106 protein-coding genes and 1 pseudogene (1 of these 107 running past the window's edge) are annotated in these 113,347 nt (G+C 67.9%); 51 read left to right on the top strand and 56 right to left on the bottom strand.

What is annotated here, in order from left to right:
• Positions 1-26: 26 nt before the first annotated feature.
• Together NCO8_RS27070 and NCO8_RS27065 are read right to left on the bottom strand one after the other, a co-directional pair.
• Positions 27-572, bottom strand: a complete 546-nt coding sequence (locus NCO8_RS27070; RefSeq protein WP_157105130.1) for a hypothetical protein — start codon at positions 570-572, stop codon at positions 27-29.
• A 621-nt stretch (positions 573-1,193) separates the two neighbouring features.
• On the bottom strand, positions 1,194-1,946 hold the full coding sequence (locus tag NCO8_RS27065) for a hypothetical protein (protein WP_067643596.1): 753 nt from the start codon (positions 1,944-1,946) through the stop codon (positions 1,194-1,196).
• A gap of 256 nt (positions 1,947-2,202) precedes the next feature.
• Between NCO8_RS27065 and NCO8_RS27060 the strand changes: the two genes are divergently transcribed.
• Positions 2,203-2,616 carry a helix-turn-helix domain-containing protein gene (locus tag NCO8_RS27060; RefSeq protein WP_084457509.1) on the top strand — a complete coding sequence of 138 codons (414 nt, stop codon included), beginning with the start codon at positions 2,203-2,205 and terminating at the stop codon, positions 2,614-2,616.
• Positions 2,617-2,728: 112 nt separating this feature from the next.
• On the opposite strand, the gene NCO8_RS27055 is transcribed toward NCO8_RS27060, so the two are convergent.
• The 3 genes from NCO8_RS27055 to NCO8_RS27045 all read right to left on the bottom strand — a co-directional run bounded on the left by NCO8_RS27055 (position 2,729) and on the right by NCO8_RS27045 (position 5,943).
• Positions 2,729-3,202, bottom strand: a complete 474-nt coding sequence (locus tag NCO8_RS27055; RefSeq protein WP_067643590.1) for a hypothetical protein — start codon at positions 3,200-3,202, stop codon at positions 2,729-2,731.
• 516 nt (positions 3,203-3,718) lie between these two features.
• Positions 3,719-4,588 (bottom strand): MaoC/PaaZ C-terminal domain-containing protein, encoded by an 870-nt coding sequence (locus NCO8_RS27050; RefSeq protein WP_067497152.1) that lies wholly within the window; start codon positions 4,586-4,588, stop codon positions 3,719-3,721.
• Entirely contained in the window at positions 4,588-5,943 is a 1,356-nt protein-coding gene (locus tag NCO8_RS27045; protein WP_067643589.1) for a 3-oxoacyl-ACP reductase, read from the bottom strand. The genes NCO8_RS27050 and NCO8_RS27045 overlap by 1 nt, the downstream gene beginning before the upstream one ends.
• A gap of 101 nt (positions 5,944-6,044) precedes the next feature.
• Between NCO8_RS27045 and NCO8_RS27040 the strand changes: the two genes are divergently transcribed.
• Positions 6,045-7,376, top strand: a complete 1,332-nt coding sequence (locus NCO8_RS27040) for an acetyl-CoA C-acetyltransferase (RefSeq protein WP_067643586.1) — start codon at positions 6,045-6,047, stop codon at positions 7,374-7,376.
• Between the two features lie 58 nt (positions 7,377-7,434).
• Here the strand turns inward: NCO8_RS27040 and NCO8_RS27035 are convergent, their stop codons facing one another.
• The 4 genes from NCO8_RS27035 to gnd form a co-directional block, all read right to left on the bottom strand.
• Entirely contained in the window at positions 7,435-7,665 is a 231-nt protein-coding gene (locus tag NCO8_RS27035; RefSeq protein ID WP_133733877.1) for a hypothetical protein, read from the bottom strand.
• Positions 7,666-7,778: 113 nt separating this feature from the next.
• On the bottom strand, positions 7,779-8,762 hold the full coding sequence (locus NCO8_RS27030) for an alpha/beta hydrolase (protein ID WP_067643583.1): 984 nt from the start codon (positions 8,760-8,762) through the stop codon (positions 7,779-7,781).
• Positions 8,762-9,463 (bottom strand): hypothetical protein, encoded by a 702-nt coding sequence (locus NCO8_RS27025; protein ID WP_067497204.1) that lies wholly within the window; start codon positions 9,461-9,463, stop codon positions 8,762-8,764. The genes NCO8_RS27030 and NCO8_RS27025 overlap by 1 nt, the downstream gene beginning before the upstream one ends.
• Before the next feature lie 240 nt (positions 9,464-9,703).
• Complete coding sequence (gene gnd / locus NCO8_RS27020) at positions 9,704-10,729, bottom strand: phosphogluconate dehydrogenase (NAD(+)-dependent, decarboxylating) (RefSeq protein ID WP_067643580.1); 1,026 nt, start codon at positions 10,727-10,729, stop codon at positions 9,704-9,706.
• A gap of 306 nt (positions 10,730-11,035) precedes the next feature.
• On the opposite strand from gnd, the gene NCO8_RS27015 reads away from it, so the two are divergent.
• Positions 11,036-12,883, top strand: coding sequence for a VanW family protein (locus NCO8_RS27015; protein ID WP_067643577.1), 1,848 nt, complete (start codon positions 11,036-11,038; stop codon positions 12,881-12,883).
• A gap of 7 nt (positions 12,884-12,890) precedes the next feature.
• On the opposite strand, the gene NCO8_RS27010 is transcribed toward NCO8_RS27015, so the two are convergent.
• The 3 genes from NCO8_RS27010 to NCO8_RS27000 form a co-directional block, all read right to left on the bottom strand.
• Positions 12,891-14,039 carry a DUF5685 family protein gene (locus tag NCO8_RS27010; RefSeq protein ID WP_067643574.1) on the bottom strand — a complete coding sequence of 383 codons (1,149 nt, stop codon included), beginning with the start codon at positions 14,037-14,039 and terminating at the stop codon, positions 12,891-12,893.
• A 65-nt stretch (positions 14,040-14,104) separates the two neighbouring features.
• The gene (locus NCO8_RS27005) at positions 14,105-14,701 is read right to left on the bottom strand and encodes a TetR/AcrR family transcriptional regulator (protein ID WP_067497168.1); all 597 of its coding nucleotides are present in this window, start codon (positions 14,699-14,701) and stop codon (positions 14,105-14,107) included.
• A gap of 85 nt (positions 14,702-14,786) precedes the next feature.
• Positions 14,787-15,956 (bottom strand): glycoside hydrolase family 3 N-terminal domain-containing protein, encoded by a 1,170-nt coding sequence (locus tag NCO8_RS27000; protein ID WP_084457508.1) that lies wholly within the window; start codon positions 15,954-15,956, stop codon positions 14,787-14,789.
• Positions 15,957-16,061: 105 nt separating this feature from the next.
• Here NCO8_RS27000 and NCO8_RS26995 point away from each other — a divergent pair, with 105 nt between their 5' ends.
• The 4 genes from NCO8_RS26995 to NCO8_RS26985 all read left to right on the top strand — a co-directional run bounded on the left by NCO8_RS26995 (position 16,062) and on the right by NCO8_RS26985 (position 22,669).
• Entirely contained in the window at positions 16,062-16,529 is a 468-nt protein-coding gene (locus NCO8_RS26995) for a universal stress protein (RefSeq protein ID WP_067497170.1), read from the top strand.
• 57 nt (positions 16,530-16,586) lie between these two features.
• Entirely contained in the window at positions 16,587-17,798 is a 1,212-nt protein-coding gene (locus NCO8_RS26990) for an isochorismate synthase (RefSeq protein ID WP_067643569.1), read from the top strand.
• 67 nt (positions 17,799-17,865) lie between these two features.
• Positions 17,866-18,036 (top strand): DUF2613 domain-containing protein, encoded by a 171-nt coding sequence (locus tag NCO8_RS30910; protein WP_022566695.1) that lies wholly within the window; start codon positions 17,866-17,868, stop codon positions 18,034-18,036.
• A gap of 34 nt (positions 18,037-18,070) precedes the next feature.
• Positions 18,071-22,669: an alpha-(1->3)-arabinofuranosyltransferase gene (locus NCO8_RS26985; RefSeq protein ID WP_245655529.1), complete on the top strand. Its 4,599-nt coding sequence runs from the start codon at positions 18,071-18,073 to the stop codon at positions 22,667-22,669.
• A 67-nt stretch (positions 22,670-22,736) separates the two neighbouring features.
• On the opposite strand, the gene NCO8_RS26980 is transcribed toward NCO8_RS26985, so the two are convergent.
• Positions 22,737-23,900, bottom strand: coding sequence for an acyltransferase family protein (locus NCO8_RS26980; protein ID WP_067643567.1), 1,164 nt, complete (start codon positions 23,898-23,900; stop codon positions 22,737-22,739).
• Between the two features lie 109 nt (positions 23,901-24,009).
• On the opposite strand from NCO8_RS26980, the gene pgfA reads away from it, so the two are divergent.
• Entirely contained in the window at positions 24,010-25,200 is a 1,191-nt protein-coding gene (gene pgfA / locus NCO8_RS26975) for a cell envelope lipid trafficking protein PgfA (RefSeq protein WP_067497175.1), read from the top strand.
• A 25-nt stretch (positions 25,201-25,225) separates the two neighbouring features.
• On the opposite strand, the gene NCO8_RS26970 is transcribed toward pgfA, so the two are convergent.
• On the bottom strand, positions 25,226-26,407 hold the full coding sequence (locus NCO8_RS26970) for a polysaccharide biosynthesis protein (protein WP_245655518.1): 1,182 nt from the start codon (positions 26,405-26,407) through the stop codon (positions 25,226-25,228).
• 255 nt (positions 26,408-26,662) lie between these two features.
• On the opposite strand from NCO8_RS26970, the gene NCO8_RS26965 reads away from it, so the two are divergent.
• The 3 genes from NCO8_RS26965 (at position 26,663) to NCO8_RS32640 (ending at position 29,530) form a co-directional block, all read left to right on the top strand.
• Positions 26,663-28,573 carry an MmpA family trehalose lipid delivery protein gene (locus NCO8_RS26965; RefSeq protein ID WP_067643561.1) on the top strand — a complete coding sequence of 637 codons (1,911 nt, stop codon included), beginning with the start codon at positions 26,663-26,665 and terminating at the stop codon, positions 28,571-28,573.
• 88 nt (positions 28,574-28,661) lie between these two features.
• A complete protein-coding gene (locus NCO8_RS32645; protein WP_067643558.1) occupies positions 28,662-29,096 on the top strand; it encodes a hypothetical protein in 435 nt (144 codons plus the stop codon).
• Positions 29,093-29,530, top strand: coding sequence for a hypothetical protein (locus NCO8_RS32640; RefSeq protein WP_067643556.1), 438 nt, complete (start codon positions 29,093-29,095; stop codon positions 29,528-29,530). The genes NCO8_RS32645 and NCO8_RS32640 overlap by 4 nt, the downstream gene beginning before the upstream one ends.
• On the opposite strand, the gene NCO8_RS26950 is transcribed toward NCO8_RS32640, so the two are convergent.
• Positions 29,520-30,692 carry a glycosyltransferase family 4 protein gene (locus NCO8_RS26950; RefSeq protein WP_067643873.1) on the bottom strand — a complete coding sequence of 391 codons (1,173 nt, stop codon included), beginning with the start codon at positions 30,690-30,692 and terminating at the stop codon, positions 29,520-29,522. The genes NCO8_RS32640 and NCO8_RS26950 overlap by 11 nt on opposite strands.
• 139 nt (positions 30,693-30,831) lie before the next feature.
• Between NCO8_RS26950 and NCO8_RS26945 the strand changes: the two genes are divergently transcribed.
• Entirely contained in the window at positions 30,832-31,623 is a 792-nt protein-coding gene (locus tag NCO8_RS26945; RefSeq protein ID WP_067643553.1) for a class I SAM-dependent methyltransferase, read from the top strand.
• 1 nt (position 31,624) lies between these two features.
• On the opposite strand, the gene NCO8_RS26940 is transcribed toward NCO8_RS26945, so the two are convergent.
• Positions 31,625-31,834, bottom strand: coding sequence for a hypothetical protein (locus NCO8_RS26940; protein WP_243749784.1), 210 nt, complete (start codon positions 31,832-31,834; stop codon positions 31,625-31,627).
• A gap of 298 nt (positions 31,835-32,132) precedes the next feature.
• On the opposite strand from NCO8_RS26940, the gene NCO8_RS26935 reads away from it, so the two are divergent.
• Positions 32,133-33,578, top strand: a complete 1,446-nt coding sequence (locus tag NCO8_RS26935) for an aldehyde dehydrogenase (RefSeq protein WP_067643551.1) — start codon at positions 32,133-32,135, stop codon at positions 33,576-33,578.
• Here NCO8_RS26935 and NCO8_RS26930 read toward each other — a convergent pair.
• Together NCO8_RS26930 and NCO8_RS26925 are read right to left on the bottom strand one after the other, a co-directional pair.
• Complete coding sequence (locus NCO8_RS26930; RefSeq protein WP_067497189.1) at positions 33,575-33,754, bottom strand: hypothetical protein; 180 nt, start codon at positions 33,752-33,754, stop codon at positions 33,575-33,577. The two genes, NCO8_RS26935 and NCO8_RS26930, sit on opposite strands and share 4 nt — an antisense overlap.
• A gap of 201 nt (positions 33,755-33,955) precedes the next feature.
• The gene (locus tag NCO8_RS26925) at positions 33,956-34,906 is read right to left on the bottom strand and encodes a GlxA family transcriptional regulator (protein WP_084457507.1); all 951 of its coding nucleotides are present in this window, start codon (positions 34,904-34,906) and stop codon (positions 33,956-33,958) included.
• Positions 34,907-35,009: 103 nt separating this feature from the next.
• Here NCO8_RS26925 and NCO8_RS26920 point away from each other — a divergent pair, with 103 nt between their 5' ends.
• Entirely contained in the window at positions 35,010-35,756 is a 747-nt protein-coding gene (locus tag NCO8_RS26920; RefSeq protein ID WP_067643549.1) for an HD domain-containing protein, read from the top strand.
• 52 nt (positions 35,757-35,808) lie between these two features.
• On the opposite strand, the gene NCO8_RS26915 is transcribed toward NCO8_RS26920, so the two are convergent.
• From NCO8_RS26915 to NCO8_RS26905, 3 genes are all read right to left on the bottom strand, one after another.
• Positions 35,809-37,638 (bottom strand): phosphoenolpyruvate carboxykinase (GTP), encoded by a 1,830-nt coding sequence (locus NCO8_RS26915; RefSeq protein ID WP_067497193.1) that lies wholly within the window; start codon positions 37,636-37,638, stop codon positions 35,809-35,811.
• A 239-nt stretch (positions 37,639-37,877) separates the two neighbouring features.
• The gene (locus NCO8_RS26910) at positions 37,878-39,323 is read right to left on the bottom strand and encodes a hypothetical protein (protein ID WP_067643545.1); all 1,446 of its coding nucleotides are present in this window, start codon (positions 39,321-39,323) and stop codon (positions 37,878-37,880) included.
• Positions 39,310-40,404, bottom strand: a complete 1,095-nt coding sequence (locus tag NCO8_RS26905; RefSeq protein WP_245655517.1) for a hypothetical protein — start codon at positions 40,402-40,404, stop codon at positions 39,310-39,312. Before NCO8_RS26905 ends, NCO8_RS26910 begins: the two co-directional genes overlap by 14 nt.
• Positions 40,405-40,590: 186 nt before the next feature.
• Here NCO8_RS26905 and trmB point away from each other — a divergent pair, with 186 nt between their 5' ends.
• The 3 genes and pseudogenes from trmB to NCO8_RS30900 form a co-directional block, all read left to right on the top strand.
• Entirely contained in the window at positions 40,591-41,334 is a 744-nt protein-coding gene (gene trmB, locus NCO8_RS26900; protein WP_243749826.1) for a tRNA (guanosine(46)-N7)-methyltransferase TrmB, read from the top strand.
• Positions 41,331-42,053 carry an NYN domain-containing protein gene (locus NCO8_RS26895; protein WP_067497765.1) on the top strand — a complete coding sequence of 241 codons (723 nt, stop codon included), beginning with the start codon at positions 41,331-41,333 and terminating at the stop codon, positions 42,051-42,053. The genes trmB and NCO8_RS26895 overlap by 4 nt, the downstream gene beginning before the upstream one ends.
• Positions 42,054-44,600 (top strand): annotated as a pseudogene (locus NCO8_RS30900) (MMPL family transporter); the annotation flags it as partial.
• A 2,078-nt stretch (positions 44,601-46,678) separates the two neighbouring features.
• Here NCO8_RS30900 and NCO8_RS32800 read toward each other — a convergent pair.
• The 5 genes from NCO8_RS32800 to NCO8_RS26865 all read right to left on the bottom strand — a co-directional run bounded on the left by NCO8_RS32800 (position 46,679) and on the right by NCO8_RS26865 (position 52,935).
• Positions 46,679-48,421 carry a DUF2339 domain-containing protein gene (locus NCO8_RS32800; protein ID WP_439951700.1) on the bottom strand — a complete coding sequence of 581 codons (1,743 nt, stop codon included), beginning with the start codon at positions 48,419-48,421 and terminating at the stop codon, positions 46,679-46,681.
• Between the two features lie 710 nt (positions 48,422-49,131).
• Positions 49,132-49,815, bottom strand: coding sequence for a DUF1707 SHOCT-like domain-containing protein (locus tag NCO8_RS26880; RefSeq protein WP_084457505.1), 684 nt, complete (start codon positions 49,813-49,815; stop codon positions 49,132-49,134).
• Positions 49,816-49,875: 60 nt separating this feature from the next.
• A complete protein-coding gene (locus NCO8_RS26875) occupies positions 49,876-50,526 on the bottom strand; it encodes a response regulator (protein WP_067643539.1) in 651 nt (216 codons plus the stop codon).
• A gap of 8 nt (positions 50,527-50,534) precedes the next feature.
• Complete coding sequence (macS, locus tag NCO8_RS26870) at positions 50,535-51,716, bottom strand: MacS family sensor histidine kinase (protein WP_067643537.1); 1,182 nt, start codon at positions 51,714-51,716, stop codon at positions 50,535-50,537.
• On the bottom strand, positions 51,697-52,935 hold the full coding sequence (locus NCO8_RS26865) for an AI-2E family transporter (protein WP_067643536.1): 1,239 nt from the start codon (positions 52,933-52,935) through the stop codon (positions 51,697-51,699). Before NCO8_RS26865 ends, macS begins: the two co-directional genes overlap by 20 nt.
• A gap of 72 nt (positions 52,936-53,007) precedes the next feature.
• Between NCO8_RS26865 and NCO8_RS26860 the strand changes: the two genes are divergently transcribed.
• The gene (locus NCO8_RS26860; RefSeq protein WP_174550371.1) at positions 53,008-54,528 is read left to right on the top strand and encodes an adenylate/guanylate cyclase domain-containing protein; all 1,521 of its coding nucleotides are present in this window, start codon (positions 53,008-53,010) and stop codon (positions 54,526-54,528) included.
• A 4-nt stretch (positions 54,529-54,532) separates the two neighbouring features.
• Positions 54,533-55,615, top strand: a complete 1,083-nt coding sequence (locus tag NCO8_RS26855) for a lysylphosphatidylglycerol synthase transmembrane domain-containing protein (protein ID WP_067643864.1) — start codon at positions 54,533-54,535, stop codon at positions 55,613-55,615.
• Here the strand turns inward: NCO8_RS26855 and NCO8_RS26850 are convergent.
• A complete protein-coding gene (locus tag NCO8_RS26850; protein ID WP_067643534.1) occupies positions 55,612-55,968 on the bottom strand; it encodes a DUF3054 domain-containing protein in 357 nt (118 codons plus the stop codon). The genes NCO8_RS26855 and NCO8_RS26850 overlap by 4 nt on opposite strands.
• Before the next feature lie 25 nt (positions 55,969-55,993).
• A complete protein-coding gene (locus NCO8_RS26845) occupies positions 55,994-57,580 on the bottom strand; it encodes an NTF2-like N-terminal transpeptidase domain-containing protein (RefSeq protein ID WP_245655516.1) in 1,587 nt (528 codons plus the stop codon).
• Positions 57,581-58,059: 479 nt separating this feature from the next.
• Here NCO8_RS26845 and abmR point away from each other — a divergent pair, with 479 nt between their 5' ends.
• Both abmR and aroQ read left to right on the top strand, forming a co-directional pair.
• Positions 58,060-58,626, top strand: a complete 567-nt coding sequence (abmR, locus tag NCO8_RS26840; RefSeq protein WP_067497800.1) for an ATP-binding transcription factor AbmR — start codon at positions 58,060-58,062, stop codon at positions 58,624-58,626.
• Positions 58,627-58,709: 83 nt separating this feature from the next.
• On the top strand, positions 58,710-59,162 hold the full coding sequence (gene aroQ, locus NCO8_RS26835) for a type II 3-dehydroquinate dehydratase (protein ID WP_067497745.1): 453 nt from the start codon (positions 58,710-58,712) through the stop codon (positions 59,160-59,162).
• Here aroQ and NCO8_RS26830 read toward each other — a convergent pair.
• Positions 59,159-59,605, bottom strand: a complete 447-nt coding sequence (locus NCO8_RS26830; RefSeq protein WP_067643529.1) for a nitroreductase/quinone reductase family protein — start codon at positions 59,603-59,605, stop codon at positions 59,159-59,161. The two genes, aroQ and NCO8_RS26830, sit on opposite strands and share 4 nt — an antisense overlap.
• A gap of 132 nt (positions 59,606-59,737) precedes the next feature.
• On the opposite strand from NCO8_RS26830, the gene NCO8_RS26825 reads away from it, so the two are divergent.
• From NCO8_RS26825 to NCO8_RS26815, 3 genes are all read left to right on the top strand, one after another.
• Positions 59,738-60,658, top strand: a complete 921-nt coding sequence (locus tag NCO8_RS26825) for an ABC transporter ATP-binding protein (RefSeq protein WP_067643526.1) — start codon at positions 59,738-59,740, stop codon at positions 60,656-60,658.
• Between the two features lie 109 nt (positions 60,659-60,767).
• The gene (locus tag NCO8_RS26820; RefSeq protein WP_245655515.1) at positions 60,768-61,493 is read left to right on the top strand and encodes an ABC transporter permease; all 726 of its coding nucleotides are present in this window, start codon (positions 60,768-60,770) and stop codon (positions 61,491-61,493) included.
• Entirely contained in the window at positions 61,483-61,719 is a 237-nt protein-coding gene (locus tag NCO8_RS26815) for a helix-turn-helix transcriptional regulator (RefSeq protein ID WP_067643518.1), read from the top strand. The genes NCO8_RS26820 and NCO8_RS26815 overlap by 11 nt, the downstream gene beginning before the upstream one ends.
• Positions 61,720-61,765: 46 nt before the next feature.
• Here the strand turns inward: NCO8_RS26815 and NCO8_RS26810 are convergent, their stop codons facing one another.
• Entirely contained in the window at positions 61,766-62,635 is an 870-nt protein-coding gene (locus NCO8_RS26810; protein ID WP_067643861.1) for an NAD(P)-dependent oxidoreductase, read from the bottom strand.
• A gap of 144 nt (positions 62,636-62,779) precedes the next feature.
• On the opposite strand from NCO8_RS26810, the gene NCO8_RS26805 reads away from it, so the two are divergent.
• Entirely contained in the window at positions 62,780-63,106 is a 327-nt protein-coding gene (locus NCO8_RS26805; RefSeq protein ID WP_067497730.1) for a winged helix-turn-helix transcriptional regulator, read from the top strand.
• Positions 63,107-63,111: 5 nt separating this feature from the next.
• On the opposite strand, the gene NCO8_RS26800 is transcribed toward NCO8_RS26805, so the two are convergent.
• Positions 63,112-64,236, bottom strand: a complete 1,125-nt coding sequence (locus NCO8_RS26800) for a glycerate kinase (RefSeq protein WP_067643515.1) — start codon at positions 64,234-64,236, stop codon at positions 63,112-63,114.
• A gap of 187 nt (positions 64,237-64,423) precedes the next feature.
• Here NCO8_RS26800 and NCO8_RS26795 point away from each other — a divergent pair, with 187 nt between their 5' ends.
• On the top strand, positions 64,424-64,735 hold the full coding sequence (locus NCO8_RS26795) for a GNAT family N-acetyltransferase (protein ID WP_067643512.1): 312 nt from the start codon (positions 64,424-64,426) through the stop codon (positions 64,733-64,735).
• On the opposite strand, the gene NCO8_RS26790 is transcribed toward NCO8_RS26795, so the two are convergent.
• Positions 64,729-65,490: a lysophospholipid acyltransferase family protein gene (locus NCO8_RS26790; protein WP_067643509.1), complete on the bottom strand. Its 762-nt coding sequence runs from the start codon at positions 65,488-65,490 to the stop codon at positions 64,729-64,731. The two genes, NCO8_RS26795 and NCO8_RS26790, sit on opposite strands and share 7 nt — an antisense overlap.
• A gap of 105 nt (positions 65,491-65,595) precedes the next feature.
• On the opposite strand from NCO8_RS26790, the gene NCO8_RS26785 reads away from it, so the two are divergent.
• Entirely contained in the window at positions 65,596-66,234 is a 639-nt protein-coding gene (locus NCO8_RS26785; RefSeq protein WP_084457503.1) for a YqgE/AlgH family protein, read from the top strand.
• A 43-nt stretch (positions 66,235-66,277) separates the two neighbouring features.
• Here NCO8_RS26785 and NCO8_RS26780 read toward each other — a convergent pair whose 3' ends face one another.
• The 3 genes from NCO8_RS26780 to NCO8_RS26770 form a co-directional block, all read right to left on the bottom strand.
• Complete coding sequence (locus NCO8_RS26780; protein WP_067643506.1) at positions 66,278-67,060, bottom strand: ABC transporter permease; 783 nt, start codon at positions 67,058-67,060, stop codon at positions 66,278-66,280.
• Positions 67,057-68,013 (bottom strand): ATP-binding cassette domain-containing protein, encoded by a 957-nt coding sequence (locus NCO8_RS26775; RefSeq protein ID WP_067643504.1) that lies wholly within the window; start codon positions 68,011-68,013, stop codon positions 67,057-67,059. Before NCO8_RS26775 ends, NCO8_RS26780 begins: the two co-directional genes overlap by 4 nt.
• A 106-nt stretch (positions 68,014-68,119) precedes the next feature.
• Positions 68,120-68,644: an EXLDI protein gene (locus NCO8_RS26770; protein WP_067643858.1), complete on the bottom strand. Its 525-nt coding sequence runs from the start codon at positions 68,642-68,644 to the stop codon at positions 68,120-68,122.
• A gap of 140 nt (positions 68,645-68,784) precedes the next feature.
• Here NCO8_RS26770 and NCO8_RS26765 point away from each other — a divergent pair, with 140 nt between their 5' ends.
• From NCO8_RS26765 to NCO8_RS26745, 5 genes are read left to right on the top strand one after another with little or no spacing between them, the layout of a single operon-like run.
• Positions 68,785-70,608 (top strand): thiamine pyrophosphate-binding protein, encoded by a 1,824-nt coding sequence (locus NCO8_RS26765; RefSeq protein ID WP_067643502.1) that lies wholly within the window; start codon positions 68,785-68,787, stop codon positions 70,606-70,608.
• Between the two features lie 17 nt (positions 70,609-70,625).
• Positions 70,626-71,285, top strand: a complete 660-nt coding sequence (locus tag NCO8_RS26760; RefSeq protein ID WP_067643499.1) for a DUF8713 domain-containing protein — start codon at positions 70,626-70,628, stop codon at positions 71,283-71,285.
• A 2-nt stretch (positions 71,286-71,287) separates the two neighbouring features.
• Complete coding sequence (locus tag NCO8_RS26755) at positions 71,288-72,301, top strand: 3-oxoacyl-ACP synthase III family protein (RefSeq protein ID WP_067643496.1); 1,014 nt, start codon at positions 71,288-71,290, stop codon at positions 72,299-72,301.
• A complete protein-coding gene (locus NCO8_RS26750) occupies positions 72,298-73,347 on the top strand; it encodes an aminotransferase class I/II-fold pyridoxal phosphate-dependent enzyme (RefSeq protein WP_067643493.1) in 1,050 nt (349 codons plus the stop codon). The genes NCO8_RS26755 and NCO8_RS26750 overlap by 4 nt, the downstream gene beginning before the upstream one ends.
• On the top strand, positions 73,344-73,727 hold the full coding sequence (locus tag NCO8_RS26745) for a cupin domain-containing protein (RefSeq protein WP_067643490.1): 384 nt from the start codon (positions 73,344-73,346) through the stop codon (positions 73,725-73,727). The genes NCO8_RS26750 and NCO8_RS26745 overlap by 4 nt, the downstream gene beginning before the upstream one ends.
• Positions 73,728-73,729: 2 nt before the next feature.
• On the opposite strand, the gene NCO8_RS26740 is transcribed toward NCO8_RS26745, so the two are convergent.
• The 3 genes from NCO8_RS26740 to NCO8_RS26730 form a co-directional block, all read right to left on the bottom strand.
• Complete coding sequence (locus NCO8_RS26740) at positions 73,730-74,083, bottom strand: hypothetical protein (protein ID WP_176579734.1); 354 nt, start codon at positions 74,081-74,083, stop codon at positions 73,730-73,732.
• 91 nt (positions 74,084-74,174) lie between these two features.
• Positions 74,175-74,474 (bottom strand): hypothetical protein, encoded by a 300-nt coding sequence (locus NCO8_RS31645; protein WP_157105127.1) that lies wholly within the window; start codon positions 74,472-74,474, stop codon positions 74,175-74,177.
• A 74-nt stretch (positions 74,475-74,548) separates the two neighbouring features.
• Positions 74,549-74,956, bottom strand: a complete 408-nt coding sequence (locus NCO8_RS26730) for an SdpI family protein (protein WP_067643483.1) — start codon at positions 74,954-74,956, stop codon at positions 74,549-74,551.
• A 169-nt stretch (positions 74,957-75,125) separates the two neighbouring features.
• Between NCO8_RS26730 and leuS the strand changes: the two genes are divergently transcribed.
• Entirely contained in the window at positions 75,126-77,969 is a 2,844-nt protein-coding gene (leuS, locus tag NCO8_RS26725; protein WP_067643480.1) for a leucine--tRNA ligase, read from the top strand.
• A gap of 138 nt (positions 77,970-78,107) precedes the next feature.
• Here the strand turns inward: leuS and NCO8_RS26720 are convergent, their stop codons facing one another.
• A complete protein-coding gene (locus tag NCO8_RS26720; protein ID WP_067643477.1) occupies positions 78,108-78,896 on the bottom strand; it encodes a polysaccharide deacetylase family protein in 789 nt (262 codons plus the stop codon).
• 252 nt (positions 78,897-79,148) lie between these two features.
• Positions 79,149-79,838: an SDR family oxidoreductase gene (locus NCO8_RS26715; RefSeq protein WP_067643474.1), complete on the bottom strand. Its 690-nt coding sequence runs from the start codon at positions 79,836-79,838 to the stop codon at positions 79,149-79,151.
• Between the two features lie 85 nt (positions 79,839-79,923).
• Between NCO8_RS26715 and NCO8_RS26710 the strand changes: the two genes are divergently transcribed.
• From NCO8_RS26710 to NCO8_RS26700, 3 genes are read left to right on the top strand one after another with little or no spacing between them, the layout of a single operon-like run.
• Positions 79,924-80,469, top strand: a complete 546-nt coding sequence (locus NCO8_RS26710; protein WP_067497675.1) for a DUF6069 family protein — start codon at positions 79,924-79,926, stop codon at positions 80,467-80,469.
• A 54-nt stretch (positions 80,470-80,523) separates the two neighbouring features.
• The gene (gene ggh / locus NCO8_RS26705) at positions 80,524-81,864 is read left to right on the top strand and encodes a glucosylglycerate hydrolase (protein WP_067643470.1); all 1,341 of its coding nucleotides are present in this window, start codon (positions 80,524-80,526) and stop codon (positions 81,862-81,864) included.
• A 32-nt stretch (positions 81,865-81,896) separates the two neighbouring features.
• Positions 81,897-82,145: a type II toxin-antitoxin system Phd/YefM family antitoxin gene (locus NCO8_RS26700; protein ID WP_067643467.1), complete on the top strand. Its 249-nt coding sequence runs from the start codon at positions 81,897-81,899 to the stop codon at positions 82,143-82,145.
• Positions 82,146-82,152: 7 nt separating this feature from the next.
• Here the strand turns inward: NCO8_RS26700 and NCO8_RS26695 are convergent, their stop codons facing one another.
• From NCO8_RS26695 to NCO8_RS26675, 5 genes are all read right to left on the bottom strand, one after another.
• Entirely contained in the window at positions 82,153-82,356 is a 204-nt protein-coding gene (locus NCO8_RS26695) for a hypothetical protein (protein WP_067643464.1), read from the bottom strand.
• 80 nt (positions 82,357-82,436) lie between these two features.
• Complete coding sequence (locus NCO8_RS26690; protein ID WP_245655514.1) at positions 82,437-82,928, bottom strand: pentapeptide repeat-containing protein; 492 nt, start codon at positions 82,926-82,928, stop codon at positions 82,437-82,439.
• A 317-nt stretch (positions 82,929-83,245) separates the two neighbouring features.
• Complete coding sequence (locus NCO8_RS26685; RefSeq protein ID WP_067643460.1) at positions 83,246-85,294, bottom strand: PhoX family protein; 2,049 nt, start codon at positions 85,292-85,294, stop codon at positions 83,246-83,248.
• A gap of 123 nt (positions 85,295-85,417) precedes the next feature.
• Complete coding sequence (locus tag NCO8_RS26680; protein ID WP_067643457.1) at positions 85,418-86,218, bottom strand: hypothetical protein; 801 nt, start codon at positions 86,216-86,218, stop codon at positions 85,418-85,420.
• 47 nt (positions 86,219-86,265) lie between these two features.
• Positions 86,266-86,778 (bottom strand): lipoprotein LpqH, encoded by a 513-nt coding sequence (locus NCO8_RS26675; protein WP_067643454.1) that lies wholly within the window; start codon positions 86,776-86,778, stop codon positions 86,266-86,268.
• Positions 86,779-86,907: 129 nt separating this feature from the next.
• Here NCO8_RS26675 and NCO8_RS32630 point away from each other — a divergent pair, with 129 nt between their 5' ends.
• The 4 genes from NCO8_RS32630 to NCO8_RS26655 are packed head-to-tail and all read left to right on the top strand — an operon-like array spanning position 86,908 to position 92,296.
• Positions 86,908-88,425 carry a hypothetical protein gene (locus tag NCO8_RS32630; RefSeq protein ID WP_245655513.1) on the top strand — a complete coding sequence of 506 codons (1,518 nt, stop codon included), beginning with the start codon at positions 86,908-86,910 and terminating at the stop codon, positions 88,423-88,425.
• The gene (locus NCO8_RS26665) at positions 88,425-89,492 is read left to right on the top strand and encodes a hypothetical protein (protein ID WP_067643447.1); all 1,068 of its coding nucleotides are present in this window, start codon (positions 88,425-88,427) and stop codon (positions 89,490-89,492) included. The genes NCO8_RS32630 and NCO8_RS26665 overlap by 1 nt, the downstream gene beginning before the upstream one ends.
• Before the next feature lie 48 nt (positions 89,493-89,540).
• Positions 89,541-91,052: a tetratricopeptide repeat protein gene (locus tag NCO8_RS26660; RefSeq protein WP_067643444.1), complete on the top strand. Its 1,512-nt coding sequence runs from the start codon at positions 89,541-89,543 to the stop codon at positions 91,050-91,052.
• A gap of 26 nt (positions 91,053-91,078) precedes the next feature.
• Complete coding sequence (locus NCO8_RS26655; RefSeq protein ID WP_067643849.1) at positions 91,079-92,296, top strand: CHAT domain-containing protein; 1,218 nt, start codon at positions 91,079-91,081, stop codon at positions 92,294-92,296.
• A gap of 176 nt (positions 92,297-92,472) precedes the next feature.
• On the opposite strand, the gene NCO8_RS26650 is transcribed toward NCO8_RS26655, so the two are convergent.
• The 4 genes from NCO8_RS26650 to NCO8_RS26635 form a co-directional block, all read right to left on the bottom strand.
• Positions 92,473-92,769, bottom strand: a complete 297-nt coding sequence (locus NCO8_RS26650) for a hypothetical protein (RefSeq protein WP_067497651.1) — start codon at positions 92,767-92,769, stop codon at positions 92,473-92,475.
• Positions 92,770-92,854: 85 nt separating this feature from the next.
• The gene (locus tag NCO8_RS26645) at positions 92,855-93,580 is read right to left on the bottom strand and encodes an amino acid ABC transporter ATP-binding protein (RefSeq protein WP_067643441.1); all 726 of its coding nucleotides are present in this window, start codon (positions 93,578-93,580) and stop codon (positions 92,855-92,857) included.
• 31 nt (positions 93,581-93,611) lie between these two features.
• Complete coding sequence (locus tag NCO8_RS26640) at positions 93,612-95,408, bottom strand: ABC transporter substrate-binding protein/permease (RefSeq protein ID WP_067643438.1); 1,797 nt, start codon at positions 95,406-95,408, stop codon at positions 93,612-93,614.
• Between the two features lie 79 nt (positions 95,409-95,487).
• Positions 95,488-96,282, bottom strand: coding sequence for an LLM class F420-dependent oxidoreductase (locus NCO8_RS26635; RefSeq protein ID WP_067643435.1), 795 nt, complete (start codon positions 96,280-96,282; stop codon positions 95,488-95,490).
• A 141-nt stretch (positions 96,283-96,423) separates the two neighbouring features.
• Here NCO8_RS26635 and NCO8_RS26630 point away from each other — a divergent pair, with 141 nt between their 5' ends.
• Positions 96,424-97,506 (top strand): ABC transporter ATP-binding protein, encoded by a 1,083-nt coding sequence (locus NCO8_RS26630; RefSeq protein WP_067643432.1) that lies wholly within the window; start codon positions 96,424-96,426, stop codon positions 97,504-97,506.
• Positions 97,507-97,566: 60 nt separating this feature from the next.
• Here the strand turns inward: NCO8_RS26630 and NCO8_RS26625 are convergent, their stop codons facing one another.
• A complete protein-coding gene (locus NCO8_RS26625; protein ID WP_167353340.1) occupies positions 97,567-98,103 on the bottom strand; it encodes a winged helix-turn-helix transcriptional regulator in 537 nt (178 codons plus the stop codon).
• Between the two features lie 80 nt (positions 98,104-98,183).
• Between NCO8_RS26625 and NCO8_RS26620 the strand changes: the two genes are divergently transcribed.
• From NCO8_RS26620 to NCO8_RS26605, 4 genes are all read left to right on the top strand, one after another.
• On the top strand, positions 98,184-99,353 hold the full coding sequence (locus NCO8_RS26620; RefSeq protein WP_067643426.1) for a thiolase family protein: 1,170 nt from the start codon (positions 98,184-98,186) through the stop codon (positions 99,351-99,353).
• Positions 99,354-99,551: 198 nt separating this feature from the next.
• A complete protein-coding gene (locus NCO8_RS26615; RefSeq protein WP_067643423.1) occupies positions 99,552-100,538 on the top strand; it encodes an o-succinylbenzoate synthase in 987 nt (328 codons plus the stop codon).
• 87 nt (positions 100,539-100,625) lie between these two features.
• Entirely contained in the window at positions 100,626-101,057 is a 432-nt protein-coding gene (locus NCO8_RS26610) for a MarR family winged helix-turn-helix transcriptional regulator (protein ID WP_067497623.1), read from the top strand.
• An 8-nt stretch (positions 101,058-101,065) separates the two neighbouring features.
• On the top strand, positions 101,066-101,488 hold the full coding sequence (locus NCO8_RS26605) for an organic hydroperoxide resistance protein (protein WP_067643420.1): 423 nt from the start codon (positions 101,066-101,068) through the stop codon (positions 101,486-101,488).
• Between the two features lie 387 nt (positions 101,489-101,875).
• On the opposite strand, the gene NCO8_RS26600 is transcribed toward NCO8_RS26605, so the two are convergent.
• Both NCO8_RS26600 and NCO8_RS26595 read right to left on the bottom strand, forming a co-directional pair.
• On the bottom strand, positions 101,876-102,418 hold the full coding sequence (locus tag NCO8_RS26600) for a TIGR04338 family metallohydrolase (RefSeq protein WP_067643417.1): 543 nt from the start codon (positions 102,416-102,418) through the stop codon (positions 101,876-101,878).
• Positions 102,415-103,212, bottom strand: a complete 798-nt coding sequence (locus NCO8_RS26595) for a DUF2786 domain-containing protein (protein WP_067643414.1) — start codon at positions 103,210-103,212, stop codon at positions 102,415-102,417. Before NCO8_RS26595 ends, NCO8_RS26600 begins: the two co-directional genes overlap by 4 nt.
• Before the next feature lie 350 nt (positions 103,213-103,562).
• On the opposite strand from NCO8_RS26595, the gene NCO8_RS26590 reads away from it, so the two are divergent.
• The 6 genes from NCO8_RS26590 to NCO8_RS26565 all read left to right on the top strand — a co-directional run bounded on the left by NCO8_RS26590 (position 103,563) and on the right by NCO8_RS26565 (position 110,138).
• The gene (locus NCO8_RS26590; protein WP_174550368.1) at positions 103,563-104,810 is read left to right on the top strand and encodes an ABC transporter substrate-binding protein; all 1,248 of its coding nucleotides are present in this window, start codon (positions 103,563-103,565) and stop codon (positions 104,808-104,810) included.
• A gap of 45 nt (positions 104,811-104,855) precedes the next feature.
• Complete coding sequence (locus tag NCO8_RS26585) at positions 104,856-105,833, top strand: carbohydrate ABC transporter permease (RefSeq protein ID WP_067643411.1); 978 nt, start codon at positions 104,856-104,858, stop codon at positions 105,831-105,833.
• Positions 105,833-106,732 (top strand): carbohydrate ABC transporter permease, encoded by a 900-nt coding sequence (locus NCO8_RS26580; RefSeq protein ID WP_084457502.1) that lies wholly within the window; start codon positions 105,833-105,835, stop codon positions 106,730-106,732. The genes NCO8_RS26585 and NCO8_RS26580 overlap by 1 nt, the downstream gene beginning before the upstream one ends.
• Positions 106,733-106,797: 65 nt before the next feature.
• On the top strand, positions 106,798-109,068 hold the full coding sequence (locus NCO8_RS26575) for a transglycosylase domain-containing protein (protein WP_084457501.1): 2,271 nt from the start codon (positions 106,798-106,800) through the stop codon (positions 109,066-109,068).
• Between the two features lie 170 nt (positions 109,069-109,238).
• Positions 109,239-109,703 (top strand): GyrI-like domain-containing protein, encoded by a 465-nt coding sequence (locus tag NCO8_RS26570; protein WP_067497606.1) that lies wholly within the window; start codon positions 109,239-109,241, stop codon positions 109,701-109,703.
• A 3-nt stretch (positions 109,704-109,706) separates the two neighbouring features.
• Positions 109,707-110,138 carry a GyrI-like domain-containing protein gene (locus tag NCO8_RS26565; protein WP_067643408.1) on the top strand — a complete coding sequence of 144 codons (432 nt, stop codon included), beginning with the start codon at positions 109,707-109,709 and terminating at the stop codon, positions 110,136-110,138.
• A 55-nt stretch (positions 110,139-110,193) separates the two neighbouring features.
• On the opposite strand, the gene NCO8_RS26560 is transcribed toward NCO8_RS26565, so the two are convergent.
• From NCO8_RS26560 to NCO8_RS31930, 4 genes are all read right to left on the bottom strand, one after another.
• Positions 110,194-111,303: an inositol-3-phosphate synthase gene (locus NCO8_RS26560; RefSeq protein WP_067497599.1), complete on the bottom strand. Its 1,110-nt coding sequence runs from the start codon at positions 111,301-111,303 to the stop codon at positions 110,194-110,196.
• Positions 111,296-111,853, bottom strand: coding sequence for a PadR family transcriptional regulator (locus NCO8_RS26555; RefSeq protein ID WP_067497596.1), 558 nt, complete (start codon positions 111,851-111,853; stop codon positions 111,296-111,298). Before NCO8_RS26555 ends, NCO8_RS26560 begins: the two co-directional genes overlap by 8 nt.
• Before the next feature lie 154 nt (positions 111,854-112,007).
• On the bottom strand, positions 112,008-112,796 hold the full coding sequence (locus NCO8_RS26550) for a DUF1707 SHOCT-like domain-containing protein (RefSeq protein WP_067643405.1): 789 nt from the start codon (positions 112,794-112,796) through the stop codon (positions 112,008-112,010).
• A gap of 4 nt (positions 112,797-112,800) precedes the next feature.
• Positions 112,801-113,347: the 3' portion of a DUF1707 SHOCT-like domain-containing protein gene (locus tag NCO8_RS31930; RefSeq protein ID WP_084457500.1), read on the bottom strand. 518 nt of this gene lie beyond the right edge of the window; the window shows 547 of its 1,065 coding nt (coding positions 519-1,065); the start codon falls outside the window, past its right edge; it ends in the stop codon at positions 112,801-112,803.

Genomic DNA, 113,347 nt, shown 5'->3' with positions numbered 1-113,347 from the left:
GACCGAGGGTTCGACTGATCGTTGGCTTATCGCCGATGTCTTCCGATATTCGTTTCTCTGTACACCTCGCCGGTGCCAGGGACCGGCCACCCGCACCGCGCGGGTGCGTCCGGGTCGTGCCCGGGTCCCCAGCGCAGGCGGTTCAGCGCGAAAATGGGGAGTTCGTTGATCTGAGCGTCGGTCAGGTTCTGCAGACGCCAGCTCAGCATGAACTCAGTGGTCCCCAGGCAGGCGGCTACGTCGGCGATGTTGTCGGTGATGGAGATCGCGTCGGCGAGGGCCTCCACACTGATCAGGCGTTCCGCGACGATCGTGTGGATGTCCATTTCGAGCCGCGCGCGCCACCATTGACCGTTGAGCGCGGCAGTACCCTTCGCTGTCGATGCCAGTTCGACGTGGCAGATGCAATGGGCGATGGCCTCGTTGACAACATGTCTCGGCAGGTCGACCGAGATCATCATCGCCCGATCGAGTGGCGACCACTGCCAGGCCATTTCAACCGTTCGAACCAGATCGATCCTGATGCCGAGGTTGAACGCTGCCTCCTGCGCGTTGTAGGCGTTGCGTTGCATGGGGATGTCTTGCGAACCCACCCGTACTCCCTCAGCCGACCGGATCTCGTAACGATCGCCATCGGCTGATGACGTGAGCGACGGTCTGGAGGTCTTCCATACAGAGGTCTGCCGGGTCCAGGTAGGCGGGCGGTCGTTCATAGCCCGAGTTGGCGGTAGCCGACGTCCAGGCTTCCGGCAGCTCACTGTCGGTCCGGGCGTCGGGGTCGTCAGACGGAAAAGCATCGAACTCAGCGGACACCTGCACCCTAACCATGATCACGACAGTTCCCCCCCAAAGGTTGGGGCTCGCTTACCCATCCTAACGGGGAGTCAAACCTCCGAAACGGTTGACCAAGATCAACTGCCCACAGGAGAGGCGAGGAGAGGGGCGAGAAAGTGATTGTGTTATAACGCCTTTAGGGCATGCGTCCGCCCGCTGCAGTAATCATGACCGAGCGCGTGGATCGTGTCAACAGTTCGGGGCAACTTCGTCCGAAATCGCTGGTCAGAGAGCAGGTTTCGGCTCGGCAGCCGCTGACGCCGGGGTGAAATCAGCAGTGGCGTAAGCCGTTCCGCGCTCCGGAACGACGTCGGGGCGCCGACTGGTATCAGTCGGCGCCCCGTGCGAAGTCTCTCTACTCAGTTGTTGCGTTTGCGCTGCCGTGCGGGGAGCGCCAGATGTGCGTCCAGGACGGGGCCGACGAGAAAGAGCTCGGGCCAGTCGACGGACCATGGACCGGGGACCGGCTCGACCAGCCCGGCCTCACGCAAGGTACGGAGACGCCGCGCGGTCAAGTTCGCGAAGACACCGCCGAGTTGGGAGGCGAGCTTCTGGATGCCCGCCGCGTTGAGCCGAACCGCACGTGCCCGGGCGAGCAGTTCGGCGTCCACCACGCCGCCACCCTCCGCCGGCGGGCACACAACGACGACGGCCGCTTCGACAGCCGCGGAAATTTCCGGGAGCGCCTCTTCAACACCTTCAGTCATTGCAAGTGCAACGATATTTCGTTGCAACCACCGAGCCATACCCGCTGTACTTGCCGCACCGTCGTAATCCACGGCGCGCTGCTCACAGACCAACCGGACCCAGGAGACAAGAACGGCGCGAAGATGATCATCGGCACGCGCGGCCGCAGGGTTGAACGGCAGCTTCGGCACGGTCGATCCGCCGTGGACACGGATGTCGGGCTGCCCGAATCGGGTTTGTCTCGTCCTGCTGTCCGCGAGATCGTCGGCCAGCTCGGGAACCTCTCCCAACAGGCGAAACAGCGCCCTGGCGGTCTCCCGGTCCAGATACAGGTGGCCATCGTCGAACGCGAGATCGAGCTGCGTCACCCCGCAGGTGTCCTCCCGCACGCGCGACGAAACGGTCGCCCCATTCTCTGCACCCATCACTTACTCCTTCAGGCTCCGATACTGCCCCGGCTGGTCGCGGCCGAGTCGCGTGAACCTTGAAGGGCGCACAACTGCAACTCTGCACTTGTCGCATGCAACTACAACAAAGATTGCAAAGCAAGTCGAAGCATCGCACCTGGACCGCAGCACAGCAGGGGACCAGGCCGGTTCAGGCAGAGTTACAACGGTGTGGTGATTTCTTGGCAAACTCAGCCGTAACCACCAACAATCACAGACGTCGTTGTACGCAGTGATGCTTTCCGCCTGCTACATTGGATGCATGGTGAGGCATCGGAGTGCGGTGGTCCCCTCAGAGGTCAGTGCAACACTGCGGCAAGCTCGCAAGGCACGTGACATGACGATGGACCGCGCGGCAAAAGCAGCGCGTATCAGCGCGAGCCTGTGGACGCAGGTGGAAAGCGGCGTCCAGTACAAACGTGGTGCGAAGGTCCCAGCCAGCACCACAGCGGAGACCCTGCAAGCCATGGCCGAAGCAGTCGGCCTCGACCCGGCACCGCTCCTCGAGCAAGCCGGCCTCGAGCCGACCGAACCGGCCACCGGAGTCGGCGATGCCGAAGCGATCGTCAATCTTGCCGGCCTGTCCGAACAGGACCTCCGTCAGATCGCCGTGTACGTCAACGGTTTTCGGGCCGCTCGCAATCTGTGAGCGTCGCGACCTCGTGCCGCGTATACGACGAATGCCCCGCCGAGATCGGCGGGGCATTCGTTGTTCAACGACAGCCGTAGCGGTTTGTGAGAGTCCGGCAGCTGCGGAGCAATTACGGGGTCGGGGTGGTGCCGGTGCCCGGGTCGGTCGGGTCTTCGGCAGCAGCCGAACCGGAGGACAGGGCCTCGAGGATCGCGGCCAGGCTGTCGGACGAACCGGTCTCCGGCTCCTCCGCGATCTGCGCGGCATCAGGGGTGGTGCCACCACCGGTACCCGGATCGGTCGGGTCCTCCGCAGCAGCCGAACCGGACGACAGAGCCTCGAGGATCGCGGCCAGGCTGTCGGACGAACCGGTCTCCGGCTCCTCCGCGATCTGCGCGGCGTCAGGGGTGGTGCCACCACCGGTACCCGGATCGGCCGGGTCCTCCGCAGCAGCCGAACCGGACGACAGGGCCTCGACGATGGCGGCCAGGCTTTCGGAGGAGCCGGTTGCGGGCTCTTCGGCGGCGGAGGCCACGCCGGTGCCGAACATGGCGATACCGGCCGCGAGGGCGATGCCGAAACCGAGCGTGCGGATCTTCTTCATGAAGTGAAACCCCTTGGTATTAAGCATGATTGCCGACTGCGTTGCCGACTGGAAAGTTTCTAACACGGGGGGCGGACAGTTCCGCAGACACTTGTTTTCGGGGCACTTGCCAGGGCAATGCTGAACATTTGCCGTCAAGCGAGAGATAATCGGAGAGCGGTGCGAGGTTTTCAGAACGATCGTTCGGAATCCACAACTCGATGCCAGCTGGAAAAGTTGAACACTGCAGTACAAGCGGTCGGTTGCGGCTCCGAGGCGGATTCGAACCGAAGCCCGAGGTACTCGCGATCTTTCGGCACGGTGTCGAACTTATCTTGTTACCCAGCTAATACCTGGCGTACACCATGATTGATGTCACACGCAGGACCGGTAACGGAACGATCAGCCAGAACGATTGTCGCGCAACCGGTTTGATTGACACTGTATAGCTACTGGTTGCCCGTCATATAACCACGTGCGCAACGGAAAAGGCCGCATATCCCGAATGGGATACGCGGCCTTCCGGCAACGAAGAACTCAGCGCACGGTGGCGGTGAGGTGGGGGAAACCCTTCTTGGGGTGCAGCATCGACAGATCCCAGCCGGTGTCGGCCTTCTCGGCGTAGATGTTCACCGAGGCAGGCAGGAGGATCGGCTTACCGAATTTGACCGTATAGGTGGCCTTTTCGGGGACACGGCCCTCGATGGTGCCGAGGATTGTCGCCGCCGACCACATGCCGTGGGCGATGGTGGTGGGGAAACCCATTGCCTTGGCGCCGATTCCGGAGACGTGGATCGGGTTGCGGTCGCCCGAGGCGGCGGCGTAGCGGTTGATGATCTTCTGATCGACACGCTGCACGCGCAGCGGCGGCGGGGGGACCTCCTCCGGCGGGGGTGCGGACTTCGGACCGCCGGACAGCGAGGTGCGCTGCTGGTGCAGCATGGTCGCCACCTGACGCCACACCAGTTCCCGGCCGACGCGGATCTCTGTCACCGCGTCTACCAGCAGGCCTTTCGGGTGCTCGCGCAGGTTCTCGGTGTGCACGGTGAAGTCCAACGGCTCGGCCGCCGAGATCTCACGGGTGCGTTCGATGACGTTGGAGAAGTGCACCGAACCCACCGCGGTGAACGGGAAGTCCCGCGCCACGAGCAGTTCCATCATCAGCGGGAACGCCAGGACGAACGGATAGGTGAGCGGCAGGGTGTCGCCGAAGCGCAGGCCGGTGGCGTGGCAGTAGGCAGCGAGGTGGTCGGGGTCGACCCGCACACCCTCGATGGCGACCCGGCGGTCGGGCAGGACGGGCTTGCGGCCCGAGAGCGGCGCGGGCAGCGGGACGGCGCCGATGGCCGCCTTCGCGTACAGCGCGCCGTTGCCCGGGATCTCGGTGAGCGTGATGGTCTGGGTCATCAGGCGCCGATCAGGCTCTGCCCGCAGACGCGAACAACGTTGCCGCTCACCGCGTTCGACGCCGGGCTGGCGAAGTAGGCGATGGTCTCGGCGACGTCGACGGTCTGACCGCCCTGCAGCAGCGAGCTCATCAGGCGGCCCGCCTCGCGGGTGCCGACGGGGATGGCGGCGGTCATGGCGGTTTCGATGAAGCCGGGGGCCACCGCGTTGATGGTGATGCCCTTCTCCGACAGCAGCGGCGCCTCGGCGTCGACCATGCCGATGACGCCCGCCTTGGACGCGCCGTAGTTGGTCTGGCCGCGGTTACCCGCGATGCCCGCGATGGAGGACACGTCGATCACGCGGCCACCTTCCTTGAGCACACCCTTGGCGACGAGGCCGGAGGTGATGCGGTGCGGCGCGGCGAGGTTGACGTTGATGACCGAGTTCCAGCGGCCCTCGTCCATGTTGGCGAGCAGCTTGTCGCGGGTGATGCCCGCGTTGTGGACGACGATGTCGATGCCACCGAAGCGCTCGGTGGCGAACTCGGCGAGTCGCTCGGCGGCGTCGGGCGCGGTGACGTCGAGCGCCAGGGCGGTGGCGCCGACCTTGTTGGCGGTCTCGGACAGGGCCTCACCGGCGGCGGGGATGTCGGCGACGATCACGGTGGCGCCGTCACGGGCGAACACCTCGGCGATGGTTGCGCCGATACCGCGCGCGGCACCGGTGACCACGGCGACCTTGCCCGCGAGGGGCTTGTCCCAGCTGGCGGGTGCGACCGACTCGGCCTTGCCGACGCGGATGACCTGACCGTCGACGAAGGCCGACTTGGCCGACAGCAGGAAGCGCAGGGTCGACTCGACACCCGTGGCCGAGGAGCCGGCCTCGGGGTGCACGTAGACGAGCTGAGCGGTGGCGCCGCGCAGCAGCTCCTTGGCCACGGACCGGGTGAAGCCCTCGAGCGCGCGCTGGGCGATCTGCTCGTCGACCGAGCCGACCAGCTCCGGCGTGCTGCCGAGCACCACGACGCGGCCCGACGGCGCGATGTTGCGCATGGCGGGCTGGAAGAACTCGAACAGCTGCTCGAGCTTCTCGATGGAGTCGATGCCGGTGGCATCGAACACCAGCGCGCCGTACTTGGTTCCGGCCTCGAGCGAGTCGGCGATGGTGTAATCGGTGAGCAGGGCACGGATCGGCTCGGCGAGGCGACCCTTGCCGCCGAGCAGCACCGGGCCCGGAAGCGCGGGCTCGCCTGCCTTGTAGCGGCGCAGCTCCGCGGGCTGGGGCAGGCCCAGCTTGCTCGCGAGGAACGCGCCGGGGGCGGAGTGGATGAAGGATCCGTAGAGGTTGGGTGCGCCCTTGCTCTTGGCTGCCACTGTTCCTACCTTCACATTCGCGGGTACGGTGTCGACAACGAACTTACTCCAGAGTAAGTTGGATGACAACCGATCACCCGACGAGACCATGGAGAACTCGAGTGACAAGCAAAGCCCGCTCGACGGCGGCCAAGGCAGGTACCGCCAAAACCGCGAAGACGCAGCGCCCGGTCGCGATCGTTGGCGGTAACCGAATTCCGTTCGCGCGCTCCGACAAGGCCTACGCGCACGCGTCCAACCAGGACATGTTCACCGCCACCCTCGACGGGCTGGTCAGCCGCTTCGGCCTGCAGGGCGAACGCCTCGGCATGGTCGTCGGCGGCGCCGTGCTCAAGCGCGTCGGCGAGCACAGCCTGATCCGTGAGAGCGTGCTCGGCTCCAAGCTCTCGCCCTACACCCCCGCACACGACCTGCAGCTCGCCTGTGGCACCGGCCTGCAGGCCGTGGCGACCGTCGGCGACGCGATCGCGATGGGCCGCATCGAAGCGGGTATCGGCGGCGGTACCGACACCACCTCCGACGCGCCGATCGGCGTGAGCGAGGACATGCGCGAGTGGATGCTCAACGCCAACCGCGCCAAGACCAACAAGGACCGGCTCAAGCTGGTCGGACAGCTGCGGCCCTCGATGCTCGGCATCGAGATCCCGCGCAACGCCGAGCCGCGCACCGGGCTGTCGATGGGTGAGCACGCCGCCATCACCGCCAAGGAATTCGGCGTCTCCCGCGAGGCCCAGGACGAGCTGGCCTACCTCTCGCACAAGAACATGGCCGCCGCCTACGACCGTGGCTTCTTCGACGACCTCATCACCCCGTTCCTCGGGCTGACCCGCGACGACAACCTGCGTCCCGGTTCGACCGTCGAGAAGCTGGCCACGCTGAAGCCGGTGTTCGGCACCAAGCTGGGCGACGCCACCATGACCGCGGGCAACTCCACCCCGCTCACCGACGGCGCGTCGGCGGTGCTGCTGTCGACCGACGAGTGGGCCGCCGAGCGCAAGCTGCCGGTGCTCGCGCACCTGGTGGACTCCGAGGTGGCCTCGGTGGACTACATCCACGGCCCCGACGGCCTGCTGATGGCGCCCACCTACGCGGTGCCGCGTCTGCTTGCCCGCAACGGCCTGACGCTGCAGGACTTCGACTACTACGAGATCCACGAGGCCTTCGCCTCCGTGGTGCTGTGCACGCTCGCCGCGTGGGAGTCCGACGCCTACTGCAAGGAGCGCCTCGGCCTCGACGGTGCGCTCGGCTCGATCGACCGCAGCAAGCTCAACGTGAACGGTTCCTCGCTCGCCGCGGGCCACCCGTTCGCGGCGACCGGCGGGCGCATCGTCGCCTCGACCGCGAAGATGCTGGCGGAGAAGGGTTCCGGCCGCGCGCTGGTCTCCATCTGCGCCGCGGGCGGCCAGGGCGTCGTCGCGATCATCGAGCGCTAGCACGCACGACGACGGCGGGCGGCTTCCGAGGAAGCTGCCCGCCGTTCGTGTGTCCGGATCAGCGGCAGATCGGGTTGGGGTGGGGTTCGGGGGAGGCCCAGGGGCCGCAGATGAGGATCATCATGAAACCGAGGGGGAAGTCGACGAGGGCGGAACCGGTGCCTGACGAGCCGGATTCGGCGATGACCGCGGGCTGCGCGGGGGCGGCGAGGGCCGGGGAGGTGGCGCCCGCGGCGATGCCCGCGACAGCAGCGGTGGTGACGAGGACTCGGATCATTCGACGGTGCATGGGGGGGACCTCTCGGGTAACTGAGCAGAGCTAACTGTCACATCGGGGGTTTCAACGAGAGCGTTTCCGAAACTTGTGGGGGCTTGACTCGCCGAAACTGATTGTGTAACTGGCTATTCCGTACCGATGGCGGCGGCGAGCAACGGCCAGGAGGCATGCAGATCTTGCTCCCAGTAGTGCCAGGTGTGCGCGCCCGCAGGCCGGAAGACGGTGTGCGCGGAGATGTTCAACTCGTTCAGGCGTGCAGCCAGCCGCTGAGTACAGAAGTTGGCCGCCGCTTCGATGGCGCCGCCGAGCATGATCTGGTTGGCCATGCCGAGGGCTTTGCCGGGAGTCGCCCCGGGCGGAAGGGTTTCGGCGGGTCCGGGGAGCCCGGAGGCGCTGGACAGGTAGATCGTCTTGCCGCGCAGTCGATCCGCGTTGAGGTAGGCGTCGTTGGCCCGCCAGGCGGGGTCGTCGGGCGGGCCCCACATGTTCACCGGATCGGCGCCGGCGCGGGCCAGAACGAGGTCGATGAACGCGCGGCTCATCGGATCTTCGACCGTGGCGCATCCGCTGAAAGCGCCGACTGCACGGTAGCGCTCGGGCGCGGCGATGGCCAGGTTCAAGGCGGCCGTGGCCGACATAGACAGGCCCGCAATGGCATTCACGCCGGTGGTGTCGAGGGTGGCATCGATGATCGGTGGTAGTTCCTCGGTGAGGAAGGTCTGCCATTTGTTGCGGCCGAGCTTCGGGTCGTCGCGCTGCCAGTCGGTGTAGTAGGAGAACGCGCCCTCGGCGGGGGTGACGACGTTGACGTTCTTGTCGGCGAAGAATTCGACGATGTCGGTCTGGTCGTACCAGTTCGCCACGTCCTCGCCCCCGCCCGCACCGTTCAGCAGATACAGGGTGGGGCGAGGTTCGCTGGTGTCGAAGGGTGTGATGACCCGCAGTGGGATCACCCGGTCCATCGACGCGGAGTACACGTGCAGCGTCTGCTGCCGTTGACCGGGCCGCTCGACGCTGTCGAGGCGGGAGACGTCGGCCCCGGCCGTGCCGACCGTGAGCACGATCGACGCCGAGATCGCTGCCACGATCGAACACAGCCGGGCGAACATCAGCTGCCGATCAGGTTGCGCAGCACGTCGGAGAGGATGTCGGTGGCCGAACCGGTGGAACTCAGCTGACCGTCGGAGGACCCGAGGCCGTTTTCGCCGAGACTGCCGATCACCGTCTCGCCCGCATTGGCGCCACGCGCGGTGAAACACGCGGTGAGGTTGGGCATTTCATTGCTCACGCCCACCGTGCCCGCGACGCCGACACCGCCGCTGGTCACCTGCTGACCTGGCTGCAACGAGGACGGGACAGGGTAGGTGATGGTGAGGGTCACGGGGTTGCCCGAGTTCACGAACCAGCCGGTGCTGGTGACCTTCCAGCCGCCGGCGTTCGGTTCGGGCGTCACATCCTCGGTGACCTGGCCGCCGATGGCGTGATAGGCGGTGACCGTGGTCTTGACGGGGGCACCGAAGCCGCTGGGCGGGAAGTCGGTGATGGTGTTGACGTAGGGGTTGCCGATGCCGGTGGTCCCGACGACCACCTTGTAGGTGACCGTGGTGCCCACGCCGATCTCCTCGGCGCTCGCGATCTTGTCGTAGACGTGGGTGACGCCGACGGTGCTCGCGTCGCGCTTCTCGGCGTGACTACGAACCGAGCAGGTGCTGTCGGCGGCGGCGACGCCAGAGCCGAGGGCTACGCCCGCGCAGGCGATGACCAGCGCGGTCGTGGCGATTCCCGCGGCGGTGCGCGAAGTCCGGATCATGATTTCCTCCAAAGCCGCACCCTGGACGGGTGGGGCGATCCTCATCGAGTGGTGCTCCCCCTCTGGCGACAAGGTAACGGTGGAACTGGACAGTTGTCCTGGAAAACAAGAACGCGTTCCAATATTTGTGGAACATCCTCGTTTTACTCTCCAAGACGCGTGTGACCAGGTAATCTGCGCAAGTTTGTGCCCCCACGCGGGCCCGGCCGCCCGTGATGACGGGCGGCCGGGTGCGGACGTCTACTTCGGCAGCTCGATGTGGCCGCCGAACGCCTTGCGCATGGCCGAGAGCATCTTGTCGGCGTATTCGGCCTCCCCGCGCGAGGAGAAGCGCTGGAACAGCGCGGCCGACAGCACCGGAACCGGGACGGCGGTGTCGATGGCGGCGTCGATGGTCCAGCGGCCCTCGCCGGAATCGGACACCCGGCCGCTGAAGGAATCGAGGTTCGGGTCGGCGAACAGCGCGCCCGCGGTGAGGTCGAGCAGCCAGGAGGCCACCACCGAGCCACGCCGCCACACCTCGGTGATCTCCGGGATGTCGAGCTTGTACTGGTAGTACTCCGGGCGCTCGAGCGGGGTTTCCTCGGCCGAGTGCTCGCCGCCGTGATCGGCGCCCATATCGGCGTGCTTGAGGATGTTCAGACCCTCGGCGTAGGCGCTCATCGCGCCGTACTCGATGCCGTTGTGCACCATCTTCACGAAATGCCCCGCGCCCGCCGGGCCGCAGTGCAGCCAGCCCTGCTCGGACGGGGTCGGCTCACCGGTGCGGCCGGGGGTGCGCGGCGCGGCGTCGACACCGGGCGCGATCGACTTGAACAGCGGCTCGAGCCTGCGCACCTGTTCGTCCTCGCCGCCGATCATCAGGCAGAAGCCGCGTTCCAGACCGAAGACGCCGCCCGAGGTACCGACGTCGAGGTAGTGGATCCCCTTGGGGGCCAGCGCCTTCGAGCGCTTGATGTCCTCGTGGTAGCGGCTGTTGCCACCGTCGATGATGGTGTCGCCCGGCTCGAGCAGGTCGGCGAGCTCGTCGATCGCGGCGCCGGTGGCACCGGCGGGAATCATCACCCACACCACCCGTGGCGCGTCGAGCATCCCGACGAATTCCTTCAGGTCGGTGCTGCCCCGGAAGCTGTCGCCGAGCTCGGCGGCCAGCTCGTCGATGTGGCCCTGGTGGCGCTCGTGCCCGACGGCGCTGTGCCCGTCACGCACGATGCGGCGCACGATATTGGCGCCCATCCGGCCGAGGCCGATCATTCCCAACTGCATCAGTTCTCCCTCGTTGTCCGGTCCCTGGTGGCGAGTCTCACCCCTGATTGTCGCGTGCGACCGAGCCCAGCTGCCCGGCGGCATCGCGCGCCCGGTCGAAATCGACCGAAAATCGGCTGTAACGCCCCGGTGAGGGCCGCGATAAACAGATCGGCTCCGTGTAGTTGCCAGACCCCCGACCCGGCAACTACACGGGGCCTTCCTGCTGTCTGCCCCACTTCGCCGGGCTGCCGAGTGCGCGCCGGGCCGTTACCCTTGGCGGGCACCCGGTAAACCCAACGGGGCCCATGAAACGGAAGGACCTCCGTGCCCAGCGAGTCGACCGCCGGACGACCGGCGGACCGAGGGCGGGGCGAGGTCGGACTACGCAAGCTGCTCGAAGCAAATCGCACTTTCGATGCCGACACCACCGCCCTGCCCACCCAGCCCATCAGCACCATCGCCCGTGACCACCGCCCACAGGCGCCTCAGCCGACCCCGCCGGGCGACCAGCAGCTGGTCAAGCGGATCGGGATCGCCGTCGGTGCCGTGTTCGCGGTCGGCACCGCCGCCTACCTGGCCGACTTAGCGCTGAACGTGGGCGAGGTGCCGCGCGGCGTCGTCGTCGCCGGCGTTGAGGTCGGCGGGATGGACCAGGGCGAGGCCGACGCCAAGCTGCGCAGCGTCCTCGGCCCGCGCGCCGACCAACCGCTGCCCGTGCGCATCGGCGATGTGCAGGCCAGCATGGTGCCCTCGGCGGCCGGGCTCGGCATCGACTGGGACGCCACCTGGGATGCCGTCGGCGGTCAGCCGCTGAACCCGGTCGGCCGATTGGTCTCACTGTTCGGGACGCGCGACGTCCCCGTGTCCAGCACCGTTGACAACGCGGCGCTCGATCAGCAGCTGAGCACGTTCCGCACCCACGACAACCCCACCGTGGAAGGGACCGTTCGCTTCGAGAACGGCGCACCCGTCGCGGTGCCGCCGGTCCCGGGCCGGGTGCTCGACATCGACGGCGCGCGCAGCACCATCACCGAGCGCTGGGCCGAGGTGAGCCTGCTCGACCTGCCCGTCGTCGCGGCACCGGTCGAGGTGCGAACCGAAGCGGTGCAGGCGGCGTTGCGCGATATCGCCACACCCGCTGTCGCCTCGCCGATCACGTTGGCGGCCAAGGACACCCGGGTGGCCCTGACACCCGAACAGATCGCGAGCGTGCTGAGTTTCGTACCCGACGGCAACGGCGGGCTCGCCCCGCAGATCGACAACGACGCCGTGATCGGGCTGCTCGGTCCGCAAGTGGTGACCACCGAGATCGAGCCCAAGGACGCCACGTTCACCGTCGGCGCCGGAAAGCCGACGGTCGTACCGGCCGTGGTCGGCGAAAAGATCGACTGGGCCAAGACGCTGGAAAAGCTGCCCGCGCTGCTCACCCAGCCGGGTGAGCGGGCATTCGAGGCCGTCTACCAGCGCATCGAACCGAAGCTCACCACCGAGGCCGCCGAGAAGCTCGGCATCAACGAAACCATCGGTGAATTCACCACCGGTGGGTTCAGCGGACCCTCCGGGGTGAACATCCGGACCGTGGCCGCCAAGGTGAACGGTGCCGTCGTGAAGCCGGGAGATACGTTCTCGCTCAACGGTTTCACCGGTCCGCGTACCGCTGCGGAAGGGTATGTCGAGTCCGGGATCATCGACAAGGGCAGGCCGAGCACGGCGGTCGGCGGCGGCATCAGCCAGTTCGCCACCACGCTGTACAACGCCGCCTACTTCGCGGGCATGGAAGACGCCGGGCACACCGAGCACAGCTACTACATCTCGCGCTACCCCGCCGCGCGCGAGGCGACGGTGTTCGACGGCGCGATCGACCTCGCCTTCCGCAACAACTCCGAACACGGTGTGTTCATCCAGGCCATCGCCACCGGGTCCGACATCACGGTGCGGCTGTGGGGGACGAAAACCGTCGACGTGGAGTCGATCACGGGCGAGAAGACCAAGCCGACGGAACCGACCGAGATCACCCTGCCCAAGGGCAAGGACTGCATCGCCTCTGAGGGCGCGCCCGGATTCACCATCTCCGATACCCGGGTGATCACCGATCGCAAGACGGGGCAGCAGATCTCGCGGCACACGCGCACCGTGAAGTACGACCCGATTCCGATCGTGAAGTGCGAGTGAGGTTTTCCTAGCAGTTGCAGTCGCAGCAGCAACCGTCGCCGCAGCATTTGCCGCACTCGCCGCAGTTGCCGCAGCACTCGCACGCGTCGCAGCAGTCCTTGCACTTCTTGCGCCAGGCCTTCTTTCGCCTGCCGTCGCAAGGACTGTTGTGGTCGACGCAGCACGCCGCACCGGTGCAGTAGACGCCGCAGATCTGGCCGATCGCCTTCAGCGGGCCGGGTCCGGACGATTTCTGCTCCGGTGCGGAAGGGAACTGGTAGGGCTCGTGGTTCGCCGAGGCGCGACAGGTGTGCCCGGTGATGAGCCCGAGTCCGCGGCCGAGGTTGCGCAGGAGCGCCGCCAGCGGGTCGAGCAGCGCCCAGCGCACCGTCGGCACCTGGTCGAGTTCGGCCTCGGCTGCCGCCCGGCGGATACTCGCCTCGCTCTCGCGGACCAGTTCGTAAGCGCGCGGCATGTCGGTGCCGGTGGCGTCGAGGGGATTGAAGCGGCCGCGGGCGCGGTCGCGTTCGAGGTCTTCGATCGCGTCCGCGAGGTGGGCGATGCGGCCGACGTGGCGGCCGATTTCCTCCAGGGCGGCAACGTTTTCCGGGCGGCCAGCCAGGGTGGCGGTGTGGCCGAACAGGGTGGCCGCGCACAGCTGGGTGGGGCCGGTGAGGTCTTCGAGGCACCCTTCCGCCGCACGCGCTTCGAGTCCCGGTTGTGCGGCGATCGCGGTCAGCAGCGGGGCTACGTCGAGGCCGATGGCGTCGGCCTGGCGTCGCGCGCGGGTCGCCCACGAATCGGAGATCTTGCGCATCGGGCGGCGCGCGAACGCTCCCGCATCACCGTCGTCGACGTGATCGCGAATCTTGGCGGCGCCCAACAGAAGTGATGCCGTGGCGGCCAGCTGCACACCCGGTGCGTCGGCCGCGACCACCGACGCCCGGCGCATGCCGCGCAACGGGCAGGGCGCGGCGTTCGTCCGGGAACTCGCGCCTGCCTGCGCCTCGGTGAGGACGCTGAGCACGATCGCGTCGGTATTGGTCGCCGCGCGGGCCAGCTGGCCGTGACCGTCGCGCAGGCCGAGACACAGCCCGCACATGTGCGCCTGCCATCGGTCCGGATCGATGCCGTACTTCGCCGCACCGTGCGCACACGGCTTCAACACTCCGAACACTGCCACCCCGTCGGTCTGAACTACCAGACAAGCACGATCGCAGGTCGCGGCGGCCGGGGCAACCGCTACTCGGGTTTGCGACCCGCCAGACCGCGCCAGGCCAGATCGTCGAGCAGGTCGACCGCCTCGGCCACCTCGATGCGGCCACCGGCGACGCGGTCGGCGATGGCCTCCCCCGCCCCGATCACGGCGGCGGCGACGACCTCGAAATTGGTGCCGGGCTCGGCGTGTCTGGCGCTGGATTCCAGCAGCTTGGCGGTGAGTTCGATGACCCGCTCGCGGGCGTTCTCGATCTCGGCGGCGAATGCTTGCTGACCGATTGCCTGCCGGTAGAGAACCTGCCAGGACTGCCGGTTGCGGTCGACGAAATCGAGGAAGCCCTCGAGTGCCGTTCGCACCTGCTCGTGCGGCTTGAGTTTGGGGTTGCCCGCGGGCGCGACGGCCTCGATCAGGCGAAGCCCCTCGCGCTGGATGCATGCGCGGAAAAGCTCGTCCTTGGAGCCGTAATACAGGTAGAGCATGGGTTTGGAGATCTTCGCCTCGGCGGCGATCGCATCCATCGATGTGTCGTGGAAGCCTTTGCGCGCGAATACCTCGACGGCGGCATCGAGCATCTGCTGCTCGCGAACCGCCCGGGGAAGCCGCTTCGTCCCGCCTGCCATCCACTCTCCTACCGCAGGGTGAGACCCCATCTTACTGCAAGGTAAGTTCCACCCGTGCCCATTTGCCGCTCAGTCGCCACGCCGCTCAGCAGCCCAGTGCGACACCCTTGTAGCGGGCCATCCGCAGCACCGACGCATCGACTCGATCAGCGGGCAGTTTGCCACTCGACACCGACAGCTCCAAGCGGTCGAGTACCTGCGGCACCGCATCGGTGGTGATCCAGAGCGCGTTGTCGGCCCCGGCGACGAGCGCGGCCTCGACGGCTTCGGCGATCGTCATGCGGTCGGTGATGGCGGCCATGCCACCCAGATCGTCGGTGAAGATCGGGCCGTTGAACGGCGCGGCGCCGTAGCCGGTGCCCTGGCGCAGCAGCGACATCACGGCCGGGCTGATGCTGGCCGGGGTGTCGGGTTCGGTGAGGCCGGGCACGTCGAGGTGGCCGACCATCACGGCGGCGCCGGAGTTCACCAGATCGCGGAACGGGACCAGGTCCTTGGTCTTCAGCTCGTCGAACGGGGGCGTGCGCACCGCGCCCGTGTGCGAATCACCGGAACCGGAGCCGTGACCGGGGAAATGCTTGATGACCGAACCGAGGCCGACCTCGTTGGAGGCGCGGATGTAGGCGTCGGCGTATTCGGTGACCACCTGCGGGTCGTCGCTGTAGGAGCGGTCGCCGATGACGCTGTTGTCGGGCTGGGCGCTCACATCGGTGTCGGGTGCGAAATCGACCGTGATGCCGAGGTCCTTCAACGCCTTCGACCGGGTGAGAGTGTTCTGGTAGTGCTGTTCGGGCGTCTGGGTCTGGGCGACCACCCGGGCCGAGGGCGCCTCACCGATCACGGCCGACGCGCGCGAGACACGCCCGCCTTCCTCGTCGATCGTCACCATCAACGGCGCCTTCGCGAGAGCCTTCACCGCGTCGAGCTGAGCGCGATCGAGCAGTCCCGGATCGGTCCAGCTACCGACGAAGATGCCGCCGACCTGCTCGGTGGTCACCACATTCGTGGCGTCGTCGGCGCCGGTGATGCCGACGGTGAGCAGCTGGGCGAGCTTCTCGCGCTGCGAGAAGGTGCCGAGATAATCGGCGCCGCAAGGTTTTTGGGCTCCGGTGGTGGCGGCAGGCGCGCCGCTCTCCGACGACGGCGCCGTTCCGCTGCTGCTCGCGGCGGTGGTCGTCTCGGTCGACGACCCTCCCGAACACGCGGTGGCGACGGCGGCGACAACTGCGAACACGACCACAGGCGATTTCCGCATGCACTCCACGGTAGACCCGGACCGGAACCGGTGCCGTCGTCAGGTTGGGTTCAAGCGGCAAATGGCCGGGTAACCTGGGGGAAAGACCCTGCGCAGGAGGTCGTCATGCCGTGCGATCGGATGCTCATCGCCTACGACGGTTCCGAACATGCCAAGCGCGCCGTGCAGTACGCGGGCCGGTTCCTCTCCGCCGAACGCGCCATTCTGCTCACCGCCTGGGAACCGATGGTCCGCCAGGCCGCCCGCATCTCCGGGCTCGCCGGGGTGATGCAACCGGAATGGGTGCCCGACGAGGAGATCGAGGACATCGCCTACACCGATGCCCGCAAGATCAATGCCGAAGGTGTGCAGCTGGCCAAGCAGGCCGGTATCGATGCCGAGGCCCGAACCGTCGAGTGCACGACAACCATCTGGAACGCCATCGTGGACTGTGCCGACGAGCTCGATGTGGACATCATCGTCGCTGGTACACGGGGTAATACCGGGTTGCGTGCGCTGTTGCACAGCAGTGTGGCCGAGGCGGTGCTCAAGCACGGGCACCGACCGGTGTTCCTGGTGCCGCCCGAGCACTGAGAGTTGCGTCGCTCTCGCGGTTCGGCGGTGGGTACGCAGCGTTATGGTCGAACCACTATGAGCGGATTTCTGTTGGCCCGACCCGACTCGGTGTTGCGCGCCGACGGGGTGCGCACGAACTTCGCGGACCCCACGGCGGCGGTCGCGGCGCTGCGCGCGTGGCGCGCGGGTGTGGGTGCGGGTGAACGATCCGAGTCGGTGGTCGGCTTGCCCGCACAGCCCGGTACGGGCGAAGAACTCAGTACGGGCGACGAGCTCGACCCGAGCGGACAGCCCGACGAGGCGCCCGAGTTGGTGGTCGGTGCATTGCCGTTCGATCCCCGCGAACCCGCCGCGCTCTGGCGGCCCGAGAAGGCTGTGCACACGGCCGGAGCGTGGCGTCCGGCTGCGCTGCCACCGTTGCCGCAGATGCGCGTTGTGGCCGAATCACCCAGTGCGGCAGAACATGTGATACGGGTCCAGAAGCTGGTCGAACGGCTCGCCGATCCGGCCGACGAGTTGCGCAAGGTGGTCGCCGCGCGCAGCGTCGTCGTCGAAGCCGCCGATCAGCTCGATCCCGAGGCGCTCGCGGGGTATCTGCTGACCAGGCATCCCACCGCCAACGTGTACGCGGTCGACCTGTCGGCGGCGGGCCGAGCGGGGCAGACACTGCTCGGCGCCACGCCCGAGGTACTGGTGACGCGCCACGGCGATCGCGTGAGTCTGCATCCACTCGCGGGCACGTTGCCGCGACTGCCCGACGCGGAGGCCGATGCGGCGCAGGCCCGTAAATTGTTGTCCAGCAGTAAGAACAACGACGAACACGGATTCGTCATCGAGTGGATCCGGCAGCAGCTCGGGCCCGTGTGCGCGGAACTGCACATCCCCGAGCGGCCCGAACTGCTGAGCACCGAACAGGTCTGGCACCTCGCCACCCCCATCAGCGGGGTGTTGCGTGACCCGTCGACTACCGCGCTCGACCTGGCGCTGCTGCTGCATCCGACGCCCGCTGTGAACGGCACCCCCTTCGCCGCGGCGCTCGACGCCGTCACCGCCGACGAACGGCGCGGTTTCTACGGCGGGGCGGTGGGCTGGTGCGACAGCAACGGCGACGGTGAATGGGTGGTCGCCATCCGGGGCGGGGAACTGTCGGCCGACCGGCGCGTCCTGCGGGCGAGCGCGGGCGGCGGAATCGTCGCCGACTCCGATCCGGCCGAGGAACTGGCCGAGACCACCGCCAAATTCCGCACTCTGCTCGCCGCCCTGCGTTGCGAACTGCCCGAACGCTGACCTACCGGCGCACACCTGCTAGGTTGGCCACCAGACAGGCCCCGACGTCGACGTATTGGAGTGCGCGATGAAGTTTGCTGTTCCGGCTGTTGCCAGCGCGGTCGGCGGCGCCCTGCTGAGCGCGATCGCCGTCTTCGCCATCACGGCAGCGGTGCAGCAGAACACGGCTCCCTCGATCGACCGCAGCGGTGACAAGGACTCCTCGCTGCTCAACGCTCCTGAATACGGCAGCCGCTGACGCGCAGGCCCGTGCGTCGCGCCCCTCGGGGCACCTGAACAAGGCGCCACTGGGCTGGCGCTGGTTCGTCGGCTCGGTCGTAGCCGCCTTCGTCCTGACCTTCGCGCAGGCGCCCGGCCTCACCGTCGCCGACACCAAATACGACCTCGCCCAGAACCCCCTCGGCTTCCTCGCGCGCGCCGCGCACCTGTGGAGCAGCCAGGCGCCCATGGGTCAGGTGCAGAACCAGGCCTACGGCTACTTCTTCCCGCACGGCGCGTTCTTCTCCGCGGGTCACCTCCTGCATGTGCCCGCCTGGGTTACCCAGCGCGTGTGGTGGGCGCTGCTGCTGCTTGCCGGGTTCTGGGGCATCGTCAAGCTGTGCGAAACCCTCGGTATCGGGGCGCGTGGGTCGCGGGTGATCGCGGGTATCGCGTTCGCATTGTCGCCACGGGTGCTCACCACGCTCGGGTCGATCTCCTCGGAGACGCTGCCGATGATGCTGGCGCCGTGGGTGCTGCTCGCGCCGGCCGCGCTCGGCGTCGCACTGCGCGGTAAGTCCACGGGGGTCGACACGGCGCCGGAAAGTCCGCGGCCCGACAGTCCAGGCGACAACGCGCCGGACGACAGTGTGGTCAATCCTGTCACCACCGGCACTGCGGGGAGCGCGGTCGGGAACGCCGAGTCCGGCGAAGTCGGCCGCCTGCGTGGCCGAGTAGTGCGGGCCGGTCGCGGCTCGAGTGCCGGCGAGTCGGTTGCGCCTGGACCCACGCGCGGCGGAATCCTCTCGCCCGCTGGTAGTGCGCTCGCGCTCGCTTTGATGGGGTCGGTGAATGCAGTCGCGACAGTGGCCGCGTTCCTGCCCGCCGCGCTGTGGTGGGCCTCCTACCGACCGAACCGGCGGTGGTGGCGGTTCACGCGGGCGTGGATCCCGTTGCTCGTGCTCGCCACGTTCTGGTGGGTGGTGCCGCTGCTGCTGCTCGGGAAGGTGAGTCCGCCGTTCCTCGACTACATCGAGTCGTCGGGCGTGACCACGCAGTGGGCGGCACTGAGTGAGGTGTTGCGCGGTACCGACAGTTGGACGCCGTTCGTGTCGCCCGAGCGGATCGCGGGGGCCGTGCTGGTGACCCAGCCCGCCGCGGTGCTCGCCACCGGGCTGCTCGCGGCGGCGGGCATGGCGGGGCTCGCGCGGTCGTCGATGCCGTATCGCGGGCGGTTCGTGCTGATCCTGTGTGTGGGGTTGGCGGGGATCTGCGCCGGGTATGTCGGCACGCTCGGCGGGCCGTTCGCGGAATCGGTGCGGATCTTCCTCGACTCCGGTGGTGCGCCGCTGCGCAATGTGCACAAGCTGGAGCCGCTGATCCGGTTGCCGCTGGTGGTCGGGCTCGCGCACCTGCTCGGCCGGGTGCCACTGCCCGCGTCGGTGCCGATGCCGGTGTGGCGCAATGCCTTCGCCCATCCGGAACGCGATCGTGTCGTGGCCGTGGCGGCCCTGGTTCTCGCCGCGCTCACCCTCGCGACCTCGCTGGCGTGGACCGGTCGACTCGCCCCGCGCGGCGCCTACGACCGGGTGCCTGCCTACTGGACCGACACCGCGCGATGGCTCGCCGACAATGCCGCCGACACTCGCGCGTTGGTCGTCCCCGGGGCGCCCTTCGGCAGCCAGATCTGGGGACTCACCCGCGACGAACCACTGCAGGCGGTGGCGAGTACCCCATGGGCCGTGCGCGATTCGGTGCCGCTGAATCCGCCGGGCACCATCCGCGCCATGGACTCGGTGCAGCGGCTCATCGCCGACGGACGACCGTCGACCGGACTGGCCACCACCCTGGCGAACCAAGGCATCGGAATCGTGGTGCTGCGCAACGACCTCGACCCGGAGACCTCCCGCTCCACCCGGCCGATGCTGGCGCACCAGGCCATCGAGGGCTCACCGGGGCTCACCAAGGTCGCCGAATTCGGCACGCCCATCGGACCGCGCGCCGACGACGCGGGCCTGGTCGTCGACAACGACCTGCTGCCGTCGTACCCGGCCATCGAGATCTACCGGGTGGACCACGCGACGCCTGGCACGCCGACGCAGGTGCGCAGCGGCACCGGCGCCCCCGACTCGGTCCCCGGCGCCTACACGGTGGGGCTCGACTCGGTGCCCGTCGTGCGCGGCGGACCCGAGGTGCTCGAGCGTGTTCGTCGTGACGGAGCAAGCGGCCCAGTGCTTCTCGAAGCCGACGCCGCACGCGCCGGACTCCCGACCGAACCGGTGCTGCTGACCGACACACCGATGGACCGGGAATCAGATTTCGGGCGGGTGGACAACCACAACTCCGCCGTCCGCGCTCCGGACGACGCCCGCCGAACCCACAACCTCGTCCCCGACTATCCCGTCGACGGCACCGAACTCGTCCGAGCCCAGTGGTCCGGTGCGAAGGTGACCACCTCCAGTTCGGCGGCCGACGCCACCCAGATCGGCGGCGCGGCACCCGGCAGTTCCACCGCCGCCGCCGTGGACGGCGATCCGAGCACCGCATGGATCAGCAACGGCGCGGAATCCGCACTCGGCCAGTGGCTCCGGCTGGATCTGGACAAGCCGATCACCAGCGGTTCGCTGCAGTTCACCACGACCGCGGCCGCGCTCGGCGATCCGGTGAAGTGGGTGGAGGTGCGCACGTCGCGCGGAACGGTGTCGGCCCGGATCACCGAACCCGGTGCGCCGGTCACCGTCGCCCTGCCCGCGGGCCGCACCGAGTGGGTGATGATCACCGCCGCGCGCACCGAAACCGGCACCCGTGGTGGGCAATTCGGGATCAGCGAACTCACCCTCGACGACTATTCGGTACGGGAGGCGCCGGTACGCGTCGATATCCGGCATCGAGTCGTGCTCCCCGATGCTCCGGCGGGCACCACGGTGACCGGCTGGGACCTCGGGCAGGAATTCCCTGGTCGCACAGCGTGTTTCGACGGGCCGTTGCGGGTGCACTGCAGCAAGGGACTCGGTCTGCCCGCCGAGGAACCCGGCGTCTTCGGGCGGACGCTTTCGGTGCCCGAACCGATGCGGGTGAGCACCGACCTGACCGTGCGCACCCGCCCCGGACCGGCGCTCGAAGCGCTGCTCACCGACCCGGCCAGACCGATCGCGCGCGGCAAGGCCGATGTCGCCGACCTGCGCGGCGCCGCCTTCGCCGCCACCGACGGCGACCCCCGAACCACCTGGACCGCCCCGGAAGCCACCGTCCGTGGGCTCGCGGGTGCTAAACCAACACTGGTGCTGGAACTTCCGGAACCCGCGCTGGTGACCGGGCTCGACATCACCACGGCGCTCGGCGGTCTGCCCGCCACCGCCACCTCCGTGGTGGTGAACCTCGGCAACGGTCCGCAGATGCGCGAACTGCCCGAACGCGAACACGGCGAACCCGCACGAATCTCGCTGCACCCCACCGTTACCGATCGGGTCGAGGTGAGCATTCAGCAGTGGAACGAGGTGCTCGACCGCACCGCACTCGGCTTCGTCCTCACCCAGCCGGCCGGGCTCGCCGAAGTGGAAGTACTCGGCCCCGACTACCCCGCCCACGCCCCCGGCGACCGACTCGTGACCATCGGCTGCGAGGCCGGGCCGGTGATCGCCATCGGCGGGCGCGCAGTACACACGACCGTCACCGCGACCGCCGACGAACTCCGATCGGGTGCACCGGTTTCCGCACGCCCCTGCGAATTGGACGCGGCCGATATCGAATTGCTGCCCGGCAAGCCCGACCTCACCGTCGTGCCGACGGAACTGTTCACGGTCGACCGGATTCGGCTGCCCCGCACCGATCTCGCAACCGCCCCGATCCTTGGCGGGACAAGCGATTCTTCCGAATCGAGCGCTGGCGGCGAGAACAGCAGTGGGGGCGATCCCGCCGGCCCGGCCGAAGAGAACAGCACTGCCGGCGGGCCCAGCGAGCCAATCGACGAGAACAGTGCGGCTGACGCGCCCGCGAGCCCGACCGACGTCGACAGCTCAACCAGCGAATCAGGCGCTCGGAGTTCAGCCCCCGCCCGCGATGCGACCCACGAAGGCCCCTCTGCGCCGGCAGCCGATTCGACGAAGGCACGATTGCTGGTACTGCCGTTGAGCACCAACGTCGGCTGGGAAGCACACACCTCCGACGGGCAGCTGTTGAAGCCCGTCGTGGTCGACGGTTGGCAGCAGGCTTGGCTCGTTCCGGCGGGGGCGAGCGGGGAGATCACCGTATCGTTCCCGGACGACCGGTGGTACCGGCTGGCGATCTTCGGTGGTCTACTGCTGCTGATTCCGCTTGTGCTGCTTGCCATTCCGCGTCGGCGACCGGTCCCCGACGTCGGCCCGGCACCGACCACATGGGGTACCCGCCCACTCGCCGCGCTCGGGCTCACCGGTGCGGTGGCGGTGGTCTCCGGTCCGTTCGGTGTGGTGTGCACCGTTGTCGCGGTGGCGTGCAGTCACTTCCGGCCCGCTGTGACGAGTCGGGTACTGCCCTGGGTCGCCGGTGTCGGGACGTTGGTCTCGGTGGCGGCGTTGTCGACCGGCACATGGCGGTCGGGCACCACCTATATGGGTGGCTCGATCTGGGCGCAGGCACCCGCGGTCATCGCTGTTGTCGCGGTGGGAGTCGCCGCACTTCCACGCCGGCGCTGACCTGTGGCCGGGCGGCGCCATCGGGCCGGACGGACGGGATGTCGCCCGACAATGCCGCCTCACCGGCTCAGACGCGGGCGGTTTCTTTCACAGCCCTCCGCTTGTCCCAGCGCCGGGCCAGCCGACGCGCGGGTTCCTCGATCAGCGCGTAGCTCGCGGCGGCCAGCGGCAAGGTCAGCGCGGTGGTGAGCACGAGGACGTACAGGAAGCTGCCGCTGAACGGCAACAGGCTGAACACCGGGAACACCATGGACAGCACCACCAGGTGCCACAGGAACACCCCGTAGGACCACCGGCCGAGCACCGCCGCCGTGCGCGATTCCAGCCAGCGATGCGGTGGCGCGTCGGCCGGGCGCAGCACCAGCGGTGCCAGCAGGCCGAAGCCGATGATCGCCCCGAGCAGCATTTTCACCGCGTACTGCCACGGCTCGGCACGTTCCAGACCGGCCGGCCCGCCGAACTCCGTCGCCGAGATCAGAAACGCGACCAGCGCGAAGCCCCACATCAGCGGCTGATTCGCCAGCAGCTTCGGCCAGCGCGCATCGGTGCGCAGGCGGTAGATCAGTTCGGCGAGCAGCATGCCCGCCGCGAACCACGGGATGTAGGCGGGCAGCCAGTTGTCGGCGTGGATGGCGTCGGGTGTCGGCACCGGCCACAGGTTCCACGTGAGGCTCACCGCGGCCAGCACGCACAGCACGGGCACCCGCCACCGCGCCGACGGACCACGCAGCCGGACGAACGCCAACGCCAACACCGGAAGCACCAGGTAGAAGGCCACCTCCACCGACAGGCTCCACATCTGGGTGAGGCCGTCGGTGAGTGTCAAGGGGACGAACACCTGCAGCAGGAACAGATTCGACACCCACACCCGCAGGTTCGCCGTCTGTGCGGCGCCGGGCAGCAACACGAGCACGAACACCACGACGGCCCAATAGGCGGGCATGATCCTGGCGAAACGGTGCAGCAGGTACCGCCCCGTCGACGGCGCCGCACCCACCCCGTGCGCGGCCGCCGCGTGCGGCCGCCACAGCAGGAAACCCGACAGCGCGAAGAACACCGCGACCGCCATGTCGAAGCGTTCCAGAATCGGCCCGAGCACCGGTGTTCCGGATGCCGCGGTCTGGAAGGCGACGTGGGTGACGAGCACGCCGAGCGCCGCCATCCCACGCATTCCTTCCAGGGCGGGGATGAAGGTGCGCGGCGGCGGAACGGGGGCGTGCGGGCTCGTCATCGGGGTCCAGTCTGCCGTGTCGGCGATTTAGCGGGCACAGCGCCGCCTTCCGTCGTCATGGGCTGTTAGTGTCGGCTCAATCCGTGTTCGAACGACGAGGAGAGTTTGCATGGCACTGAGTGCCGGTACCAGAAGGACGGTCGCCTGCGTGCTCGTGGGTCTGGGCGCGGCATTGCTTGTTGCCGCGCTCATGATCCCCACCTACACCGTGAGCAAGGTGGCCAAGACTCCGCTCGACCTCGAGATCACCACCATCGCGGAGAACCAGCCTGGTGAGGACAGTCTCGTCCTCGACTCCAAGTCGCTGACCTCCGGTGACGGTCCGGCCGTTGTCAACAAGAACGTGCCGCTGATCTCGCAACGTTTCGTCACCGTCGAGGAGCCCTCCGACGCCGACAAGATGACGCTGCAGGCGGGTCAGACGCTGCGCCGCACCGATGTGCAGGGTGACACGGGCCTGCTCACCGCGGCCATCGACCGCGTCACCATCTCGCGCACCACCGGCATGCCGGTCGACGAGGAGCCCAACGGCTCCATCGCGGTCACCGTCAACAAGGACGGCAGCGTGATGGAACCGGTGCAGCACACCGGCATCGGCTACCGCTTCCCGATCGGCACCGAGAAGAAGACGTACCCGTACTTCGACATCAACGTGCGCAAGTCCTTCGACGCCAACTTCATCGAAGAGACCGAGATCAACAGCACCAAGGTGTACCGGTTCCAGATGATCGCGCCCGTCACCAGCACCTGGGACGTGGTGCAGTCGCCGACCAACCGGCTCACCCTGCCCGCCGCCAAGTGGGGCGTCACCGACGTGCCGGCCGACGCGCCGGTCACCATGACCCGCTACTACACCAACGTGCGTGACCTGTGGGTCGAGCCGCAGACCGGCACGGTCGTCAAGGGTGGCGAATCGATCCACCTGTTCTACGCGCGCACGGCCGACAAGCCCGAGGTGACCGCGCTCAAGTCGCACATCGTCTTCGACGAGTCGACCGTGGAGTCGCAGCTGGCCATCGCCAAGGAGAACACCGACAAGCTGTCGCTGTTCGGCCGCATCGTGCCGATCGTGCTCGGCATCCTCGGCGTGATCGCGCTGCTGGCCGGCCTGTTCCTCGGTCTGCGCGGCGGTAGCGCCCCGGCCCACGCCTCGCCGCGTGGCACCCGGCCCACGCCCGCACCGACCGCCGCCGACACCGGCGCCACCCGCTGGGACGGCGACGAAGCGCCGACCACCCAGTTCCCGCGCGGTGACTACGATTCGCCGACCGAACAGATCGACACGAACAAACGCCCCTGAGGCAAGCGGTTCACGACGGCCCCGGTCACCGACCGGGGCCGTCGTCGTTTCGCGCGGTGCGCAATACGACCAAGGCGACGATCGTCGTGGTGACGGCGGCGACGCAGACGGCGATGCCGATGAGCGAACCGATGCTGTCGGCGAAGGCGAGCATCAACGCGACCTCGACGGCCAGACCCACCCAGGTGACCATCGCCAAGCCGGTGCGTTCCACCGCGATCGCCGACAGCAACGCGCCCTGCAGCACGGCGAGCATGGCGCCGTGCAGCGCGAAAATCCACAGCATGCCCTGGATGGGCGCGTAGTCCTGACCCGCGAACAGGGGCGCGAGCGGGGCGGCCAGGGCGGCGCCGACGACCGCGACGACGCCGATCAGCGACAGCACCGACAGGGCGTCGCGGATGGCGCGGGCCGAATGCGTCGGCTGGGCCATGCGCGGGTACAGCACAACGCCCACCGCCTGCGGGAGCCAGAAGGCGATCTTGGTGGCGATGGTGCCGAGGGAGTAGCGGCTGGCGTCGGCGTCGTCGAGGACGATGCGCACGACGATCAGGTCGGCCGAGGACAGGGCCATCAGCGCGGCCTGCACTTGGACGGCACGCAAGACCGGGAGGACGCCGATCGCCCGCTCGCGCGTTTCGACGGTAGCGGTCCGCCCATCGAGCAACAGGTCTGCTGAATCGCTCGCGGTCGCCGATCGGACGATGCGGCCCGCGAGGAAGGCGGCGGCGACGAGTCCGCCTGCCGCGGCGAGCAGGGCGCCCGCCGAACCGCCGCCGAGCGCGAGCGCGATCAGTGCGGGTGCGACGCGAGCGGTTCCCGCCAGGGCCAGCACCGTCGCCAGGGCACGGAACTGGTTGGCGCCCTGGAGGATTCCCTGTTCACCGGACAGGATCACCAGAGCGGGAGCGGCGCCGAGGGCAGCGGCCGCGGCCGGCACACCGACATGCAGCACCGTCGCGACGACCGGGATCAGCACCACCGCGACCGCCGCGACCAGCGCCGCACACCGCCACTGCATCGCCCGCACCGCGCGCAGACCGGCGCCGCGCACCACTTCGCGCGCCACCACGTTCTGCATCGCCAAGGCGGGCACCGCGCACAACAACTGGACCGCGAGCAGACTCGCGAACTCGCTGAAGCCGGCCACACCCAGCCAGCGACCGGCCAACATCTGCAGCAGGTAACCGGCGACATTGGCGGTCATCGCGCCGGCCGTGACCCACGTCAGATCGGCAACAACAGGGGGGCGGCGGACCGAAGACACGCCCCATCGTCGCACCTCATCGCCCATGCGGTGGGCGGTACCCCGAAATGTGAGTCCGAGCGGACTCACCCTGAGGGTTCGCTTCCGGAGCGCTTAGGTGCTCGAGGCGGGGCCCTTCGCGTTGTCGCACCCTCCGGTCGGTCCAGATCAGGGCGGGCCCCGCTGCGCGCCCGCAAGCATCTAGGGTGCTCTGATGTGACAGGTAGCGCGAGGCTCTGGGTTGCCGCGTACTGCGCGCTCCTCACGGCTGTGATCGTCGGCCCGCTCGCAGGCTCCGGGTACCTGCTGCTGCGCGACGCGGTGAGTACCCCGCGCTCCTACCTGACGGACTCCGCGCTCGGTCTCGGCGCCGCCGCACCCCGCGCGGTGCCCCAGGATGCGCTGCTCGCCGTGCTCTCCCCCGTCGTCGACGGCGGCATCCTCGTCAAAGCGATCCTGATCGTTTCCCTGTGGTCGGCAGGGTACGGCGCCGCCGTCCTCGCCCGCCGCTTCGTCAGCGCGACCACCGGCCCCCAACTCGTCGCCGCGACTCTGGCTCTCTGGAACCCCTTCGTCGCCGAACGTCTTCTCCAAGGGCATTGGAGTCTGCTCGCGGGGTATGCGGCTTTGCCCTGGGTGGCGTTGGCGGCAACGCGTCTGCGCGAGCCGGAGGTCGATTCGTCAGTCGACGTGCGCTCGGGGCGCGGCCACGCCGAGGCGAGCCTCGCCTCTGGAGCCGGGTCGGGTACAGACTCGGCCGCCGAGACCGGTGGCGGCAGAGGATCACCGGGCAGCCTCAGCGAGGTCGACTCGGCACGTGCGTCCGGGTCGATTGTCGGACGCGCATGGAGCAGTGTTCAGGCCCGCCGTTCCCGCGCTGGAGCACGTGTCGGTGCGTGGGCTGCGCTGGTCGCGGCGTTCGCGGCAGCCGGGTTGACGCCGACCGGGTCGTTGCTGGCAGCCGTCATCGGACTGGCGACGATCGGGTGGCGGAAGATGCTGCCCGCTGCCGTTCTGTGGGTGCTCACGTGTGCGCCCTGGTTGACGGCGACCGCATTGGGGGCCGGGGCCGAGCCGTCGGATCCCGAAGGGGTTTCGGCGTTCGCGGCGCGAGCGGAGCCGTGGTTGGGGACGTTGGGGAGCCTGGCCGGGCTCGGGGGGATCTGGAACGCGGAAGCGGTTCCGGGCAGCCGGACAACGCCGGTGGCGTTCGTCGCCACGATGTTGTTGCTCGGGATAGTCGCGCTCGGAGTGCGGGCGGTGTGGGCGCGGGGGCACCGGGCGTTGCTGGTCATCGCGGTGGTGGCCGTGGTCGTGCCCGCGCTCGGGGCGACCAGCGGGGGGATCGCGGTCGGCGAATGGTTGGTCGCGCACGTGCCCGGTGCGGGGTTGTTGCGTGACAGCCAGAAATACGTGGCGCTCGCGATGCCGGCGTATGTGTTGTGTGCGGCGGCCGCCTGCACCACCGTGCTCACCTTCGCCCGCAGGTTCGCGCCGACGATCCATGACGGCGTACGAACCGGAACAGCCGCTGTCGCAACACTTTTCATCGGAATGCTGATTCTCCCTCTCCCTGATCTGGTTTGGGGCGTCGGCGGCGAGATGCGCCCCGTCCACTACCCCGCAGGCTGGGAAAAGGTCGTCGAACACATCGACGCACCGGGCGACGTGGCCGTCCTCCCCGCAGGCATGTTCCGCCGATTCCCTTACAGCGGAACAGCTCCCGTCCTCGACCCCGCTCCCCGAATCCTCCCCGACGACGTCCTCCAAACAGGTGAACTCCGCGTCCGTGGCTACGCCGTAGCGGGCGAAGGAAACCGCGCCCGCACAGTCGAAACGGCACTGCTCGAAGGCGCCCCCGCCACCGACCTAGCCGCCCTCGGCGTCGGCTGGATCCTCATAGAACGCACCACCCCCGGCCCCCTCGGCGCCTCCCAATCCACCCTGACCACAACCCAACTCACCTACGAAGACCCCGACCTAGCCCTCTACCGAGTCCCCAACCCAACCCCCACCGACACCGCAACCCCCACCCAACGCCGAATCTCCGCCACCGCCCACCTCCTCTGGGCCACCCTCCTCCTCGGAGCGCTCCTCGCTGCCGCACTCCGCCCAAACCCCAACTGATGGAGTGTCATCCGGCGATTCCTCGCGCGTCGCACAACACACCGCACCAATACCGCCGCGAGCCATCGACGACCTATGTTCGCTCGCTATGGTCACCTCACAGCACGAGGCTATGCACCGGATCTTCCGGCACGACGCGCGCACCTTCGCCCGCGCCTTCCACGCACTCGACCTCCCCTTTCCCGACCCGATCGAGGTCGAACACATCTCGGTCGACCTCACCGAGATAGAGCCCATCGAACGCCGAGCAGACACGATTCTGCGGATCGTCACGGCAGACTCCAGCTTCCTGCTCGTTGTAGAGGCGCAAAGCAAGAAGGAACTGACCCGCCCACGTGCGTGGACCTATTACCTGGCCTACCTCGAAGCGAAGTACCAGATCCCCGCCGTGCTTGTCATCGTGTGCCGCAGCGAGGCCACTGCACAGTGGGCCCAGGGTCCACACAGCCTCGGCCACGCGACATGCCCTGTGTGGTGCTGCGCCCGCTGGTGCTCGGCCCACACAATGTTCCCGCCGTCATGACGGCCGAAGCAGCTGCTGAAGACCTACCTCTGGCGGCCCTGTCAGCGATAACCCACGCCACGAGTCCTGAGATCGGTGCGATACTGGAAGCGCTGGCTGCTGCGCTGCGGCTCGCAGGTGACCGGGACGATGCACAGATCTATGCCGAACTAGTCGAACTGGGCCTCGGCCGTACGCGAGGCGCCCGAATCTGGAGGAAGTTGATGTCGGTAGACCTGTCGTTCTTCCGCTCCGAGACGTCACAGCGGATTCGCGAAGAGGGGCGCGAAGAAGGCGTCTCAGAGAGCATCATTCGAATTCTGCGGCGGCGTGGAATCGCTGTTTCCGCTGCGGCGGAAAGCAAGATCGTGTCGTGTCACGACCGCGCGCAGCTCGGTGAATGGCTCGATCGGGCGATCGGGGCGCAGACCGTCGACGATGTGTTCAGTGATTGAGAGCTGACGGGGCCACGAGGCCGGTGGTGTAGGTGCCTCGGGCTGCGGCGGCGAGGACTTCGTAGACGCCGGAACCTGTTTGTTCCCAGGAGAATTCGTGGGCGCGGGCGCGGGCCTTCTCGCCCATCATGGAGCGGGTTTCCGGGTCGGCGAGGAGGTCGGCGGCGGCTCGGGCCAGGGCGGGGGCGTCGTCTACCAGCAGGCCGGTGACACCGTCGACGATGGAGTCGGTGAGGCCCCGGGAGCTGCGGTAGCCGATGGTCGGTACGCCGTGCTGGGCGGCCTCGATGACGGCCAGGCCCCAGCCTTCCTTGCGGGAGGGCATCACGTGCACCCACGCGGTGGACAGGATCTCGTGCTTGCGGCGTTCGTCGACGTGGCCATGGAAGGTGACGGCGTCGGTGATGCCGAGGTCGTCGGCGCACGCGCGCAGGTTGGGCGCCCACCAACCGTCGCCGATCACGTCCAGGTGCACGTCGGGGAAGCGTTCGCGCAGCGTGGCGACGGCGGTGAGGGCGTCCTCGATCTGCTTGTGCGGGACGAGACGGGACAGCACGGCGATGCGTGGGTGGGTGGCGCGGGTGCTCGCGCCGCCGGGGACGACCTCGGCGGGCACCGGCTCGGCACCGTTGCGGACGACGGCGATGCGTTCGCGATCGACCCCGAGCACCGACAGCTCCTCGGCCGAGGGCAGCGACACCGTGAGGTACTGGTTGTCGCGGTGCACGCGCGGCGACAGCTTGGACTCGATCCACCAGCCGATCCGCCCGACCAGCCGCCCGGCGACCGGCCACTGCTCACGATGCCCGTGGTGCACGAGCACCACCGAGGGCACACCGGTGACCGCCGCGAAGAACGGGATGCCGTTCTGAGTGTCGATCACCACGTCGGGCCGCACACCGCGCAGCGGGCCGACACCGAGCCGACCGGCGAGGATGGCGGCCAGCGCGCGCGGGTACACGGTGAAGCGGCCACCGGCGCGGCTGATGTCGATACCGTCGATCCGCTCGCGGCGCGGCGCACCGGGGTACCCGGCCGTACGCAGGGTGACCTTGACCCCTCGGGCCGCCAGCTGCGCACCCACCTGCTCCAGGTACCGCTCACTGCCGCCGCCCTGTGGGTGCCCCGTGTCACGCCAGCACAACAGGAGGACTTCACGCACGGTCGGGCTCGCAATCGGATCGGCTTCGGACAAACGTCGGCCACCACCCTAGCGGGTGTGGCCCACGCGACACGGCAATATCACCACCGAACCCGCACACGGCCGCGATGCGCCGCCGCCGAGCCCCTAAACTCCTGCCGTGCCGACCGCATCCCCGCCGAGAACCGACCAGCCGGGCCGAGCCCCCCGCTTCGCCCGTCGCGCCACGCTGCGCCGCTCCGTGCGCCTGCTGACGAGCTTCCGGTTCGAGCAGTCCGACCCGGCCAGGTTCTACGGTGGCATCGCCACCGACAGCGCCGAGCTGATCGACGACTTCTACGCCGACATCACCGGCCGCGACCTCGCCGGAACCGTGGTGCTCGACGTGGGTGGCGGGCCCGGCTACTTCGCCGACGAGTTCACCGCACGCGGTGCGCGCTATATCTCGGTGGAACCCGACCCGTCGGAGATGCACGCCGCAGGCCTGCGGGTGGCCGGTTCGGTGCGCGGCTCGGGCATGGCGCTCCCGTTCCGCGACAACGCCTTCGACGTGTGCTTCTCCTCCAACGTCGCCGAACACGTCCCCGAGCCGTGGGCGATGGCCGACGAGATGGTCCGCGTGACCAAGCCCGGCGGGCTCATCGTCTACTCGTACACGGTGTGGCACGGGCCGTTCGGTGGGCACGAGACCGGGCTGTGGCATTACCTCGGCGGCGAGTACGCGGCGCGAAGGTACTTCCGTAAGCACGGTCGTGAACCCAAGAACAGATTCGGCAGGTCACTGTTCGCTGTCACCGCCGCCGACGGTTTGCGCTGGGCGGCAACGACACCGGCGGACGTGCGAACCGTTTTTCCTCGTTATCACCCGCGCTGGGCGTGGTGGCTGGTTCGGATTCCGGTGATTCGCGAGCTACTCGTGAGCAATCTCGTTGTGGTGGCGACGAAACGGTGATTCAGGCCAGCCAGCTCAATCGCCGCGTCCGGCGCACCGGCTCGGGTAACGCACTGGCCCAGGGGGATTCCTGAATCGCGAGGCCGACGGTCTCCAACGTGGTCAGGCCGACCTGATCGGCGAGCGCCCCGACCATCGCGACCGCCTCAGCGGCCTGAATGGCGGCAGTCGCCTGCTCGATCGTCAGTGTGCGGCCCGGAAGGAATGACACAACCCATCCTCCACTGCCCACACTCTTCGCTTGATGGTCGGTCTGGTCGCTGGTCATCAACGATCGGCCGATCACTTGCACAGCCATGAGTCGGTCTCCCCAATTCGCTGTAAAGGTCCGATGAATCGAGCGAGCTGATCAGTAGCTAAAGCATCCCCTTTTCACCACGAGAACGCAATAGTGCGTTTTCCCGAAAAGCGAACCGACGGGTTGGAATTCGTGCACTTCAGAGTGCCCGCGACCAGGCAAAGTAGAACGTGTTGCAGACAATCCGGCCGCGAAACTGTAACGTGTTCTCATGCACTACGACAGTCTGTTCATCGGCGGCAAGTGGACCACCCCGGCCGGTAGTGACCGCATTCCCGTGGTCTCACCGGCCACCGAGGAGACCGTGGGCAGCGTGCCCGCGGTAACGAAGGACGATGTCGACGCCGCGGTCGCCGCGGCGCGCGACGCCTTCGACAGCGGACCGTGGCCGAAGAAGGATCCACTGGAACGAGCCGAGGTGCTCGGCAAGGCCGCGCGCCTCATCGAGCAGCGTTCCCCGGAATTGCTCGCCGCACTCACGGCCGAGATGGGCGCAACAACGGTAGGCGCCTTGACATTCAACCAAATTCCCGCCGTCGCGGCGCTCGACGCGTTAGTCTCGCTCGCTAAGACCTTCCCCTGGAACGAGACTCGGGTCGGCCCGTTCGGAACTACCCGTGTGTCACGGGAACCGCGCGGTGTCGTCGCCGCTATTACCGCATGGAATGTTCCGATGTTCCTCGCGGTGAACAAACTCGCGCCCGCATTGCTCGCCGGGTGCACGATCGTGCTCAAACCGTCGCCACTCACCCCGCTCAGTGCGAATATCCTCGCCGATATCTTCACCGAGGCAGGCGTGCCGGACGGGGTGATCTCCGTGCTGCCCGCCGAGGCCGAGGCAAGCGAATACCTGGCCGGGCATCCCGGCGTCGACAAGGTGACCTTCACCGGAAGCACCGCCGTCGGCCGGAAACTCGCCGCTATCGCCGGCGAACAACTCAAGACCGTCTCCCTCGAATTGGGCGGTAAGTCGGCCGCGATCATTCTCGACGACGTCGACCTGGCGGCGAGCATTCCCGTTCTCGCGTTCTCCGGCCTGATGAACAGCGGGCAGGGCTGCGTCGCGCAGACCCGCATCCTCGCACCGCGCAGCCGCTACGAAGAGATCCTCGACGCGCTCGTCGCCCACGTGAGCACACTGAAGACCGGTGACCCCACCGACCCGTCGGTGCAGTTCGGCCCGCTCATCAGCGAGCGGCAGCGCGAGCGCGTGGAGGGCTATATCGCCAAGGGCAAGGCCGAGGGGGCGCGGCTGGTCCTCGGCGGCGGCAGGCCCGACGGGGTGGAGCGCGGCTGGTTCGTCGAGCCGACGATCTTCGCCGACGTGGACAACTCCAGCACCATCGCCCAGGAGGAGATCTTCGGGCCGGTCTTGTCGGTGATCCCCTACGACACCGAGGACGAGGCCGTCGCCATCGCCAACGACTCCGTGTACGGCCTGGCGGGCTCGGTCTGGACCACCGACATCGAACGCGGCGCGAAGATCGCCGCACGGGTGCGCACGGGCACCTACGCGATCAACTGGTACGCCTTCGACCCCACCGCGCCGTTCGGTGGGTACAAGAGTTCCGGCATCGGCCGCGAGAACGGGCCCGAGGGCCTGGACGCCTTCTGTGAGCAGAAGTCGGTGCTGATGCCGATGGGCTGGACCGGCTAGTCCTCCGGCATCACTACCCGCAGCACCGGCTGGGCACCTACCTCACCGTTGGCGGGCAGGTCGACCACGTCGACGCGCCATCCGGGTGGCAGGACGCGCTGCAGGCGGCCTGCCACCCGGTGCAGTGGCGTGCTCGAGCAGGTGTCGTCCTCCGGGCGGGTCACCAGATCGGTCATGCGTCAACCACCTCTCAGCGTCGATCTCAACGGAGTTTGCTCGGGGATGGTGCGACGTTCACAGAAACCTGACTGGGAATATAGGTGACGGCGATTCCCTTGCCCCAGCGACTCTCTGTCATCGAAATAGGTACCCGAAATTCACACGGGGGAATCGTCTTCTTTTGTGCCCGAAAGGAAACTTCGCGTCGGGAAAGTGGGTCAATGACGCAATGAGCGTCGATATGCGGACGGTGTAAGCCCGGTCGCCGCACGTAAGTGTTCGCGTAGGGCCGTCACACTGCCGAAGCCCGATCGCTGGGCAACCGTCTCCACGGTGAACGTCGTTCGCTCGAGCAGTTCCCTTGCCCGTCCGAGCCGTTGCGCGTCGAGCCAGGCGCGCGGCGTGGTGCCGACCTCGGCCTTGAAGCGGCGGATGAAAGTCCGCTCGCTCATCAACGCGTGCGCGGCAAGCGCTGAGACATCCACGGCGTCAACGGGATTGGCCGCTGCCCAATCGAGCGTGGCCGCCAGGCCACCGTGCGCCGCGACGCGCGCCATCGGCCGCGGAATGTATTGCGCCTGACCACCTTCGCGGTGCGGCGGCACCACATTCCAGCGGGCGAGGTCGGCGGCGGCCGCGGCACCGAGTTCGCGGCGGACGATGTGCAGGCACAGGTCCAGTCCGGCGGACAGGCCCGCCGAGGTCAGGATGTCGCCGTCGTCGACGTAGAGGGCGGTGGGATCGAGCTTCACGGCCGGGTAGAGCTGGGCGAATTCTTCGCAGTAACCCCAGTGGGTGGTGGCCGGGCGGCCGTCGAGCAGCCCGGCCTCGGCGAGGACGAAGGCGCCGATGCAGATACTGGCGATGGTTGCGCCTCGGGCGGCGGCCGCACGCAGCGCGTCGAGCGCCGGGGGTGGGGTGGGCAGAGTCGGGAGGCCGATGCCGGGGACCACGATCAGATCGGCGTCGGCGAGCAGCTCGAGTCCGTGCTCCACCCGCAGCTCGAAGCCGTTCGGCGTCCACACCGGGCCGGGACGTACAGCGCAGGTTCGCATGTCGAAGCCGGCGGGCTCGCCGGTCCGGCCCGGTCCGTGGCGGAAGATCTGCACCACACACGCGAGGTCGTAGGTCATCACGCCGTCGAGGGCGAGCGCGGCCACCGAGATCACTCCTCGAGTTTGGCACGAATCCGGGCACTGCTGGCATGTCTGCCACTCGTTCTCCTCGCCCCGGTCCGGCTTTGCTTGACACAGGCACGACAAGGGAGATCTGATGACGAATCCGGCAGGCCTCGACTGGACCTGGGCACAGCGCACCGGCGGGAACCTCACCGCGGCGCAGCGCCGTCGGCTGTTGGCGGCACTCGGGCGCACCGTACCGAGATTCGCGCCGGGACGGCTGCGCTTGGCACTCGGCCGGCGCGGCACCGGACGCGTCGAGGACGTGCGTCTCCCGGACACCCGGCTGGCCAGAGAGGCGGAACTACATGCGCGCGAGGAACTTTCGGACGCGCTGCTGGCGCATTCCTTCCGCACCTACTTCTTCGGACGCGCCCTCGCCGACCTCGACGGCGCCGAGTACGACGACGAAATCGCCTACGTCTCGTGCCTATTGCACGACATAGCCCTCGAAACACCTACGCCTGGAAGGTGTTTCGCGGTGGTCGGCGGGGAGAGCGCGGTCGGCCTCGCCCGGCGGCACGGCGCCTCCGCCGAACGGGCCGCGATCATCGGTGCGGCCATCGCCGCCCATCTCACCCCCGGCGTCGCGGCGGACCTCGGCGACCCGGGTGGTTTCGTCTCCGCGGGCGCGTCGGTGGACGTGCTCGGCGACCGGCTGGCCGACCTCGATCCCCGATGGGTCGACGAACTGCTCGCCCGGCACCCTCGTCACCAGCTGAAGAAGCACCTCGCCGCGGTGTTCGCCGCCGAGGCCGCCGCGGTCCCCGAAGGGCGGGTGGCCTGGCTGACGTCCACCGGATTCACCCAGCTCGTCAAGTTCGCGCCCTTCCCCGAATAGAACGAAACCGCCCGCACCGGAAATCGGCGCGGGCGGTTCGTTGTTCGGGGGATCAGCCGAGGCGCTGCTTGAGAGCCTCGAACTCGTCGCGGACGCCCGAGGGCAGGCGGTCGCCGATGAACTCGAACCACTCCTCGATCGACGGGATCTCCTGGCGCCACTCGTCGGCGTTCACCGCGAGGGCCTCGTCGACGTCGGCCGGGTCGACATCGAGGCCGTCCAGGTCGAGGTCGGCGGCCGTGGGGACGTGGCCGACGGGGGTGGACGACGCGCCGGTGGAACCCTCGATGCGGCCGACGATCCACTCCAGCACGCGGGAGTTCTCACCGAATCCGGGCCACAGGAAGCGGCCGTCGGCGCCACGACGGAACCAGTTGACGTAGAAGATCTTCGGCAGCTTGGTCGAGTCGGCGTTCTTGCCCAGCTCGATCCAGTGGTCGAGGTAGTCGCCCACGTGGTAGCCGAGGAACGGCAGCATCGCCATCGGGTCGCGACGGACGGTGCCCACCTGGCCCTCGGCGGCGGCGGTCTGCTCCGAGCCCATGGTCGCGCCCATGAACACGCCGTGCTCCCAGCCGAACGACTCGGTCACCAGAGGGACGGTGGTCTTGCGGCGACCACCGAACAGGATGGCCGAGATCGGCACGCCCTGCGGGTCGTCCCACTCGGGGGCCAGGATCGGGCACTGCGACATCGGGGTGCAGTAGCGCGAGTTCGGGTGCGCGGCGTGCGTGCCGGACTCGGGGGTCCAGTCGTTGCCCTTCCAATCGATGAGGTGCTGCGGGTCGCCTTCCAGGCCCTCCCACCACACATCGTTGTCGTCGGTCTGGGCGACGTTGGTGTAGACGGTGTTGCCCGCGTCGATGGTGGCCATCGCGTTGGGGTTGGAGCTGTGGTTGGTGCCCGGCGCCACGCCGAAGAAACCGAACTCCGGGTTCACGGCGTAGAGGCGGCCGTCCTTGCCGAAACGCATCCAGGCGATGTCGTCGCCCAGGGTCTCCGCGCGCCAGCCGGGGATGGTCGGCTGGATCATCGCCAGGTTGGTCTTACCGCAGGCGCTGGGGAAGGCGGCGGCGATGTAGTACGCCTTGTTCTCGGGCGAGATCAGCTTGAGGATCAGCATGTGCTCGGCCAGCCAGCCCTCGTCGTGGGCCATCGCCGAGGCGATGCGCAGCGAGTAGCACTTCTTGCCGAGCAGCGCGTTGCCGCCGTAGCCCGAGCCGTAGGACCAGATCTCGCGGTCCTCGGGGAAGTGGGTGATGTACTTGGTGTCGCTGCACGGCCACGGCACGTCGGCCTGGCCCTCGGCCAGCGGAGCGCCGACGGAATGCAGCGCCTTCACGAACGGACGATCGGTGCCGAGCTTGTCCAGCGCCGCCTGGCCCATGCGGGTCATCACGCGCATCGACACGACCACGTACTCGGAGTCGGTGATCTCCACGCCCAGCTTGGGGTCCTCGGCGCCGAGCGGGCCCATGCAGAACGGCACCACGTACATGGTGCGGCCCTTCATCGAGCCGCGGTACAGCTCGGTCATGGTGGCGCGCATCTCGGCGGGGTCGACCCAGTTGTTGGTCGGGCCTGCGTCGGCCTCGGTCTTGGAGCAGATGTAGGTGCGCGATTCCACGCGGGCCACATCGGAGGGGTCGGACAGGGCGAGGAAGGAGTTCGGTTTCTTCTTCTCGTCGAGCTTCTTGAAGGTGCCCGCTTCGACCAGCTGCGTGGTCAGGCGATCCCATTCCGCGTCGGAGCCGTCGGCCCAGACAACGCGGTCAGGCTGAGTGAGCTCTGCGACTTCCTGTACCCAGGCGAGCAGTTCACTGTGCTCGGTCGGCGCGGTGCCGTCGGATCCACGAAGACCAGGAATGGTCGCTGAGGTCATGAAAACTCTCCTGAGATGGGCGGGGGCGCCACCGTGGCGGGAAGACGTCCGGCAGCGAACCAGCCACCGCACAACCCCAATGGACGGCGTACAGGGCCGCACACGGACGGAGCCGCGCATCGACTGGCACGGAGCAGGACGCCCAGGTTCCTGCTTAAAGGTTAACGCGATATGACGATCGATAAGGAATCGGGTTCGCCCAACCTAGTACCCATCGGCGGGTGGACCAATCGTTCTCGTCACACCTTGTCGAGTGTCTCGATATCGCGTTCGCAGGCGGAAAGTTGTGCGGGCCGCTCGGCGGCGAGGCGCCGGACGAGCGTGTCGAGCTCGGCGATGCGCCGGTCCACCGCCACCGCGCGGGCCGTGGATTCGCGGACTACATGTTCGGCCAGCTCCGCCTCCACATCCACCAGTACAGCCGCGACACGCTGCTCGAGCTGGGCTTTCACATTCACCAGCGCCTCCGACACCCACTGTGACATGTGACTGCGTTCGGCCAGTTGCCCGCGCGCACGCACCACCCATGCCGCCGCACCGGCGCCGAGCAGCAACGCCACCGGCACGCTCGCCACATCGAGCGTCGGCACCAGCGACAGCGGCGCGACGATCAACCGGCCTAGACCGACACCGGCCGACGCGCCGAGCGCGATCACCAGGTGATCTTCGACACCACGGTGCCTCGGCGTGGGTTCCGGACCTACTCGGGGCGCCGCGTCGTAGCGGCGCTGGGCGGGTGCGGCGGTGCCGACACGCCGCGCGGTCTCGAGCACACGCTCGTCGATGACGGCGTCGACCGCGGCCGACAACTCACCGGCGGCCTGCTGCAAGCGCTCGGGGTAGGCGCGCAGTTCGGTGCGGTCGCAGCGGTCGAGTTCGGCGCGTGAGCGCATGTGCAGGGCCCGGACCATGGCCCCCACCTCGGTCGACAGGTCGACGCGAGCCAGCTGCACCTGGCTGCGCACCGCCGCGAGACCGGTCTGCCTGCCGCCGTCGCGCTCGGCGAGCAGAGCGACCCGCTCCTCCCGGATACGCGCGGTCTCGGTGCCCGCACGCAGTGCGGCGATCTGCTCGGCGATGCGGGCCCTGGTGTCGGCGAGCACGCGGGCGAGCACGGCCGCACGGCGTCGGGCACCGTCGACCGGGGTCTGCGCGGTGGCCGCGGCGAGGGCGGCGTGCAGGGCGCCGAGACCGGAGCGGTCGAGCAGGGCGGAGTCGTCGGCGGCGCGGGCGGCGGCGGCCAGCCGGGCCGAGACGGCGAGAATGTCGAGGTCGTCGCTGCCGCGGGCGGCGAGCAGGGCAAGGCTGCGTTCGCGCATCGCACGCCAGTCCTGGTAGGCGTGGAAGCCGTTCATGGCGAGCAGGATCGGGGCGCCCGCGCCGCGCAGGCGGTCGATGAGGGCGAGCAGGTCGGCACCGATCACGCTGCCCGCGTCGAACAGGATCAGGGCCGGGGCGGGTTCGGTGGTCGGGGTGGCCGGGTCGATCAGGTCGATGCGCGGTTCGAAGCGGGCCAGTTCGGTACGCAGCAGGGTGGTGTTGGCGTCGTCGGGGGCGTAGAACAGCACGCTCGCGACGGCGCCGGAACCGGCCATCGCCCGCAGCAGCGCCTTACCCTGCGGATTCCATCGTTCGATGACGGCGTCGACGTCGGCGGGCAGTGCGGCCTCGTCAGAGTCCGGCACTGCTCATCCGCTCCCAGGCTCTGATGTACCCGTTGTGCACGCGCAGCGCGGCGCGGCGGGCGGCGGGCGGCATGTCGCTCGACACCACGGCTCGCCAGCGGGTGGCGCGCGAGAGCGCCTCGTCGGCGTCGCCGGGCGCGGGCGAGGGATATCCGGCGGCCAGGTGGGCGACCTGCGGGCAGGCCAGACCGGCGCACAGACCGATCCACAAGGCCTCGTCACCGGCCAGATACTGCTCGATCAGCGCGCGGGCGCGGCCGCCGTCACCGGGGACGGCACGTGCTGCCAGCCGGACCAACTCGTCGAGCAACTCGCCCCCGCGCACGGCTTCGACCTGCTCGTAGCGGCGGTGGACCAGCCGGTGCAGCGGGTCGATGCCGCCCGCGGAGTGCAGGATCTGGATCAGCGCGGCGGAGGTGAGATCCGGGTCGGCGCGCAGCGCGGTGAGCGCGCAGTCCACGCCGTAGAGGTCCCAGTTCTCGATGAGGCGCCTGCGGGCGTCCTGATCGGAACCGGCACCGATGAACAGGTCAGCGGCCAGCACCGACGGCACGTCCGGGCCGACCGCGAGCCTGCGCAGATCGCTCAGATCGGCCGCGTCGACGCTGCCCGCCCGGGTGCGCGCCGCCAGCGAGGCGACCACCGGAACCACCGGCAAGCGCAGCTCACGGGCGAACCGTTCGGCGGCGGCCACCGCGTCACCCCAGCGCGAACCCATCGCGTCGGCCTTGTTCAGCACCACGATGCTGCGGTCCCTCGGCAGCGTTTCCAGTACTCGCAGATCGGCCGCCTGCGGCGCGCCGGCCAGCACGTACACCACCAGATCACCGTCGAGCACGGGATCGGGCAGCTCGGGTTGGTCGACCGGGTCGGTCTCCTGCGCGGACAGCAGTGCCAGCGCCGCGAGGACGGTGGTCCGCCCGCTGAGCGCACGCCCCGCAACCTGGATCCGCAACGGCCTGCGTCTGCGGTGTACTGCCTCCACGAGCCGCTCGGCGATCACCGGGTCGGTTCCCCCACCTGCGCCGAGGTCCGAGATCAGCTGATCGAGCTGGTCGGATGGCCGTGTCTGTGCGGTCATGGTCCCTGTCGGCATTTGCGCGCACCCCCTTTTCGGAGGGCATTCTGTCAGATCCGGCGTGAGGCGGCTGCGACGTAACTCGGCGCATGCTGGACAATGGACGACGTGAACGACGCCGCCAACCACCCTGTCGAGTCGGTTCCCGGGCCGCCGTCCACTGCCCCGGAGCACCTGAAGCTCTCGGAGATGCCGAACGAAGCGGGCCGCCGCTCGACCACCGGCTCCCGGCTCTACCCCCGCGTGACGAGCTTCCGCTCGCGCCGAGGGGCATTGACGCCCAACCAGCAGGCCTCCTGGGAACGCACCTGGCCGGTGATCGGCCGGGACGTGTCCAACGAGCCCATCGACGCCGACGCCTGGTTCGGGCGCAGCGCGCCGCTGGTCATCGAGATCGGTTGCGGAACCGGCACCGCCACGGCCGCGATGGCCAAGGCCGAGCCACACCTGAACCTCATCGGCATCGAGGTCTACAAACCGGGCCTTGCCCAGCTGGTGCAGCAGGTGGAACGCGAGGAGATCGGCAATATCCGGTTGCTGCGCGGTGACGCCGTCGACGTGCTGGAGAACATGGTTGCCCCGGAGTCGCTGACCGGTGTGCGCGTGTTCTTCCCCGACCCGTGGCCCAAGGCCCGCCACCACAAGCGCCGGCTGCTGCAGGCGCCGACCTTCGCGCTGATCGCGAGCAGGCTGAAGCCCGGCGGTGTGCTGCACGTGGCGACCGACCACGCCGACTACGCCGAACACATTCTCGAAGTAGGCTCACAGGAACCGCTGCTCACCGGCCTGAACGACACCACAGGTGGCGACAGCGCGGCCAACCGCGACACCGCGCCGATCGGTTTCGACCGGCCGGTCACCAAGTTCGAGGGCAAAGGCCTGCGTGCCGGAAGCGTCATCAACGAGTTCATATGGGGGAAGATCGAGAGATGAGCGTGAGTGAGATCGCCCCCGAGATGCCGGAACTCGACCAGTCAGGTGCCGGCGCCGAGGCGTTGAGCGGTTCCGGGCCCGATGTCCGGCGCGTCCTGCTCGTCTGGGACGCGCCGAACCTCGACATGGGACTCGGCGCCATCCTCGGTGGACGTCCCACGGCCGCTTATCGTCCCCGCTTCGACGCGCTCGGCCGCTGGCTGCTCGCCAGGACCGCCGAGCTGTCGGTGGGTTCCAAAACCCGCATCGAAGCCGAAGCAACCGTTTTCACCAATATCGCCCCCGGCACCGCCGACGTGGTCCGCCCCTGGGTCGAGGCATTACGCAATGTGGGTTTCGCGGTCTTCGCCAAGCCGAAGATCGACGAGGACTCCGACGTCGACGCCGACATGCTCGCCCACATCGCCATGCGGGCCCGGCACGGCGGACTGGCCGGAATCATGGTCGCCTCCGCCGACGGTCAAGCCTTCCGCGAACCACTGGAAGCCATCGCCGCCAAGGGAACCCCAGCTCAGGTACTCGGATTCCGTGAGCACGCGAGTTGGGCTGTCACTTCCGATACTCTCGAGTTCGTCGACCTCGAGGACATCCCGGGAGTATTCCGGGAACCGCTACCGCGGGTGAGCCTCGATTCGCTGCCCGACGAGGGCGCATGGTTGCAGCCCTTCCGGCCGCTTTCTGCGCTACTCACATCTCGCCCTGGTCAAGGAGTCGCTTAAGTGTTCACCCGCTGGGGCGATCTGGTCTATCGGTTCCGATTCGCCGTCATCGCGGTGGTCGGGGCCGCGTTGTTGGCGCTGGGCGCCTACGGCATGGGCCTCGGCCCGCGCCTGACGCAGAGCGGCTGGTTCGACCCCGGCTCGGAGTCGGTGCAAGGCGCGGAGATCGCCGACCAGTCCTTCGGCCGCGACCACATGGCGGATGTCATCGTCATGTACAACGCCCCCGAGGGCAAAACGATCGACGACCCGGAGTTCCGGCAGAAGGCCGTCGACAGCCTCAGCAAGGCTGTCGCCGATCACCCCGACCACATCGACAAGATCAACGGCACCTATTGGAAGGTGGGCGATGCGCCCGCGGTGCCGTCGGCATTCGGGTCCAAGGACAAGAAGCACGCATTCGCCTCGATAGCCATCATCGGTGACAACGACACCACCGTCATGGCCAACTATCGCGCTGTTCAGGGCGCCTTCGACATCCCCGGCGTCGATGTCGAAGTCTCGGGTTTGCAGCCACTCGGCGTCACCCTGACCGACACTCTCGACCACGACTCCAAACGCATGGAGCTGCTGGCCTTTCCGGCTGTGGCGGTGCTGCTGTTCTTCGTCTTCGGCGGCATCGTCGCCGCCGCCCTGCCCCTGATCATCGGTGGTCTGACGATCATCGGCGCAAACGGCCTCGTCATGGGGCTGACCAACTTCACCGAGGTCAACATCTTCGTCGGTGGCGTCGTATCGATGATCGGTCTCGGTCTGGCGATCGACTACGGACTCTTCATAGTCAGCCGATTCCGAGAAGAGCTGGCCGAGGGGTACGACACGGCTGCCGCCGTCCGAAGATCGGTGATGACCGCCGGTCGAACCGTTGTCTTCTCCGCGACCATGATCATCGCCAGCCTCGGCGGCATCCTGATCTTCCCGCAGGGCTTCCTACGGTCGGTCGCGTACGGCACGATCGCCGCCGTCTCGCTGGCCGCGCTCACCGCGATCACGATCCTGCCCGCGATGCTCGGCATTCTCGGTCCTCGCGTGGACATGCTCGGGCTCAAGCGATTCCGCAAGACCAAGACCGCCGACCAGATCGAGAATGGTTTCTGGGGCAACACCACCCGCTGGGTCATGCGGCACCCGCTCAAGATCGCCATTCCGATCACCATCGGCCTGCTGCTGCTGATCATCCCGGTCAAAGACCTGGCATTCGGCGGCATCAACGAGAAGTACCTTCCGCCGGACAACTCGACCCGTCTCGCGCTAGAGCACTTCTACGAGGTCTTCCCGCAGAAGAAGACCGACCCGATTCAGCTGGTCTTCGTCTCGGACAACACCACCGCGATCGGCAAGGTGTGGAAGGAAGCCAACCAAGCGCCCGGACTGGTCGGCCCGTTCGAGGTCCCGGTCAAATCACCCACTGACGCAACGGTTTTCCGCACCTCCGCCACTCTCGTCGATCCCACGGGCAGCGCCGAGCAGACTATCGACTACATCCGCGCGATCGAGGTGCCGGACGGCGTCACGATGTATGTCACGGGTCAGCCCGCGCTGATGGCCGACAGCATCGACACACTGCTGGACCTGATGCCGTGGATGATCTTGCTCGTGCTGGTCGCCACGACCGTACTGATGTTCCTGACGTTCGGCTCACTGGTGCTGCCGTTGAAGGCCGCCTTGATGAGCGCGCTCGGTCTCGGATCAACGCTCGGCATCCTGACCTGGATCTTTGTCGACGGTCACGGCGCGGGCCTGCTGAACTTCACGCCTCAGCCGATCAGCGCGCCGGTCTTGATGCTGATCATCGCGATCATCTACGGCCTGTCGACCGACTACGAGGTCTTCCTGCTGTCGCGCATGGTGGAGGCGCGTGCGCAGGGGGCGTCCACCACGGAGGCCGTGCGGATCGGAACCGCGCAGACCGGCCGGATCATCACCGCCGCCGCGCTGATTCTCCTCGTGGTGACCGGCGCGTTCGCCTTCTCCGACATGGTGATGATGCAGTACATCGCCTACGGAATGATCGCCGCGCTGTTCCTCGACGCCACCGTTCTGCGCATGCTGCTCGTCCCGGCGATCATGAAACTGCTCGGCGACGACTGCTGGTGGGCGCCGAAGTGGATGAAGCGGATCCAGGAGAAGATCGGCCTGGGCGAACCCATCCTCGATGACGAGCGTCCGCAGAAGGGCACCGTCGTCGACCTGGTGAAGACCACCCCGATCACCGACCCGCCGACCATGCAGATGGTCTCCGTCCCCGACGCCAAACTGGCCAAGACACCGCGTCGTCCGCGCACGGTGGCCGAGATCGAGGCCGAGGCGCCCACTCAGCGCATCGACAAGATCACCGAGTCCGCCGAACCGGCCCGGCCGCGCAAGCCGATGTCGCCGGATCCCACGCGGCCGCGCGCGTCGATGCTGTCGGGTGAGCCGACGCGGGTGCTGCCGGTTGTGCAGCCCGGTTCGGCGAAGCCTGTCGGCGCCGATGACGAGCCGACGCAGATGCTGCCTGCTGTGCAGCCGGATTCCCCCGCCCCTGAGCCGGGCAATGAAAATCGCTCTGGCCGTGGGGATTCGGGCATGCCTATGGGATCGCCCAAAGACGGATCGAACCATGGGGATACGGCCGCCCCCGGGGAGCCGACCGCGTTCCGATCGGGACGTGAGGAAACAGGCGCTACTGGGGACCCGGCCGCGTTCCGATCGGAACATGGGGAAACAGGCGCCACTGGGGACCCGACCGCGTTCCGATCGGGACGTGGGGATACAGGCGCTTCCGGGAAGTCGACTGCGATCCGGCCGGATCATGGTGCGGTCGCGCCCGGGGATCCGGCAGCTGGAAACCGTTCCGACCACCAGGTTTTCGGCGCAAATTCCGGAACCCCTGCCCCCGGCTCGAATGCCGGAGATGATCAGAGGTACCCGAGCTCGACACCCGTCGATTCAGCCGCGGAGAACCATTCGGGCCGTGCGGAATTCGGTGTCGACGGTGTAATCGGCGGTTCCGGACCGGCCGATGTGGCAGGCCCCGTCGATGGTGTGATCGGCGGTCTCGACCTGCCCGATTCCCGGGGCAACGAGTCCGCGCCGCGCGGTTCGGAGCGGGTCAAGCCGCCTGCGGGATACAGCCCGACGACGCCCCGCATCTCGACGCCCGGCACGCCTGTCGGTGGTGAATTCCCCGGGGACACACCGGAATCCCGACCGAGCATCGTCGCGCCCGCTCGGCCGAGCACCGATACGCCGCGCCCGGTGACGCCGTCGCCGAGCATTGTGAACACGCCGCCTCCGGTGACACCGCCATCGGGCATCGTGAACACGCCGCCTCCGGTGACGCCACCGCCCAGCATCGTGCACCCACCGACGCCGCGTCCGGTGTCGCGTCCTTCCGACTTCCCGGCGGGTGGAACCTTCAACGGGTTCACTCCGCTCCCGCGAACCGGCGAGGAGGAGTCGGGTCGCGCATCGCAGGATGCACCGGAACCGCAGGCACCCGCCGCTGACCGGATCAGCCCAACCGCTACGGAAGATGCTGCGCGCGAACCGGACTCACGTCCGCAAGGTTTCGTTCCGCCCCAACCCGACCTGACCGCGACTCCCGGTGCCCACCGCGCGGATGCGCAGCAGGCCGCCGAGCCGGCGTCCGATCTCCCGGAATTCCCGGATCTTCCGATGCGCTGCCCCGCACCAGAGGAGCGCGACGCGCAACCGCAGACCCCGGTTGCCCAGAATGTCTTCGGCACTCCAGTTCCCGTCGACCCACAGCAACTCCCGTGGACCGACGGTGTCCCGGGTGATGCGCCGACCGCCGAGGGAGCGGAACCGCCGATGTCGGCCGGTGCCTCGTCGATGTGGGCGTCGATCGACAATGCGCGGCGGTCCGCGCAAATAGGTTCCCCGGACAACGCACAATCGACCGAGAGCCGCACGCCGCAGGACCCTGCCGCCCGCGAACAGACTGCCGTGCAATCGGATACGAGCCGCACGCCGAACGTTCTGCGTCCTCAAGTCGCACCGCCCGGATTCACTCCGGTGTCTGCCCCGGAGACCACGTCGCCGGAATCCCGTCCGGCCGACCCGGTGTCCCCCGCCGACGACGACCCCGAAACCGCACCCTTCACCGCAGCCGACGAGGCAGGCGATCAGGGTGCCACCGGTGGTCACGCGACCGGCGAAAGCCCGCGGACGGCAGGCGGATGGCAAGCGCCGCCCGGATTCACGCCGATCCCGAATTCCGATGCGGCAGAGCCGTCTTCACCGCCCGCCCCGGATACGAACGGCGCCGCCTCCTCGGAAAACGGCTCGACGGCAACGCCCGAGGACGACCCCCAGGCGGACACCCGCACGGAGATCGAGAACTGGATGGCGCAACTGCGTTCCTCCCGCCGCGGCAGCACTCCGGTCGACGAGGGCCGCCACCACGGCGACGACGGCCGCACGGTGAGCGTCAACGAACTGCTCCGCCGCCGCAACGACGAGACTCCGTAAGCCCCTCCGACAAGAACTCCGGCCACGGCCCCTCCGGGGATCACCGTGGCCGGAGTCGTCTCCTCAGCACATCCTCATGGTCCGACGCCGACTGGCTCGCTGGATGATCTCGCGTGGTTGGGAGCGCGGTAGGGGTGGGTTCGACGGGGTCAGGGCTTCGAATCGGTGTGGTCGGGGGTGGCGAAGGCTTGGGCGTAGCGGGTGCCGGTGAGGAGTAGGAGGGTGCCGACTGCGAGGAAGGCCGCGACGCGGATGAGGCCGGAGAGGGTGGCCAGGTCGAAGAGGAAGAGTTTGGCGAGGGCCGCCGCGACCACCAGGAGGCCGGACGCCAGGCACACTTTGGCGACGGCGGGGGCGGTGCGGAGGTTGCGCAGGCCGACGAAGAGGGCAGTGGTCGCGGCTGCCATCCAGATGATGGTCGCGATGCTGTGGCCGATGAGGAAACCCTGTGTGCCGCTGAGGGCTACACCCGTCGAAACCGTCGCGACCAGGACGAAGTAGAGACTGGTGAGGCTGACGGCGACCCACGTTCCGGTGATGAGCGCGTCGTTTCCGCCGGGCAGTCGCCGCACGGCCCAGGCGACCATCGCGGCGGTGCCGAGGCCGAGCAGTGCGGCGAGCACCGTTGCACCGTCGAGATGCCGGATCGCGAGGCTTTGTGCCGCAAGGGTTTCCGGGTCGGCGATCGCGAAGAGCACCAGTCCGCCGAGCAGGGCGAAGGCAACACCGAGAACTGCGCAAACCCGGTTTCGGCCGACTACGGCGACACCGAGGAACGCGAGCGCGACCGTGAACAGCGCGGTCGGCAGGAAATGCGGATTGTCACCCGTCGCCGTGATGCAGGTCTGCAGCAGCGCAACCGCACCGGTGAGCGCCGACACCAGAGCCGTGTGACGTGGGATATTCAGCCGCACAGTCATTTCCGGTCGCAATCCGGTCGCGGCCACCGCGAGGAGCACGCAGGCCAGCACGCCGGTGATGGACGCGGAAACCGCTCGGTCGAACAGCGGCGCAGCGGCGAGCACCGGCAGTGCGGTGAGGGCGATGGTCACACTGGCGGTGATGTCCCCGGCGCGACGCCGCACCGTCAGCAGAGCACCGACGATTCCGACCACCGCACCCGCGATCGCCGCCATCAGCAGCCCTTGCCGCTGCGCTGCCTCCTCCCCTGCAATTCCCGCGTCGAAGCCGCTCACGGCGATCAACCCGAGCGCGGCCAGTACCACCGGCAGGGTGCGTGCCACATGCAGCACCGGCCAGTCCCGCCGCAACTGCACCGGCACCCCGGCCGCCTGCAACACCACGAGAAACGCGAGCAGCATCAACTCACTCGCCACCGCGGGCGACAACACCGCCGCCCCGACCACAACCCCCACCGCCAACGGCTGCGACTGCCACCGCATCGCCAACCCGAGCCCCACCAGCGCCACGATCAACGCCACCGCGAGCCCGACCCCACCCGGCACCCAGCGGTAAAAGCCGGTCACCGCAACAACATCCAGATACAGCCCCGCGATACCGGTGGAAACCAATGCCAATCCACCGACCCGCCCACCGGCTCGGCCCATCACCCGGCAGCCCACACCGACCAGCGCCACCGAAAACACCCCACCCGCAACAACTCTCGCCACCGGCCCGAAGAACCCCGCCTGAGCCGCCAGCACCAACAACATCAACACCCCGATCAAGGTGACCCCGGCCCCAGCCACCGCCAACACCCGAGCAATCACCCCTTCCCGCTGCCACCACGCAACCTGAGGTTCTGCCGGCGCCCGCCCTGCCCCCACCGGCCCACGCTGCCCGAAGCCCGGCCCCCAACCTGTCCAAGCACCGTGCGGCGACTGGATGTGCGTCCCCGTCCCAGGTACATAACCCGTCGCCGACCCTCGCACAGCAAGCCCTGGCGCTGGAAATCCAGCCGCCTCGGCCCCGCTCGCCACCGAATCCCAGGGCGACGGGGAACCAGCCACCCCATGCCCCGGCACCGCAGACCCGGACGCCACATTGCCCTGCACGGCAAACCCGGGTATCCCCGCGCCCTGTCCTGCAGATCCGGATGACGCCGAACCAGCCGACGCAGACACGATCGCACCGGCCCCCGATTCAGGCGGGCTGGATCCGACGGCGGACCCACCGGGGCTCGACGGATCTTGCGCCGGCAGACCTCCGGCGGCGTTCTCCCACCCTCCGTGCCCTTGCCCGGCCGGATGGCCTACCGCGCCCCACCCAGCCCGATCGGCACCATCGCCGGTACCAGAACCCGGCCGAACCTCGCTCTCCCTCGACGGCCCACCACGAGCCGCCGTCAAACGAGCCTGCGCGAGCAACCACCCGGCGGATTCCCGTCCACCCGACGCCACGCCGGCCTGCGTACCAGTCGATCGCCCGGCACAAGTCGGCGACTGCCCAGGCAGGGTCAACTGTTCACGCAGAACACCCAGATCCGCCCCGACACGGCCCAACCGCACCCCGAGGGTCGTCAGTTCGTCAGACAGGCGTGCGACCAGCACAGGATCGATGGCGTTCATGAACCCATCGTCCGCGTACCCCGGCCGCCGGGCATGAGTAGAACCACCCGGGTGGGGTGGTTCTTCCTACCTGATCATTGGCCGAGGAAGCGGCGCCATTGCACCATCAAGGGGTACTTGGCGGTGACGGAGCCGAAGCGGACGCGGCCGTGGACCACCAGGTGCAGTGGGCCGATGGGTGGGCCGGTGCGGACGCGGTTGTTGGCGCTGGAGCCGATGAGGGTGAGGCCGTTGAGGTCGACGGTCGCGGCGGCGGGGACGAGCAGGGTGAGGCTCGTGCAGTAGTCGTCGACCTGGATTTCGACGACCTGGGTCTGCATCACGGCCGAGGTGAAGTCGAGGGTCACCCCGGACATCAGGCCGTTGAGGTGCAGTCTCGGCGGCACCTGCCACGGCCCGCGCCGCTGCACGCTGGACAGCCTGCTGCGGATGACGGCCGGGTTGGTGCCGCCCGGTACCGGGGTGTGGCGGGGTTTGGGCATGGCGGCCGGTTGGGGCGCGCCCGCGACTCGCATGCCGGGCAGGTCGACGAGGACGGCGTTCAGTTCGCCGCGCGTCTTGGCGGCGAGCGCGGTGTCCATCCGCTCGGTGAACTCGCCCAGCGACAGCATGCCGAGGCCGACGGCGCGCTGTAGCAGCTGGCCGACGTGTTCGCGTTCGGAATCGGAGACGCGCAGGTCGCGGTCGCCGACCGGGCCGGCCGTCGGCGTGCCGGGGACGAAGGCGCTGGGAGCGAAGAGGGAATCGGGACCACCCATGTTTCGAGGCTAGCCAGGAACACCGACCAGCGCATCAGGGCAAACCCCCAATTCCGTGTCCTACTCGAGGCCCTGTTCGATGGCGTACCGGGTGAGTTCCACCCGGTTGGCGAGCTGAAGTTTGCGCAGCGTGGCCTGCACATGGTTCTCGACGGTGCGGTGCGAAAGGTTGAGCCGCGCGGCGATCTGCTTGGCGGACAGCCCTTTGGCGACCATCCGCAGCACCTCGGTCTCGCGTTCGGTCAGCGACGGCCGGTGTGGTTGATCGGGTTCGGCGGGTGCGGTGGCCATGCGCCGGTACTCGCCGAGCACCACCCCGGCCAGGCCGGGCGTGAACACCGGCTGACCGGCGGCGGTAGCGCGCACCGCGTCGATGAGTTCGGCGGCCGACGCGCTCTTCACCAGATACCCGCTGGCCCCGGCTTTGATCGCCTCGAGCACGTCGTCGCGTTCGTCCGATGCGGAGAGCACCAGCACCCGGCTGTGCGGCGATACGCGCAGCACTTCGGCGGTGGCGGTCGCCCCGTTGCCGTCGGTGAGCTGCATGTCCATCAGCACCACGTCGGGTTGCACGGCGGCGGCGCGGCGGGTGGCGGTGCCGACCCCGTCGGCGGTGGCGGCCACGGTGAACCCGGCTTCGGTGAGGTCGCGCGACACGCCCTCGCGCCACATCGGATGGTCGTCGACCACCATCACGCTGATGTCGCCCATCGCTGCTCCTAGCTCGCTCGGTGCGCCGTGTGGCGCGGGATCCGGAATTCCCATTCGGTGCCGAAGTCCTCGCTCAGCAGTTCGGCGGTGCCGCCGAGCGCCGAGATGCGCCCGACGATCGAGCGCGAAACACCCATCCGCCCTTCGGCAGCGGCTTCGGCCAGCCTGCCCGGTGCGATGCCGACACCGTCGTCACGCACGCTCACCACCAGCATGTCACCGGTGTCCTCCAGCAGCACATAGGCTTTCGCCGCCGCGCCGGCATGCAACTCGACATTCGACAGCGCCGTCGCCACCGCAGCCGAGATCTCCTGGGCGACAATCCTTCCGACGAGCACCGGGTCGCCGGGTGTGGCCACCGAAACCTTCGGTGTGGCGTGTGCGGTGAGCAACGGCCGCAGGTCGACCTCGGCCGCGCCGGAATCGGCCCGGTCACCCTGCTCGGAGAGCAACACCCGGAGCGCCACCTCCTGCTCGCCCGCCCGCTGCGCGAGTTCGCTTGCCGCCCCGCCTATCTCGCCGCCGCGCCGTTTGATGTAGGCGAGCACCTGCAGCACTCCGTCGTGCACTTCACGCGCCAAGCGCTCGCGTTCCTGCGCGGCGGCGGTGATCCGCAGCGCCCGTTCGAGCTGCCCCTGCGCACGCCGCGCCGTATTGGCCGCCAATCCGAGCGCCAACCCCACCGACACCAGCACGGGCGCGGTCGCATCACCCCACACGTCCTGACCCCACTGGTCACGCACGGTCACCACAACGGCCGACATCACGAGCCCGGCAACGACTCCCGCGACGGGTCCACGCAGAATCGCCATCGAGATCACCGAGTTGGCGATCCACAGCGTGGTCGGCAGGGTCTGATGCCCGTGATACCAGTCGTAGTCGGCGACGAGCCGGGTGGAGGCGATCAGCAGCACCGTCACCACCTGGTCGCCGACGACGACCCACCCGCGAATCCGGCTGGTCGCCTCCGGGAAATACCACTGCGACAACAACAAGGCCGAGGTACCCGACCAGATCGCCATCAGCGCGATCAGCACCCAGCTCAGCCGTGGATGCTGGTAGTAGGGCACCGACGCGATCTGCTGGCCGATCGCGTACAGCAACGTGACCAGCCGGAATGCCTGGGCGGCCCGCCACAGGGGCGCGGTCGCCGCGTCGGCCGAGCTCAGCTCAGCTGTGTGGGTCCGCATCGCCGGACTCGTCTGTCGCCTTGCGCAACCGCGCGGTCACGTCGAATCGGCCCGGCTCGGGTTTGTCGGGTTCGGCGTCGAACAGGCCGCCGTCCCTGGCACCGGCGAGCTCGCCGTACGCCTCGTCGGGAGTGTCCGCCAGCAGATAGCGAATCGCGGTGTTGCCCACCGCGATCAGCGGCACGGCCAGCAGCGCGCCCGCGATCCCGCCGACGACAAGGCCCGCGGTGATCGCCAGCACCACCGCCAGCGGATGGATGCTCACGGCGCGCCCGAGCAGCAACGGTTGCAGCACATGCCCTTCCAGCTGCATCACCGCGATGATGATGCCGAGCACGATCAACGCGGTGACGAAACCCTTGGTGACCAGCGCGATGAACACCGCGACGAACCCGGCCACGACCGCGCCGATGATCGGGATGAACGCGCTGATGAACACCAGTGACGCCAACGGCAGCGCCAGCGGAACGTGCAGAATCGCCAGCCCCGCCCCGATGCCGATCGCGTCGACACCGGCAACGACCACGGTGGCCCGCACGAAACCGACGAGTGTGCCGAAGCCGAGTTCGCCTGCGGTGCGGACCTTTTCGCGATGCGCGGTGGGTACCACCCGGGTGATGAAGTTCCAGATCTGATCGCCGCCGTAGAGGAAGAAGATCAGGATGAACAGGATCAGGAACGCACCGGTGAGGATGTGACCGATGGTCGTTGCGGTGGTGAGCGCGCCGCTGGTGAGGCTTTCGCGATTGTCCTGGATGGTGCGCACGATGGTGTCGCCCGCGCTGCGGATCTGCTGGTCGCTCAGGTGCGCCGGCCCGTTGATGAGCCAGTCCTGCACCTTGTGCACGCTGTTGGTGACCTCGTTGGACAACGCGGGCACACCGTCGACGAACTGTTCGACGACGAAGGTCATGATTCCGGCGAGCAACCCGATCGACCCGATCAGCGCCACCGACACGCCGATCGCGCGCGGAATCCCGACCCGCTGCATCCAGTCGACCAGCGGCGCGAGCAGCGCGGCCGCGAGCAGCGCGATGGCCAGCGGGATAACGACCGTCGCGAACTTCTGCACGATCATCCCCAGCGCGATCAGCGCCGCGAAGATGATCAGCAACCGCCAGCACCACGCGGCCGTTTTACGGACCAGCGGATGTACTGCCTCTGCGTCGGAACGCCACGGCGTGGACGCGGGCCCGGAATCCGGCTTCTGGACGGTCACCCGAGAGAGCCTATCGGTCGCAACGCTAGATTGGTTGTCGTGTCGGCGCCTCTGGAAGCGGTCAAACAGACCATGCGAACGCGCTGGCCGCTGTATCTGACCTCGGTACTGCTGGCCAATGCCTTCGGCGCGGTGCTGGTCTGGGCGTTCATCCAGTACGGCCTGCCGGTTCCCGAGGGTCATCAGGGTGGCGTGCGCGAAGCGGGTCTGCTCGCCCCGCTCGTCGTGTTCGGTGCCGCCGCGGTGCTCAGCATCATCGCCGCCGCCATCATGTTGCGCCCGGTGATGCGCTGGCAGATGCGAGGTGGTCCGCCGAGCAGGCGGGAACAGATGGCGGCGCTGCACGTGCCGTTGCGGCAGTCGATCGTGCACCTGGTCCTGTGGATCATCGGCGGCGCCATCCTCGCCGCGCTCATCATCGCCGAATCGCCGGAGCTGGCCGGCGCGGTGATCGTCACCGAATGTATGGCCGCCACCATCGTGTTCGGCTTCACCTACATGCTCGGCGAACGCATTCTGCGCCCGGTCGCGGCCGAGGCGCTCACCGAGGGCACCTTCGACCACACCCTCACCCCCGGTGTCGGTACGCGCATGGCGATGACCTGGGGAATGGGCACCTTCGCGCCGACCATCGCGATCGTGCTGCTGTGCGTCACCCAGATCTCCTCGGATGTGAAGTTCTCGGCGAAGTCGCTCGCCATCTCCATCCTGCTGCTGTGCGGCGTGGTGATCCTGCAGGCGCTCGCGCTGTCGATGCTCACCGGATCGTCCATCTCCGACCCTGTTCGCCAGCTGTCCCAAGCCATCAACAGGGTGCAGGCGGGCGCGCGTGACGTGCAGGTGGAGGTCTACGACGGTAGCGAGATCGGCCTGCTGCAGGTCGGTTTCAACCGGATGATGGAAGAGGCGGCCAAACGCCGCAAGCTGCAGGAACTGTTCGGTCAGCACGTCGGTGAGGAAGTCGCGCAGCGCGCGCTGGACTACGGGACCGAACTCGGCGGTGAGACCCGCTTCGTCGCGGTGCTTTTCGTCGACATGGTCGGGTCGACCGCGGCCGCGGCCGAACGTCCGCCCACCGAGGTGGTGAGCCTGCTCAACGAGTTCTTCCGGGTGGTCGTCGACGTGATCGACCGCCACCACGGCTTCGTCAACAAGTTCGTCGGCGACGCCGCCCTCGCCATCTTCGGCGCACCGCTCGACCGCCCCGACGCGCCGACCGCCGCCCTGGCCGCTGCCCGTGAGCTGCGTGAAGCGCTGCGGGAAGTGACCACTCTCGACGTCGGCATCGGCGTGTCGGCGGGACTGGCGGTCGCGGGCAATATCGGCGCGGCGAATCGTTTCGAATACACCGTGATCGGCGACCCCGTCAACGAGGCGTCGCGACTCACCGAACTGGCCAAAGAGCACCACGGCCGCGTTCTCGCTTCGGGTAGCGCGCTGTACTTCGCCTCGGAAAGCGAGCAAGACCATTGGGAGACCGGCGACGAGGTCCAGCTGCGTGGCAGACGCAGAAAAACCCGCCTGGCCTGGCCGAAACCGGTGGCGGCCACGCCCGGCGTGGACCAGGGAGAACAGTCGCGTTCGCTAGGCTGACATGGTGACGGCCGACGGCGACCTAGCAGGCGATCCCGCCGCGCATCCCGTCGCGCGCCGAGAGAACCGTTTTCGCTGGGTGAAATGGGTACTCGGCGCGATCCTGCTCGCGCTGCTGGTCGGCGAGGGCGTGTACCTGTGGCCCCGGCTGCACGAATCGTGGCGCACGCTCACCGAGATCCACTGGGGCTGGGTGCTGCTGTGCGTGTTCGCCCAGGCCGTATCCATGAGCGGGTTCGGGCGGGTGCAGAAGCAGCTGCTGTACGCGGGCGGGGTCGACGTGAGCCAGGGCAAGTCGGTGTCGGTGGTGTACGGCGCCACCGCCATGTCGCTGACCCTGCCCGCGGGCCAGGTGTTCTCCACCGCCTTCACCTACCGCCAGACCCGGCGCTGGGGTGCGAGCCCGATCGTGGCGTCGTGGCAGCTGGTGTTCTCCGGTGTGGTCGCCGCCGCCGGGCTCGCGCTGCTCGGTATCGCCGGCGCTGCCCTCGTCGGCCAGGGCATCGGCGTGAAACTCATTGCCACCCTGGTGCTGCTGGGTGCGGTGCTGGTGGCGGGCTCCTATCTGGCCAGGCATCCGGGCACGCTCGAGGCGATGCTGCGCAAGGTGCTCGCGCTGGTGAACCGATTACGGAAGAAGCCCGCCGACCACGGCATCCCCAAGCTGGCCGAGATCCGGGCGCAACTGGAATCGGTCGACCTGGGCAAACGTGACGGCGCGCTGGTCGGGGTGTGGGCGCTGGTGCACCGGTTCGCCGACGTGGCCTGTCTCGGTGCGGCGTGTTACGCGGTGGGTGCCGATCCCAAGCTGTCGGGTCTGCTCATCGCGTTCGCCGCGGGCAAGGCGGTGGGTTCGATTCCGTTCGCGCCCGGCGGCATCGTCTACGTGGACGCCACCTTGATCTACGGTCTCACCGCCGGTGCGGGCCTGCCGGCCGCGCAGGCGGTCGCCGCCGCGTTCGTGTACCGGTTCGTGAGTTTCATCCTGGTCGCGATCGTCGGCTGGATCGTCTTCGCGTTCCTGTTCCGCACCAAGCAGGCCGACGACGAGGAATACGAAGCCGAGTTCAAACAGCGCCGGATCTAGCGCAGCGCGCGCACAGCCGCCCGCCACCCGAGCAGGAACAGCGCGAGCACCGAGGCCGCCACGATCATGAAGCTCACCGCGGTCCCCTGCCCACTCACGGCCCGCAACACCATCCCACCGACCAGCGTCGACCCCCAGATCACCACCCCACTCGGCCACAGCGCCGCCGGATCGAACCGCCTCCCCCGTGCGACGGCCCAGGCGATCCCCCACCCGACGAGAAGCCCGACCGCGAACGGCCACACCGTCTTCACCAGCCCGGCAAGCACATCCTCGTCATGACTACGCCGCCCGATCGCACAAAAAACGATCACGAGCAGCAAGTCGACAGCAGCAGGCGCGAATCTCTTCACACTCAGCAGACTAGTTGTGCGCTTCTCAAGCGTCAGGGGTGGCCAGGGACTTCAGGAGGACGGACGCCAGGCGGGAGGTGGCGTCGCCGCTGTCGACGTCGGCGATGTGGACCGCGAACGCCAGGTCGCCCATCGTGGCGAGCAGCCAGCCGTCGGATCCGCCGGTCGCGGCGAACGCGGTGACGTCGCGGAACCCACGCAGCGCGGCGGTTTCCGGCTTGTTGATGCCCTCGTGCATCATCGCGCGCAACCGGTCGACGGCGGGTTGGGGCAGGGCCGGGATCGGGTTGTCGACCTTGCCCGGCTTGCCCGCCTCGATCATCGGCGCGGCCACCTCGCCACGTGCGATGGCGGCGGCGGCGAGCGCCATGCCGAACGGGCTGGCCAGCACCGCATCGGATCCGGCGCCCTGACGCACCTGTTCGGTGCTGCGCCCGGGCGCGGCGATCCGACCCGTGACCTCGTCGAGCCCGGCCACCTTGAAGTCGACACCCACGCCGAGCGCGGCCGCGGCCTCCGCGGCTTCCTGCACCGAAACATCCTGCGGGGCTTTGTTCTTCGTCGCGGCGGCGACCGCGCGGAACAGTTCCATGGTGCCGCCCGCCGGGAACAGCCCGGTGAACGCGATGGGCCCCTTCTCGGTGGCGTAACTGTTCTGCGCCACCGCGACGACCGCACCGGTCGACGGCTGGATCGCCACCACCGAGGCGGGCGTGCCGACGCTGACCACCGCGTCCTCGGCGGCCCGCTGCAGGCGCTGGTCCATGGTCGCGGCGATGTCGGGACCGGCGGGGCCCTGGTACCCGGCCACCTGGTTGACGAACCGTCCGTCGGCCTCGAAGATCTGCACGCCCCAGCCGGCCGTGGCCTCCAGGCTGGCCTTCCACACCTCGCGCAGCGAGTCGAGCATCGGCGACCAGGTGCGGCGGTCGGCGGAGATCAGCTTGGGCTGCTTTTCCATCACCACGCCGGGCACCTTGGCCATCCTCGGCTCGAGAATGGCGAAATCGCCCTCGCGCAGATTCACCGCGACCACCGGCTTGCCCTGCGAGGCAGCGAGCTGCTCCATCAGGTAGGGCCCGGTGATGAGCGGGGCGACGGGTTCGATGGCCTCGGCCAGTGCGTTGGTTGAGGCGACGAGGTCGCCGGTGCGGGCGGGGTCGATCTTGATGACATTGATGATCTGTTCGGTCATCAGCGGCTCGCCCGCCAGGTCGATCACGCGCGGCGGCGGCTTGGCCGTGGTTCGCACCAGCTTCACGGTGCGGTTGTTCGCCAGCTGCGGCATCACCACGGCGGGGTCCCAGGTGATCCGCCAGCCGATGGCGAGCTTGCGGACGGTGCCCTGCAGCGTGTAGCTCCAGTCCTTGTTCTCGCCGAAGTTCCAGGCCACGTCCATGCTGAAAATGGCCGACTGCGCGTCGAGGTCGATGACCTGGGTCTTCTCGTAGTCGACGGTGCCCGACTGCAGCCCCTCGAACATTTGCTTGATGGTTGCCGAAGCGGCGGCCGGGTAGGAGGTCAGGTCGGCGGCTTTGGTGTAGTCCTGTTTGTCGAGCAGCTCGGTGAACCGCTGGACCACGGTCTCGGACTCACTCGTCTTCCCACCCACGCCGCACGAGCACAGTGCCATGGCGAGGGTCGCAACCCCCGCGATCGCCATTGCGCCCCGGACGCGAAAGCGGCGGGATCCCCACACATCCATATCGCCCACTCTTCACTCTTGCCACTCCGGTAACAAAACAACCGTACCGGAAGTTGACCCGTCTCCGATGCCCCGGTAAACGGGACGCTATCCGACCTCAGCACATCGATTGTGCCCGAACTCCGACCCCGTGAGGGGGTGATTTCGAACCTCGCCCTGCCAGTGGCAACAACTGGCGCGCTTACCGTACCGGCAGGCCCACGCACTTGTGAGTATCTCGCATCGTCTGGCGATTCACAGCGAGGGTACCCATCGGCACCGACAACCAATCGCGCGCCACCGGCCGTCCGATTTCGCGTTCACCCACGGCACAATCGCGCACCCGAATTTCGGCGTAATCTTGTAATCACTGCAACACATGCACTCTCCGACAGCAGGTGATCATCATGCGCAACGCCCATCGCGAACGCGGATTCGGCCGTCCCGGCGGCTGGCAACAGGCCGACCTCCCCGACGCGGCCGACGCCGCCGACTGGTTCGCCGGGCGATTGCCCGCCGACTGGTTCACCGGCCCGCCCGAACTCGAGATCGACCGCGACGAGATCGTCGTCGTCGGCGAACTCCCCGATCCCGGCGACGCGGACGCACCCGCCTCGGCGGCGACCCGCGAGGGCGCGCTCGCCCGCTTCCGCGAGTCGACCCGCCCGGCGCGCATGCGCATCGCCGACGAGGCTCAGCGCCGCTACGGGCGGAGTGTCGCCTGGGGCGTGCGGGTGAACGGTGAACGAATCCTGTTCACGCACTTGGCCGTTCCCGTGATGACGCGCCTGCGCCAGCCCGAACGCCAGGTGCTCGACACCCTGATCGACGCGGGCGTCGCCCGTTCCCGCGCCGACGCGCTGGCCTGGACGGTGAAGCTGGCGGGCAAGCACGCCGAGAGCTGGTTGGCCGAATTGCGCGAAGCCATGCGCAAAGTGGACGACCTACGCGCGGAAGGCCCTACCGGCCTCTGAGTTCGGCGGCCCCGGCACACGGAACGTTCGACCCGACGACGGTGCGACGACCCGAGGCCGGGGCCACGGGTTAGGCTCGACGCATGGAGACGTCCGTGCAGGCCACCGGTCCGATTCTCGTGCTGAACGGGCCGAACCTGAACATGCTCGGCACCCGTCAACCACAGATCTACGGTTCGGACACCCTCGACGACGTGGTCGCCCTTTGCGAGCGCACGGCGGCCCGCTTCGGGCGCGAGGTGGTGGCCTTCCAGTCCAATCACGAAGGCGCCCTGATCGATCGGATCCATCAGGCGCGCGGCGTCGAGTCGGCCATCGTCGTGAATCCCGGTGGCCTCACCCATACTTCGGTCGCCCTGCGCGATGCCCTGGTGATCCCGGAGGTCCCGATCGTCGAGGTGCACATCAGCAATGTGCATGCCCGCGAGGAATTCCGGCACCACTCCTTCGTCTCCCCCATCGCCACCGCCGTCATCGCCGGACTCGGCATCCAGGGTTACGCGGCGGCGATCGAGTTCCTGAGTACGCGGGTCTAGGCCAGGCGGAAGACGGGGAATCCCGGCGCGATCGCGGCGAGTTCCTCGTCGGTCGAATCCTTGCCGACGCCCTCGAAGAAGGCGCCGACCTCCCAGCCGAATTTCTTCAGGTAGAGGCGCAGTACCGGCACCTTGTCCGCATCGGGAACCTCGGTGGCCGAGAAGGTTTCGGCCTTGCGGCCGAGTCGCAGTTCGCCCCCACCCGCGACGCGCAGATTGCGCACCCACTGGGTGTGGCCGCGCGGCGCGACCAGGTAACGCGTGCCGTCGGCATCGGTGAGCACGTTCACCATGGTGGTGCGCCATTCGCCGCTGGTGCGGCCGCGCACGGCGAGCAGCCGTGAACCCATCATGCTGATGCCAAGTCTCGGCAGCCAATTGACGACTCCGAGCAGTGTCGCCTCGATACCCGAGGGAGCCAGGTAGCGACTCGCGTTCTCCATGCCCCAAGCATGTCAGCCATCGATCAGGAGCGAGCATCGAGATCCGATTTGCCCGATTTCGCGAAAGCATTGCCACGATGGAATGTAGTACCTATGCTACATCTCATCGAAGGTCGATGACTGGGAGGAATCATGGCTTCGAGTAACGGCGTCGTTCTCGACGTCCAGCGGTTGCGGATGCGCTACGACGAGGCGGATGTGCTGCACGATGTGACATTTCAGGCCACGCGCGGGGAGGTGCTCGTCATGCTCGGGCCGAACGGCGCGGGCAAAACCACCACGATCGAGATCCTCGAGGGGTTCCGCAGGAGGTCGGCCGGTCGGGTCGATGTGCTGGGGGCCGATCCCGAACACGGTGACGAACACTGGCGCGCCAGGGTGGGGGTGGTGTTGCAGTCCTGGCGCGACCACGCGAAATGGCATGTGCGCGAACTACTTCGACACCTCGGAACCTACTATCGCCCCTACGCCACGGCCACGGTCCAACGGCCTTGGGACACAGACGAGCTCATCGATCTGGTTGGGCTCACCGAGCAGGCCGACGCCAAGATCGCCACCCTCTCGGGTGGGCAGCGGCGCAGGCTCGATGTCGCGATCGCCATCGTCGGCAGGCCGGAACTGCTGTTCATGGACGAACCGACGGCCGGTTTCGACCCGGCCGCTCGGCGCGATTTCCACGACCTGGTGCACCGGCTCGCCGATCTGGAGAACACCACGGTGCTGCTCACCACCCACGATCTGGACGAGGCGGAGAAGCTGGCCGACCGCATCCTGATCCTGGCCGGTGGGCGGGTGATCGCCGACGGGTCACCCGACGCGCTCGCCCGCTCGATCGCGGGGGAAGCGCAGGTGAGCTGGACCGTCGACGATCAACGGTTCGTGCACACCACCACCGAGTCCACCAAGTTCGTGCACGAGCTGTTCACCCAGCACGGTGCCGACATCGCCGACCTCGAGGTGCGCCGCGCCTCGCTGGAAGACACCTATATGGCCTTGGTCCGGCGCGCCGAGTCCGGCGAGACCGTCCACGCCCTCACGGAGGTGACCCGATGAACACCGCTCTGCGCGCCGGTTTCGCCCGCGGCCTGATCGAACTGCGACAGGTCTACACCAACGCACCCGATCTGATCGGTCATTCCTCACCCCGGCAATCACTCTCGGAGTGCTGTTCCTGCTCCGCGACCGCACATACGACGACACCGGGCTCGGTATCGCCGAACTGGCAGTACCCGGCCTGCTCGGCAGCATCATCGCCTTCAACGGGATGTACGCCATCCTCAATGTGCTGGTGCTCGACCGCGAGGACGGCACGCTGCTGCGGGCCAAGGCGGTGCCCAAGGGCATGGTCGGCTACTTCGTCGGCAAAATCGTGAGCACCACGGGGGCGGTGGTGGCGCAGGTGGTTATCGTGCTCGGTGTGGGAATGGCGATCATCGGCGGCTCGTCGCTGAGCGGACCCGGCGCGGTGGCGACCTTCGCGTGGGTGCTCGCGCTCGGCCTGCTGGCCGTGCTGCCGATCGGCGCCATCCTCGGCAGCGTGCTCGACACGAGGACGGCCTTCCTGTTGACCATCCCGCTGATGGGCCTGATCGCGATCTCCGGCGTCTTCTACCCGATCACCGCACTGCCCGGCTGGTTGCAGGTGCTCGGCCAGCTGTTCCCGATGTACTGGCTCGCCCTCGGCATGCGCTCGGCGCTTCTGCCGGCTGAGGCCGTCGGCATCGAACTAGACCAGTCCTGGCGGCATCTGGAAACAGTTGCGGTACTCGGTATCTGGGCTGTCGTCGGCCTGGCCCTCGCACCCCTCGTGCTGCGGCGGATGGCCCAGCACGAATCGGGTGCCACCATGGCGACGCGACGGGAAAAGGCGATGCAGCGTGCCTTCTGAGGTCATCTACAACCGCATCGCGATGTTGCGCGCCGAGCGTGGCATCTCCCGGCGGGACCTCGCCGAAGCACTCGGCGTGCACTACCAGACCATCGGCTACCTCGAACGCGGCGAATACAGCCCGAGCCTGCACCTGGCGCTGCGCATCGCGGCCTATTTCGAGGTAGCCGTGGAGGTGGTGTTCTCCACCGAGCCCTTCCCCCGGCTCGGCACCGGAACGGCCTAGAACGAGCGAACCGTCCGACCCCACGTCGGACGGTTTCGCCGCTGCCTCAGGAGTTCTCGCCGCGCATCAGCTCATAGGTCGACACAGGCTTGCCCGCTGCCTCGGTGGCCGCGATGGCCTTGCGCCAGAACGACTGCGCCAGGTGCGAGAACGCGGCGTCGACACCGACTTCCTCGCTGGCGTCGATGATGTGCTGCGCGCCGGCGTCCATCATCTTCAGACTGGCCAGGTCGGCCCAGCCGCCGTTCTGGTTCGCCACCGAGAACTGCTCCATGAAGTACGGGAACGCCTCGCTGGCGCGGACCGCGAACGGAACGAACTGGGCGATGTTGTGACCGGACTTCGAGATCACGGCGGTGGCCTGGTCGAAGGCGAGCAGCCAGGGGTGGAAGATCACCAGCAACGCCTGGTAGAAGACCTGCGCCAGGCCGTCGTCGGCGCCGAGGTACTCCTGCGGGCTCAGCGGGCGCAGCAGGTCGGCGTGCGCGTCGAACACCGCCTTGGGGCCGCTGTAGAAGATGTAGGACGCGGGATGGGCGATATTGTCGCCCGCCGACATCACCCCACCCGAGAAGAACTCGGCGCCGCGCTCACGCACCCACTTGGCACCCGCCCGCGCCTTCTCCGGCGAATCGGAGGACAGGTTGGCGATCACCTTGCCGGGCAGGTGGTCGACCGCCTGGCCGAGCACGTCGTACATGGCGTCGTAATGGGTGAGGCTGAGCACCGACACCTCGTTGGCGTCGAGCGCCTCGGCGACGGTCTCGGCCCGCTTGGCGCCGAGGGCGACCATGGCGTCGACCTTGGCGGTGCTGCGGTTCCACACGGTCACCTCGACGCCCGCCTCGAGGAAGGCCTTGACCATGGACTGACCCATCGGGCCCAGGCCGAGAACGGAAACTGATCGGGTACTCATGGTGTAGCCCTTCGCTTTTTCGATACGGATTGGTTCGGCGCCGGTTTCCATGGTGTCGGCGTCGGCAGCGCGCGGGAAGACCGCACGTCGCAGTGCGGTTGCTTACCTATAGGTTCGAAATACGGTCAGAAGGGTGCGCAGACGATGAGCAGTGACGCAGATCACCAGGTGTGTGGCATGAGCCTGGCTATCGACGTGGTCGGTGGCAAATGGAAACTGCACCTGATGTGGGTGCTCGGCGAAGGGCCGCAGCGATTCGGGAACATCCGGCGGCTGCTCGACGGGGTGAGCGAGAAGGTGCTCACCGAGAACTTGCGCCATCTCGAGGCGGCCGGGGTGGTGCGTCGCGAGATCTTCCCGGAGATCCCGCCGCGCGTCGAATACTCGCTGACCCCGCTCGGCGAAACGTTGCGCGACGCGCTCGCCCCACTCGAGGCGTGGGGCGACCGGCATCGCGCCGTGCTGGTGTGACAGGGCTACAGGTGTTCGCGGGCGATGCGCTCGCCGATGCGCTCGAGTAGTTTCCCGGCGGTCAGCATCGACCGCGCCGCGTCGGGTTCCAGTTCGCTGAGCGGATAGCAGGCGGCGAACCCGGCGGCGCGAATCTCGCCCGGCGACAGCATCGTTCGACCCACCGCCGCCACCACCGGCACCCGCGCCGCGTTGGCCGCCGCCGCGACACCCACTGGCGCCTTGCCGTGCATGCTCTGGTGATCGAGCGACCCTTCACCCGTCACCACCAGCGTCGCCCCCTCGACCAGCGCGGTGAACTCGAGCAGCTCGAGCAACACGTCGATGCCGCTGCGCACCTCGGCGCCGAGGACGGCCAGCGCCCCGAAACCGGTGCCGCCCGCCGCGCCCGCGCCCCCGATCTCGGCATAGCCGGTGCCCAGGATGGCAGCCCAATGGGTGAGTGCCGCTTCGAGTTTCACCATCATGTGCCGGTCGGCGCCCTTCTGCGGCGAGTACACCGCCACCGCACCGGCCGGGCCGAGCAGCGGGTTGTCGACATCGCAGGCGAGGGTGAACCGTGCCCGCGCGACAGCGGGATGCAGGCCGGCCCGGTCGACGGCCGCCACCCGGCTCAGCAGGGTGACGACATCCATCGCGGTGCCGTCCAGCTCGTCGTTGTTCTCGTCGAGCAGGCGCAGGCCGAGTGCCCGCAGCAGACCCGATCCACCATCGGTCGAGGCACTTCCACCGAGCCCGAGCACGATCTCGCGCGCCCCCGCGTCCAGCGCGTGCGCCACCACGACGCCGAGACCGAAGGTGTCGGCGCGCAACGGCGCGAGCCTGCCACCGGGCAGTTTCACCAACCCGACCGCCGCGGCCAGCTCCACCACCGCGGTCTCGTCGCGCATCGCGTACACCGCCCGCGAAGGCTCACCCGTCGGCCCCGGCGCGTCGATCTCGACCCGCTGCCACCCGGCCGCCGCGAAGGCCTCGACCATCCCGTCCCCACCGTCGGCCACCGGCACCGCCCGCACATCGGCCCCTGGCGCCCGGCGCCTGATCCCCACCCCCAACGCGGCCGCCACCTCGGGCGCGGTCAGCGAACCCTTGAACTTGTCAGGGGCAAGCACCACTCGAGGACCATTCATCCCGACATTCTCCGGGCAAACCTGCGAACCCGCCACCGTCTTCGACAACCCCACTGCGCGAGAACGCACCACCCCGCCTTCCCGGCCCCGCACTCCCCGACCTCGAGGAGGGGACGCCGCGAAGCGGCGGTTCGCGGCCGCGAACTCGAGCGCGCCAGCGCTCCAACAAACACTGTAGCTTCTACCCATGGCGACCGAGGTCCGCGAAAATACCGCGCTGGAGCGGTTCGAACTCATCTCCGACGGTACCCCCGCCGGCTATATCGAATACCAGGACACCGGTGCCGAACGCGCCCTCGTCCACACCGAGATCTACCCGGAATTCCAGGGTCGCGGGTTGGGGAACACGCTGGTCGAGTCCGCGCTGACGACCAGCCGCAAGGAAGGGTTCGAGATCCTGCCGATGTGTTCGATGGTGCTGCACTTCATCACCGAAAACCCTCGCTACATCTCCCTGGTCCCACAGGGGGCCAGGGAGATGTTCGGGCTGCCTCAGTAGTTGGCGACGGCGCCGTCGACGGCGGCTTGCAGTTCGTCCTTGACAAGGCGGGCGATATCGCCAGGTCGCGCGGGTAGCTCCAGCACGGGCGTTCGGAAGTAGAAGCTCGACGACACCACCTCGTCGGCGCCGGGTTCGATCGCGTCGGCGGGGCGTGGCCCGTAACTCAGGCCGATGGCGACGAGGGCGGGCGGGGCCCCGAGTTTGGCGGCGCGGAAGGCGATGTGCCCGATGCCGCTGCCGACCGGCTGCACCGTTTTGTGGTCGACGAGGTTGCACGTGCCCTCGGGGAAGACCGCGAGGTGATCGCCGTCGGCGAGGCGCTGGGCGCACACGTCCATCATGCGCTGACCTGCCGCGTTCACCGCGCGAATGCCGTGGTCCTTGCCCCGGAACACCGGGATCCCGCCCATCATGTCGACCTTGCGGCGCTGTTCGGGATCGGCGAACAGTTCGTCCTTGGCCAGCACACGTACCCGGCCGATCTTGGCGCGCAGCGGGGACCGCCAGGCCGCGGCGGCGACGGTGTACGGATCACTCGTCGACAGGTGGTTGATGGCGTAGATGATCGGCCGCTTGCCGCGCACCAGCGCGGCGACCTGCGCCTTGGCGCCCTCGGCGTAGCTGATCCTCGGCCGGAATCGCCGGGCGAGCACCGCGTAAGAGGCCAGCGCCTTCCAGCGGTTCTGCCGATGTCGCAGGTAGTAGTCGTACACGGCGTCGCTGTCGTCGAGCAGGACTTCGGGCGTGTGCATGCCGCGACCCTACCGGGCAGCGCCGGGCCGGTCGGGGCGAGATATTTCCGGCTCTCCCCGGGTCGAGGGAAGCGCGGGACCCCGATCCAATGCGATGATGGGCCGGTGGCACGCGGAGACGACCCGGACGAACGCCGGACTCGCGACGGGCACGGCGACGACCGACGGCGCGGACAGCTCGGTGCCCGCATCCGTGCCGGTAACCTGCTGGTGTCCGCGATCGACCTGGTAGAACCTACTTTTCGGCGGACAGTCGTGTACGTCATCGAGCACAACGACGCGGGCAGTCTCGGCGTGGTGCTCAACCGCCCGAGCGAGACCCCGGTGCGCGATGTGCTGCCGCTGTGGGCCGACCTGGTGGCCGAGCCGGCCGAGCTCTACATCGGTGGACCGGTGAAACGCGACGCCGCGCTGTGCCTCGGCGTGCTCCGGGTCGGCGCCGAGATCGGCGAGGTGCGCGGGCTGCGCCGGGTGGACGGTCGCGTGGTGCTCGTGGACCTGGACGCCGATCCCGACGAGATCGCCCCGCTGGTGGAGGGCATTCGCGTGTTCGCCGGGTACGCGGGCTGGTCGATGGGTCAGCTCGAGGGTGAACTCGACAACGACGACTGGGTGGTGGTGTCGGCATTGCCGTCGGACCCGGTCGCGACCGATCGCCACGACCTGTGGGCAGGAGTGTTGCGGCGTCAGCCGCTGCCGCTGTCGCTGCTGGCCACACACCCGATCGAACTGGAACGCAACTGAAAATCCGGCCACCCCTGGCGAGGTGGCCGGATCTTGCTGTCTCTCAGCGGGTTTGCTTGCGGAAGATCGACTTCGACCAGAGGAACCCGCCACCGGCGATCACCGCGCACCAGGCCAGCGACACCCAGCCGTTCACCCCGATCTCGGTGCCCATCAGCAGTCCGCGCAGGGTTTCGGTGATGGGGGTGAAAGGCTGGTACTCGGCGAACTGACGCAGGCCGACCGGCATGGTGTCGGTGGCGACCAGGCCGCTGCCGAGGAACGGCATCATCACGATGGGAAACGGTGCGTTGCTGGCGCTTTCGGCGTTCGGCGACAGCAGGCCGAGTGCGATGGCGAGCCAGACGAAGGCGAAGGTCACCAGCGCGAGCAACCCGAAGGCCGCCACCCATTCCAAAGCGTTGGCGTTGGGCCGGAACCCGATGAGCAGCGCCACAGCGGTCATCACCGTGATACCCGCCATCGCTTGGATGAGTGCGCCGAGCACATGGCCGGTGAGCATCGAGGATTGCGAAATCGCCATCACCCGAAAGCGGTTCACGATGCCCTTGCTGGCGTCGGTGGCGATCGAGACCGCCACCGACACCGTCATGTAGGCGGGTAGCAGCAAGAGCATGCCCGGTGCCAGATAGTCGATGTACTCACCGCCGGACGACTTTTCGAGCGCACCGCCGAACACGTAGTTGAATACGAGCAGCAGCACGATCGGCATGATGATGATGCTGAACGTCATGCTCGGATAGCGCTTGGCGTGGGTGATGTTGCGGCGCAACATCGTCATCGTGTCGGCGAACGTGTGATCGCGCCGGACGGTCTGGGTGGTCATCGCACGGTCTCCTGAGTGGTCGGCTTGCCGGTGAGGGTGAGGAATACGTCGTCGAGGTTCGGAGTGTGCACCGAGATGCCGCCCGCCTCGATCCGATTGGCGTCGAGCACATCGAGCACCGCGCGCAGCGAACGCACGCCGCCGTCGCCCGGCACGGCGAGCGTGAGGCCGTCGCTGCCTTCGAGCACCTGCGCCGAGGAACCGAGGGCGAAGCGCGCCGCGTCGAGGCGGGCACGGTCGGCGAAGTCGATGCGGATGTGTCCGCCGGGAATGAGTCGTTTGAGTTCGGCCGCGGTGCCTTCGGCGACGATGCGGCCCTGATCGAGCACCGCGATGCGGTCGGCCAGCTGGTCGGCTTCCTCCAGGTACTGGGTGGTGAGGAAGACGGTGACGCCGAGGTCGTCGACGAGCGTGCGGATGATGTCCCAGATGGACCGGCGGCTGCGCGGGTCGAGGCCGGTGGTCGGTTCGTCGAGGAAGATGATGCGCGGGTCGCCGACGAGGGTCATGGCCAGGTCGAGCCTGCGGGTCATCCCGCCGGAGTAGGTGCTCGCCGGCTTGTCGGCGGCCTCGACGAGGTCGAACCGTTCCAGCAGTTCGGTGGCAAGACTGCGGATCTCCCGCTTCGGGAGGTGGTTCAGGGCGCCCATGAGTTCGAGATTCTCGCGGCCGGTGAGCAACTCGTCGACGGCGGCGAACTGGCCCGTCACGCCGATGAGTTCCCGCACGTCGTCGACCGAGGTGCGAACGTCGTGGCCACCGACCCGGATCTCGCCGTCGTCGGCGCCGATCAGGGTGGTGAGGATCTGCACGGTGGTGGTCTTGCCCGCGCCGTTGGGGCCGAGCAGGGAGAAGATCGTGCCCTCGGCGACGGTGAGGTCGATGCCGTCGAGAACTGTGTGCTCGCCGTACGCCTTACGCAGGCCGCGGGCGGTGATGGCCGGGTGAACCATGGTCGTCCCTTTCCAGAAGATTGCATTCATTGGTGCGAATAGGTGCATGTTTTAGCCACACCGCCCCCCTCGGGGCCGCGGTGTCGGTGAGAGTTGTTGTGGTGCGCTAGATGTCGAGGTCTTCGATGCGCGGGTGCGCGGTGACCTCTTCGACCTTGCGGTACAGGTTGTCGGGGATGCGGTCCTTCAGGTCTTTCAGATCGTCGAGGATCTCGTACTCGTAGTCGCCCCAGTCAGTGGCCTGCTCGCCGATGCCGAGCAGGCGCCGCCAGTTCTTCCAGTCCTTCAGGTCACCGAGGTCGTCGGACGGGTAGTCCTTCCACTTCGCGGTGTGAGTGGCGAGCACGAACTTGCCCTTGCGGCTGCGATACACCTGCTGGTGCAGCGTCCGCTTGTCGGTCATATCGCGCCACTCGCCCAGTAGAACGCCCTGGAACCGCACCTGTCGCACGCCGTCGCGACCGACCCTCAGGACGACCTCGTCGAACCCGGCCGCACGACCCTCCTCCGACTCGATGAGCTTGCGCAGCGCGCTGACCACCGTGCTGGATAGGTTCCCGCCGACGAGCTCCTGTGCCCGCTGGAACACCGGCAGATCGTCGTCGGATACGTAGATCGTCTTGTTGGGCATGAACTCAATATACATAGATGTATACGTACACACAAGGGTTGGTATTCGCCCACCCTCTGAACTCGGCGTCGGCGTGCCACGTAATCCGAGGTGACGGCGGTGGTCACCGCCGCGTTTCGCATGGCGGAGAAGGAGTGCCGATGCCGGACCGAGTGGTGGACTACCTGGTGCGAGCGGTGGCCGACCGGGGCATCGGCCAGATCTTCGGCGTCGACGGCGCCAATATCGAAGACCTCTACGACGCGATCTTCGACGCGGGCGGCCACCCGGCCGGGATCATCGCCAAACACGAGTTCTCGGCGGCGACCATGGCCGACGGGTACGCGCGCACCACCGGCGGGCTCGGGGTCGTCGCAGCCACGTCCGGTGGTGGCGCGGTGAATCTGGTTGCCGGGCTGGCGGAGTCGTTCGCATCGCGGGTGCCGGTACTCGCGCTGGTCGGTCAGCCGCCGACGAGCCTGGAAGGCCGCGGCGCGTTCCAGGATTCCAGCGGACTGGCCGAATCTCTCGACGCGGCAGCGTTGTTCGCGACCGTGAGCCGATACTGCGCGCGGGTCACCGAACCGGCGCAGGTGCCCGGGCAACTCGCCGAGGCAATCGCGGCAGCCGAGTCCGGTGGCCCTGCGGTGTTGTTGCTACCCAAGGATATTCAGCAGCAGATGATGCCGGATCTGATCGCGGCACGCAGCAATGGTCAACGGCCCGCGACCGGCGGCCGGGCAGTCACCGGACCGACCACCTCGGCCATCCACCAGCACAGCGCCCTTGCCGAGGTCGCCGCCATAGACGAGCCGGGCGCGCTTGCCGAGTCCGTCACCTCGGTCGGCGCCGAGTACGAGCACAACGCACTGGCCGAGCTCGTCTCGATCGACAGCACCCTTGCCGAGGTCGCCACTCAGCTCGCCGCCGCCCGCAGGTTGGGAAAGGTCGTGGTCATCGCGGGCGATCAGGTCGCCCGCGATGATGCCCGGACCGAACTCGCTGAACTGGTCGAGGCACTCGATGCCTCGATCGGTGTGGCACCGGACGCGAAGGACGTGTATTCCAACACCGGCCCCAGCTTCTGCGGTGTCGCGGGCAGCATGGGTCACGCCGACCTGCTCGATGCGCTCGAATCGGCGAGTGCCTGCCTGCTGGTCGGCACCCGCCTCCCGGTCACCGCCCGCGCGGGCCTCGACGACGCCCTCGCCGGGCTACCCCTGCTCAGCGTCGGAGCGCTGACCCCCTACCTGCCCGCCACGCACGCGACCAGCACCGACCTCGCGACGGCGCTGACCGTCCTGCATCCCGAGCGACACCACCCCGTGGTCGACCACGACTCAGCCGTAACCACACGCACCGAACCGCACAACACCGACCTCACCCTCATGTCCGTTCCGGCCGCCGACGGCCCCGGCCTGCGCTACCGCACAGTCGTAGAGGCGGTTCAGCGCGAACTGCCCGAGGGCGCCGACATTTTCGCCGACGCGGGTAACACCGGCGCCTCGGTGGTGCATTACCTACGGGTGCCCGAGGGTGGACGATTCGTCGTCGCGCTCGGCATGGGTGGCATGGGTTACGCGTTCGGCGCCGGAATCGGTTCGGCGTTCGCCCGCGGTGCCGCCCACCGCACCGTCGTGATCGCCGGCGACGGGTCGTTCTTCATGCACGGCATGGAGATCCACACCGCCGTCGAATACGACCTGCCGATCACCTTCGTGGTGTTCAACAACAACGCGCACGCCATGTGCGTCACCCGTGAACAGATCTATTACCGAGATCGATACAGCTTCAACCGTTTCCGCACCACACGTCTCGGGGCGGGCATCGCCGCCATGTTCCCCGGATTACCCGCCCACACCGTCGACGACCCCACCGAACTCGACGCGACCCTGCGCCGCTGCCTCACCACCGACGGTCCGTCCTTCGTCGAAATCCTTTGCGACCCCGACGAAATCCCGCCGTTTCTGCCCTTCCTTTCCTGACCAACGAGGAGAACACCGTGACAACTAGTGCCCTGCCCGCACTCAGCGACATTCCCGGCCAGACGGTGCCCGGCGTGCTGCGCATCGAGAACTCGGACCGGGAGGCGACGACCCCGATCATCATGGACATGCTGCGTTCGGTGTACCCGCACGACCAGATCTTCGGTGACTACTGCCCGGTCCAGACCTATATCGACGCACCGCCCCGCGAGGTCTTCGAATATCTCGCCGACACCCGTTCGCTCGAGGAATGGACCTACAGCCTGCGCGGATTCACCGAAACCGACGAACCGGGGCTGTGGCTTTCCTACGACCGGCTCGGTGACGAGACCAAGTGTTTCACCCGCACCGTCGCCCATTCCGACGCGATGACCGTCGACTATCACTGTGCCTGGGACCAGTCCGAACACCTGTGGATGATCTACCTGATGCGGGTGGTCGACGCGCAAGTGGTGTTCCACAAGCCCGGTTCGGTGGTGCTGTGGGTGAACTGCAAACACCCTTTCTACGACGAGAACGGTTATCCCGAGACCGCGCCGCCGAAGCGGCCGGTGTGGGTCGGCGATTTCTGGGACATGTTCTCCGCCGGTCACCAGCTGGAGCTGGACAACCTCAAGGCCATTTGTGAATACCGCGCGGCCAACGGGCTGCCGATCAAGCCGGAGTGGATGCAGTGAGTATGCCGTCAGTGAGTCTGGTCGATGTCGCGAGTTACCTGCCCGGTGACCCGGTGCCGACCGAATACTTCACCCAGTTCTCCCGCTCGGAGCGGATGGCCAAGAACGTGATGTTCCGTTCGCCCACCGGGCGCCACCATGTGGGGCGCGACGAAACCGCCGTCGACATGGCCGAACGCGCCTTCGACGTGCTGCGCGAACGCCACGGCGCCGACCTCGCCGCCGAGATCGACATCATCATCACCCACACCCAGCTGCCCGACAATCCGGTGCTCGGCGCCGCACCCGAGCTGGCCCGCAGGCTCGGTGCGCGCCCCTCGCAGGTGCTCGACGTACACAACAGCGGCTGCGCGGCCTTCGTGCACATGATGGCGATGGCGCGCATGATGATGGCGACGAGCGACGCGAAGACGGCGCTGATCGTCGCGGCCCAGAATTGCGCGGGCCCGGTGTTCACCCAGCCCGACATCCGCAAACTCGCCCAGGCCCCGGTGCCCGGCGACGGTTGCGGAATCGGTCTGCTGCGCAAGGATGATTCGGCGCCGATTCTGGATATCGAATGCCGCACCTACCCCGAATTCGCGGGCGATATGGACTTCACCACCAACGGCACCCGCAAGTACTGGGAACCGGGTGAGGGCCAGGGGTGCGTGAGTTTCTCCGAATCGAAGATCACCAAGGTGTTCGCGCGTGGCAACCGGCTCGTTCCGGAAGTGGCGCTCGCGGTGTGTGATCGGATCGGGGTGAAGAGCCGCGATATCGATACCTTCGTCACCAATCAGCCCAATCGGCTGTTCCTGCGCAATTGGCACGACGCGCTGGAATTGCCCGCCGACCGTCATCCGGACACCTTCGACCGGTGCGGAAACCTCTTCGCCGCAGGCATTCCCGTAACGCTCGACGTGGAGAACCAGGCCGGACGATTGCGCAACGGTTCGGTTGTGCTGCTGTCGGCATTCGCGCACGCGGGTGACTTCGCCGGTGCCGCGGCCGTGCGCTGGGGCGCGGCGCGATGAGTGTGCGGTTGGTCGAGCCGACCATCCCGTCGCAGCGGTTCGGCAGCGCACCGGCACCGACCGCGTTCGACCTCGGCCTCAGCGAGAACCCTTTTCCGCCTTTACCCTCTGTTCTCGCCGCAGTGAAAGAGACTCTCGCCCAAGCCAATCGGTACCCCGAGTTTCTGCCGCAGGAACTGCCCCGAATCATCGCCACGCACCTCGGTGTCTCCTCCGCGGACGTGGTGGTCGGCGCCGGGGCCACCGGGGTCGCGATGCAGGTGATGCGCGCCCTGGGTGGCGGTGAACTCGTCACGGGCACACCGACATTCGACGGGTATCCGATCATGGCGGAGATGGCCGGGATGACGGTCGTCCCGGTGCCACTCGATCTGTCCGGCAACCAGGACCTCACCGCCATGCGACGCGCGGTGAACCGGCGGACGGCGCTCGTAGTGCTGTGCAGGCCGCACAATCCGACCGGGACGGTGCTCGACGCGGGCGCCGTTCGCAAGTTCGTCGCGGCGGTGCCGCAGCGGGTGCCGGTGCTGCTCGACGAGGCCTACGTCGAATTCCTCGCGGCGGGCGATCGGCTCGATCTGCATGCTCTGCTGGCCCGGCATCCGAACGTGCTCGTCCTTCGCACGTTCTCCAAGGCGTACGGGCTGGCGGGGCTGCGTATCGGCTACTGCGTCGGGCGCGGTGCGCTCATCGAGCGGGTCCGCGCGCAGCAGTTGCCGTTCGGGGTCGCCACCGCCTCGGTCGCCGCCGTGCGGGCCGCCTACGCGGCAGGCGAGGAATTGCGCGAGCGGGTGGAGCGCATCAATCGGGAACGCGATGTGTTGCGCTTGTCGTTGCGGGCATGCGGTTTCGACATTCCGGAAAGTCACGCGAACTTCCTGTACCTGCCGGGCCCCGGCGTGGCGACGGCGCTGCGCCGGGCCGGGATCAAAGCCAAGGCCTATCCCGACGGCAGCGCCCGCATCGCGGTAGGCGATCCGGCCGCGGGACGCGCCGTGCACGCTGCCCTCGCCTGGCTGCGCGGAGGTGGTTTCATGACGACATGATCCGCAGGTGCACCCGAGAGTTCGTCGCCAACCCGGCTCCGGCGGTCGGCACCGCCAGCCGTACGCTGCTGCGCCTGCGGCTGGCGGGCCGCGACATCGTCGTCCGCCGCACCCGTATCGTTCCCGGCGGCACCAGCGGCTGGCATTTCCACGACGGAACATTGTTCGTGCTGGTCACCCGCGGTGTGCTCGACCATCCCTACCTTGCTCGCGGACCCGCCGAATATCGCCGGTTCCGGCTGTTCCGCGAGCCGAGCGGGCCGGACAACGCCCACGTCGCCCGCAACAACGGGACCACCGAGGTCCGCATCCTCGTGCTCTACGTGAACCCGGCGGGTGCGCCGCTGTCGCGTCAGGTGCCACCGCCGTCGGGCGGCTGATTTCAGCAGCTGCCGCCCCCACCGCAACTGCTACTGCTGCCCCCGCCGCAGCTGCTCGACGAGCTCGAACCGGAGTCACAGCTGCTCGACGAACCGCCGCCGTCCGACCAGCTGCTGGACGAGCCACCCGCATAACCGCCGTTGTAGGTCCAGTCGCTACCACTGGACCAGCGGTCGTTCCGATTCCGGCGCTGACGCGGGCCCGGCCGGTACTGCGGAGACTGCCGAGATCCCGAATCGAGCGCCGCCTGCAGGATCGCGGCGAGAATGGCCAGCGGAACGAACACCACCATCGCCACAACCAGTACGGCGACGCCAACACTGAGAACCGTGCCGACGAGATCGACAAAACTCATGGCTCCTCCTGATTCGGGATCTGCCTCTCGATCCCGAATCTAGGTGCGCCACCTTGCGATTCACTTACCGCGAACTAGCAGCGCCACCCGGTCAGCTGCCGCCGCCGCAGCCACCACCGCCGCCGCAGCCGCCACCACCGCCGCCGCCATCTCCGGAGTGACCACCGCCGCCACCGCCCCAGTCGAAGAATCCCGCCGCCGACCAACCGCCACCAGTGGCACCCGCCGCGCCGGCACGACGAGCCTGCGGCTTCGTCAACAGGACCCGCTCACGCCTGCTCTGCACGATGCCGACGACGAACAGCACCCCCGCGAGCACGAACAAGGCGATGCCGAGCCAAGGAATGAAGCTGACGGCGACCACGCCACCGAACGCTACGAGAACCACCACTCCGAAAATCATCATGAACCCCCCGGTAAGTACCTACTTCCGTTGTACCGGAAGGGCGGCGGCGGGACCAGGAATCAGTTGGCGGGGGCGCAGGTGTCGCGGAGGGAGCAGCTGCCGCAGGAGGAGCCACAGCCGCCGACCGGGGCGGGGGGCAGGAGTGGTTCTACCGTGCGGGCGGCGGCGTTCGCGCCTGCGCCGAGGGTGAAGATGGCGATCACGGCGACGGCGGCAGCTACGCCGAGGGCGGCGAAACCGCCCGCCACCAGGACCACGAGGCCGCCGGCGAACAGCAGGGCGCCGGCGCCGACGGAGGTGGGGGCGGCGATGCGGTTGGCGATGCGGAAATTGTCGTCGCTGTGCAGGGCCGCCTCGGTGGTGACACCGAGGAAACGATTGCGGGGCAACTTGCCGAGCAGCCCGAGCACACCGGTCGTGATGGCGACCGCGGCCAGCGCGAAGAGCAGAAGAGCGACGACGACCATTCATGCAGGCTAGCGCACCCTTGTCGAGTACCGATCCGGTGCTCCCCGCCGAGGTGACCCGCCGCACAGCGCGCCTCGCTGCGCAGCCCTTCGGAAATGAATTCGCTACGACGTTCTACCCTGTTAGACGATGTTTACCCCTGATCGGCGAGAACAAGAAGGCGGGACCGTGCAGGACACTCGTGCGACCGAGAGTGACGTACCTCAGCACCGGTACAACGCCGAGCTGGCGGGGCGTATCGAACAGCGCTGGCAGCGCACCTGGGCCGAACGCGGCACCTTCAACGCGCCCAACCCGGTCGGGCCGCTCGCGGGCGACACCCCCGACGACAAGCTGTTCATCCAGGACATGTTCCCGTTCCCGTCGGGCGCGGGCCTGCACGTGGGCCACCCGCTCGGCTACATCGCCACCGACGTGTTCGGCCGCTACCACCGCATGCGCGGGCGCAATGTGCTGCACGCGCTCGGCTACGACGCCTTCGGCCTGCCCGCCGAGCAGTACGCCGTGCAGACCGGTGCGCACCCGCGCGTCACCACCGAGTCGAACATCGCGACGATGCAGCGTCAGCTGGACCGGCTCGGCCTCGGCCACGACCCGCGTCGCTCCTTCGCCACCACCGATCCCGAGTACTACCGGTGGACGCAGTGGATCTTCCTGCGCATCTACAACGCCTGGTACGACCAGGAGGCCGGTCGCGCCCGGCCGATCGCCGAGCTGGAAGAGCAGTTCGCCGGCGGTGCGCGTCCGGTGCCCGAGGGCGACTGGGCATCGCTGAGCGCCACCGAGCGTGCGGCCCTGCTGGACTCGTATCGCCTGGTCTACCAGTCGGATTCGATCGTCAACTGGTGCCCCGGCCTCGGCACGGTGCTGTCCAACGAAGAGGTCACCGCCGAGGGGCGAAGCGAACGCGGCAACTTCCCCGTGTTCCGTAAGCGCATGTGGCAGTGGATGATGCGGATCACCGCCTACGCCGACCGCCTCGTCGACGACCTGGACGAGCTGGACTGGCCCGACAACGTGAAGTCCATGCAGCGCAACTGGATCGGGCGTTCGCGCGGTGCGCAGGTGCGTTTCGACGCCCCCGAGGGCGAGACGATCGAGGTGTTCACGACCCGGCCCGACACCCTGTTCGGCGCCACCTACGTGGTGCTCGCGCCGGAGCACGAGCTGGTCGACAAGCTGACCGCCGCCGCCTGGCCCGCCGACACCGACGCCCGCTGGACCAACGACAGCGCCACCCCGGCGGAAGCCGTTGCGGCGTACCGGAAGTCGATCGCGGCCAAGTCGGATCTGGAGCGGCAGGAGAACAAGGAGAAGACCGGCGTCTTCCTCGGCTCCTACGCCACCAACCCCGCCGACGGCAGCCAGGTGCCGATCTTCATCGCCGACTACGTGCTGAGCGGCTACGGCACCGGCGCCATCATGGCGGTGCCCGGCCACGACCAGCGCGACTGGGACTTCGCCTCCACCCTCGGCCTGCCGATCGTCGAGGTGATCTCCGGCGGCGACATCACCGAGGCGGCCTGGTCGGGTGAGGGCGAGCTGGTGAATTCCGGCTTCCTGAACGGACTTTCGGTCGACGAGGCGAAGGCGGCCATGATCGGTCGCCTGGAGGCCGAGGGCCACGGCACCGGGAAGATCCAGTACAAGCTGCGCGACTGGCTGTTCGCCCGTCAGCGGTACTGGGGTGAGCCGTTCCCCATCGTCTACGACGCCGACGGTGTCGCACACGCCCTGCCGGAATCCATGCTGCCCGTGGAACTTCCGGAGATGGAGGACTTCGCGCCGGTCACCTTCGATCCCGACGACGCGAACTCCGAGCCGTCCCCGCCGCTGGCCAAGGCCACCGACTGGGTGAACGTGGAACTCGACCTGGGCGACGGCCCCAAGCAGTACCGCCGCGACACCAATGTCATGCCCAACTGGGCGGGTAGCTCCTGGTACCAGCTGCGCTATGCCGACCCGACCAATACCGAGACGTTCTGCGCCGAGGAGAACGAGAAGTACTGGCTCGGCCCGCGCACCGACAAGCACGGCCCGAACGACCCGGGTGGTGTCGACCTGTACGTCGGCGGTGTGGAGCACGCGGTGCTGCACCTGCTCTACGCGCGGTTCTGGCAGAAAGTGCTGTTCGACCTGGGCGATGTGTCGAGCAGCGAGCCCTACCGCCGCCTTTACAACCAGGGTTACGTGCAGGGCTACGCCTACACCGACGAGCGTGGTGCGTACGTGCCCGCCGCCGAGGTGGTGGAGCGTGACTCGAAGTTCTTCTGGACCGGTCCCGACGGTGCCGAGATCGAGGTCACCCAGGAATACGGCAAGATCGGCAAGTCGCTGAAGAACGCCATCTCCCCCGACGAGATGTGCGACCTGTACGGCGCCGACACCTTCCGGTTCTACGAGATGTCGATGGGACCGCTGGACACCTCACGTCCGTGGGCGACCAAGGACGTCGTCGGCGCGCACCGCTTCCTGCAGCGGGTGTGGCGACTGGTGGTCGACGAGGAAACCGGCGCGGTGAAGGCCACCGATGCCGCACCGTCCGACGAGACGCTGCGGCTGGTGCACCGGACCATCGCCGGTGTCGACGAGGATCTGGCCGCCCTGCGCGACAACACGGCGGGCGCGAAGCTGATCGAGCTGACCAACCACCTGACCAAGAACTACCCCGACGGCGCACCGCGCGCGGCCGTGGAACCCCTGGTCTTGATGCTCGCTCCGCTGGCTCCTCACATCGCCGAGGAACTGTGGGAGCGGCTGGGCCACAACACTTCCCTAGCCCACGGCCCGTTCCCGACCGCCGATCCGGCGCTGCTCGTGGCTGATTCGGTGGAGTACCCGATTCAGGTGAAGGGCAAGGTGCGCAGCCGGATCCAGGTGCCCGCCGACGCCGACCCGGCCGCGATCGAGGCGGCAGCGCTGGCCGACGAGAAGGTCGTGGCGCTGCTCGAGGGCGCGGCTCCTCGCAAGGTGATCGTCGTGCCCGGCAAGATGGTCAACATCGTACTGTGACCGCCTCCCCGGGTTTTTGGCCAGACTCAGGCCCGGGGAGAGTCGGGGACGCGGCAAGCTTTTGTGCAGTGGCGGGTTAGCCCGTTCCCGGCGAGTTACCCATGTTCGTGCGAAACCAGGTCCACCGGAACACGCCCATCAGCTGCGGACTTCCAGGACGTCGTTCAGCGTGACCAGCGACAGGTTGCGCTCGCGGATGATGTCGACGAGTTGTCCGTAGCAGTGGGTGACCGGCGGGAAGTTGGCGTGGCCGATGATGATGGTCTGCGCGGCGAAATACTTTCGGGCGCATTCCATCAGGTACTCCTCGGTGATGAGACCGGAGTCGGACAGGGAGCCGTACCACATGGTCGGCACGGTGTAACCGAGGTCGGCGGCGATCTTGTCGACCGTGGCGTTGTGGTAGCCGAAGGGCGGACGGTAGTACGGGGTGCCGTCGACACCGAAGTTGTTGCGCAGGAAGGTTTTCGTGCGGCTCAGCTGGTCGACGACCCCGTCGGTGCCGATCTTGGTGAGTGCCTCGTGGCTCCAGGTGTGATTGCCCAGCTGGATCTGGCCCGAGTCGACCAGCGGGCGTAGGGCATCGCGGTGGATGGTCCAGGCCTCGAACGAACCGGTGACGAAGAAGGTGAAGCGGGCGCCGGTGTCCTGGGCCCATTTGATGTAGGCGCCGACCACCTCCGGGCTCGCGCCGTCGTCGACGGTGAGGGCCATGCTCGAGCCCTGACCGGGCAGGGCGGTGATCGTCTCGGCGCCGATGATCGACTTCGGACCACCCGGCGGCGGGGGCAGCACCGGTTGCTTCGGCGTCGGTGCGGGCGGCGGTGGGACCGGCACGACCGCCTCACCGACGGGCGCGGTCTCGCCACCCGCGCTGGCACAACCGGCCAGTGCCCCGACCGTCCCCGCGGCGAGCAAGGTCAGCATTCGACGTCTGTCCACTCCACTCCTCCTCATGACCGGATGCGATCGGCACAGCTCAGCGGGACGGTAGCCCGAGATTCCCTCGAAGAGAAGAACCAGGAACTACTTTGGGACGAACACCTACGCGAACCCTGTCGTGTTCTCGGCGCGCCTCCGACTCTGGACTGACCGGAAGATGCGACGAAGGGGCGCCCGGAGGGAGGGAAGAGGCGGAGTCAAGCGCCGAGAACCGCGGCGCCAGCCGCTATGTCACCGTCAGCGCGGGCGAAGAACGATCTCCGTCGGATGCGCGTCGCGCGGAGTGTCGACGGCGTTTCGCACCGCTCGCGCCACCGTTTCGGCGGTGAGAAATTCCTCGGGCCGATACTCACGCCCCTCCTCGGCCACTATCGCCTGCTGCATATCCGTATCGATGCGACCGGGGAATATCGAGGTGACGCGCAACTGCGGCTCCTCCAGCCGCAACGCGTCCGCGAAGGCCCGCAACCCGAACTTGCTCGCCGCGTACGAACCCCAGCCCGCGTTGGCCCGCAGCCCCGCGCCCGAATTGATCAGCACCACATGCCCGTTCGCGGCGCGCAGCGCGGGAAGCAGCAGCCTGGTGAGCTCGGCGACGGCGATCAGATTCACCTCGAGGGTGTTGCGCCACTGGTCGAGCGAGGATTCGGCGACGGTGCCGAGGTCGGCGATGCCCGCGTTGTGTACGAGCACATCGAGCCGCTCGATGCGTGCGGCGGCCTCGGCGACAGCCGGATAGTCGGTGAGCGGCACCGGCCAACCGGTCGCACCCGGCAGCTCGTCCAGGATCGGGATGAGCGAGTCGGCGGAGCGGGCGCCGAGCAGCAGATCGTAGGTCGGGGCGAGGTCGCGCGCGATGGCGGCGCCGAGGCCGCGGCTCGCGCCGGTGATGAGGGCAATCGGGGCGGGAGTACTTGTCACCGTCATAGGTCCCCACGCTAATCCGGCGTACGGATGCCGACACCTGTGCGTTCCTCGGGCGGATGTCGGCGTGCACTAGTACCGTCGCACTATGACCGATCCCCGGTACAACTACGGACCCTCGGACCCGCAGTATCCGCAGCAGCAGGGCCAGCCGCACTACGGCCAGGGCCAGTACGCCCCGCAGCCGGGCGAACCCCAGGAGCCCAAGGTGAATGTGGGCAAGCTGTGGGCGGGCGGCATCGGGACGGCCGTCGTCGCCGCGCTGCTCGCGGTCGTCGCGATCATGCTCGTGCGCGGTGTGCTCGGCATCGCGATCCTCTCCCCGGAAGGTGCGGGCGCCTACGGCACCGTTTCCACCACGTCGTATGCCGTCGCCGCCGCGGGTGCCGCCCTGCTGGCCACCGCGCTGCTGATGGTGCTGCTGCTGGCGATGCCTAGTCCGATGACGTTCTTCACCTGGATCTGCCTGTTGCTCACGGCCGTGGCGGTGATCCTGCCGTTCACCTTCGTCGCCGATATCGAGGCCAAGATCGCGACGGCGGTCATCAACCTGGTGCTCGGGTTGTGCATCACCACCATGCTCAGCTCGGTCGGCACGGCGTCGCAGAATGTCACCCGCGAGACCGGGTACTGATCGTCACAGTCATGTCGGGATGCCATCGGTGCTGCTCCGCCGCAGAATAGGGAGATGACCGACCCGGGTTTCACCCCCACGCAGCTCGCGGCACGCGCCGCCTACCTCCTGCGCGGCAACGACCTGGGCACCATGACCAGTGCCGCGCCGCGCCTGTATCCGCACATGTGGAGCTGGGACGCGGCGTTCGTCGCGGTCGGGCTCGCGCCGTTGAGCGTGGAGCGGGCGGTCGTCGAACTCGACACGCTGCTGTCGGCGCAGTGGAAGAACGGGATGATCCCGCACATCGTGTTCGCCAACGGTGTCGACGGGTATTTCCCCGGGCCCGCGCGTTGGGAGTGCCGCAGGCTGGCCGCCAACGCCCCCGAGGGACCCGACACCTCCGGCATCACCCAGCCGCCCGTCCATGCCATCGCCGTGCAGCGCATTCTCGACCATTCGCGCAGGCACGGGCGTTCCACGCGGGCGGTGGCGCAGGAGTTCCTGAATCGGCGGTGGCCGGATCTGGTGCGCTGGCACCGGTGGCTCGCCCATGCGCGCGACCCCAAGGAGAACGGCCGGATCACGCTGTACCACGGGTGGGAATCCGGCATGGACAACTCGCCACGCTGGGACCGCGCCTACGCCAATGTCGTTCCCGGCGTTGATCTTCCGCCGTATCGCCGAGCCGACACGGCCATCATCTCCGACCCGACCCAACGACCGAGCGACCGGGAGTACGACCGGTACCTGTGGCTGGTCGAACAGATGCGGCGCGCCAACTACGACGACTTCCAGCTCACCTCGGTGATGAGTTTCGCCGTGGAGGACGTGTTCGTCTCCGCGATCTTCGCGCTGGCCTGCGAAGTGCTCGCCGATATCGGCGAGGAGTACAAGCAACCGCATTCCGATGTGCGTGAACTGCACGGCTGGGCGGCACGCTTCCGCAAGGGCGTGGCGGCCACGGCCGACGAACGGACCGGTGCCGCAAAGGATTACGACGTGCGGTTGGGCCGGTGGATCAACACCGAGACGCTGGCCATGTTCGCGCCGCTGATCTCGGGCGGCCTGTCCCGGCCCGCCGAACGCGCCCTGCTCAACACCTTCGAGGGCCCACGCTTCTGCGGCCACCCCGACCTGCGCTACGCCCTGCCACCGTCGACTTCCCCCGTCGCCAAGGACTTCCGCCCCCGCGAATACTGGCGCGGCCCCGTCTGGCCGGTCATGAGCTGGCTGTTCTCCTGGGCGTTCGCCCGCCGAGGCTGGGCCGAACGCGCCTACCTCCTGCGCGCCGAAGGCCTCCGCCAAGCCGCCGACGGCAGCTTCGCCGAGTACTACGAGCCCTTCACCGGCGCCCCGCTCGGCAGCATGCAACAGTCCTGGACGGCCGCCTCGGTCCTCGACTGGTTGGGCTAGCTTGCATCGACGCGGATTATGGACTTGCGACTATGAAGCTGGCTGAAGCGAAAGCAACGCTCTCGGAGCTGGTCGCTCGGGTTCGCGGCCAGCACGAACGGGTGACGATCACTGTGCACGGCGAGCCTGCAGCAGTGTTGATGGCCGTCGACGACCTCGCGTCGATGGAGGAAACGATCGAGATTCTGTCCGACCCGGAAACGGTCGGGCGCTTGATTGCCTCCGATGCGGAGCTGGCGCGCGGCGAGATTGTCACGCGACATCTACCGAACATGAAGTGAATCGCCGTCAAACGCCGAGTTCCTTATCGATCTCCTCAGCGGACAAGGGATCGTTACTGCGATATCCCCCGATCGTTGGTTTCGGCCGGGCGTCCGCCGCATCGATCAACACGTCGATCGCCTGTGCCGCCGTGAGGCCGCGAGCGACTGCGAACGCCCACAACCGGTCATGGACCGCCTTGGGAACCTCGAGCGTTGTCACCTCAGACATGCCGCAAGTATTCCGGCATACCCGCCTCGCGCCGCAGGCGACCGTACAGGTCGAAGGCCCATTGTCGGCGACAGGCTGGGCTAACTTCCGAGCTCCACCGTGATGCCCAGTTCACGGGCCAGTGTGGCGGCCAGTGTTTCGAGGTCACCGCCCTGGATCGTCGCCCCGCGCAATGCCGTGACCCCGTAGATGCCGGTGAGATCGCAGTCTTCGAAACGAAGGTTCTGCTGGATGCGGGCTCCGGTGAACCGGGCACCCGCGAGATTGCAGCGTTCGAAGCGCACATTGCGGAAGTCGGTGCGCTGGAAATCGGCCTGGCGCAGATCGCAGTCCCGGAAAACAACCTTGCTCAAACGGGATTCGGCGAACGACGCCATGTCGGCTCGCGTCGACTCCACGAGCACGTCACGCAAAACCCCTGCGGTCCAGGACAACCCGGTGATCCGGCCGTTGCCGACCACACTTTCGAACATCGAGGAATCGTCGGCCTGCACATTCGCCAGATCGCACACCTGCAATTCCGATTCCGCAATAGTGGTCTGCCGCAACAAAGTCGGAAACCGCACACTCACGAACCGGCACCCCTCGGCACCGAACCCGTACACTTGCGCATCGGCGAAATCGATGTCCCGATACTCGACCCCGGACACCTCGCGTTCCCCGACCGGATCATCATCGGGCGAAACCGCAGGTCGCAATTCCCCGAGCACCGCCACCCCTGGCTCGAACCGCACCCGCCTACCCACCTTCACACCACTCCCATCGCCGCCGTGCGCCCCAACATACGTCCACCCACCGACGAATCCTGATCCGGCGCCGATGACATGACAAAGCCGCTACCCGCCCAGTCGGGTAGCGGCTTCGTCAGCAGATCGGGTGTCGGCGGAGGTCAGACGCCGATGCGACCGCCGTTCTTCTTCCAGACCACCGCGACCGACGGGCGGGGTTGGGTGGTGCCGCAGTCGGGCCAGTTCGACAGGGGCTTGTCGACGGTGGCGTCGTCGGACTCGCCGGGGTGCTGGACGGAGACGATGACCTGCTTCTCGGTGATGATCGGGCCGCAGGTCTCGCCGCCGCGGGGGACGGTGAGGAACTGTTTGGTCTCACCGCGGTTGGGGCCGTCGAGGACCACGGCGAACAGGCCGTCGTTGGACTTCAGGGCGTTGCCGTCGGTGGAGATCCACAGGTTGCCGTAGGGGTCGAAGGCCAGGTTGTCGGGGCAGGAGATGGGGCTGACCTTGGACTTGTCGAAGCCGCTGAAGTAGGTGTCGGCGGCGGCGGGGTCACCGCAGACCAGCAGCAGGGTCCAGGTGAACTCGGTGCCGGTGTGGTTGTCGGTGAGCTCGAGGACCTGGCCGTTCTTGTTCAGCTTGCGCGGGTTGGCCTCGTCGGGGCCCGGCTTGCCTTCCTCGCCGCGCTTGGTGTTGTTGGTCAGCGCCACGTACACCTTGCCGGTCTTCGGGTTGGTCTCGAAGTCCTCGGGGCGGTCCATCTTGGTCGCGCCGACCTTGTCGCCGGCCAGGCGGGTGAACACGGCGACCTCTTCGGCCGACATGCCGTCGACGAACGACTTGCCCTTGCCGTCGGCGCCGGTCTCGAGCAGGCGGATCCACTCGCCCTTACCGGTGAAACCGCCGTTGGGGACCTTGCCGGAACCGTCGATCTCGGCGGCGTGGTCGCCGGTGAGCTTGGCGACGTAGAGGGTGCCCTCGTCGAGGATGGTCATGTTGTGGCGCATGCTCGACGCGCCGACGCCCGGCTGCACCTTCTTGGCGGAGACGAACTTGTACATGTAGTCGAAGCGCTCGTCGTCACCGCTGTAGGCGACGACGCTGCCGTCGGCGGTGACGTGGATGGTGGCGGCCTCGTGCTTGAAGCGGCCGAGCGCGGTGTGCTTCACCGGCGCCGAGGACGCATCCCACGGGTTCACCTCGACGACGTAACCGAAGCGGTTGACCTCGTTGAGTTCCTGGGTGAGGTCGAAGCGCGGGTCGAAGTTCTCCCAGCGACGCTCCGACGCGCCGCCCTCGATGCCGTAGCGCTTCAGCTTCTTGGCAACGTCGGCGTCGGTCACCTTCTCGGCGTTGCCGAAGTACTGGTTGAAGTTCTCTTCACCGGAAAGCACCGTGCCCCAAGGGGTTACACCACCGGAACAGTTGTTCAACGTGCCGAGCACCTTGGTACCGGTCGGGTCGGCCTTGGTCTTCAGCAGCGCGCTACCGGCGGCCGGACCACGCACCTCGAACTCGGTGGTCGCGGTGATGCGGCGGTTGTACTTGCCGAACACCGGCTTCAGCTGACCCGATCCGGCCTGCCCGTGCACCTCGACAACGCTCAGGCCGTGCGAGGCGAGGGCGATCTCGAACTGCTCGCGGGTCGGCGCGTCCTTGTTGTAGCCGCGGAACATCATCGGCTCGGTGCTGTACTCGTGGCTCACGACCAGCACGTACTTGTCGGCCTCACCCTCGATGGGCAGCAGACCGGCGAAGTCGCAGTTGTAGCCGAACTGCTGAGCGGCGGCGGCCGGGGTCTGCTTCTCGAAGTCGAAGGCGGGCGCGCCCTCGATCACCGCGTCACCCCAGCGGATCAGCACCGACTGCTCGTAGCCCTCGGGGACGACGACGGCGTCTTCCTTGTTCGGCGCGACGGGCGTGAAGCCGGTGCCGGTGCCGGGCGAACCAGTCGAACCGGTGTCGGAGCTGTCGTCGCCACAGGCGGCGAGCATGCTCGCGGCGCCGACGGCGAGCACCGCCGCGGCACCGCCCTTGATGAGTCCGCGACGGTTCAGGCGGGCGACGATGTCACCGAAGTACTCGCCGTCGGAGGTGTTGGGGACCTCGTGGAAGCAGGCGTTGCCACACTTGTATTCGCAGGTGATGGCCGAGCGTGACGACTGACCGTCGTGGGTGACGAAAAGGGCGAGCGGTTTCAGACTCACGATTACTCCTGATTAGTGCGGTTTCCGGCACGGTAGGCAGCGCAGGCGAGGCGTCGGGAACGTGAAGGTGAACGCACGACCAAAACTCGGCGCGTGGGCAGCACGCGCCGAGTGGGTGGTGGGTCAGGCGTTGATGGGCAGTGAGATCACCACCTCCTGTTCGTCGCCGGGCAGGTAGTGGACGCCGATGATGCGTCCCACCTGCACCGATCCGATCGCGGTCGGTGGCAGGTACTTCTCGGCGCCGGTCTGGAAGGTGCTGCCGTCGGGGCGGGTGACGACCAGCCCGAGCACCACCTCGGTGTAGCCGCCGCGGATGCGACCGGGCACATCGAGGCTGCGGACCACCGCCTGGGCGGCGATGCCGCGTTCGGCGATGTCGAGCTTGTCGCGGGTGGTGATGCCCTTGCGGATGAGCGATTCGTTCATGGCGCGCTGGGCGGCGCCTGCGTCGCCGGAGCGGTCGACCTCCACCTTGTCGGTGCGGCCGGGCAGGTATCGCACCGGCAGGACCACGCCGGGGCGCAGCAGGGCCAGTTCGGTGAGCGGCACGATCATCTTCGCGTGGGAGTCGAAGGTCTTGCCGTCGGCGCCTTCGACGCGGAATTCGATCCGCACCTGCGGCTGGTCGTTGACCGACACCCCGGTCTGGCGGAACGAGGTGATGGTGCCGATACCGATCTCACCGCTGCGGAACTCCGAGCTGTTGTGACCGGTGAAGGCCTCGAAGATGCCGTCGCCGGTGAAGGCGAAGACCATCGGCACGATCGTCAGCGCGATGATGGGCAACGCCATCTGCGGGCCGACCCAGCCGAGCATGGTGCCGGTGAATTCGTCGGGCGTGTAGGTGAGGCCGTAGTAGAGGTAGTAGCCGATGGCCAGGATTCCGAAGGCGACCGCGGCCGCACGCAGCTTGGATTTCATGATTCTCCTCGGGATGGATGCGACCGGATCGCGATCAGGGGGTCAGGTCAGCCGACGATGGTGGAGCAGGCGAAGGTGATGTCGAACTTCACCGTCGACGGGCCGGCCAGCGGGTTGGTCATGTCGGGGGCGCCGACGCCCTCGCCGGTGACGCGGAAGGTGTTGCCGTCCTTGGCGAGGGTGGCCGAGCCGCCGGGCTGGCCGTTGCCGTAGCCCACGGCGTACGGCATGCCGCTCGATCCGCCCTGGCTGCCCGCGATGGCGACGGCCTGCACCGTTTCGCCTGCCAGCGTCGCGCTCACCGAGAGGCTGCCGTAGGTGGCGTTGGCCGTGTCGGTGAGGGCCAGTGCCAGGGTTCCGGCCTGCTTGGCGCAGGTGGTGTCGAACTTCGCGGTCAGTTCCTTGCCGTCGACGCTGGCGGTGGACTTGCCCGCGGCCGGCACGGGGGCGGCGGTGCTCGACGGGGTGCTGGTGGAGCTGCCGGTGTCGCTGCAGCCGGTGACGAACAGGGCGGTCGCGGCGGAGGCGGCGGCGAGGGTGGCGATCAGCTTGGTGTTCATGGTGTTTCCGTTCTCTCTCGGTGTGAGCGGGTCGGTGAACCCGTTGAGAGAAAGGTAGAAATCGTGCGCCGCCTACCGATCCCAAGTTTTCCCTCGGACAGTCGGCTGACCTGCGGTTACCCTGGTCGAATGCGAAGACCCCGCGCCATGGTGCTCGACGAGGTGTGGCGCGGGCTCGACGGTGTCGACGCCTTGAGCGGACCACAGGGTGCGCCGTTGCGGCGCACCGTGAAGCTGATCCTCGATCCGCTGGTGATCCGGCCGGTGCAGCATCCGCTGTGCGCGGGCAGCGTTCTCGACGCCGACGGCGTCACCTTGCTGACCTCCCTGGTACTCGCGCGTTCCGATGCGCTGCGGGCGTGCGCGAGCTGGTTCACCGTCCTCAAACAGGCGCGGCGCGCCTTACGGATCACCGAGGGCAACGCGCAGGATCTGTACTTCCAGCGATGCTTCGAGCTGGCGACTCTGCACGGCGAACCGGGAGCGGATGCCCGCGAGCGTGCCGCCGCGGTGCTGCGCGAGGTACACGAGGGAACGGGCGGGCGCACCACGACGGCGCTGAAAAACCTGGTGACCGAACCGAACCGGCTTGCCGAGCTGACAACGCTCATCGATTCCGCTTGGCGCACACGGCCATTGGCGAACTCCGGTGCGCGCGACCTCGCCTCCGAGCTGACTGAACTACTCGACGCGAGCACTTTGGCCCGCGAGGGCGACCCCGCCGACGCCGGGCCGCTGCTCGACGAGTTGATCGAGGACAAGGTGGGCACCCACCGGGGCATCGCACTGTGGCGCGCGCATCCAAGGTACGGAGCCGACGACCTGGGCCTGACCGTGCACGAGTGCCCGCCACGCCCCGCCGTCGGCGCCGCCGCCTCGACCGCCACCCTCGCGCTCCCGTTCGACCGGAGCATCTACGAACGTGTCTTCACCGTTCTGCAGGGCAGCATCGACCGGACCGATCTGCCCGACCTGCCGACGTTGGTGAGCACCGAGGTGAACCGGAGTTGTTCGCCGTGGGGGTTGCTCGACGAGTCTCTTCGCGTGACTGCGGCGGCTGGTTGCGAACTGGCCCTGGGGCTTTCACCGTTGGATGCGGTACCTCCGGCGCGGGACCTGGTCGCGACGGAGTTGTCCGGCGCTCGTGGAGACCGCAGCGAACGATCTGCGGAATCGGAGCAGGATGGGCCGGAAGCGGGACTACATACCGGCACTACACCTTCGGCGAAGAGCGGCGTGGGGGTGCGGGTTCCTGTCGGCGCTGCGCAGTGCGACTCGAGAGGACAGCGGGCGGACGCCGGTGAGCCCGGCCTCGGGTCGCGGGCGCACGCGGTGGTGAACGCGCGATGGCGGCGGGAAGCGTACGTCCTGCAAGCGCGGCGCTACTCGGTGCACCTCGGTGAGGCGGTGAGCGGACCGCTGGCGGTGGTCGCCGCTGAGCTGCGGACACCGTGGCGGCCCTACCTGCGCAGACTGTGGGTTCGGTTGCACGGACGTGACGTTCGGGAGCTGGCGGTGTTCGATCCGGTCGAGCTGTGGGATCTGCTCGACGGGGTCGCGCGGTCGGTGATGCTCGACCATCGGACGCGAGTGAAGCAGGCGCTCACCGTGGCCATGGACGACGTCGAGGAAGCGAGGGCCAGTTGATGATTCGGCTCAGCTCCGATGGTCTGCTGACCATCGCTCCTGATGAAACTCCGCTGGTCACCGACACCCTGGCTCCCTTGGACGCGATGGTCCTCGAAGTCGTTGGTGGGCACCTCAGCTGGAGCGTGCTCGATGATCGGCAGCTGCCTGCTGCTGTGATCGACGATCGCGAAGCCGCGCAGGAGTGGCTGTGGGCGGTCTATGGGGAGAATGTCGCGCTCGCAGTGGCAGACGGGGTGGACGGCGAAATCGCCGCTGAATCGGTTCGGCCTGAGCTGGCTGCCGCCTTGCGGCGACTTGCGTACGCACACTGGGCTTCTCGATGGTGGCCTGCGTCAACTGTCGACGGTATTCCAGCTCTCGATCATCTCTCACTGGACGAGGAAATCGGGCAGCTCAGTGAGATGTGCGAAATGGCGCTCGCAGATTCGGAGTTGCCCGAGTTCACTCCAGGTGATGCCGAGGGGTTGATCTCTGAGCTGAGTTCTCGTCGAACCGCAGGCCTCGAGTCGAGCTCCCTCCGAGGTCGCCCTGTTGTCGAATCCTCCGCTCGCGCCGATGATTACGCGTTGGCAGCAGGCGGGAAACAGCCCGGCGACGGGTTGATCGTCGCACATGGGAGCGGTGACTGGGACTGGCGGCGATGCCCACCCGGGATTCTCGACGCGGGCGCCGATGCGCTGTCCTGGACGGTCTCCCGGTCCTCGGGAATGTCGACGGCACGGGTCACCGTCGTTGCTGCGCCGGACTGCCCACTCCACGTGCCCGAGCACCTTCGCCCCCATGTCCGCCTCGATGTGGACAACGGAACCGAGGCCGCCGCCACCGCCGAGCTGCAGCTGCGGACGGACAGCTGGTCGGCGGAGATACAGCTGGCCGAGAGCGTCGAAACCTTCACCACTCTCTCGGTTTTCGTCCCCGGTGTCGGCCCTGCCATCACATATCCCGACGAGTCGGCCATGCGTGCGCGCATCCGCGACTTCGCCCGCAGCCGACTCACCGGACAGGCGGGTGACCAGCTGTTGGCCGCCGAATCCGCAGCCGCCGAATCCGATGACGACTTCTGATGCGCGCACGGATCACCGAGCGCGCCCGGACGACAAGGAGCCGATGCGATGGCAGCGACCGGTAGAACATCGGACGGCGACGACGACCAGCTCGCCGCGGGCTACGCGGCCTACCAGCGTGGTGACGTGCTCGGAGCACTGGAGATCTTCGAGCGCGCCGCGCAGGACGCGCCGCCCCGACTGCGCAGCGCGGCGCTGATCAATGCGGCGAGCATGGCCGACGAGCTGGGTGAACATCGGCGGTCGGTGGGCCTGATGCGGACCGCGCTTGCCGTGCTGCCCGCCGACGCGGCTCGTCAACGACCGGCCGCGCTGGTCAATCTTTCGCAGGCCTACCAGCATCTGGGTGAGCTCGATTCCGCCCAGGAAACGCTGGAAGAGGCCCGGTCGCTGCTCGCCGACGGCACCGACCAAGGCCTGTTGCCGGTGGCCTGCCTGCTCTCGCTGACGGCGGTCGCACTGCACCGCCAGCAGTGGGCGCGGGCCCATGAGCTCGCCGCCGAGTCGCTCGACGTGACCCGCCGGTTGGCGCCCGAGCTGATCGGTCATCCGTTGATGAATCTGGCGGCCGCGTCGTTCGAGATCGGCCGACGTGAACTGGCCGTCGATTTCGCGAGGCAGGCGCTGGCCGCATTCGAGGCGGCGGGCGATGCCGCGGCCGTGGCCGAAACCCAGCAGAACCTGGCCATCATGTTCGTGCGGTCGGGCCGCTACGACGATGCCGAGGAACCGTTGGGGGCCAGCCAGGGATTCTTCGAGGGAGCCGAGCTGGAGCATCGCGCGGGTATCGGCGCGAAAACCTACGGCTACCTGGCCGAAAGCAGGGGCGACTTCGACACCGCGCGGACCCGATATCGGCATGCGCTCGACCGTTTCGACAAGGCCGGTGCGGTCCTCGACGCGGCGGATGTGCGGTTGCGGCTGGCAACGGTCGCCGCCGCCGAGGACGACCTCGCCCTCGCGGAGGAACTGCTCGCGATGTCGTTCGAGGTCTACGCCGAACACGGTCTCGGAATGCACTGCGCCCAGCTCGACTACTGGCACGCCGAATTGCTGCACCGGACGATCGCGGCCGACGCTCATCCCGATCCGGCCACATTGTCGCGCGCGCTCACCCTCGCGGTCCCCGCCGCGCTGGCTATCGATGCGGTTCGCCACACTCTGCCCAACGGGAACCAGCGCGAACACTGGCACCGCACGGTCGCCGAACCCGCCATGCGCCTGGCCTTTCAGTGCGCGGCCCGCACCGGCGACGGGCAGTTGGTCGCGGACCTTATCGACAGCCGTTGTGCGGGAACAGCCCTCGATGTCGAGTCGGTGATCGAACCACGCTCGGCCACCCTCGAATTCGAGCTGCTCGACCCACCGGCCTCCGACGACTCGGCCCCCGCTCTACACCTGGGTACGGCCCTCGCCGACGTAGCCGCCGCAGCGGGAATCCGCATCGCCCCACCACCACGCCTCTCTGATCGCGGTCGAATCCTGCTGTCGGACTACATTTCCCACGCCGAGCAGCGGTATGGGCGCCTGATCCGCGACCACCGGGTGATCGCGCTGTGACGGAACAACCGACCGCGCTGATCCGGATGGCCGACGCGGGCGACGTGTATGTGTCCTGGCGGTGGGTCGACGACACCTCGGCGCGCGGGGTGGCCATGCTGCCTCGTGATGATGTGCGTGCGGTGTTGCGACAGCTGGCCGCCGCTGTGCCTGATCCCAGCCGCCCGGACGAGTTGAGCCGGGTGATGACCGAGGGCGCACTGGTCGATCCCGAGGCGGAAAACGCACTGGCGCAGGCATTGTCGCGGGCACTGCTCCCATACGGGCTGGCAGTGCAACTGTACGAACTGTCGCAGCGGGGCATCCGGCCGCATCTGCGGATTCAGCCGTCGCCTCGGCTCGCCCAGGTTCCGTGGGAGATCATCGCGCCCGATCCGGCGATCCGGCTGCTCGATATCGCCGATGTGAGCCTGCTGGCGCCGGTGTCGGCGGTTAGGGCGCCAGATCGAATGGTGCGGCGCTGGAGCGAGACTCGGGACCTGCCGGTGGTGGCGGTGCTGGATCCGCGAGTTCCCGGTTTCCGCGCGGACTCCGAGCTCGGGTCCGTGCTCGGCCGCCCGAGTGCGGATTCCATTGTGGCGCAACACTTCAGTACCTACGGTGACCGCATCGTGCCCACGGTCGCCGATCCGGTGGAACTGTTCCGGCGCACCGATCTGGACCGCGACTGGCTGTCCGACGCACTCCGCGCGGGCGCGAGCCGCCTGATCTACGTCGGGCATGTCACCGCGCCCGCACCGGAGTCCGGGGAAAGCGAGCACGCGCAACTGCACCTGACGTGCACCACCGACACCCGCGGTTTCGCGGCGCCGACCCGCTCACACCGCCCGCTGTCGGCCAAGGACCTGCTGCTCGGCACCTACACCCTCGACCCCGCACCGGTCCCCGGCCGCGACCTGTGGCCGATGCCGAGCCGGGTAGCGCTCATCGCCTGCGAAAGCGGTGGCGACCTGCGCTTCACCGAGGCCCTCGGCCTGACAACCGCAGCCCTGTCGGCAGGCGCCGAACTCGTCACCGCCACCCGCTGGCCACTCCCCACCGACCACGCCTTCCACACCCTCACAGCGACAACCGGCCACCCACTCCAATCCGCCATCCGAGCCGTCGACACCGCCCACGACTCCCCCACCCCGGTGACGACGATCCTGGACTGGCAACGAACCCAGCTCGCAGCATGGCAAACCACCCCGTCCCCCGAGAACTCCCCGCTCCTGTGGTCAGCCTTCGCCACTGTCACCGATTGACGAGCCTGCACAGGCCGCGACGGGCCTCGACGGCGATGTCCTCGGCTCAGCCGCCCTCGCTTTCAGCGACATCCTCGAAGACCCGCAGTGGCTCCTGCTGCCCTTCGTCCTCGGCTTCTGCCTGGTCACCAGTTCCAGCGACACGACCGCCTGCCAAGGGCCGGGGGCGTGAGCGGTCAGTGGTCGTCGTAGTGCCCGTCGTGGGGTGCGTGGCGGTGGCCGTCGTGGATGTAGTCGACGTGGTCGTTGTGCGGGACGGCGACGTGCCCGCAGCCGGGGCCGTGGACGTGGTCGTGGTTGGAGCAGGCGACGTGGGACGAGGGTTCACACTCGTCGAAGTGGCCCTCGTGCTCGCGGTGTAAGTGCCCGTCGTGGACGTAGTCGACGTGGTCCTGGTGGGGGACGGCGACGTGCCCGCAGGTGGGGCCGTGGACGTGGGTGTGCTGCGGATGTTCGGCGTGCGCGGTGGTCATCTGCTCTCCTCCGGATCGAATCGAGCTTGCAACTCTTCCGACATTAGCAGTTGCGCATGCGTTGCTGCGAGCCCTTCCTAGCTGGTCAGAGGACCTGATCGAGGAAGCGGCGCAGACGCGGCGTTTTGGCGTCGTCGAACAGTTCGGCGGGCGCACCGGTCTCCACGACCTGGCCCTGGTCCATGAACACCACGCTGTCGGAGACGCTGCGCGCGAACCCCATCTCGTGGGTCACCACGATCATCGACATGCCGCCGGCGGCGAGGTCGGCCATGAGCGCGAGCACGCCCTTCACCAGCTCGGGATCGAGCGCGGAGGTGGCCTCGTCGAAGAACATCAGTTCCGGTTTCATGGCGAGGGCGCGAGCGATGGCGACGCGCTGCTGCTGTCCACCCGACAGCGACCCGGGTCGCGCGTCGGCCTTGTCGGCCAGGCCGACGATCTCGAGCTGCTCCACCGCGAGTGCCCGCGCCTGCTCGACCGAGAGTCCGCGCAGTTTGCGCGGCCCGAGGGCGATATTGTCGGCGACCGTTTTGTGCGGGAACAGGTTGAACTGCTGGAACACCATGCCGATGCGCTGACGCAACCGGTCGGGGTTCTCGCGCAGCACCGATTCGCCGTCGAGCAGGATGTCGCCGGAATCGGGTTCGTGCAGGCGGTTGAGCACCCGCAGCAGAGTCGACTTACCGGAACCGGACGGCCCGATGACGGTGGTGGTCCGGCCCGCGTCGACGTGGATGTCGACGCCGCGCAGGATGTGGTTGTTGCCAAGCGTCAGATGCAGGCCGGTACCGGTCAGGGATGCACTCATCGAGCTGTAACTCCTTCGCAAGCGCGGGCGGTCATGCGCCCCGGCCTTCCGTGATGACGGCCTGTTCGAGCGGATCGACCGGGGGAACCGGTTTTCCGGTGCGCATCCGGCGGTCGATGTAGTTCACCAGGTGGGTGAGCGGGATGGTCAGCACCAGGTACATCAGACCCGCCGCGACCAGCGGGGACAGGTTGCCGGTCTGGGCGTTGAGGTCGCGGCCGACCGCGAACAGCTCACGCTGGGAGGCGAGCAACCCGAGGAAGTAGATGAGCGAGGAGTCCTTGATGAGGGCGATGAACTGGTTCATCAGCGCGGGCAGCACCCGGCGCACGCCCTGCGGGATCACGACAAGGGTCATCGCCTGGCGGTACCCGAACCCGATCGCGCGGGCCGCCTCGAGCTGACCCGGCTCCACCGACTGGATACCGGACCGGAAGATCTCACCGATGTACGCCGCCGCCAACAGCGCCAACGCCACCGCGCCGAGCCAGTACGGGTTGCCGCCGGTGACATTGCGAACCACCGGGCCGATTCCGAGCCCGATCAGCAGGATGATGACCACGGCGGGCAGACCGCGGAAGATGTCGGTGTACACGCGTGCGGGCCAGCGCAACCAGCGGGTGCGCGAGATACCCATCACCGCGAGCAGCATGCCCAGCACGGTGCCGAGGACACCCGAAACCACGGCCAGGATCAGCGTATTCGGCAGACCCGTCTTGATGAGGTCGGGGAAGGCCTTGGTGTACAGCGACCAGTCGAAGAAGGTGTCCTTCAACTGCTGGATGGTCGATTTCTGCTGTGCCACTTCGGCTTCGCCGGGCTGCTTGCTCGCGGCGATGGCGGCGAAGTCCGGAAGCTCCGGCGCCGGTGCGGCTTTGGAGCCCGGCTTCCAGCCCGGTGGTAGCTCGCGTGGTACCCAGTCGGCGTACAGGCGCGCGTAGGTGCCGTCGGCGATCACCGCGTCCAAGCCCGCGTTGAGGGCGTCGATGAGCGGCTGGTTGTTCTTGGCCACCGCATAGCCGACGAAGTTGTCGAGGCTGAAGGTGTTCTCCGACACCACGATTCCGTCGCCCGGTTTGATCGCGCCCTCGGCCTGCGCCGACGGGGCGACCCAGGCGTCGACCTGGCCGGATTTGAGATTCGCGTACGCGGTGTTGTAGTCGGGGAACTTCACCGGGTCCAGGCGCAGCTGGTTCACCACGAACTCGTCCTGCACGGTGCCCTGCACCACGGCGATCCGCGAACCGGCGTTCAGGTCACCGAACCCCTTGATCGCCGAACCCTGCGGCACGACCAGCGAGAAATAGCCGAAGTCGTAGCCGTTGGTGAAGCCGACGAGTTCGCGCCTGGCATCGGTGGTGGTGATGTTGGACGAACCGACATCGAAGCGCTTGCCCGCCACCTGGGCGAGCAGCCCGGCGAACTCGGTGCCCGAGAACTCCACCTGCAGACCGAGTTTCGCGCCGATCTCGCGCAGCAGTTCGTTGTCGAAGCCGGTGAAGGTGCCCTGGCCGTTCACGCAGATGCTCGGCGGCGCGTCCGAGAGGGTACCGACGCTGAGCTTGCCCGGACTGAGCAGGCCGAGCTTGCTGGTATCGATCGACTCGAGCGGCACCGTGGTCGGGGTCGTGTAGCGGTCGGTGCCCGCCGTCTCGGAGGAGGCGAGGTTGGTCGGCGCCGCGGCCGCCGCGCTCTGGCCGGGAGGCGAGCACAGGTCACCCGTCGACGTCTCGCCACCGGAGCCACCACATCCGGTCGCGGCCACGCCGACGAGGAGCAACAGCGCGGCAATCCGCGCCCGGGTTCGCACAGCACGCACACCTGCCATGCCGATAGACCCTAATGCCCGCCCGTGTCCCCACTCGCCACCCGCGCCTGGTGTGGTGCATCCGGGCAGGTCAAAGATTTTACGCCAGGCCTTCCAGTAATTCCGGGTTCACTTCGTCGCGCCACTCGATCGCGCGGCGCACCTCGGCGAGGTCGTAGTCGGGTCCGGAGACGCCGATGGTGAACAGGCTCACACCTGCCGCGCGCAACTGTTCGGCCTGTGCCCGGCCCTGCCACTGCACCGACCGTTCGATCCGGCTCTCGTCGGTGCCGACGGCGGCCGCGTGCTCGGCCAGGATCTTGTTCTTGTGCGCCAGCGTGTCCACATCGACGAAGGAATGCCAGATGTCGGCGTACTCGGCGACCAGGCGCAGCGTTTTGCGCTCCCCGCCGCCACCGATGAGGATCGGGATATCACGCACCGGCGGCGGGCTGAGCACGCGCAGGCGGGCGGTGAGCCGGGACATGTTGTCCTTCAACAGGTTCAGCCTGCTACCGGCCGTACCGAATTCGTACCCGTATTCGGTGTAGTCGCGCTGGAACCAGCCCGCACCGATGCCGAGGATCAACCGGCCGCCGCTGATCCGGTCGACCGTGCGCGCCATATCGGCGAGCAGATCGGGATTGCGATAGCCGCCGCCGGTGACCAGCGCACCGAACTCGACCCGCTCGGTCTGCTCGGCCCACGCGCCGAGCATGGTCCAGCATTCGAAATGCGCGCCCGCCGGATCACCGGTGAGCGGATAGAAATGGTCCCAGTTGAAGACGATGTCCACCCCGGCGTCCTCGGCCCGCAACACCGCATCACGAATCAGCCCGTAATCCGGTGCGTGCTGAGGCTGAAGCTGGACTCCGATACGAACTGGACGACTCATCCCGCGCTCCTCGGTACTCGGTGGGCTCCGGGACCGAGGCTACCGCAGCACGTCCGGAGCACCGGGCCGCTACGATCCGAGCCGACCCTGTTCTCGGATCGTCCGGCACGTTCCTGCCGGGATGGGAAGAATGATCTACGCATGGCTACCGTGACTTTCGAAGGCGCCACCCGGCTCTACCCCGGCGCGGGCAAACCCGCTGTCGACGCCCTCGACCTCGAAATCGCCGACGGCGAATTCCTCGTTCTCGTCGGACCCTCCGGCTGTGGCAAGTCGACCTCGCTGCGCATGCTCGCCGGCCTCGAGGAGGTCAACGGCGGGCGCATCCTGATCGGCGACAACGATGTGACCCACGCGGAACCCAAGGATCGCGACATCGCGATGGTGTTCCAGAACTACGCGCTGTACCCGCACATGTCGGTCGCGGAGAACATGGGTTTCGCGCTCAAGCTGGCCAAGGTGTCCAAGGCCGAACGTGACGAAAGGGTGCGCGCGGCAGCGGAATTGCTCGACCTCACCGAGTACCTGGACCGCAAGCCCAAGGCCCTCTCGGGCGGTCAGCGCCAGCGCGTGGCGATGGGGCGCGCGATCGTGCGGCAGCCGCAGGTGTTCCTGATGGACGAGCCGCTGTCGAACCTCGACGCCAAGCTGCGCGTGCAGACCCGCACCCAGATCGCCCAGTTGCAGCGGCGGCTCGGGACGACGACGGTGTACGTCACCCACGACCAGGTCGAGGCCATGACCATGGGCGACCGCGTCGCCGTGCTCAAGGACGGCCTGTTGCAGCAGTGCGCGTCGCCGCGCGACCTGTACCGCGACCCGGCGAATGTGTTCGTCGCCGGGTTCATGGGCTCGCCGGCGATGAATCTGTTCACGCTGCCGGTCACCGACGGCACCGTCACCATCGGCGGCTACCCGGTGCAGGTGCCGCGCGCGGTGGTCGACGCGGGTGCGGGTTCGGTGGTGCTCGGCATCCGCCCCGAGCATCTCGAGGTCGGCGGTCAGGGGATGCAGATGGAAGTGGACGTGGTGGAGGAACTGGGTTCCGACGCCTACGTCTACGGCCGGGCACTGTCCACCGGGGCCGGCGGCACGTCCGGGGAAACCCTTGTGGCGCGGGTGGATTGGCGTAACCCACCGGCCAAGGGCGAGCGGCTTTCGCTCACCACCGATCCGGCGAACCTCTACTTCTTCAGCGCCGAGAACGGTCGGCGGCTGCGCTGATCCGCCGCTCGACGACCTGACATGCCGACCGCATCATCGGTGCGGTCGGCTGTCGTCGTATCAGGCACCGGTGTCGTTCGGCGGTCGGCCTGCCTTCTTGCGGGCACGCAGGTAGTCCGGGTTGACGCGGACCGTGAGCTGTTCGAGTTCGACCGGAGTGCCGGCGGGGGTGGTGAGCCGAGCCCGCACCGGCTCGCCGGTTTCGGTGTCGACGCGCAGCAGTGGCGCCGGGCCCGGCTGGAGGTAGGTGTCGCCCCACTGCCACAGCGCCACGACCACCGGGAGTAGGTCCCTGCCCATCTGGGTGAGGACGTACTCGTGCCGGGTGCGCTTGCCTTCCTCCTGGTAGGGGCGCTTTTCCAGGATTCCCGCCGCGGTGAGTTTGCGGAGTTGGCTCGCGGCCGCCGCGTCGGTGATGCCGACGCGGCGGGCGAAGCCGTCGAAGCGGGTGGTGCCGTAGTAGGCCTCGCGCAGGATGAGGACGGCCGAGCGGGTGCCGATGAGCTCCATGGCTCTGGCGATCGAACAGCCTTCGGTCTCCCACCTGCTCAGATCGGCCAAGGGTCCTTCCATCACCGCTGCCATAGCCGACATCATACGCCTCCCTGACTTGAGCAGATGATAGTTAGCGTCTAGTCTGGCTATTGTCTGATATAGCCAGAGGGAAGAGGACTCCCATGCGAGACGCGGTCATCGTCGAAGCGGTACGCACCCCCATCGGGCGGGGCAAACCCGACGGCGCACTCCACGACGTCCATCCCGTCGACCTGCTCGCGCACAGCCTGCGCGCGGTGATCGAGCGCAGCGGCATCGACCCGGCACTGGTCGACGACGTGATCGGCGGCATCGTCACCCAGGTCGGCGAGCAGGGCGTGAACATGACCCGGCGGGCCGCACTGGCCGCCGGATACCCCGAGTCGGTGCCGGCGACCACCGTCGACCGGCAGTGCGGAAGCAGCCAGCAGGCCATCCATTTCGCCGCGCAGGGCGTGATCGCGGGCGCGTACGACATCGTCGTCGCGGCGGGCGTCGAGTCCATGGGGCGAGTTCCGATGGGTTCCAGTGCGCTCGGGGCCGCCGACCTGTCCGGGGTCGCCTTCGCGCAACGGTATCCGGAGGACCTGGTCCCGCAGGGCATCAGCGCCGAGCTGATCGCCGCCAAGTGGGGGCTGAGCCGCACCCAGCTCGACGAGTTCGCGTTGAGCAGCCACGAAAAGGCCGCGCGTGCAACCAAAGACGGGCTCTTCGCCGCCGAACTCGCCCCGCTGAACGGGCTGTCCGCCGACGAGGGCATTCGCGTCGGCTCCACACTCGAAACGCTGGCGAAGCTCAAGCCCGCCTACTACGACCCGGCCATGGCGGCGCGCTTCCCGCAGATCGGCTGGGAGATCACCGCCGCCTCCGCCAGCCAGGTCAGCGATGGCAGTTCGGCCGTGCTCATCATGTCGGGCGAGCGGGCCGCGCAGCTCGGCCTGCGCCCACTCGCCCGGCTGCACAGCTTCGCCGTCGCGGGCGACGACCCGTTGCTCATGCTCACCGCGGTGATCCCCGCGACCGAGAAAGTGCTGCGCCGGGCGGGCCTCGACCTGGCCGACATCGATCTGATCGAGATCAACGAGGCGTTCTCGCCCGTCGTCCTGGCCTGGGCGCAGGAAACCGGCGCCGACCTGAGCAAGGTGAATGTCAACGGCGGTGCCATCGCCATCGGCCACCCGCTGGGTGCCTCCGGGGCACGGCTGATGACAACGCTGGTCCATGCCCTCCACCAGCGTGGCGCGCGTTACGGCTTGCAGACCATGTGCGAAGCGGGCGGGCTCGCCAACGCGACCATCATCGAAAGATTGTGAGTGCGGTCGGCGGCGGTGTCCACGCGGATGCCGCCGCCGACGGTCGTCCTCGGCTACGGTCGAGACCCGTCACCGGCGCGACGTATCGACCGCGCTCGTTTCTGTGGTCTGGCCTGCGCCCTGACTTCTACGGTCCGGCGGACAAGTAGGCAGCGCAGGTCACCCTGTCCGATTCTGCGCAACGCTTAGGGTGATGGCGTGGACTTCGAGACCTTCGTTTATGCGATTCCGCTGCGTACGCGGTTTCGGGGGATCACCGTGCGCGAGGGGATGTTGATTCGGGGGGAAAACGGGTGGGGGGAGTTCTGCGCGTTTCCCGAGTACGACGATCGGGAGGCGGCGGGGTGGTTGGCTACCGCGGTCGAGCAGGCGACGATCGGGTGGCCCGCGCCAGTGCGGGAGCGGGTACCGGTGAATTGCATCGTGCCTGCCGTAGATCCCGAGCGTGCGGCACGAATCGTCCGTGAATCCGGATGTGCGACAGCGAAGGTGAAGGTCGCCGATCATCCTGATTCGCTAGCCGAGGACCTGGCGCGGGTGGCGGCGGTGCGGGCGGCGCTCGGGGATTCCGGCGCCGTCCGGATCGATGCCAATGCGGTGTGGGATGTCGAGACGGCGGTGCGGCGAATTCGGGAAATAGATTCGGCGGCGGGCGGATTGGAGTACGTCGAGCAGCCGTGCCGGAGTATCGAGGAACTCGCGGAGGTGCGGGCGCGGGTTTCGGTGCCGATCGCGGCCGACGAGTCGATTCGGCGGGCGGAGGATCCGCTGCGCGTCGCGGTGGCGGGGGCGGCGGATGTGGCGGTGCTCAAATGCACGCCGCTCGGTGGGGTGCGGCGGGCGCTCGCGGTTGCCGAGGCCGCGGGGCTGCCAACGGTGGTGTCGTCAGCACTGGAGACGAGTGTGGGGCTGGCAGCCCAGATCGCTCTGGCCGGAACGCTGCCGGATCTCGAATTCGCCTGTGGTCTGGGCACTCTCGCGCTGTTCGAAGGTGATCTGGTCGCGGACTCGCTGCGCCCGGTCGACGGGTGGTTGACGGTGCCGACCAGTGCGCCGGAGCCCGAGCCGGCGGCGATGGATCGATACCGGCATCCGGATGCCGAGCGGGTGCGGTGGTGGCTGCGACGGTACGAGCGGGTGCGCGCGTTGCTAGAGGACACGCAGACGTCCGGCTCCGTTTCGTAGACGCCGACCACACCGGTACGACCACCGACCGGAGAGCACTCGACTATTCAGTTGTGCACAACTTAATTGTGCGCTACAGTTGCCAACATGACCGACGGACTCACCCTCGACGAGCAGCTGTGCTTCCCGCTCTACGCGGCCTCGCGAGCGATGACGGCGGTCTACCGTCCGAAACTGGAACAACTAGGACTCACCTACCCGCAATACCTGGTGATGCTGGCGCTGTGGGAACGCGACGGCCGCAGCGTCGGCGAACTCGGCAGGGCGCTCGAGCTCGACTCCGGCACCCTGTCACCACTGCTCAAGCGACTGGAAGCAACCGGGTTCGTGCAGCGCAGACGCGCGGCCGACGACGAACGCCGCGTCGACATCGTGCTCACCGAGCACGGTCGGGCCGTCCGCGCCCGAGCTTGCGCCATCCCCACGGAAATGGCTCGAGCAGCGGGCCTGACCGGCGACGAAGCCGCCGCCCTCCGCACTCTGCTCCGCAAACTGACCGATTCCCTCATCGAGAAATGAGACTCCCCATGCAGGTTCTCTACACCGCCGAAGCCCTTGCCACCGGCGAAGGCCGCACCGGCTCCGCCCGCACCACCGACGGCAAGCTCGACGTGGTGCTCGCCCCGCCGAAGGAAATGGGCGGCGACGGCGCGGGCACCAACCCCGAGCAGCTGTTCGCGGCCGGTTACGCCGCGTGCTTCCACTCCGCGCTGCGCCTGGTCGGCAAGAAGGCAGGCGCGAATATCGCCGATTCGGCGGTGGGCGCGCAGGTTTCGATCGGCCCGAACGACAAGGGCGGCTTCCAGCTCGCCGTCACCCTCGAGGTCACCCTCCCCCACCTCACCCGCGAGGAAGCACAGCAGCTGGCCGACCAGGCGCACCAGGTGTGCCCCTACTCCAACGCCACCCGCGGCAATATCGACGTCGCCGTCCAGGTCGCCGACGACTGATCGGCAACACCCCGTCGAATCGAGGTCCCGGTGCTCATGCGCCGGGAGCCTCGAGCCTTATCTACAAGCGGCCGTTGAGAATTCATTAGTCCCCTTCCCGCACGATCAACTCGTAGCCGAGAACAAAGGGGAAACAATGAAGACAGCAATTGCCGCCACGATGATCGCCGCGTTCAGCCTGATGGGGGCCGGTGCGGCCGCCGCGGCGACATTCGAGCAGACGAGTTACGCCGCGGCTCACGGCTCGCAGAGCGGGGGCGGGCGTGGCGGTTCGACGAGCAGTTCTCCCTGCACAGACAGCAAATCCTGCACCTCTCCCGCCCCGGGCGGACAGGGGTCGGGCGGACGCGGTAGCGCCCCGGGCAGCACCGGAAACCGATAGGCGGCTCACCCGAAGCGGACTCCGCAACCGGCGAATGTCGCCCGGATCAGCAGAGCCGCTTCGGGACCGATCACGCCGTCGGCCAATTCCGCATAGCGAGTGCAGAATTCGGGTCCGTGCGACACTTCGTCGGGGGTCGGCGCCAAATGATGGGCGAGTTCGTGCAGAACAACCAGTTCGCGCAGCGCCCACGCGGTGGCGCCGGTATGGAGTGGGACGGCCAGCACGGCAGCGGCACGTTCGTAGTGTGCCGCAGCCGTGCCCGCCCGCGCACGGACCCGCACGGAAATCGCCGCCCGATCCCATTGGGCTCGAACCCAATTCAGTGCGAGCACCTTGTCGACATAACTCTGCACCGATTCCACCGACGCGAATCGCCGCTCGACGGGCAAGGTCACCTGCGAACCGTAGATATCGACAGTGCGATGCCCGAATTCCTCGGCGCGGTCGAAGACACCGCGCACCAACTGCTCGGCGTCGTACACCCGCGCCCGCTGGGTGTCGCGTCGTGGAGCCGGACCGGAGACATCGTCGGGCTCGCGGTTCATCCCGTGAGTTCGCCGCGTGCGGCGGGTAGTTCGGTGGAGGGGCCGAGGCGGGCGTTGCGGCCCGCCCGGTCGCCCGCCTGCCGGGCCGCGGCCGAATGGCCGGTGGAGGTCTGCGGTCCGCGCCAGGTGCCGCGCGCTTCCGAGGTGGCGGTGTAGAAGTCGGTGAGGGCGAGTTCCTTGTCGCGCAGGGCGAGTGCGGTTCCGGTCGACTCGACCGCCGATTCCTCGGCGACCACCTCGGCCTTCACCTCGGCCAGTCGCGCGCCGATCCGCGCCGCGAACGCCATCTGGAAATTCAGTCGCGCCGTCACACCGGCGACCGGGGCCTGCACCTTGCGGCGCACCGTGCGGCCGAACCGCTTCTCGGTGACCACCTTCACCACCGTGGCCTCGCGATACGCACCCGACTTGATGTAATGATCCGAGGCCCGCACCATCTGCACAAGCAGACTCGCGTACAGCGCCTCGCAGGCGTCGATATCGGCGTCGAAACCGTAGGCGTAGACCTGCGAGGAGGTGCGCGCGACATCGCAGCGCACGTCGTTGGCCGTGGCGATGGCGACGAACAGCTGCACGTAGGTACGCAGCCCCTTCCGCCCCGGCTCCCCGATCGGGATGATCCGCTGCACCGGGGTGGACCTGCGCTCGCGCCGCGCCACATGCGAGCGCGCCACCGCCAGATCGATCGACGACTTCGTCGCCAGCCGTTGCGCGGCCGCGAGAAACGCCTCGGCCTCGTGCTCGTTGTCGGTGGCCTCGGCCTTGCGCAGCAAACCACCGATCCGGGAGAGCATCCGGTCCGGCCCCGCCGACGATGCAATGGTCACTCGATCGAGGGTAGGCCACCACACCGACACACTTCAGCACGCATAACCGCACTACCCGCCACCACATCCCGACCTCGAGGAGGGATCGCCGCGCAGCGGCGGTTCGCGGCCGTCCCGACGATCAGGTGCCGTGGCGTAGGCGACGAAGGAGCAAGCCACGGTACCTGATCGTCGGGACCGGCGGGGCCGCGAACACGCGGCGCCCGCGCCGCCACAAATCCTGTATGTTTGCCCCTGCACCGACGCACTGTGCTGCTGCTCACTGTCTCGACCCTGGAGTGTCTGCGATGGCCTTGAAGTTTGTCCCCAGAGCGACGATGGCTGCTGCCTCGATTGCGTTGCTTACCGCATCGTTCGCCAGCGCCTGCTCGAGTGACAACGGCGGCAACGCCCTCGACCAGAACCTGACCGGGCGTGGACCGATCACCTACGTCGAGGGTAAGGACGTCTCCGAGACCGGGATGGTCAAGCAGCTCATCGACCGCTGGAACGCCGCGCACCCGAACGAGCAGGTGACGTTCAAGGAGCAGTCGGCCGACGCCGACCAGCAGCGCGACGACATGGCCGAGCACTTCCGCTCGAAGCAGGACGGCTACGACGTGGTCGCCCTCGACGTGCCCTACACCGCGGAGTTCGCCGCCAAGGGCTGGATCCAGCCGCTCGAAGGCAGCTTCGCCATCGACACCGCGCCGCTGCTCGCGCCGACCGTTGCCAGCGCCACCTACAACGGCAAGCTGTACGCGGCACCGCGCAACACCAACGGCGGCCTGCTGTACTACCGCAAGGACCTGGTGCCCAACCCGCCGCGCACCTGGTCGGAGATGCTCGGCCAGTGCCAGATCGCGCGCGACAACAACATCGGCTGCTACGCCGGTCAGCTGTTCCCCTACGAGGGCCTGACCGTGAACACCTCCGAGGTCATCAACGCCTACGGCGGTAGCTTCGTCGGCGCCGACGGCAAGACCCCCACCGTGAACAGTCCCGAATCCAAAGAGGGCCTGAAGGTTCTGGTCGACGCCTACCAGCGCGGCGACATCCCCAAAGAGGCCATCAGCTTCAAGGAAGGCGAGAGCGCGAACGCGTTCGAGTCGGGCAAGCTGCTGTTCCTGCGCACCTGGCCGTATCTGTACGGCCAGGCCAACGGCGAGGGTTCGATGGTGAAGGACCGCTTCGGCGTGGCACCGCTGCCCGGCAAGACCGATGTCGGCGCCTCGACCCTCGGCGGCTACAACGTCGCGATCAGCGCGTTCTCCAAGAACAAGGCCACCGCCGCCGACTTCGTTCGCTTCATGGTCAGCGAAGAGGCACAGCAGATCGTCGCCCAGGGCGCCTTCCCGCCGGTGCGTACCTCGCTCTACGACGACCCGGCCCTGATCGCGAAGATGCCGTACCTGCCCGCGCTGAAGGAGTCGATCGCCAACGCGGTGCCGCGACCGGTCTCGCCGTTCTACGAGGCGGTGTCAAAGGCCATCCAGGACAACGCATATGCTGCCCTGAACGGCACGAAGTCCGTCGACGACGCAGTCGCAGGCATGCAAAAGGGCATCGAGACCGCTGGTTCGTAGCGGTACGCGCAGCGGACCCGACCAGACCGTAGGAGAGTAGAAACGGTGTCGGATCCTTCGGGAGCCAAGCAGCGCGGGCTAGCGCTGCAACTGAGGCAATCACGGCGGGCGTGGCTGTTCGTGACGCCGGTGATGGTGGCGCTGGCCGTGGTCATCGGTTATCCGGTGTTCCAGGCGCTGTGGATGTCGTTCCGCAAGGACGCAGGCATCGACCCCGCCACCGGAATGTTCGTCGAGGGCGGCAGCGCGGGTTTCGACAACTACACCCATTGGCTACTGCAGCAATGCAATTCGCTGATGGGTACGGTGTCGTGCCCGACCGGCACGCTCGGGTCGCAGTTCTGGGCGGCGGTCGGGGTCACCCTGTTCTTCACGGTGGTGACCGTGACGATCGAGGCGACCCTCGGCCTCGGCATGGCCATCGTGATGGGCAAGACCTTCCGTGGCCGGGCGCTGTTGCGGGCCGCGGTGCTGATCCCGTGGGCCATCCCCACCGCTGTCACCGCGCGGCTGTGGGAGTTCATGTTCCAGTACGACGGCGTGGTGAACCGGGTGCTCGGCACCGAGATCCTGTGGACCTCGGATGTGTGGGCTTCTAGGTTCGCGGTGATCGTGGCCGACGTGTGGAAGACCACCCCGTTCATGGCGCTGCTGATCCTGGCCGGGCTGCAGGTGATCCCGAACGACGTGTACGAGGCGGCCAAGGTCGACGGCGCCTCGGCCTGGCAGCGGTTCGTGCACATCACGCTGCCGCTGCTCAAGCCCGCACTGCTGGTCGCGGTGCTGTTCCGCACCATGGACGCGCTGCGCATGTACGACCTGCCCGCGATCATGACCGGCGCGAACCCGGCCACCAGCACCCTGTCGATCCTGGTGGTCGACCAGGTGCGCCAAGGTCCCAACAGCGCGGCCGCCCTGTCGACGATCACCTTCGTGCTGGTGTTCGCGATCGCGTTCCTGCTGGTGAAGGTGTTGGGCGCCAACGCCGTTCGCACGCAGGAAGAGCAGCGGAAGGCGAACTGATGAGCATCTCGATGACCAAAGAGCCCACCGCCGAACGCGAACCTGTTGCGACACAGTCGGATTCGTGGCGCAGACGGCTCGGAACCGTTCGCCTGTACCTCGGTGTGGCGATCGTGCTCGTATGGGGGCTCGGACCGTTCTACTGGATGGCCGTTGTCGCGTTCCGCGACCCGGCCCACACCTTCGACAGCACTCCGTGGCCGACCCACATGACGCTGGAGAACTTCCGCAACGCCTTCGACACCAGCCGCGGCAACGACTTCGGCAAGGCGCTGCTCAACAGCGTGATCATCGGCTCGGTGACGACGGTGGTCGCGTTGTTGCTCGGCGTGCTCGCCGCGTACGCGCTCGCCCGGATGACCTTCGCGGGCAAGTACCTGGTTTCGGGGCTGATCCTTTCGGCGTCGATGTTCCCTGCCGTCGTGCTGGTGACGCCGCTGTTCCAGCTGTTCACCGACCTCGGCTGGATCGGCCAGTACCAGGCGATGATCATCCCGAACATCTCGTTCGTACTGCCGATGACGGTGTACATCCTGGCGTCGTTCTTCGCCGAATTGCCGTGGGAGCTCGAAGAAGCCGCGCGCATCGACGGTGCGAGCAAGCTGCAGGCGTTCCGGTTGGTCATGCTGCCGCTTGCGGCGCCCGCGGTGTTCACCACCGCGATCCTGGCGTTCATCGCCTCGGTCAACGAATATCTGCTCGCCCGATTGCTCTCCGGTGAGCAGACCAAGCCGGTGACGGTCGCCATCGCGAGCTTCTCCGGCAACGACCCGCTGGTCCAGCCGTACGCGGCGATCATGGCGGCCGGTGTGATCGTCACCGTGCCGCTGGTGATCATGGTGCTGATCTTCCAGCGCCGCATCATCTCCGGCCTCACCGCGGGCGGCGTGAAGAGCTGACGGGCGTGCTCCTCCCGGGTTATGCCGGTGCAGGCGGGTAAAGTCGCCTGCACCGACGGGAGGAGATGGTCGTGGCCGGCAGGCGCGGGCGTTCCGACGAGGACGTGCCGTATACGTCGATCGCAGGCTTCCGGGATCCTCTGCGCGAGCAGCAGCCGCGCAAGGGTGCGGCCCGGCGGGCCCAGGCTGCCCGGTTGGCGGGCGACGACGACCCGGAACCCCGCCCGCCACGCACCAGGGCGCAGCGGATCCGGCGGCTGGTCTTCGCGCTGTTCGTGATCTTCGTGTGTGTGCCCGCGCTGCTGTTCTTCGCGGTGTACTGGAGCTCGGAGATCCCTGAACCGGGCGAGGTGGCCGTCGAGCAACCGGCGACGGTGTTGGCCGCCGACGGCACAACGGTGCTGGCGAAAATCATTCCGCCGCAAGGCAACCGGATTCCCATCCCGCTGACCGAGGTGCCCATGCACGTGCGGGAGGCGGTGCTCGCGGCCGAGGACCGCACCTTCTACACCAACGCCGGATACTCCACGAGCGGGTTCCTGCGCGCGGCACGGGACAACCTGGCCGGGCACGACAACGCCGGTGGCGGGTCGACGATCACCCAGCAGTACGTGAAGAACGCCTTCCTGAGTTCCGAACGCACCGTCACCCGCAAGATGCGCGAGCTCATCATCGCGGCGAAGATGTCGAGGCAGTGGAGCAAGGACGAGATCCTCGCCGCGTACCTGAACACCATCTACTACGGTCGCGGCGCCTACGGCATCGCGGCGGCGGCCAAGGCGTACTTCGGTAAGCCGGTGCCGGAACTGACTCTGGCCGAAGGCGCGGTGCTGGCCGCGGTGATCCGTTCCCCCTCGGTGCTCGACCCGGAAACCCACTTCGACCAGTTGCGCGCCCGCTGGCAGTACGTGCTCGACGGGATGGTCGAGATGCGCGTACTCGCTCCGGGCGACCGTGACGCGACGGTGTTCCCGCCGATCCTCGCCCTCGACGACGTGGCGACCGAACCCGAGGCATCGGGGCCCGAGGGCCACATCCGCACCATGGTGCTGCGAGAACTGCGCGCCGCCGGACTCACCGACGCCGACATCAATACCGGCGCCCTGCAGATCACCACGACCATCGATCCGGTCGCGCAGGCGGGCGCCGTCGACAGCGTGCGCGCCCGATCCTCCTGGCAGCCACCGGAATTGCGGGCGGCCGTAGTGTCGATCGACCCGCGAAGCGGTGCGGTGCGCGCCTACTACGGCGGCGAGGACGGCACCGGATTCGACTTCGCCCAGGCGCCGCTGCAAACCGGTTCGGCCTTCAAGGTTTTCGCGCTCGTCGCCGCCCAGATGCAGGGCATCCCGGTGACGCGGGCGATCGACAGTTCGCCTATCACCGATCGTGGTACGACCATCAAGAATGTGGACGGCGACTCGTGTGGACGGTGTTCGCTGGCCGAGGCGCTGAAACGGTCCCTCAACACCAGTTTCTACCGGCTCACCATGACGATGGCCGACGGTCCACGCTCGGTGGCCCAGGCCGCGCATCTCGCGGGCATCCCCGAGCACATCCCGGGTGTCGAGGGCGAGACGCTCACCGAGAACGGCGAGCCACCGCTCAACGGAATCGTGTTGGGGCAGTACCTGGTTCGACCGATCGATATGGCGTCGGCGTATGCCACGCTCGCCGCGTCGGGGGTGTACCGGCAGCCGTACTTCGTGCAGCGGGTGACCACCGGCAACGGTCAGGTGCTGCTCGATCGTGGTCCGCCGGAAACCCGCAGGGGCAAACAACTTCCGGAGCCGGAGCAGCGCATCAGCCCGGCCATCGCCGACGCGACCACGCGGGCGATGGAGCCGATCGCCAATTACTCCAACGGGCACGGCCTGGCCGGGGGCAGGCCGTCGGCGAGCAAGACGGGGACGACCCAGTTGGGTGAGACCGGGGCCAACAAGGACGCCTGGATGGTCGGGTACACGCCGTCGCTGTCGACGGCGGTGTGGGTGGGTACCGAGCATCCGCAGCCGCTGCGCGATGGACGCGGCAACCCGATCTGGGGTTCGGGGCTGCCCGCCGACATCTGGAAGCAGACGATGGACACCGCGCTCGCCGGTTCGCCCGTGGAGGAATTCCCGACTCCGCCGCTGGGCGGCAGCGGGTCACTGGTACCTGCCCCGCCGCCCTCATCCGGTGGCGGTGGCGGCGGTGGCGGTGGTGGCTTCGACATCCTCAACCCACCGAGCGACACACCACGCAATCCGGCACCGATCATCATCATCCCGCCCGCGCCAAGCCCGAGTACACCCGGCGAATGGTTCCCCGGACTGGGTGGTGAGGCGCCGCGCTAGATCACGGATTGGACAGGCGTGACCACACATCTGCACGAACATGGCAACATCGTTGGCCAGTGCGCATCCGGAGATCGGGCGCCGGCGGAATCCCGGCGCGGAACCTGTCGTATCCATGCGGGAAGATGTGCGCTCGAGCGACGACGAGACTAGACATAGGGGCTACGCAGGTGGATTTCAATGTCGTTGACCGTCCCGAGATGCTGATCGCGGGCACAGTGCTGCGCAGTCCGGCGCTCGCTGTGGAGGGGCCACGACGCGCCAAAGTGGTGGAAGCGTGGCAGCGGCTACGGGCACGACAGGACTTACCCGGACCGTTCGCGACGGGCTATGTCGACTTCGCGCCCGAGATCAACTCCTACCTCACCCATATCGTCGGCTACGAATGCAAAACCCTCGCCGACCTGCGGGTAGGCGATGTGCTCGCGCGGATTCCGGCGGGTCGCTACGCGCGGTTCGTGGCGCACGGTGACGAGATCGGCGACACCATCGTCGCCCTGTGGCGGCAGGTCTGGGACGCCGAGGCCGCGGGCGAGTTCGTGCGCGCCTACACCGGCGACTGCGAGCAGTACCCCGACGAACGCACCGTCGAGATCTTCGTTTCCTTGACCGACGACGCGCAGAGCGGGGAATAGCCGATGACCGCCGACTTCGAGATCGTCACCCTGGACAACAGCCTGATCGCCGGACTCACCGTGCCGCTGGCCGGTCGCGAGGTCACCGCCCGCGATCTCGACCTGGTGAACTTCACCTGGGACCGCTACCTGTCCCGCGAGAAGCCGGTCACCCGGGCCGCTGCCTACATCGGCCAGAACGACCACGCCGTGGCCGTCCTCGGCTACGAGGTCGCCGGCCTCGACGACGTGGACGAAGGCGACGTCCTGACCCGCATCCCCGCGGGCCGCTACGCCAAATTCGTCGTCTCCGACAAGCCCTACGACCTGCTGCGCACCGCCTGGGCCCAGGTGATCAAGGCCGAGAACGCCGGAACCATCACCCGCTCCCACACCGCGGAACTGGAGCGCTACACCGGGCCCACCTCGGTCGAGGTGTACGTCTCCCTGGATTGAGTCCCACGAAAAAGGCCGGGCACACCATTGTGTGCCCGGCCTTTTCGTTCAGTGACTAGTCGGCACCGATGATGAACGCTTCGAGCTGAGTGCGCGCGACGTCGTCGGCGATCTGCTCCGGCGGGGACTTCATCAGGTAGGCCGAGGCCGGGATGACGGGTCCACCGATGCCGCGGTCCTTGGCGATCTTGGCCGCGCGGACGGCGTCGATGATGATGCCCGCCGAGTTCGGCGAGTCCCACACCTCGAGCTTGTACTCCAGGTTCAGCGGGGCGTCACCGAAGGCACGGCCCTCGAGGCGGACGTAGGCCCACTTGCGATCGTCGAGCCACTCCACGTAGTCGGAGGGACCGATGTGGACGTTGCGGTCGTGCACCTTGCCCGCCAGCGAACCGGTGAGGTTCGAGGTGACGGCCTGGGTCTTGGAGACCTTCTTCGACTCCAGGCGATCACGCTCGAGCATGTTCTTGAAGTCCATGTTGCCGCCGACGTTGAGCTGGTAGGTGCGGTCGAGCACCACGCCGCGATCCTCGAACAGCTTGGCCATCACGCGGTGGGTGATGGTCGCGCCGACCTGCGACTTGATGTCGTCGCCGACGATCGGCACACCGGCGTCGGTGAACTTCTTGGCCCACACCGGGTCGGAGGCGATGAACACCGGCAGCGCGTTGACGAACGCGACACCCGCGTCGATGGCGCACTGGGCGTAGAACTTGTCGGCCTCTTCGGAGCCGACCGGCAGGTAGGAGACCAGGACGTCGACCTTGGCATCCTTCAGGGCCTTGACCACGTCGACCGCCGGAGCCTCGGACTGCTCGATGGTCTCGGCGTAGTACTTGCCGATGCCGTCGAGGGTCGGGCCACGCAGGACCGTCACGTCGGTGGGCGGCACGTCGGAGATCTTGATGGTGTTGTTCTCGCTGGCGAAGATGGCCTCGGCCAGGTCGAAGCCGACCTTCTTGGCGTCGACGTCGAACGCGGCGACGAACTTCACGTCCTTGACGTGATAGGGACCGAACCGGACGTGCATCAGACCCGGAACGACCGCGTTCTCATCGGCGTCCTTGTAGTACTGCACGCCCTGCACCAGCGACGATGCGCAGTTGCCGACACCGACGATCGCGACGCGTACTTCGCCGGATCCAACCTTGTTGACATCACTCATGGCCGCTCTTTCCCTCTTTCTGTGGTGCCGCCTTCGTCGATTGCTCCGCCGCAATCAACTCGTTGAGCCAGCGCACTTCGCGCTCGCTTGATTCCAATCCGAGCTGGTGGAGCTGGCGGGTGTAGCGATCCAGCGAGCCACTGGCCTTCTTGATCGCTTCCCGCAGACCCTCTCGGCGCTCCTCGACCTGGCGTCGCCTGCCCTCCAGGATCCGCATCCTCGCCTCGGCGGGGGTGCGGCTGAAAAAGGCCAGATGAACACCGAAGCCGTCATCGGTGTAGTTCTGCGGACCGGTATCGGCGAGGAGTTCTTTGAACCGTTCCCGCCCGACCGGCGTGAGCCGGTAGACGCGGCGCGCACGGCGCGCGGTCGCGCCCTCCGGTATCTCCTCGGCGATCAACCCGTCGGCCTGCATCCGGCGCAGCGTCGGGTAGAGCGAACCGTAGGAGAAGGCCCGGAACGCCCCGAGCAGGCCCGTCAACCGCTTGCGCAGCTCGTAACCGTGCATGGGCGCGTCGAGGAGCAGGCCGAGAATCGCCAACTCGAGCATGCCGACCTCACTCCCTGACTATGACGGCCTGACAGGCCGAACGGACCTAACCGATGGATGCGACTTCCCACTATATCGGAGCGATACATCAGGGCGTAGTCGTATCCCTCACACGAGTGAGGAACCGACCGTCGGGGCCGAGCGAATCAGCAGGTCAGGAGTCTGCCGGGTACACCGCAATAGGTTCGCCGCTGAGCCGGATCTTCAGATAGCCGCTCTGCTCGGCCTCGTTCTTGACGTAGATGCTGATTTCCGGCTCGGCATCTTTGGCGCCACCCGGTGGAAACCGGACGAGCACGTGCGACACCCAGCCACCGGGCACGCGGGTGGTCTGCGGGGCGCCTGACATCAGGCGCGCGTACTTCGCCAGGTCGACCGTGGCCAGGTCGAACGAGTGCGTGCCCGGCGGGCGCGAACCGGGTGAACCCCACCGGTCGAAATCGCCGCGATATTGCAGCTCGTCCTGCTTGCCCGGCTTCCCGGAATCGCGCTCTACCAGCGCGTACTCCGGATAGAGCGTCAACTCGTCGGCGAGCGCGCTTCCGTATTCGGCGCGGTAGTCGGCGAGAAAATGGGCGAAGCCGTTGCCGGTGGTGAGATCGGGCAGCGGCGGCGCGAGGACGGTGCTGCGCCCGAGCAGACCGGCACCCGCGCCGACGAGGCCCGCGAGGACCACCGCGCCCACCGGGATCCACCAGCGTCGCGGGGCGCGGGGTACACCCCGCGCGGCCGGGGTGGCGGCCAGCCCGTCGGGGATCTGCAGGTCGTCGACGAGGCGGTCGAGGTCGCCGAAGGTCTCGGCGCGCATGGCGGTGGCGGTGCGCTTGCCGTGCTCGGCTTCGGTGAGCTGGCCGTCGGCCAGGGCGGCGTCGAGCAGGGCGCACACGTCGGCGCGGTCGGCGTCACGGGCCCGCAGGTTCTTCGCCGGGGAGGTGGTCTTCATCGCGTCATCTTTCGTACGGGTAGGTCTTCAGCACTTCGCCCGAGAGCGCGAGGACGAGATGCGCGGACTGGGAGACCTCGTTGCGCACGTAGACGGTGATCGAGGGCCTGCCGACCCAGGTGTCGTTGGCGATCCGGTAGTGGGAGACCACGCCGCCGGGTACACCGAGGGTGGTGGCGGCGGCGTTCAGCACCGCGGCGAGGGCGTCGGTGTTCACCTGGGCCAGGTCGATGTCGACCGCCTTGCGGTCACGGGTGGTGACCTGCGAATTCGAGCGTTCGAATCCGCCGCGATAGGTGTAGCTCACGGTCCAGTCGCCGTTGTCGGGTGCGCGGCGGACCGCTGAGGCGTGCTCGTCGTGCAGCACTGCCTCGTCGACCACGGCGTCGCCGAACTTGGTGCGGTAGTCGTCGCGGAACTGTACGAATCCGGCGATGGTGTTGAGGTTCGGGGTGGGGATCACCAGCGGCGGGGCCGCGTCGTAGTCGACCGACGCGGCGGTTTCCTTCGCGGCCGGTTCGTCGGCCCGGATCGTCCAGGCGAAGCCGCCG

Origin of the sequence: Nocardia coubleae NBRC 108252, assembly GCF_001612805.1 — a bacterium.
GTDB classification, from domain to species: domain Bacteria; phylum Actinomycetota; class Actinomycetes; order Mycobacteriales; family Mycobacteriaceae; genus Nocardia; species Nocardia coubleae.
This window is presented reverse-complemented; position numbering and strand designations above follow the sequence as displayed.

What these genes read in the sequence shown, in the direction of transcription:
- NCO8_RS27070 (WP_157105130.1), bottom strand. Translation starts at nt 572, where the DNA reads ATGCAACGCAACGCCTACAACGCGCAGGAGGCAGCGTTCAACCTCGGC.
- NCO8_RS27065 (WP_067643596.1), bottom strand. Translation starts at nt 1,946, where the DNA reads ATGGGTGCAGAGAATGGGGCGACCGTTTCGTCGCGCGTGCGGGAGGAC.
- NCO8_RS27060 (WP_084457509.1), top strand. Translation starts at nt 2,203, where the DNA reads ATGCTTTCCGCCTGCTACATTGGATGCATGGTGAGGCATCGGAGTGCG.
- NCO8_RS27055 (WP_067643590.1), bottom strand. Translation starts at nt 3,202, where the DNA reads ATGAAGAAGATCCGCACGCTCGGTTTCGGCATCGCCCTCGCGGCCGGT.
- NCO8_RS27050 (WP_067497152.1), bottom strand. Translation starts at nt 4,588, where the DNA reads ATGACCCAGACCATCACGCTCACCGAGATCCCGGGCAACGGCGCGCTG.
- NCO8_RS27035 (WP_133733877.1), bottom strand. Translation starts at nt 7,665, where the DNA reads ATGCACCGTCGAATGATCCGAGTCCTCGTCACCACCGCTGCTGTCGCG.
- NCO8_RS27030 (WP_067643583.1), bottom strand. Translation starts at nt 8,762, where the DNA reads ATGTTCGCCCGGCTGTGTTCGATCGTGGCAGCGATCTCGGCGTCGATC.
- NCO8_RS27025 (WP_067497204.1), bottom strand. Translation starts at nt 9,463, where the DNA reads ATGATCCGGACTTCGCGCACCGCCGCGGGAATCGCCACGACCGCGCTG.
- gnd (WP_067643580.1), bottom strand. Translation starts at nt 10,729, where the DNA reads ATGCAGTTGGGAATGATCGGCCTCGGCCGGATGGGCGCCAATATCGTG.
- NCO8_RS27005 (WP_067497168.1), bottom strand. Translation starts at nt 14,701, where the DNA reads ATGGCAGGCGGGACGAAGCGGCTTCCCCGGGCGGTTCGCGAGCAGCAG.
- NCO8_RS27000 (WP_084457508.1), bottom strand. Translation starts at nt 15,956, where the DNA reads ATGCGGAAATCGCCTGTGGTCGTGTTCGCAGTTGTCGCCGCCGTCGCC.
- NCO8_RS26995 (WP_067497170.1), top strand. Translation starts at nt 16,062, where the DNA reads ATGCCGTGCGATCGGATGCTCATCGCCTACGACGGTTCCGAACATGCC.
- NCO8_RS26990 (WP_067643569.1), top strand. Translation starts at nt 16,587, where the DNA reads ATGAGCGGATTTCTGTTGGCCCGACCCGACTCGGTGTTGCGCGCCGAC.
- NCO8_RS30910 (WP_022566695.1), top strand. Translation starts at nt 17,866, where the DNA reads ATGAAGTTTGCTGTTCCGGCTGTTGCCAGCGCGGTCGGCGGCGCCCTG.
- NCO8_RS26980 (WP_067643567.1), bottom strand. Translation starts at nt 23,900, where the DNA reads ATGACGAGCCCGCACGCCCCCGTTCCGCCGCCGCGCACCTTCATCCCC.
- pgfA (WP_067497175.1), top strand. Translation starts at nt 24,010, where the DNA reads ATGGCACTGAGTGCCGGTACCAGAAGGACGGTCGCCTGCGTGCTCGTG.
- NCO8_RS26970 (WP_245655518.1), bottom strand. Translation starts at nt 26,407, where the DNA reads ATGACCGCCAATGTCGCCGGTTACCTGCTGCAGATGTTGGCCGGTCGC.
- NCO8_RS32645 (WP_067643558.1), top strand. Translation starts at nt 28,662, where the DNA reads ATGGTCACCTCACAGCACGAGGCTATGCACCGGATCTTCCGGCACGAC.
- NCO8_RS32640 (WP_067643556.1), top strand. Translation starts at nt 29,093, where the DNA reads ATGACGGCCGAAGCAGCTGCTGAAGACCTACCTCTGGCGGCCCTGTCA.
- NCO8_RS26935 (WP_067643551.1), top strand. Translation starts at nt 32,133, where the DNA reads ATGCACTACGACAGTCTGTTCATCGGCGGCAAGTGGACCACCCCGGCC.
- NCO8_RS26930 (WP_067497189.1), bottom strand. Translation starts at nt 33,754, where the DNA reads ATGACCGATCTGGTGACCCGCCCGGAGGACGACACCTGCTCGAGCACG.
- NCO8_RS26920 (WP_067643549.1), top strand. Translation starts at nt 35,010, where the DNA reads ATGACGAATCCGGCAGGCCTCGACTGGACCTGGGCACAGCGCACCGGC.
- NCO8_RS26915 (WP_067497193.1), bottom strand. Translation starts at nt 37,638, where the DNA reads ATGACCTCAGCGACCATTCCTGGTCTTCGTGGATCCGACGGCACCGCG.
- NCO8_RS26905 (WP_245655517.1), bottom strand. Translation starts at nt 40,404, where the DNA reads ATGACCGCACAGACACGGCCATCCGACCAGCTCGATCAGCTGATCTCG.
- trmB (WP_243749826.1), top strand. Translation starts at nt 40,591, where the DNA reads ATGCCGAACGAAGCGGGCCGCCGCTCGACCACCGGCTCCCGGCTCTAC.
- NCO8_RS26895 (WP_067497765.1), top strand. Translation starts at nt 41,331, where the DNA reads ATGAGCGTGAGTGAGATCGCCCCCGAGATGCCGGAACTCGACCAGTCA.
- NCO8_RS26880 (WP_084457505.1), bottom strand. Translation starts at nt 49,815, where the DNA reads ATGGGTGGTCCCGATTCCCTCTTCGCTCCCAGCGCCTTCGTCCCCGGC.
- NCO8_RS26875 (WP_067643539.1), bottom strand. Translation starts at nt 50,526, where the DNA reads ATGGGCGACATCAGCGTGATGGTGGTCGACGACCATCCGATGTGGCGC.
- macS (WP_067643537.1), bottom strand. Translation starts at nt 51,716, where the DNA reads ATGCGGACCCACACAGCTGAGCTGAGCTCGGCCGACGCGGCGACCGCG.
- NCO8_RS26860 (WP_174550371.1), top strand. Translation starts at nt 53,008, where the DNA reads ATGCGAACGCGCTGGCCGCTGTATCTGACCTCGGTACTGCTGGCCAAT.
- abmR (WP_067497800.1), top strand. Translation starts at nt 58,060, where the DNA reads ATGCGCAACGCCCATCGCGAACGCGGATTCGGCCGTCCCGGCGGCTGG.
- aroQ (WP_067497745.1), top strand. Translation starts at nt 58,710, where the DNA reads ATGGAGACGTCCGTGCAGGCCACCGGTCCGATTCTCGTGCTGAACGGG.
- NCO8_RS26830 (WP_067643529.1), bottom strand. Translation starts at nt 59,605, where the DNA reads ATGGAGAACGCGAGTCGCTACCTGGCTCCCTCGGGTATCGAGGCGACA.
- NCO8_RS26825 (WP_067643526.1), top strand. Translation starts at nt 59,738, where the DNA reads ATGGCTTCGAGTAACGGCGTCGTTCTCGACGTCCAGCGGTTGCGGATG.
- NCO8_RS26810 (WP_067643861.1), bottom strand. Translation starts at nt 62,635, where the DNA reads ATGAGTACCCGATCAGTTTCCGTTCTCGGCCTGGGCCCGATGGGTCAG.
- NCO8_RS26805 (WP_067497730.1), top strand. Translation starts at nt 62,780, where the DNA reads ATGAGCAGTGACGCAGATCACCAGGTGTGTGGCATGAGCCTGGCTATC.
- NCO8_RS26800 (WP_067643515.1), bottom strand. Translation starts at nt 64,236, where the DNA reads ATGAATGGTCCTCGAGTGGTGCTTGCCCCTGACAAGTTCAAGGGTTCG.
- NCO8_RS26795 (WP_067643512.1), top strand. Translation starts at nt 64,424, where the DNA reads ATGGCGACCGAGGTCCGCGAAAATACCGCGCTGGAGCGGTTCGAACTC.
- NCO8_RS26790 (WP_067643509.1), bottom strand. Translation starts at nt 65,490, where the DNA reads ATGCACACGCCCGAAGTCCTGCTCGACGACAGCGACGCCGTGTACGAC.
- NCO8_RS26780 (WP_067643506.1), bottom strand. Translation starts at nt 67,060, where the DNA reads ATGACCACCCAGACCGTCCGGCGCGATCACACGTTCGCCGACACGATG.
- NCO8_RS26775 (WP_067643504.1), bottom strand. Translation starts at nt 68,013, where the DNA reads ATGGTTCACCCGGCCATCACCGCCCGCGGCCTGCGTAAGGCGTACGGC.
- NCO8_RS26770 (WP_067643858.1), bottom strand. Translation starts at nt 68,644, where the DNA reads ATGCCCAACAAGACGATCTACGTATCCGACGACGATCTGCCGGTGTTC.
- NCO8_RS26765 (WP_067643502.1), top strand. Translation starts at nt 68,785, where the DNA reads ATGCCGGACCGAGTGGTGGACTACCTGGTGCGAGCGGTGGCCGACCGG.
- NCO8_RS26755 (WP_067643496.1), top strand. Translation starts at nt 71,288, where the DNA reads ATGCCGTCAGTGAGTCTGGTCGATGTCGCGAGTTACCTGCCCGGTGAC.
- NCO8_RS26750 (WP_067643493.1), top strand. Translation starts at nt 72,298, where the DNA reads ATGAGTGTGCGGTTGGTCGAGCCGACCATCCCGTCGCAGCGGTTCGGC.
- NCO8_RS26745 (WP_067643490.1), top strand. Translation starts at nt 73,344, where the DNA reads ATGATCCGCAGGTGCACCCGAGAGTTCGTCGCCAACCCGGCTCCGGCG.
- NCO8_RS26740 (WP_176579734.1), bottom strand. Translation starts at nt 74,083, where the DNA reads ATGAGTTTTGTCGATCTCGTCGGCACGGTTCTCAGTGTTGGCGTCGCC.
- NCO8_RS26730 (WP_067643483.1), bottom strand. Translation starts at nt 74,956, where the DNA reads ATGGTCGTCGTCGCTCTTCTGCTCTTCGCGCTGGCCGCGGTCGCCATC.
- NCO8_RS26720 (WP_067643477.1), bottom strand. Translation starts at nt 78,896, where the DNA reads ATGCTGACCTTGCTCGCCGCGGGGACGGTCGGGGCACTGGCCGGTTGT.
- NCO8_RS26715 (WP_067643474.1), bottom strand. Translation starts at nt 79,838, where the DNA reads ATGACGGTGACAAGTACTCCCGCCCCGATTGCCCTCATCACCGGCGCG.
- NCO8_RS26710 (WP_067497675.1), top strand. Translation starts at nt 79,924, where the DNA reads ATGACCGATCCCCGGTACAACTACGGACCCTCGGACCCGCAGTATCCG.
- ggh (WP_067643470.1), top strand. Translation starts at nt 80,524, where the DNA reads ATGACCGACCCGGGTTTCACCCCCACGCAGCTCGCGGCACGCGCCGCC.
- NCO8_RS26700 (WP_067643467.1), top strand. Translation starts at nt 81,897, where the DNA reads ATGAAGCTGGCTGAAGCGAAAGCAACGCTCTCGGAGCTGGTCGCTCGG.
- NCO8_RS26695 (WP_067643464.1), bottom strand. Translation starts at nt 82,356, where the DNA reads ATGTCTGAGGTGACAACGCTCGAGGTTCCCAAGGCGGTCCATGACCGG.
- NCO8_RS26680 (WP_067643457.1), bottom strand. Translation starts at nt 86,218, where the DNA reads ATGAAATCCAAGCTGCGTGCGGCCGCGGTCGCCTTCGGAATCCTGGCC.
- NCO8_RS26675 (WP_067643454.1), bottom strand. Translation starts at nt 86,778, where the DNA reads ATGAACACCAAGCTGATCGCCACCCTCGCCGCCGCCTCCGCCGCGACC.
- NCO8_RS32630 (WP_245655513.1), top strand. Translation starts at nt 86,908, where the DNA reads ATGCGAAGACCCCGCGCCATGGTGCTCGACGAGGTGTGGCGCGGGCTC.
- NCO8_RS26665 (WP_067643447.1), top strand. Translation starts at nt 88,425, where the DNA reads ATGATTCGGCTCAGCTCCGATGGTCTGCTGACCATCGCTCCTGATGAA.
- NCO8_RS26660 (WP_067643444.1), top strand. Translation starts at nt 89,541, where the DNA reads ATGGCAGCGACCGGTAGAACATCGGACGGCGACGACGACCAGCTCGCC.
- NCO8_RS26655 (WP_067643849.1), top strand. Translation starts at nt 91,079, where the DNA reads ATGGCCGACGCGGGCGACGTGTATGTGTCCTGGCGGTGGGTCGACGAC.
- NCO8_RS26650 (WP_067497651.1), bottom strand. Translation starts at nt 92,769, where the DNA reads ATGACCACCGCGCACGCCGAACATCCGCAGCACACCCACGTCCACGGC.
- NCO8_RS26645 (WP_067643441.1), bottom strand. Translation starts at nt 93,580, where the DNA reads ATGAGTGCATCCCTGACCGGTACCGGCCTGCATCTGACGCTTGGCAAC.
- NCO8_RS26640 (WP_067643438.1), bottom strand. Translation starts at nt 95,408, where the DNA reads ATGGCAGGTGTGCGTGCTGTGCGAACCCGGGCGCGGATTGCCGCGCTG.
- NCO8_RS26635 (WP_067643435.1), bottom strand. Translation starts at nt 96,282, where the DNA reads ATGAGTCGTCCAGTTCGTATCGGAGTCCAGCTTCAGCCTCAGCACGCA.
- NCO8_RS26630 (WP_067643432.1), top strand. Translation starts at nt 96,424, where the DNA reads ATGGCTACCGTGACTTTCGAAGGCGCCACCCGGCTCTACCCCGGCGCG.
- NCO8_RS26625 (WP_167353340.1), bottom strand. Translation starts at nt 98,103, where the DNA reads ATGATGTCGGCTATGGCAGCGGTGATGGAAGGACCCTTGGCCGATCTG.
- NCO8_RS26620 (WP_067643426.1), top strand. Translation starts at nt 98,184, where the DNA reads ATGCGAGACGCGGTCATCGTCGAAGCGGTACGCACCCCCATCGGGCGG.
- NCO8_RS26610 (WP_067497623.1), top strand. Translation starts at nt 100,626, where the DNA reads ATGACCGACGGACTCACCCTCGACGAGCAGCTGTGCTTCCCGCTCTAC.
- NCO8_RS26605 (WP_067643420.1), top strand. Translation starts at nt 101,066, where the DNA reads ATGCAGGTTCTCTACACCGCCGAAGCCCTTGCCACCGGCGAAGGCCGC.
- NCO8_RS26600 (WP_067643417.1), bottom strand. Translation starts at nt 102,418, where the DNA reads ATGAACCGCGAGCCCGACGATGTCTCCGGTCCGGCTCCACGACGCGAC.
- NCO8_RS26595 (WP_067643414.1), bottom strand. Translation starts at nt 103,212, where the DNA reads ATGCTCTCCCGGATCGGTGGTTTGCTGCGCAAGGCCGAGGCCACCGAC.
- NCO8_RS26590 (WP_174550368.1), top strand. Translation starts at nt 103,563, where the DNA reads ATGGCTGCTGCCTCGATTGCGTTGCTTACCGCATCGTTCGCCAGCGCC.
- NCO8_RS26580 (WP_084457502.1), top strand. Translation starts at nt 105,833, where the DNA reads ATGAGCATCTCGATGACCAAAGAGCCCACCGCCGAACGCGAACCTGTT.
- NCO8_RS26575 (WP_084457501.1), top strand. Translation starts at nt 106,798, where the DNA reads ATGGTCGTGGCCGGCAGGCGCGGGCGTTCCGACGAGGACGTGCCGTAT.
- NCO8_RS26565 (WP_067643408.1), top strand. Translation starts at nt 109,707, where the DNA reads ATGACCGCCGACTTCGAGATCGTCACCCTGGACAACAGCCTGATCGCC.
- NCO8_RS26560 (WP_067497599.1), bottom strand. Translation starts at nt 111,303, where the DNA reads ATGAGTGATGTCAACAAGGTTGGATCCGGCGAAGTACGCGTCGCGATC.
- NCO8_RS26555 (WP_067497596.1), bottom strand. Translation starts at nt 111,853, where the DNA reads ATGCTCGAGTTGGCGATTCTCGGCCTGCTCCTCGACGCGCCCATGCAC.
- NCO8_RS26550 (WP_067643405.1), bottom strand. Translation starts at nt 112,796, where the DNA reads ATGAAGACCACCTCCCCGGCGAAGAACCTGCGGGCCCGTGACGCCGAC.